At 52.7% G+C, this 115,343-nt stretch carries 108 protein-coding genes, 1 other RNA gene, 2 pseudogenes and 1 other annotated feature (2 of these 112 only partly in view); of the genes and pseudogenes, 46 read left to right on the top strand and 65 right to left on the bottom strand.

The window, feature by feature from the left end; all coding sequences use genetic code 11:
• From copA to ybaK, 3 genes are all read left to right on the top strand, one after another.
• Nucleotides 1-606, top strand: partial view of a copper-exporting P-type ATPase CopA gene (gene copA, locus C2U41_RS03220; RefSeq protein ID WP_103848460.1) — the final stretch only. The gene continues 1,896 nt to the left of window position 1, outside the view; only the last 606 of its 2,502 coding nucleotides appear in the window; its start codon lies off the left edge, out of view; the stop codon is at nt 604-606.
• Nucleotides 607-706: 100 nt separating this feature from the next.
• Nucleotides 707-1,501, top strand: a complete 795-nt coding sequence (locus tag C2U41_RS03215) for a TraB/GumN family protein (protein ID WP_103848459.1) — start codon at nt 707-709, stop codon at nt 1,499-1,501.
• Between the two features lie 201 nt (nt 1,502-1,702).
• On the top strand, nt 1,703-2,182 hold the full coding sequence (gene ybaK / locus C2U41_RS03210) for a Cys-tRNA(Pro)/Cys-tRNA(Cys) deacylase YbaK (protein WP_003021794.1): 480 nt from the start codon (nt 1,703-1,705) through the stop codon (nt 2,180-2,182).
• Nucleotides 2,183-2,289: 107 nt separating this feature from the next.
• Here the strand turns inward: ybaK and ushA are convergent, their stop codons facing one another.
• Nucleotides 2,290-3,942: a bifunctional UDP-sugar hydrolase/5'-nucleotidase UshA gene (ushA, locus tag C2U41_RS03205; protein ID WP_016149719.1), complete on the bottom strand. Its 1,653-nt coding sequence runs from the start codon at nt 3,940-3,942 to the stop codon at nt 2,290-2,292.
• A gap of 174 nt (nt 3,943-4,116) precedes the next feature.
• Here ushA and fsr point away from each other — a divergent pair, with 174 nt between their 5' ends.
• Nucleotides 4,117-5,337 carry a fosmidomycin MFS transporter gene (gene fsr / locus C2U41_RS03200; protein WP_003021788.1) on the top strand — a complete coding sequence of 407 codons (1,221 nt, stop codon included), beginning with the start codon at nt 4,117-4,119 and terminating at the stop codon, nt 5,335-5,337.
• A gap of 225 nt (nt 5,338-5,562) precedes the next feature.
• Nucleotides 5,563-7,242, top strand: coding sequence for a YbaL family putative K(+) efflux transporter (ybaL, locus tag C2U41_RS03195; protein WP_003835904.1), 1,680 nt, complete (start codon nt 5,563-5,565; stop codon nt 7,240-7,242).
• 91 nt (nt 7,243-7,333) lie between these two features.
• Here ybaL and gsk read toward each other — a convergent pair whose 3' ends face one another.
• Complete coding sequence (gene gsk / locus C2U41_RS03190; protein WP_103848458.1) at nt 7,334-8,638, bottom strand: inosine/guanosine kinase; 1,305 nt, start codon at nt 8,636-8,638, stop codon at nt 7,334-7,336.
• A gap of 152 nt (nt 8,639-8,790) precedes the next feature.
• Between gsk and aes the strand changes: the two genes are divergently transcribed.
• Nucleotides 8,791-9,750: an acetyl esterase gene (gene aes / locus C2U41_RS03185; RefSeq protein ID WP_103848457.1), complete on the top strand. Its 960-nt coding sequence runs from the start codon at nt 8,791-8,793 to the stop codon at nt 9,748-9,750.
• Here the strand turns inward: aes and hemH are convergent.
• From hemH to C2U41_RS03130, 8 genes are all read right to left on the bottom strand, one after another.
• Nucleotides 9,747-10,709: a ferrochelatase gene (gene hemH, locus C2U41_RS03180; protein ID WP_103848456.1), complete on the bottom strand. Its 963-nt coding sequence runs from the start codon at nt 10,707-10,709 to the stop codon at nt 9,747-9,749. The genes aes and hemH overlap by 4 nt on opposite strands.
• A 163-nt stretch (nt 10,710-10,872) precedes the next feature.
• Nucleotides 10,873-11,517, bottom strand: coding sequence for an adenylate kinase (gene adk / locus C2U41_RS03175; RefSeq protein ID WP_003021773.1), 645 nt, complete (start codon nt 11,515-11,517; stop codon nt 10,873-10,875).
• 232 nt (nt 11,518-11,749) lie between these two features.
• Complete coding sequence (gene htpG / locus C2U41_RS03165) at nt 11,750-13,624, bottom strand: molecular chaperone HtpG (protein WP_003021770.1); 1,875 nt, start codon at nt 13,622-13,624, stop codon at nt 11,750-11,752.
• A 110-nt stretch (nt 13,625-13,734) separates the two neighbouring features.
• Nucleotides 13,735-14,340, bottom strand: coding sequence for a recombination mediator RecR (recR, locus tag C2U41_RS03160; RefSeq protein ID WP_003021767.1), 606 nt, complete (start codon nt 14,338-14,340; stop codon nt 13,735-13,737).
• The gene (locus C2U41_RS03155) at nt 14,340-14,669 is read right to left on the bottom strand and encodes a YbaB/EbfC family nucleoid-associated protein (RefSeq protein ID WP_003021764.1); all 330 of its coding nucleotides are present in this window, start codon (nt 14,667-14,669) and stop codon (nt 14,340-14,342) included. The genes recR and C2U41_RS03155 overlap by 1 nt, the downstream gene beginning before the upstream one ends.
• Before the next feature lie 57 nt (nt 14,670-14,726).
• Nucleotides 14,727-16,658: a DNA polymerase III subunit gamma/tau gene (dnaX, locus tag C2U41_RS03150; protein ID WP_048216754.1), complete on the bottom strand. Its 1,932-nt coding sequence runs from the start codon at nt 16,656-16,658 to the stop codon at nt 14,727-14,729.
• Nucleotides 15,330-15,394 (bottom strand) — a sequence feature (DnaX frameshifting element). (Overlaps the previous gene by 65 nt.)
• 210 nt (nt 16,659-16,868) lie before the next feature.
• On the bottom strand, nt 16,869-17,420 hold the full coding sequence (gene apt / locus C2U41_RS03140; protein ID WP_003021759.1) for an adenine phosphoribosyltransferase: 552 nt from the start codon (nt 17,418-17,420) through the stop codon (nt 16,869-16,871).
• 193 nt (nt 17,421-17,613) lie between these two features.
• Nucleotides 17,614-17,991, bottom strand: a complete 378-nt coding sequence (locus tag C2U41_RS03130) for a DUF454 family protein (protein WP_003847534.1) — start codon at nt 17,989-17,991, stop codon at nt 17,614-17,616.
• Nucleotides 17,992-18,060: 69 nt separating this feature from the next.
• On the opposite strand from C2U41_RS03130, the gene priC reads away from it, so the two are divergent.
• Nucleotides 18,061-18,588, top strand: coding sequence for a primosomal replication protein N'' (priC, locus tag C2U41_RS03125; protein WP_003021753.1), 528 nt, complete (start codon nt 18,061-18,063; stop codon nt 18,586-18,588).
• Between the two features lie 14 nt (nt 18,589-18,602).
• Nucleotides 18,603-18,764, top strand: coding sequence for a pleiotropic regulatory protein RsmS (gene rsmS, locus C2U41_RS03120; RefSeq protein ID WP_003021750.1), 162 nt, complete (start codon nt 18,603-18,605; stop codon nt 18,762-18,764).
• A 75-nt stretch (nt 18,765-18,839) separates the two neighbouring features.
• Here rsmS and mscK read toward each other — a convergent pair whose 3' ends face one another.
• Together mscK and acrR are read right to left on the bottom strand one after the other, a co-directional pair.
• On the bottom strand, nt 18,840-22,205 hold the full coding sequence (mscK, locus tag C2U41_RS03115; RefSeq protein ID WP_003835917.1) for a mechanosensitive channel MscK: 3,366 nt from the start codon (nt 22,203-22,205) through the stop codon (nt 18,840-18,842).
• A gap of 126 nt (nt 22,206-22,331) precedes the next feature.
• Nucleotides 22,332-22,982, bottom strand: coding sequence for a multidrug efflux transporter transcriptional repressor AcrR (gene acrR, locus C2U41_RS03110; protein WP_103848455.1), 651 nt, complete (start codon nt 22,980-22,982; stop codon nt 22,332-22,334).
• A 141-nt stretch (nt 22,983-23,123) separates the two neighbouring features.
• Between acrR and acrA the strand changes: the two genes are divergently transcribed.
• From acrA to C2U41_RS03080, 6 genes are all read left to right on the top strand, one after another.
• Complete coding sequence (acrA, locus tag C2U41_RS03105; protein ID WP_003835922.1) at nt 23,124-24,317, top strand: multidrug efflux RND transporter periplasmic adaptor subunit AcrA; 1,194 nt, start codon at nt 23,124-23,126, stop codon at nt 24,315-24,317.
• A gap of 22 nt (nt 24,318-24,339) precedes the next feature.
• The gene (acrB, locus tag C2U41_RS03100; protein ID WP_003021736.1) at nt 24,340-27,489 is read left to right on the top strand and encodes an efflux RND transporter permease AcrB; all 3,150 of its coding nucleotides are present in this window, start codon (nt 24,340-24,342) and stop codon (nt 27,487-27,489) included.
• A gap of 488 nt (nt 27,490-27,977) precedes the next feature.
• The gene (gene tomB / locus C2U41_RS03095; RefSeq protein ID WP_003021733.1) at nt 27,978-28,352 is read left to right on the top strand and encodes an Hha toxicity modulator TomB; all 375 of its coding nucleotides are present in this window, start codon (nt 27,978-27,980) and stop codon (nt 28,350-28,352) included.
• 27 nt (nt 28,353-28,379) lie between these two features.
• The gene (locus tag C2U41_RS03090; protein WP_002892050.1) at nt 28,380-28,598 is read left to right on the top strand and encodes an HHA domain-containing protein; all 219 of its coding nucleotides are present in this window, start codon (nt 28,380-28,382) and stop codon (nt 28,596-28,598) included.
• 306 nt (nt 28,599-28,904) lie between these two features.
• Nucleotides 28,905-29,456, top strand: coding sequence for a maltose O-acetyltransferase (gene maa / locus C2U41_RS03085; RefSeq protein ID WP_096878255.1), 552 nt, complete (start codon nt 28,905-28,907; stop codon nt 29,454-29,456).
• Nucleotides 29,457-29,572: 116 nt separating this feature from the next.
• On the top strand, nt 29,573-30,043 hold the full coding sequence (locus C2U41_RS03080) for a YlaC family protein (protein WP_003021724.1): 471 nt from the start codon (nt 29,573-29,575) through the stop codon (nt 30,041-30,043).
• Between the two features lie 78 nt (nt 30,044-30,121).
• Here the strand turns inward: C2U41_RS03080 and ykgO are convergent, their stop codons facing one another.
• Nucleotides 30,122-30,262: a type B 50S ribosomal protein L36 gene (ykgO, locus tag C2U41_RS03075; RefSeq protein WP_005125190.1), complete on the bottom strand. Its 141-nt coding sequence runs from the start codon at nt 30,260-30,262 to the stop codon at nt 30,122-30,124.
• Between the two features lies 1 nt (nt 30,263).
• Nucleotides 30,264-30,524, bottom strand: a complete 261-nt coding sequence (locus tag C2U41_RS03070) for a type B 50S ribosomal protein L31 (RefSeq protein WP_003835926.1) — start codon at nt 30,522-30,524, stop codon at nt 30,264-30,266.
• Nucleotides 30,525-30,712: 188 nt separating this feature from the next.
• On the opposite strand from C2U41_RS03070, the gene C2U41_RS03065 reads away from it, so the two are divergent.
• Nucleotides 30,713-32,266 carry an EAL domain-containing protein gene (locus tag C2U41_RS03065; protein ID WP_003835927.1) on the top strand — a complete coding sequence of 518 codons (1,554 nt, stop codon included), beginning with the start codon at nt 30,713-30,715 and terminating at the stop codon, nt 32,264-32,266.
• A gap of 51 nt (nt 32,267-32,317) precedes the next feature.
• Here C2U41_RS03065 and C2U41_RS03060 read toward each other — a convergent pair whose 3' ends face one another.
• Together C2U41_RS03060 and yczE are read right to left on the bottom strand one after the other, a co-directional pair.
• Complete coding sequence (locus tag C2U41_RS03060; RefSeq protein WP_103848454.1) at nt 32,318-32,671, bottom strand: DUF1428 domain-containing protein; 354 nt, start codon at nt 32,669-32,671, stop codon at nt 32,318-32,320.
• Nucleotides 32,672-32,735: 64 nt separating this feature from the next.
• On the bottom strand, nt 32,736-33,365 hold the full coding sequence (yczE, locus tag C2U41_RS03055) for a membrane protein YczE (RefSeq protein ID WP_016149709.1): 630 nt from the start codon (nt 33,363-33,365) through the stop codon (nt 32,736-32,738).
• An 87-nt stretch (nt 33,366-33,452) separates the two neighbouring features.
• On the opposite strand from yczE, the gene yczR reads away from it, so the two are divergent.
• Nucleotides 33,453-34,880 (top strand): MocR-like transcription factor YczR, encoded by a 1,428-nt coding sequence (gene yczR, locus C2U41_RS03050; protein ID WP_032936970.1) that lies wholly within the window; start codon nt 33,453-33,455, stop codon nt 34,878-34,880.
• A gap of 59 nt (nt 34,881-34,939) precedes the next feature.
• On the opposite strand, the gene C2U41_RS03045 is transcribed toward yczR, so the two are convergent.
• The 3 genes from C2U41_RS03045 to ffs all read right to left on the bottom strand — a co-directional run bounded on the left by C2U41_RS03045 (nt 34,940) and on the right by ffs (nt 35,701).
• Nucleotides 34,940-35,158, bottom strand: coding sequence for a hypothetical protein (locus C2U41_RS03045; protein ID WP_003021701.1), 219 nt, complete (start codon nt 35,156-35,158; stop codon nt 34,940-34,942).
• Nucleotides 35,155-35,406 (bottom strand): hypothetical protein, encoded by a 252-nt coding sequence (locus tag C2U41_RS03040; RefSeq protein ID WP_003021699.1) that lies wholly within the window; start codon nt 35,404-35,406, stop codon nt 35,155-35,157. The genes C2U41_RS03045 and C2U41_RS03040 overlap by 4 nt, the downstream gene beginning before the upstream one ends.
• 198 nt (nt 35,407-35,604) lie before the next feature.
• An RNA gene (gene ffs, locus C2U41_RS03035) (signal recognition particle sRNA small type) lies at nt 35,605-35,701 on the bottom strand.
• Nucleotides 35,702-35,785: 84 nt separating this feature from the next.
• Here ffs and C2U41_RS03030 point away from each other — a divergent pair.
• Nucleotides 35,786-36,175: pseudogene (locus C2U41_RS03030) on the top strand (MGMT family protein).
• A gap of 31 nt (nt 36,176-36,206) precedes the next feature.
• Here C2U41_RS03030 and C2U41_RS03025 read toward each other — a convergent pair.
• Nucleotides 36,207-36,776, bottom strand: a complete 570-nt coding sequence (locus tag C2U41_RS03025; RefSeq protein ID WP_003021666.1) for a YbaY family lipoprotein — start codon at nt 36,774-36,776, stop codon at nt 36,207-36,209.
• Between the two features lie 212 nt (nt 36,777-36,988).
• Between C2U41_RS03025 and tesB the strand changes: the two genes are divergently transcribed.
• Nucleotides 36,989-37,849 carry an acyl-CoA thioesterase II gene (tesB, locus tag C2U41_RS03020; RefSeq protein WP_003021663.1) on the top strand — a complete coding sequence of 287 codons (861 nt, stop codon included), beginning with the start codon at nt 36,989-36,991 and terminating at the stop codon, nt 37,847-37,849.
• 50 nt (nt 37,850-37,899) lie between these two features.
• Here the strand turns inward: tesB and amtB are convergent, their stop codons facing one another.
• From amtB to C2U41_RS02990, 5 genes are all read right to left on the bottom strand, one after another.
• Entirely contained in the window at nt 37,900-39,186 is a 1,287-nt protein-coding gene (amtB, locus tag C2U41_RS03015; protein ID WP_003835936.1) for an ammonium transporter AmtB, read from the bottom strand.
• A gap of 31 nt (nt 39,187-39,217) precedes the next feature.
• Entirely contained in the window at nt 39,218-39,556 is a 339-nt protein-coding gene (gene glnK / locus C2U41_RS03010; RefSeq protein ID WP_003021657.1) for a P-II family nitrogen regulator, read from the bottom strand.
• A gap of 256 nt (nt 39,557-39,812) precedes the next feature.
• Complete coding sequence (locus C2U41_RS03000) at nt 39,813-41,591, bottom strand: SmdB family multidrug efflux ABC transporter permease/ATP-binding protein (protein WP_032936971.1); 1,779 nt, start codon at nt 41,589-41,591, stop codon at nt 39,813-39,815.
• The gene (locus tag C2U41_RS02995) at nt 41,584-43,356 is read right to left on the bottom strand and encodes a SmdA family multidrug ABC transporter permease/ATP-binding protein (RefSeq protein WP_003835940.1); all 1,773 of its coding nucleotides are present in this window, start codon (nt 43,354-43,356) and stop codon (nt 41,584-41,586) included. The genes C2U41_RS03000 and C2U41_RS02995 overlap by 8 nt, the downstream gene beginning before the upstream one ends.
• Before the next feature lie 44 nt (nt 43,357-43,400).
• On the bottom strand, nt 43,401-43,859 hold the full coding sequence (locus C2U41_RS02990; RefSeq protein WP_003021649.1) for an Lrp/AsnC family transcriptional regulator: 459 nt from the start codon (nt 43,857-43,859) through the stop codon (nt 43,401-43,403).
• A gap of 116 nt (nt 43,860-43,975) precedes the next feature.
• Here C2U41_RS02990 and C2U41_RS02985 point away from each other — a divergent pair, with 116 nt between their 5' ends.
• Nucleotides 43,976-45,031, top strand: a complete 1,056-nt coding sequence (locus C2U41_RS02985) for a PLP-dependent cysteine synthase family protein (RefSeq protein WP_219619315.1) — start codon at nt 43,976-43,978, stop codon at nt 45,029-45,031.
• Nucleotides 45,032-45,081: 50 nt separating this feature from the next.
• Here C2U41_RS02985 and cof read toward each other — a convergent pair whose 3' ends face one another.
• Nucleotides 45,082-45,900 carry an HMP-PP phosphatase gene (cof, locus tag C2U41_RS02980; protein WP_003021643.1) on the bottom strand — a complete coding sequence of 273 codons (819 nt, stop codon included), beginning with the start codon at nt 45,898-45,900 and terminating at the stop codon, nt 45,082-45,084.
• A 100-nt stretch (nt 45,901-46,000) separates the two neighbouring features.
• On the opposite strand from cof, the gene C2U41_RS02975 reads away from it, so the two are divergent.
• Both C2U41_RS02975 and queC read left to right on the top strand, forming a co-directional pair.
• Complete coding sequence (locus tag C2U41_RS02975) at nt 46,001-47,701, top strand: SgrR family transcriptional regulator (protein ID WP_032936972.1); 1,701 nt, start codon at nt 46,001-46,003, stop codon at nt 47,699-47,701.
• 65 nt (nt 47,702-47,766) lie between these two features.
• Entirely contained in the window at nt 47,767-48,462 is a 696-nt protein-coding gene (queC, locus tag C2U41_RS02970; RefSeq protein WP_003835948.1) for a 7-cyano-7-deazaguanine synthase QueC, read from the top strand.
• 117 nt (nt 48,463-48,579) lie between these two features.
• On the opposite strand, the gene fadM is transcribed toward queC, so the two are convergent.
• From fadM to bolA, 9 genes are all read right to left on the bottom strand, one after another.
• Entirely contained in the window at nt 48,580-48,978 is a 399-nt protein-coding gene (gene fadM, locus C2U41_RS02965) for a long-chain acyl-CoA thioesterase FadM (protein WP_003021636.1), read from the bottom strand.
• Nucleotides 48,979-49,080: 102 nt separating this feature from the next.
• Nucleotides 49,081-49,455 (bottom strand): helix-hairpin-helix domain-containing protein, encoded by a 375-nt coding sequence (locus C2U41_RS02960; RefSeq protein WP_003835951.1) that lies wholly within the window; start codon nt 49,453-49,455, stop codon nt 49,081-49,083.
• Between the two features lie 146 nt (nt 49,456-49,601).
• A complete protein-coding gene (gene ppiD / locus C2U41_RS02955; protein ID WP_003835953.1) occupies nt 49,602-51,476 on the bottom strand; it encodes a peptidylprolyl isomerase in 1,875 nt (624 codons plus the stop codon).
• 267 nt (nt 51,477-51,743) lie between these two features.
• A complete protein-coding gene (gene hupB / locus C2U41_RS02950) occupies nt 51,744-52,016 on the bottom strand; it encodes a nucleoid-associated protein HU-beta (protein ID WP_003021629.1) in 273 nt (90 codons plus the stop codon).
• Nucleotides 52,017-52,224: 208 nt separating this feature from the next.
• Nucleotides 52,225-54,579: an endopeptidase La gene (gene lon / locus C2U41_RS02945; RefSeq protein WP_103848453.1), complete on the bottom strand. Its 2,355-nt coding sequence runs from the start codon at nt 54,577-54,579 to the stop codon at nt 52,225-52,227.
• Between the two features lie 184 nt (nt 54,580-54,763).
• Complete coding sequence (clpX, locus tag C2U41_RS02940) at nt 54,764-56,038, bottom strand: ATP-dependent protease ATP-binding subunit ClpX (protein ID WP_003831013.1); 1,275 nt, start codon at nt 56,036-56,038, stop codon at nt 54,764-54,766.
• Between the two features lie 126 nt (nt 56,039-56,164).
• Nucleotides 56,165-56,788: an ATP-dependent Clp endopeptidase proteolytic subunit ClpP gene (gene clpP, locus C2U41_RS02935; protein WP_003021624.1), complete on the bottom strand. Its 624-nt coding sequence runs from the start codon at nt 56,786-56,788 to the stop codon at nt 56,165-56,167.
• A 247-nt stretch (nt 56,789-57,035) separates the two neighbouring features.
• Nucleotides 57,036-58,334 (bottom strand): trigger factor, encoded by a 1,299-nt coding sequence (gene tig / locus C2U41_RS02930; protein WP_003021622.1) that lies wholly within the window; start codon nt 58,332-58,334, stop codon nt 57,036-57,038.
• Between the two features lie 343 nt (nt 58,335-58,677).
• The gene (bolA, locus tag C2U41_RS02925) at nt 58,678-58,995 is read right to left on the bottom strand and encodes a transcriptional regulator BolA (RefSeq protein WP_003021619.1); all 318 of its coding nucleotides are present in this window, start codon (nt 58,993-58,995) and stop codon (nt 58,678-58,680) included.
• A 305-nt stretch (nt 58,996-59,300) separates the two neighbouring features.
• Between bolA and C2U41_RS02920 the strand changes: the two genes are divergently transcribed.
• The 8 genes from C2U41_RS02920 (at nt 59,301) to C2U41_RS02885 (ending at nt 68,237) form a co-directional block, all read left to right on the top strand.
• Nucleotides 59,301-59,879, top strand: coding sequence for a lipoprotein (locus C2U41_RS02920; RefSeq protein WP_003021617.1), 579 nt, complete (start codon nt 59,301-59,303; stop codon nt 59,877-59,879).
• A 44-nt stretch (nt 59,880-59,923) separates the two neighbouring features.
• Nucleotides 59,924-61,399 (top strand): muropeptide MFS transporter AmpG, encoded by a 1,476-nt coding sequence (gene ampG / locus C2U41_RS02915; protein WP_003847579.1) that lies wholly within the window; start codon nt 59,924-59,926, stop codon nt 61,397-61,399.
• A gap of 458 nt (nt 61,400-61,857) precedes the next feature.
• Nucleotides 61,858-62,805: a cytochrome o ubiquinol oxidase subunit II gene (gene cyoA / locus C2U41_RS02910; RefSeq protein WP_003021613.1), complete on the top strand. Its 948-nt coding sequence runs from the start codon at nt 61,858-61,860 to the stop codon at nt 62,803-62,805.
• A 19-nt stretch (nt 62,806-62,824) separates the two neighbouring features.
• Complete coding sequence (cyoB, locus tag C2U41_RS02905; protein ID WP_003021610.1) at nt 62,825-64,816, top strand: cytochrome o ubiquinol oxidase subunit I; 1,992 nt, start codon at nt 62,825-62,827, stop codon at nt 64,814-64,816.
• Entirely contained in the window at nt 64,806-65,420 is a 615-nt protein-coding gene (locus tag C2U41_RS02900) for a cytochrome o ubiquinol oxidase subunit III (RefSeq protein WP_003831007.1), read from the top strand. The genes cyoB and C2U41_RS02900 overlap by 11 nt, the downstream gene beginning before the upstream one ends.
• Complete coding sequence (locus tag C2U41_RS02895; RefSeq protein WP_003021607.1) at nt 65,420-65,749, top strand: cytochrome o ubiquinol oxidase subunit IV; 330 nt, start codon at nt 65,420-65,422, stop codon at nt 65,747-65,749. The genes C2U41_RS02900 and C2U41_RS02895 overlap by 1 nt, the downstream gene beginning before the upstream one ends.
• An 11-nt stretch (nt 65,750-65,760) precedes the next feature.
• Nucleotides 65,761-66,651, top strand: coding sequence for a heme o synthase (cyoE, locus tag C2U41_RS02890; protein WP_003835956.1), 891 nt, complete (start codon nt 65,761-65,763; stop codon nt 66,649-66,651).
• A 221-nt stretch (nt 66,652-66,872) separates the two neighbouring features.
• Nucleotides 66,873-68,237, top strand: coding sequence for an MFS transporter (locus C2U41_RS02885; RefSeq protein ID WP_032936976.1), 1,365 nt, complete (start codon nt 66,873-66,875; stop codon nt 68,235-68,237).
• An 80-nt stretch (nt 68,238-68,317) separates the two neighbouring features.
• Here C2U41_RS02885 and C2U41_RS02880 read toward each other — a convergent pair whose 3' ends face one another.
• Nucleotides 68,318-68,809 carry a YajQ family cyclic di-GMP-binding protein gene (locus C2U41_RS02880; protein ID WP_003831002.1) on the bottom strand — a complete coding sequence of 164 codons (492 nt, stop codon included), beginning with the start codon at nt 68,807-68,809 and terminating at the stop codon, nt 68,318-68,320.
• Nucleotides 68,810-68,983: 174 nt separating this feature from the next.
• On the opposite strand from C2U41_RS02880, the gene panE reads away from it, so the two are divergent.
• The 3 genes from panE to C2U41_RS02865 are packed head-to-tail and all read left to right on the top strand — an operon-like array spanning nt 68,984 to nt 71,563.
• Nucleotides 68,984-69,895: a 2-dehydropantoate 2-reductase gene (gene panE / locus C2U41_RS02875; RefSeq protein WP_103848452.1), complete on the top strand. Its 912-nt coding sequence runs from the start codon at nt 68,984-68,986 to the stop codon at nt 69,893-69,895.
• Nucleotides 69,858-70,448, top strand: coding sequence for a protein deglycase YajL (yajL, locus tag C2U41_RS02870; protein ID WP_003835959.1), 591 nt, complete (start codon nt 69,858-69,860; stop codon nt 70,446-70,448). Before panE ends, yajL begins: the two co-directional genes overlap by 38 nt.
• A 32-nt stretch (nt 70,449-70,480) precedes the next feature.
• Entirely contained in the window at nt 70,481-71,563 is a 1,083-nt protein-coding gene (locus C2U41_RS02865; protein ID WP_103848451.1) for a hypothetical protein, read from the top strand.
• A 65-nt stretch (nt 71,564-71,628) separates the two neighbouring features.
• Here the strand turns inward: C2U41_RS02865 and thiI are convergent, their stop codons facing one another.
• Complete coding sequence (gene thiI, locus C2U41_RS02860; RefSeq protein ID WP_003835961.1) at nt 71,629-73,077, bottom strand: tRNA uracil 4-sulfurtransferase ThiI; 1,449 nt, start codon at nt 73,075-73,077, stop codon at nt 71,629-71,631.
• A 196-nt stretch (nt 73,078-73,273) separates the two neighbouring features.
• Here thiI and xseB point away from each other — a divergent pair, with 196 nt between their 5' ends.
• The 4 genes from xseB to yajO are packed head-to-tail and all read left to right on the top strand — an operon-like array spanning nt 73,274 to nt 77,334.
• Nucleotides 73,274-73,516, top strand: coding sequence for an exodeoxyribonuclease VII small subunit (gene xseB / locus C2U41_RS02855; RefSeq protein ID WP_103848450.1), 243 nt, complete (start codon nt 73,274-73,276; stop codon nt 73,514-73,516).
• Entirely contained in the window at nt 73,517-74,416 is a 900-nt protein-coding gene (gene ispA / locus C2U41_RS02850; protein ID WP_003021584.1) for a (2E,6E)-farnesyl diphosphate synthase, read from the top strand.
• Between the two features lie 24 nt (nt 74,417-74,440).
• Nucleotides 74,441-76,303, top strand: coding sequence for a 1-deoxy-D-xylulose-5-phosphate synthase (gene dxs, locus C2U41_RS02845; protein WP_032936978.1), 1,863 nt, complete (start codon nt 74,441-74,443; stop codon nt 76,301-76,303).
• 56 nt (nt 76,304-76,359) lie between these two features.
• Nucleotides 76,360-77,334, top strand: coding sequence for a 1-deoxyxylulose-5-phosphate synthase YajO (gene yajO, locus C2U41_RS02840; RefSeq protein ID WP_003847594.1), 975 nt, complete (start codon nt 76,360-76,362; stop codon nt 77,332-77,334).
• Nucleotides 77,335-77,437: 103 nt separating this feature from the next.
• On the opposite strand, the gene pgpA is transcribed toward yajO, so the two are convergent.
• The 6 genes from pgpA to nrdR all read right to left on the bottom strand — a co-directional run bounded on the left by pgpA (nt 77,438) and on the right by nrdR (nt 81,545).
• Nucleotides 77,438-77,956, bottom strand: a complete 519-nt coding sequence (gene pgpA, locus C2U41_RS02835; RefSeq protein WP_103848449.1) for a phosphatidylglycerophosphatase A — start codon at nt 77,954-77,956, stop codon at nt 77,438-77,440.
• Nucleotides 77,934-78,911: a thiamine-phosphate kinase gene (thiL, locus tag C2U41_RS02830; protein ID WP_003835968.1), complete on the bottom strand. Its 978-nt coding sequence runs from the start codon at nt 78,909-78,911 to the stop codon at nt 77,934-77,936. Before thiL ends, pgpA begins: the two co-directional genes overlap by 23 nt.
• Before the next feature lie 77 nt (nt 78,912-78,988).
• Nucleotides 78,989-79,408 (bottom strand): transcription antitermination factor NusB, encoded by a 420-nt coding sequence (gene nusB / locus C2U41_RS02825; RefSeq protein ID WP_000801129.1) that lies wholly within the window; start codon nt 79,406-79,408, stop codon nt 78,989-78,991.
• A 19-nt stretch (nt 79,409-79,427) separates the two neighbouring features.
• Entirely contained in the window at nt 79,428-79,898 is a 471-nt protein-coding gene (gene ribH / locus C2U41_RS02820) for a 6,7-dimethyl-8-ribityllumazine synthase (protein WP_003021575.1), read from the bottom strand.
• A 90-nt stretch (nt 79,899-79,988) separates the two neighbouring features.
• On the bottom strand, nt 79,989-81,092 hold the full coding sequence (gene ribD / locus C2U41_RS02815) for a bifunctional diaminohydroxyphosphoribosylaminopyrimidine deaminase/5-amino-6-(5-phosphoribosylamino)uracil reductase RibD (RefSeq protein ID WP_103848448.1): 1,104 nt from the start codon (nt 81,090-81,092) through the stop codon (nt 79,989-79,991).
• A gap of 3 nt (nt 81,093-81,095) precedes the next feature.
• The gene (gene nrdR / locus C2U41_RS02810; RefSeq protein ID WP_003021571.1) at nt 81,096-81,545 is read right to left on the bottom strand and encodes a transcriptional regulator NrdR; all 450 of its coding nucleotides are present in this window, start codon (nt 81,543-81,545) and stop codon (nt 81,096-81,098) included.
• A gap of 153 nt (nt 81,546-81,698) precedes the next feature.
• Between nrdR and C2U41_RS02805 the strand changes: the two genes are divergently transcribed.
• On the top strand, nt 81,699-82,238 hold the full coding sequence (locus C2U41_RS02805) for a DUF3251 domain-containing protein (RefSeq protein ID WP_071667392.1): 540 nt from the start codon (nt 81,699-81,701) through the stop codon (nt 82,236-82,238).
• Between the two features lie 298 nt (nt 82,239-82,536).
• Nucleotides 82,537-83,400 (top strand): nucleoside-specific channel-forming protein Tsx, encoded by an 864-nt coding sequence (locus tag C2U41_RS02800; RefSeq protein WP_003021561.1) that lies wholly within the window; start codon nt 82,537-82,539, stop codon nt 83,398-83,400.
• Between the two features lie 45 nt (nt 83,401-83,445).
• Here C2U41_RS02800 and C2U41_RS02795 read toward each other — a convergent pair whose 3' ends face one another.
• The 7 genes from C2U41_RS02795 to queA form a co-directional block, all read right to left on the bottom strand.
• Nucleotides 83,446-84,138 carry a helix-turn-helix transcriptional regulator gene (locus C2U41_RS02795; protein WP_003021558.1) on the bottom strand — a complete coding sequence of 231 codons (693 nt, stop codon included), beginning with the start codon at nt 84,136-84,138 and terminating at the stop codon, nt 83,446-83,448.
• Between the two features lie 23 nt (nt 84,139-84,161).
• Nucleotides 84,162-84,527: a VOC family protein gene (locus C2U41_RS02790; protein WP_003021554.1), complete on the bottom strand. Its 366-nt coding sequence runs from the start codon at nt 84,525-84,527 to the stop codon at nt 84,162-84,164.
• A 168-nt stretch (nt 84,528-84,695) separates the two neighbouring features.
• Nucleotides 84,696-85,667, bottom strand: coding sequence for a protein translocase subunit SecF (secF, locus tag C2U41_RS02785; RefSeq protein ID WP_003021550.1), 972 nt, complete (start codon nt 85,665-85,667; stop codon nt 84,696-84,698).
• A gap of 10 nt (nt 85,668-85,677) precedes the next feature.
• Complete coding sequence (gene secD, locus C2U41_RS02780) at nt 85,678-87,525, bottom strand: protein translocase subunit SecD (protein ID WP_003021547.1); 1,848 nt, start codon at nt 87,523-87,525, stop codon at nt 85,678-85,680.
• Between the two features lie 27 nt (nt 87,526-87,552).
• Nucleotides 87,553-87,885 (bottom strand): preprotein translocase subunit YajC, encoded by a 333-nt coding sequence (gene yajC / locus C2U41_RS02775; RefSeq protein WP_003021544.1) that lies wholly within the window; start codon nt 87,883-87,885, stop codon nt 87,553-87,555.
• A 22-nt stretch (nt 87,886-87,907) separates the two neighbouring features.
• Nucleotides 87,908-89,035, bottom strand: coding sequence for a tRNA guanosine(34) transglycosylase Tgt (tgt, locus tag C2U41_RS02770; protein ID WP_003021535.1), 1,128 nt, complete (start codon nt 89,033-89,035; stop codon nt 87,908-87,910).
• A 55-nt stretch (nt 89,036-89,090) separates the two neighbouring features.
• Entirely contained in the window at nt 89,091-90,161 is a 1,071-nt protein-coding gene (gene queA, locus C2U41_RS02765; protein WP_003835985.1) for a tRNA preQ1(34) S-adenosylmethionine ribosyltransferase-isomerase QueA, read from the bottom strand.
• A gap of 90 nt (nt 90,162-90,251) precedes the next feature.
• Here queA and acpH point away from each other — a divergent pair, with 90 nt between their 5' ends.
• Together acpH and C2U41_RS02755 are read left to right on the top strand one after the other, a co-directional pair.
• Nucleotides 90,252-90,833: an ACP phosphodiesterase gene (gene acpH, locus C2U41_RS02760; RefSeq protein WP_016149694.1), complete on the top strand. Its 582-nt coding sequence runs from the start codon at nt 90,252-90,254 to the stop codon at nt 90,831-90,833.
• A gap of 168 nt (nt 90,834-91,001) precedes the next feature.
• Nucleotides 91,002-91,604, top strand: a complete 603-nt coding sequence (locus C2U41_RS02755) for a peroxiredoxin (RefSeq protein ID WP_003021524.1) — start codon at nt 91,002-91,004, stop codon at nt 91,602-91,604.
• A 121-nt stretch (nt 91,605-91,725) separates the two neighbouring features.
• Here C2U41_RS02755 and C2U41_RS02750 read toward each other — a convergent pair whose 3' ends face one another.
• From C2U41_RS02750 to C2U41_RS02740, 3 genes and pseudogenes are all read right to left on the bottom strand, one after another.
• Nucleotides 91,726-93,594 carry an amidohydrolase gene (locus C2U41_RS02750; protein WP_047715963.1) on the bottom strand — a complete coding sequence of 623 codons (1,869 nt, stop codon included), beginning with the start codon at nt 93,592-93,594 and terminating at the stop codon, nt 91,726-91,728.
• 21 nt (nt 93,595-93,615) lie between these two features.
• Nucleotides 93,616-93,798 (bottom strand): annotated as a pseudogene (locus C2U41_RS02745) (antibiotic biosynthesis monooxygenase); the annotation flags it as partial.
• 212 nt (nt 93,799-94,010) lie between these two features.
• The gene (locus tag C2U41_RS02740) at nt 94,011-94,652 is read right to left on the bottom strand and encodes a hydrolase (protein WP_003021513.1); all 642 of its coding nucleotides are present in this window, start codon (nt 94,650-94,652) and stop codon (nt 94,011-94,013) included.
• Nucleotides 94,653-94,925: 273 nt separating this feature from the next.
• Here C2U41_RS02740 and C2U41_RS02735 point away from each other — a divergent pair, with 273 nt between their 5' ends.
• The gene (locus C2U41_RS02735; protein WP_044699345.1) at nt 94,926-95,828 is read left to right on the top strand and encodes a LysR family transcriptional regulator; all 903 of its coding nucleotides are present in this window, start codon (nt 94,926-94,928) and stop codon (nt 95,826-95,828) included.
• On the opposite strand, the gene malZ is transcribed toward C2U41_RS02735, so the two are convergent.
• The 5 genes from malZ to phoB all read right to left on the bottom strand — a co-directional run bounded on the left by malZ (nt 95,822) and on the right by phoB (nt 102,993).
• On the bottom strand, nt 95,822-97,639 hold the full coding sequence (gene malZ, locus C2U41_RS02730; protein ID WP_044699344.1) for a maltodextrin glucosidase: 1,818 nt from the start codon (nt 97,637-97,639) through the stop codon (nt 95,822-95,824). The two genes, C2U41_RS02735 and malZ, sit on opposite strands and share 7 nt — an antisense overlap.
• A gap of 138 nt (nt 97,640-97,777) precedes the next feature.
• Nucleotides 97,778-99,151, bottom strand: coding sequence for a proline-specific permease ProY (proY, locus tag C2U41_RS02725; protein ID WP_003021504.1), 1,374 nt, complete (start codon nt 99,149-99,151; stop codon nt 97,778-97,780).
• Between the two features lie 81 nt (nt 99,152-99,232).
• The gene (gene brnQ / locus C2U41_RS02720) at nt 99,233-100,552 is read right to left on the bottom strand and encodes a branched-chain amino acid transporter carrier protein BrnQ (RefSeq protein ID WP_003021501.1); all 1,320 of its coding nucleotides are present in this window, start codon (nt 100,550-100,552) and stop codon (nt 99,233-99,235) included.
• Between the two features lie 405 nt (nt 100,553-100,957).
• Entirely contained in the window at nt 100,958-102,253 is a 1,296-nt protein-coding gene (gene phoR / locus C2U41_RS02710) for a phosphate regulon sensor histidine kinase PhoR (RefSeq protein ID WP_016149692.1), read from the bottom strand.
• A gap of 50 nt (nt 102,254-102,303) precedes the next feature.
• Nucleotides 102,304-102,993 carry a phosphate response regulator transcription factor PhoB gene (gene phoB, locus C2U41_RS02705; protein WP_032936984.1) on the bottom strand — a complete coding sequence of 230 codons (690 nt, stop codon included), beginning with the start codon at nt 102,991-102,993 and terminating at the stop codon, nt 102,304-102,306.
• A gap of 190 nt (nt 102,994-103,183) precedes the next feature.
• Here phoB and sbcD point away from each other — a divergent pair, with 190 nt between their 5' ends.
• From sbcD to araJ, 3 genes are all read left to right on the top strand, one after another.
• Nucleotides 103,184-104,386 carry an exonuclease subunit SbcD gene (gene sbcD / locus C2U41_RS02700; RefSeq protein WP_032936985.1) on the top strand — a complete coding sequence of 401 codons (1,203 nt, stop codon included), beginning with the start codon at nt 103,184-103,186 and terminating at the stop codon, nt 104,384-104,386.
• On the top strand, nt 104,383-107,526 hold the full coding sequence (gene sbcC, locus C2U41_RS02695) for an exonuclease subunit SbcC (protein ID WP_032936986.1): 3,144 nt from the start codon (nt 104,383-104,385) through the stop codon (nt 107,524-107,526). The genes sbcD and sbcC overlap by 4 nt, the downstream gene beginning before the upstream one ends.
• Nucleotides 107,527-107,718: 192 nt before the next feature.
• On the top strand, nt 107,719-108,891 hold the full coding sequence (araJ, locus tag C2U41_RS02690; protein WP_003836004.1) for an MFS transporter AraJ: 1,173 nt from the start codon (nt 107,719-107,721) through the stop codon (nt 108,889-108,891).
• A 7-nt stretch (nt 108,892-108,898) separates the two neighbouring features.
• On the opposite strand, the gene mak is transcribed toward araJ, so the two are convergent.
• The gene (gene mak, locus C2U41_RS02685; protein WP_003836005.1) at nt 108,899-109,807 is read right to left on the bottom strand and encodes a fructokinase; all 909 of its coding nucleotides are present in this window, start codon (nt 109,805-109,807) and stop codon (nt 108,899-108,901) included.
• Between the two features lie 91 nt (nt 109,808-109,898).
• Between mak and rdgC the strand changes: the two genes are divergently transcribed.
• Complete coding sequence (gene rdgC / locus C2U41_RS02680; RefSeq protein WP_003021479.1) at nt 109,899-110,810, top strand: recombination-associated protein RdgC; 912 nt, start codon at nt 109,899-109,901, stop codon at nt 110,808-110,810.
• Nucleotides 110,811-110,859: 49 nt separating this feature from the next.
• On the opposite strand, the gene ppnP is transcribed toward rdgC, so the two are convergent.
• The 5 genes from ppnP to C2U41_RS02655 form a co-directional block, all read right to left on the bottom strand.
• Nucleotides 110,860-111,144, bottom strand: coding sequence for a pyrimidine/purine nucleoside phosphorylase (gene ppnP / locus C2U41_RS02675; protein WP_003021477.1), 285 nt, complete (start codon nt 111,142-111,144; stop codon nt 110,860-110,862).
• A gap of 71 nt (nt 111,145-111,215) precedes the next feature.
• Nucleotides 111,216-111,893 (bottom strand): AroM family protein, encoded by a 678-nt coding sequence (locus tag C2U41_RS02670; RefSeq protein WP_003830963.1) that lies wholly within the window; start codon nt 111,891-111,893, stop codon nt 111,216-111,218.
• 246 nt (nt 111,894-112,139) lie between these two features.
• The gene (gene yaiA, locus C2U41_RS02665) at nt 112,140-112,331 is read right to left on the bottom strand and encodes a protein YaiA (RefSeq protein WP_003021472.1); all 192 of its coding nucleotides are present in this window, start codon (nt 112,329-112,331) and stop codon (nt 112,140-112,142) included.
• A gap of 26 nt (nt 112,332-112,357) precedes the next feature.
• Entirely contained in the window at nt 112,358-112,903 is a 546-nt protein-coding gene (gene aroL / locus C2U41_RS02660; RefSeq protein WP_003836009.1) for a shikimate kinase AroL, read from the bottom strand.
• Between the two features lie 186 nt (nt 112,904-113,089).
• Complete coding sequence (locus C2U41_RS02655) at nt 113,090-113,545, bottom strand: YaiI/YqxD family protein (protein WP_003021467.1); 456 nt, start codon at nt 113,543-113,545, stop codon at nt 113,090-113,092.
• 189 nt (nt 113,546-113,734) lie between these two features.
• On the opposite strand from C2U41_RS02655, the gene proC reads away from it, so the two are divergent.
• Nucleotides 113,735-114,544 (top strand): pyrroline-5-carboxylate reductase, encoded by an 810-nt coding sequence (proC, locus tag C2U41_RS02650; protein WP_003021462.1) that lies wholly within the window; start codon nt 113,735-113,737, stop codon nt 114,542-114,544.
• A gap of 17 nt (nt 114,545-114,561) precedes the next feature.
• On the opposite strand, the gene adrA is transcribed toward proC, so the two are convergent.
• Nucleotides 114,562-115,343, bottom strand: partial view of a diguanylate cyclase AdrA gene (gene adrA / locus C2U41_RS02645; protein WP_085951537.1) — the 3' portion only. 334 nt of this gene lie beyond the right edge of the window; the window shows 782 of its 1,116 coding nt (coding positions 335-1,116); its start codon lies beyond the right edge, outside the window; it ends in the stop codon at nt 114,562-114,564.

Below are 115,343 nucleotides of genomic sequence, written 5' to 3'. Positions count from 1 at the left end.
CTGTTGGCGATTGATGGTAAAGCGGCGGCGCTGTTAGCTGTTCGTGATCCACTGCGTAGCGACAGCGTGGCAGCGCTCCAGCGCCTGCACCGCGCCGGGTATCGTCTGGTGATGCTGACCGGCGACAACCCAACGACCGCCAACGCCATCGCCAAAGAGGCGGGTATTGACGAGGTGATTGCGGGCGTTCTGCCGGACGGTAAGGCCGAGGCGATCAAGCGTCTGCAGAGCCAGGGGCGTCAGGTCGCCATGGTCGGTGACGGTATCAACGATGCACCTGCGCTGGCTCAGGCCGATGTAGGGATCGCCATGTGTGGCGGCAGCGATGTGGCGATTGAAACAGCCGCGATTACGCTGATGCGTCATAGCCTGATGGGCGTTGCGGATGCGCTGTCTATCTCCCGGGCAACGCTACGCAATATGAAGCAGAACCTGCTCGGCGCGTTTATCTACAACAGCATCGGCATCCCGGTTGCCGCTGGGATTCTGTGGCCGTTCACCGGCACGCTGCTCAACCCGGTAGTCGCCGGGGCGGCGATGGCGCTTTCTTCCATCACCGTGGTAAGCAACGCGAACCGACTGCTGCGCTTCAAACCTAAAGAGTAACCCTTTACCGGATGGCGCTATCAACTGCGCCATCCGGCAATTCACACATTGCGACTTTTCCGGCCACGCGCTAGCATGGTTCTCCACTTAGGGAGGTCGTATGGATTTGTTATACCGGGTAAAAGCATTATGGTCTGCACTGCGCGGCAACCACTATACCTGGCCTGCCATCGACATCTCTTTGCCCGGCAACCGCCATTTTCATCTGATTGGCAGCATTCACATGGGCAGCCGCGATATGGCGCCTCTGCCTGCCAAATTACTCAAAAAGCTCAAGCATGCCGATGCGCTGATTGTCGAAGCGGATGTTTCCGGTGACGACGCGCCGTTTGCCAACCTTCCGATCTTTGCCGCACTCGAAGAGCGCATCAGCCCGGAGCAGTTAGAAAACCTGCGTAAAGTCACCAACGAACTGGGCATTTCCCCATCCCTGTTATCTACTCAGCCGTTGTGGCAAATTGCCATGGTATTACAGGCAACGCAGGCACAGCAGCTAGGGCTGCGAGCGGAATACGGGATTGATTATCAACTGTTGAATGCGGCTAAACAGGCGCATAAACCGATAATCGAACTGGAAGGCGCATCCAGTCAAATCGAGCTGTTATGTCAGTTGCCTGATAACGGACTGGCCCTGTTGGACGATACTCTGACGCATTGGCATACCAATGCCAGACTGCTCCAGCAGATGATGGGCTGGTGGCTTGAAACGCCACCGCACAATAGCGAACTGACGCTTCCCAATACCTTTAGCCAGTCGTTGTATGACGTATTGATGCATCAACGCAACACAGCCTGGCGCGATCGGCTCAGAGCGATGCCTGCTGGTCACTACGTCGTGGCCGTTGGCGCGCTGCATTTATACGGAGAAGGAAATTTGCCGGAGATGTTACGGTAAAAAAAATGGCCAATATCTCTATTGGCCCGTCAAAGAGGAATTTCATCATTATTATAATCCCGGCGCTTAAAGCGTCGGTGTAGTTCGATTGTCGCTCAAAGTCATCATCCTGCCAATACTATTGCGCAAGATGGTACTATTTTTTAGACAGACATCAGGCGTATGCTTGAGTCGTATTTTGTCTGGGCCAGGAAAATTGCTATGACACCCGCCGTTAAATTACTCGAAAAAAACAAAATTTCTTTCCAGATCCACACCTACGATCACGATCCGTCCGAGACGAACTTTGGTGATGAAGTGGTGCGAAAGTTAGGTCTGAACGCGGACCAGGTTTACAAAACGCTGCTGGTTGCCGTGAATGGCGACATGAAGCATCTGGCGGTCGCCGTCACACCGGTAGCAGGTCAACTGGATCTCAAAAAGGTTGCCAAAGCATTGGGTGCCAAAAAGGTCGATATGGCCGATCCCATGGTCGCGCAACGCACTACCGGCTATCTGGTAGGCGGTATTAGCCCGCTGGGGCAGAAAAAAAGATTGCCGACGCTTATCGACGCGCCTGCTCAAACGTTTGACACCATTTATGTTTCCGGCGGCAAACGCGGGCTGGATATCGAACTGGCAGCGAGCGATCTGGCGAAAATTCTGGATGCAAAATTCGCCGATATCGCCCGCCGGGATTAAGCGGTTATAGAATGAATGCCTGATGGCGCGCAGCTTTAAGGCCTACAAATCGCACTGATCTGTAGGCCGGATAAGGTGCCAGCACCGCCATCCGGCACTCCTCCCTGTTACTGCCAGCTCACCTCACCCTTCGGCTCATACGCACTGGCATCCAGCGGTGAGTTCTTCTGTACGTACTCTTTCAGCACTTCCGCATCAATAAACCCGGTATTCACATAGCCTGGTTTGTTATCAATGCGCGGATAGCCATCACCGCCGGTGGCGTTGAAGCTCAGCGTTGCCATACGATAGGTTTTGGCTGGGTCAACAGGTTCGCCTTTGATTTTCAAATCGTTAAGTTTGCCGTCTTTCGCTACAAAGCTGACGTTGGCAAACTGCGGGTAGGCTCCGGAGTCCGGCTTCATTTGCGCCACCGCGGTCAGATAATCAATCACTTCTTTCCCGCTCATATCGGCGTACACCACGATGTTGCCAAACGGCTGTACCTTCAGCACGCTCTTATAGGTGATATCGCCGCCTTCGATGGAGTCACGGATACCGCCGCCGCTCATCACGCCAAAATCAGCGCTGGTTCGCGCCATTTGCGCAGCCAGCAGCAAGTGGCCCATATTGGTTTGCACGAAACGGACTTTGCTACGGTCGCCTTCGAGGCGCGCATTGACGCTACCGATTTTCACGTCGAGCTGCGCTTTACCTTTATTCTGGAACGGCGTCAGCAGCGAAAGCATTTGCTGATTTTCAACAATCTCCGGGGTGTAGAGTACGCGCTCACTTTTACCGTTGTCCCAGGTCACTTTTTTCTTCAGATTAACGGGTATGAGCTGGTAGTTAACCATTTTCATTTCGCCGTTACGGAACTCAAAGTCCGCCCGGCCCACGTATTTCCCCCACTCGTGTGCCTGTACAATCCAGATCCCATTTTGCTTATCTGGCGCACACGGCGTACCCGGTACGTAATCAACCTGCTTCTTATTTTCCGCAGCCATACACACCGGATCCTGCGAGTGGCCACCGACAATCATCGCCAGCGAACCTGCTGGAAGGCTGCGCGCCATTTCGACATCGCCAGGGGCGTTTGAGCCGTGGTTGCCGTTGTCATAATGTCCCATATGGGTGGTCGCGATAATGATGTCTGGCTTTTCACCCATATTCAGTTCCTGAATAACCAGTTTGGCTTCATCAGCAGGTTTACGGAATTCGATATCGGTAAAGAACTCGGGGTTGCCAATTTTCGCCGTATCGTCAGTGGTTAAACCAAGTACGGCAATTTTTAAATCCTGGCGCTTAAAGATGGCCCACGGTTTAAATAAACGCTCGCCGGAGCTTTTCTGATAAATGTTGGCCGAGAGAAACGGAAATTTGGACCATTTTTCCTGCTGGCGCAATACGCTAAGCGGATTATCAAACTCGTGGTTTCCGACCGCCATCGCGTCATAGCCAATCAGGTTCATCCCGCGAAAATCAGGTTCCGCATCCTGCAGATCGGACTCCGGTACGCCGGTATTAATATCACCACCAGAAAGCAGCAGTACGCTGCCCCCTTCCTCAGCCACCTCTTTACGAATACCGTCCACCAGCGTTTTTTGCGCCGCCAGTCCGTATTCCCCATATTCGCTACGCCAGAAGTGACCGTGATGATCGTTGGTATGCAGAATGGTAATTTTGTAGGTTTTATCTTTTTCGTACGCTTGCGCTGGCTGACCTGCCAGCGTAAATGCGGCTAATAACGCCAGCGCCACGCCCCGTTTTAAAAACTTCATATTTCTCTCCCTGAGCCAAAATCAACGACTGAAATTACAATGATATGAAATAATAGTCGAAAATGTTTTCATAAATGAGACTTCCTTCAAACACCTTCCGCAGGTATGTTAGTCAGGTAATAATAACAAATTAGATTACCCTCATAATCGCAACCCAAACAGAAGTGACTTTCTATGGCAATAAGTGAACCAACCCAGCCTGTGGCTGGCGCGTCAGCGTCGGTTGCTAAAGCACGCACCTCATTTGGCATTTTAGGAGCGATCAGCCTCTCCCATTTGCTAAACGATATGATTCAGTCGCTGATCCTGGCGATTTATCCGCTATTGCAGTCAGAGTTCTCGCTGACGTTTATGCAGATCGGGATGATCACCCTAACCTTCCAGTTAGCTTCTTCGCTGCTGCAACCGGTGGTGGGTTACTGGACGGACAAATACCCGATGCCGTGGTCGCTGCCCATAGGAATGTGCTTCACGCTGAGCGGGCTTGTTTTGCTGGCCATGGCCGGCAGCTTCCATATGGTGCTGCTCGCCGCGGCGCTGGTTGGCACCGGCTCTTCGGTATTTCACCCGGAATCGTCCCGTGTGGCGCGTATGGCCTCCGGCGGTCGCCACGGCCTTGCCCAATCGATTTTCCAGGTTGGCGGCAACTTCGGCAGCTCACTGGGACCGTTGCTGGCGGCTGTCATCATCGCGCCATATGGTAAGGGTAATGTGGCCTGGTTTGTGCTGGCCGCGCTATTAGCGATTGTCGTCCTGGCGCAAATCAGCCGTTGGTATGCCGCGCAGCATCGGATGAGTAAAGGAAAGCCGAAGGTCGCTATCGTTAATCCGTTGCCGCGTAATAAAGTGGTGCTGGCTGTAAGCATCCTGCTGGTACTGATTTTCTCCAAATACTTCTATATGGCGAGCATCAGCAGCTATTACACCTTTTATCTGATGCAAAAATTCGGATTATCGGTACAAAACGCCCAGTTTCACCTGTTTGCCTTCCTGTTTGCCGTCGCGGCCGGGACGGTGATTGGCGGACCATTAGGCGATAAAATTGGCAGAAAATATGTTATTTGGGGGTCTATCCTCGGCGTTGCGCCATTTACCCTCGTTTTACCCTACGCAACGCTGGAATGGACCGGGATTTTAACCGTGATCATTGGTTTTATCCTCGCATCGGCGTTTTCTGCCATTCTGGTTTACGCACAGGAGTTGCTTCCTGGGCGTATCGGCATGGTTTCTGGGTTATTTTTCGGTTTTGCCTTCGGCATGGGTGGCTTGGGAGCCGCGGTGTTAGGGCTGATTGCCGACCATACCAGTATCGATTTGGTCTACAAAATATGTGCTTTCCTGCCACTTCTGGGGATACTGACCATATTCTTACCTGATAACCGACATAAAGCCTGATTTTCTGACGGCCAAAGGTAAACTTTGGTCGTCATCACTTACAGTGACCATCAGCGTTTGCCTCAAACATCCCCTCGTAGTTTTCCGATCCGTGCTTTTTTTCCTTTAAAATCCTGTTTTCTTCAAAATTCAATAATTATTCATAAACATAAACATTAAAATTGTCATAAACTATTACTCGCAGTTTGGGTTTTTAGGATCATCACAGCAACCAAAGGAGACGGAATGCATCACGCCACCCCGCTTATCACCACCATTGTCGGCGGCCTTGTACTCGCTTTTATATTAGGCATGATTGCCAATAAACTACGTATTTCTCCTCTGGTGGGATATCTGTTAGCGGGCGTTCTGGCCGGTCCATTTACACCTGGTTTTGTTGCTGATACTAAGCTCGCGCCTGAACTGGCCGAGCTTGGCGTTATTCTGCTGATGTTCGGCGTCGGGCTGCACTTTTCCCTGAAGGATTTGATGGCGGTAAAGTCAATCGCCATTCCCGGCGCGATTGCCCAGATAGCAGTGGCAACGCTGCTGGGTATGGCGCTTTCAGCTGTATTAGGCTGGTCGCTGATGGTGGGGATCGTGTTTGGTCTGTGTCTTTCAACCGCCAGCACCGTGGTGCTACTGCGTGCGCTTGAAGAACGACAGCTCATTGACAGCCAGCGCGGGCAAATTGCCATTGGCTGGCTGATTGTCGAAGATCTGATGATGGTACTGACGCTGGTTCTCCTGCCAGCCGTCGCCGGAATGTTGGAAAAAGAAGATGTCGGCTTCGCTTCTCTGGCTGTCGATATGGGCATTACCATCGGTAAGGTGGTGGCGTTTATCGCGATTATGATGCTGGTGGGTCGTCGCCTGGTACCGTGGATTATGGCCCGCAGCGCCGCAACCGGTTCACGCGAACTGTTTACCCTCTCAGTCCTCGCCCTCGCCTTAGGTATCGCCTTCGGCGCAGTAGAGCTGTTCGATGTCTCCTTTGCACTGGGCGCGTTCTTCGCCGGTATGGTGCTGAATGAATCTGAGCTGAGCCACCGTGCGGCGCATGACACCCTGCCGCTGCGCGATGCGTTCGCCGTGCTGTTCTTCGTTTCCGTCGGAATGCTGTTCGATCCGTTAGTCCTGATCCAGCAGCCGTTGGCAGTACTGGGCACGCTGGCGATTATCATCTTTGGTAAATCCCTTGCCGCCTATTTCCTGGTGCGCATGTTTGGTCACTCTCAACGCACGGCGCTCACCATTGCCACCAGTCTGGCGCAAATTGGTGAATTTGCCTTTATCCTGGCGGGTCTGGGAATGGCGTTAAACCTGCTGCCGCAGGCCGGACAGAATCTGGTGCTGGCAGGGGCAATCCTGTCCATAATGCTCAACCCGGTGCTGTTCGCGGTGTTAGAAAAATATCTCGCCAAAACAGAAACGCTGGAAGAGCAGACTCTGGAAGAGGCTATCGAAGAAGAGAAGCAAATTCCGGTGGATATCTGCAATCACGCCCTGCTGGTTGGCTTTGGTCGCGTCGGCAGCCTGCTGGGTGAGAAATTGATGGCTGCCGGGATCCCGCTGGTGGTTATCGAAACCTCACGTACCCGGGTGGATGAACTGCGCGAGCGTGGGATCCGCGCGGTGCTGGGAAATGCCGCTAACGAAGAGATCATGAATCTGGCGCATCTGGATTGCGCACGCTGGCTGTTGCTAACCATTCCGAATGGCTATGAAGCGGGTGAAATTGTCGCTTCCGCTCGTGAGAAGTGCCCGTCGATTGAGATTATCGCCCGCGCACATTATGATGATGAGGTGGAATATATTACTGAGCGCGGAGCCAATCAGGTCGTCATGGGCGAGCGTGAAATCGCCCGTACCATGCTGGAGCTAATTGAAACGCCGCCTGCCGGTGAAGTTGCTACCGCCAGTTAATGTTACGTGCCGGATGGCGGCGTAAAACGCCTTATCCGGCCTGCTATTGCTACGCGTAGGCCCGATAAGCGTAGCGCCATCGGGCAAGAACTCAGCGATCCCAGTACGACTCTTCGAGACTGTCTTCACGTTCCGGCAAACCGCGCGTCAGGCGCGGTGAATGCTGGTTCAGCACCTGGTAACTCACGCGGTTAGCATATTTACACACCTGGGCTAGCGACGAATAGGTCAGCCAGGTGAACTTGTGCTTGCTGGAGTTAGGCACGTTACTGCGGTGATAGCTGTTGGCAGTAATATCATGCAGCAATGCCGCCAGCGCGCCGTCGCCAGCACCGTTGGTATTCATTATCTTTTCTGGCCCGCCCATATACGGTGCAATGTGCGAATACACACGCAGCGGATTGGTACAGTCTTTATGGCGCATGGCGCGGCTGAATTCGTACTGATTGAATTCGGCAATCGCTCCAGGCAGCAGCGGATGCTGGGTTTTACGTTTGACTTCTTCTTCCGTAAAGCCCGCCATATACAGACCCGCCGGACCCGCAGTGCACAGCACCAGATCCACCCAGTCCAGCGCCTTGTCAGACGCCAGCAGCGGATCGTTCTCGCCGGTCAGCGCTTCAGCCTCTTCTTCATTCATCGCCAGAATAGAGACATGCTCTTTGAGGAATGCCTGCCACCACTGCGGGTTATCGGCAATGACGAATTTGGTGCCCAGCGTCAGTACCACCGGCACATTGTGTTTTTTAGCGTATTCAATCGCCTTCATGGTCGCTTCCGGCATCGGCTCGCCCGGCTCGCAGCGCACCAGATAGGACGTCAGCACCAACGCGGACGCTCCGGCAATCACCGACTCAGGGATGCTATCCGCCCGTAGCTTATTCATATGCCCAGGGCTGATTGCGAAGGTACGCTCTCCGGATTCACCAATCAGCGTAAAGCAACGACCAATCGGTCCATTAACGCCTTGTAGGTAGTTCAGATCGGTACGGCTGGAGGTATTGCATAAATAGCGGTACGCATAGCTGCCAATCTCGATATTGCTGCACATCACGCCCAGCAGCACCGAGCGGTCATCCGCCAGCACGGAGTAGTTGTGCATCGTGTTACCGATCGTACCGCCCGCAAACTGATGGGTGATCAAATTTTCACGCACCAGTTCCTGATAGAGCGCTTCCGCGACATCATCGGCAATCACCAGAGAATGCCCGGCGCTTAATCCATAACGTTTTACAAAGTCATCATCCACTTTGGCTTCAATATCCACCAGCGTCTGGTCGATACCCACCACCCAGGCTGCGCTGGTTTCATTTTCTAGCTGAATTTGTTGCAACAACGGATCGCGCGCGCTGACGGGAAAATAGTGTTTGGATTTACGTTTACCGGGAAATTTCATGGTCGATTTTACGGGTGGTTAACTGAGCGATGCATGGTAGCACATTCCCTGCTGCGCATGCGATGCGACGCTGAGTTTCAATATCGGACGGTGAGATCGCAGTTTATCCGGGATTAATTTCTACAATAACTCACCTTCACAAGGAGCGTTTTATGAAGCCGGAAAACAAAATCCCCGTACTCGACAAAATTTCGGATGAAATGAAAAGCGTGGTGAATTTTCATCGCGACGATTTGCCGCCGTGGCCCGCTGCCGATGACTTCGTGGCCCAGCGCCAACACTACATTCATGAGCGGCGACTGTGGAATGCCGATGCCCCGCAGATGCATACCCGAGAATGCGTGATTTCTACCGCGTGCGGCCCCGTTGCCACACGCATCTACGCTCCGCAGCCCCAAAGCCAGGCCACGCTGTATTACCTGCACGGCGGCGGTTTTATTCTCGGTAATCTGGATACCCATGACCGTATTATGCGTTTACTTGCGCATTACACCCAGTGCACGGTGATCGGCATCGACTATTCGCTGGCGCCGGAGGCCCGCTACCCACAAGCCATCGAAGAGATCGTCGCCGTCTGCCAGTACTATCATCAACATGCTGACGACTATTCCCTCAATATCAATACGATTGGTTTTGCGGGCGATTCCGCCGGAGCCATGCTGGCGCTTGCCAGCGCGCTGTGGCTGCGGGATAAACGCATTGCCTGCGGCAAGGTGGCTGGCGTGCTGTTGTGGTATGGGCTTTACGGGCTACAGGATTCACTGAGCCGACGGCTGATGGGCGGAGAGTGGGATGGGTTAACCCGCGAGGACTTGCAGATGTATGAAAACGCGTACCTACGTAGCGCTGATGATCGCGAGTCACCGTACTATTGCCTGTTTAATAACGACCTGACGCGTGACGTGCCGCCGTGTTTTATCGCCGGCGCGGAGTTCGATCCACTGATTGACGATAGCCGCTTATTATTCCAGACGTTACAGGCGCATCAGCAGCCCTGCCAGTACAAAATGTATCCCGGTACGCTGCACGCCTTCCTGCACTATTCGCGGGTGATGAAAACCGCCGATGAAGCTCTGCAGGACGGCGCGCGTTTCTTTAAGCAACAGCTTTAGCGGTAGGCGGCGGTCAGTTTAACCATCATTTCGATATGTTCCGGTGTGGCATTCAACGCCGGAATATACTCATATTGCTTACCGCCAGCCTCAAGGAAAATCTCCCGGTTTTGCACCGCTATCTCTTCCAGCGTTTCGAGGCAATCAGCCGCGAAGCCCGGACACATAACCTGGATATGTCGGGTTCCTTTCTCCGCCAGCATTTTTAACGTTTCGTCGGTATACGGCGTCAGCCAGGGTTCGCGGCCAAAGCGAGACTGGAAGGTCATCATGACTTTTTCCGGCGGCAGACCAAGCGCTGAAACCAGCTCACGCGTCGTATCGCGACAGCGCTGCGGGTAGTCATCGCCTTCATCGGCGTAGCGCTGCGGAATGCCGTGGTAGGAGAGCAGCAGTAAATCAGGTTCGCCATGTTGAGCGAATGAATCCCGGGCACTCTTGGCCAGCGCATCAATGTAGCTGCTGTCATCGGCGTAATCACGAATAAAAGAGACGCCGGGAATACCGCGTTTACGCGCTAAGATGCGCGCTAGCTCGTCCCAGACTGCTGCAACCGTCGAACAGGAATATTGCGGGTACAGCGGTAACACCACCATGTGTTCCACTCCGCTTGCCAACAGTTCATCGACCGCGCTTTCGAGCGATGGCGAACCGTAGCTCATCCCCAGCGCGACAGGGGTATCAGGCAGACGTTGTGCCAGCGCCTGCTGTTGCGCCTTGCTGTAGACCATCAGCGGGGAACCGTCTTCCATCCAGATTGACTGGTACAGCTTTGCCACACGCGGCGCTCGCAGCGGCAAAATCACACCGCGCAGCAGCGGCCACCACAGTGTAGGGGACGTATCAACTACGCGTGGATCGCTTAAAAACTGGCGCAGGTAGCGCTTAACGGCTTCGGGAGTTGGGGCATCGGGAGTGCCGAGGTTTGCCAGCAGGATACCGGTTTTCGTCTGACGCATTACCGCCTCTTATCGATTCAAATTGTTGATAATTGTAGCGGAAAAGCGGTAAAGAAGAACTAATTGCTGTGAAAGGTAAGACGAGAATTTGCCTGATGGCGATGCGCTTATCAGGCCTACGAGATAATGGCAGACCTGATAAGAGGTTTATTACGCGAAAAAATTAGCCGAGGATTTTTTCCAGCGCTGCGCGCACGTCAGCAACTGCCTGAGTGCCGTCAACTTTCGCGTATTTGGTGTTACCCGCCTGCGCTTCTTTAGAGTAGTAGCCAATCAGCGGTGCGGTCATCTGATGGTATTCCACCAGGCGCTTACGTACGGTCTCTTCCTGATCGTCTTTACGGGTGGTCAGCTCTTCGCCGGTCACGTCGTCTTTGCCTTCAACCTTAGGCGGGTTGAATTTGATGTGGTAAACGCGGCCAGAAGCAGCGTGTACGCGGCGACCGACGATACGGTCAACGATCAGTTCGTCAGGTACGTCAAACTCCAGAACGTAGTCCACGTTGATGCCCGCTTCTTTCATGGCGTCTGCCTGCGGAATAGTACGCGGGAAGCCATCAAGCAGGAAACCATTACGGCAGTCTTCCTGAGCAATACGCTCTTTTACCAGCGCGATCACCAGCTCATCAGTCACCAGCTTACCGGCGTCCATGATGTCTTTCGCTTGTTTGCCCAGCTCGGAGCCAGATTTCACGGCGGCACGCAGCATATCACCGGTGGAGATTTGCGGAATACCATACTTCTCCATGATGAACTGAGCCTGAGTTCCTTTACCCGCGCCCGGAGCGCCAAGCAGAATGATACGCATTACGAAAATCCCCTTAAAGGTTGTCGATATTTTTTAAAAAGCGCTAAACGATACCACCATCACGCAATTGGCTCAAGGAAGGTAGTCTGCGCTGAAACGGTTAATGGCGGGAAAATTGAAAATAAGGAAAGAAATTGCCGGATGGCGGTGTAAACACCTTATCCGGCCTACGATCAAAAAGATGTTGTAGGCCGGATAAGCGTTAGCGCCATCCGGCATTACATTACAGGTATCAGGATACCAGCAACTGGTTCATACGACGAATGAACTGGTTCGGGTCTTCCAGCGTGCCGCGCTCGGCAAACAGCGCCTGATCCAGCAGCAGCTCAACCCACTCTTTGAACTGTGCTTCGTCCTGAGTATCCGCCGTGCGTTTTACCAGCACGTGGTCCGGGTTCAGTTCAAAGATATATTTCACTTCCGGTACGGCCTGGCCCGCAGCGGCAAAGAGTTTCGCCATCTGGGTGCTCATTTCATCCGCATCGGTGGTAACGATGGCTGGCGTGTCGGTCAGACGGTGAGTCAGACGCACTTCTTTCACGCGGTCACCCAGCAGGGTTTTCACACGCTCAACGAACGGCGTCAGCGCTTTTTCCGCTTCTTTTGCCGATTCGTCAACTTCATCCGCCAGCTTGTCGATGGACTCGTCAGCTTTAGCAACGGACTGGAATGCCTTACCGTCGAACTCGGTCAGGTAGTTCATCATCCACTCATCGATGCGGTCAGAAAGCAGCAGCACTTCGATGCCTTTCTTACGCAGCAGTTCCAGGTGCGGGCTGCTCTTCGCCGCCGCATAGCTGTCTGCAGTGATGTAGTAGATTTTCTCCTGCCCTTCTTTCATTCGCGACACGTAATCTTCCAGCGACACGGTTTGCGCGGAGGAGTCAGTGTGCGTAGACGCGAAGCGCATCAGTTTAGCGATCGTTTCCTGGTTGGCGTGGTCTTCCGCCGGGCCTTCTTTCAGCACCAGGCCGAACTGTTTCCAGAAGGTCTGGTATTTTTCCGCGTCGTCTTTCGCCAGTTTTTCCAGCATCTGCAGTACGCGTTTGGTCAGCGCGCTGCGCAGGTTACGAGTGACGGTGCTGTCCTGCAGGATCTCGCGAGAAACGTTCAGCGGCAGATCGTTAGAATCTATCAGACCGCGGACAAAGCGCAGGTAGTTCGGCATGAACTGCTCGGCATCGTCCATGATGAAGACACGCTGGACGTACAGTTTCAGACCATGCTTGTGATCGCGGTTCCACATATCCCACGGCGCCTGCGACGGGATATACAGCAGGCTGGTGTACTCCTGCTTACCTTCCACACGGTTGTGGCTCCAGGTCAGCGGGTCAGTGAAGTCGTGAGCGATGTGCTTGTAGAATTCGTTGTACTCGTCGTCTTTGATTTCCGACTTGTTACGGGTCCACAGCGCCTGCGCCTTGTTGATTTTTTCCCAGGAAACCACGGTCTCGCCGTCTTTCTCTTCGGATTTTTCGATCTCTACCGGCAGCGCAATATGGTCGGAATATTTGCTGATGATGGAACGTACGCGCCAGTCATCGAGGAACTCGTCTTCGCCTTCACGCAGATGCAGAGTGATTTCGGTACCACGGTCTTCTTTGGTAATATCAGCAACGGTGTACTCGCCTTCGCCCGCAGATTCCCAGAACACGCCGTTTTCCGGTTTATCACCCGCAGCACGGGTACGCACGGTGACTTTGTCCGCCACGATGAAGGCAGAGTAGAAACCAACCCCGAACTGACCGATCAACTGGCTGTCTTTCGCCTGATCGGAGCCCATAGATTCGAGGAAAGATTTGGTGCCGGATTTCGCAATGGTCCCCAGATGATCGATAACGTCATCACGGTTCATCCCCACGCCGTTATCGGCAATGGTCAACGTACGCTTATCTTTATCGAAGGAAACACGCACACGCAGCTCACCGTCACCTTCATACAGGTCCGGGTTAGACAGTGCGCGGAAACGCAGCTTGTCTGCCGCATCCGAGGCGTTAGAGATAAGCTCACGCAGGAAGATTTCTTTATTGGAATACAGAGAATGGATCATCAGGTGCAGAAGCTGTTTTACTTCTGACTGAAAACCACGAGTTTCTTGTCCTTTCATGTAGATCTACCTCAACAATGCCATATTCAATGGTAAAAACACGTTGAGGGTGAAATGGGGACAAGCGGGAAGGATTTCAAGCGGAAGCCGCCGTCGCGGCCTCCGTTTGTTCAGAATTTAATCTTGTGTCGTCCTGCCAGAGAGTGCGACAGCGTGGTGCCATCGACCATTTCCAGCTCGCCGCCTACCGGAACGCCATGGGCGATACGGCTGGCTTCAACGCCATATTGCATGCAAAGCTCAGCAATATAGTTGGCGGTCGCCTCTCCTTCGACCGTGGGATTGGTCGCCAGAATCAGTTCGTTGATTTGCTCAGACGCCAGTCGCTGTTCAAGACGATCCAGCCCGATATCATCAGGCCCGATACCGTCCAGCGGCGACAGGTGTCCCATCAGCACGAAGTAACGTCCGGAAAATTGCCCGGTTTGCTCAATGGCGTAGATGTCCGCCGGACTCTCCACCACGCAAATCTGACCGTTTTCCTGGCGACGCGGGTTCGAACAGATGTTGCAGACGTCCTGCTCTGTGAAGGTGCGGCAATCGGCACAGTGGCCGATTTCCGACATCGCCTTCGTTAACGCCTGCGCCAGACGCATCCCGCCGCTGCGATCGCGCTGAAGCAGCGTGAACGCCATGCGCTGCGCCGACTTCGGGCCAACGCCCGGCAGACAGCGCAGTGCTTCCATAAGCTGAGTTAACAGCGGGCTGGTTTGCATCAGAACGGCATCTTAAAGCCAGGCGGCAGCTGCATTCCGGAAGAAACAGAGGCCATCTTCTCTTTCTGCGTCTCTTCAATGCGACGCGCCGCGTCGTTGAATGCCGCAGCAACCAGGTCTTCCAGCATCTCTTTGTCGTCTTCCAGCAGGCTTGGATCGATCTCCACGCGACGGCAGTTATGCGCACCGTTGATGGTCACTTTTACCAGACCCGCGCCAGATTCGCCGGTCACTTCCAGCTTGGCGACTTCTTCCTGCATCTGCTGCATTTTTTCTTGCATCTGCTGGGCCTGTTTCATCAGGTTACCCAGACCGCCTTTACCAAACATAGGCTTCTCTCTCAATCACGTTAAGGGATGACGACCGTCAAACCATTAGGCTGACGATCAAATGGGGCGAATACTCTCTTCGTCCAGCTCCGCATCGAAAAAACGACGCAGCGTCTGGATGTTATTATCCGCAATAATCGACTCACGCGCCTGCGCGAGCTTCTCTTCATAAATGGCCTGACGCCACTCCAGCGGCGTGCGCACCGCAGGATTATCATCTTCAACGATGGTCAATTCAACCGTTGACCCCGTTAAGGAACTCAGTGCTTCGGCCAGTTTTTGCTGCGCGCCGCTGGAATTAAGGTGTCGCTGCGTGGAACGCAGGTGCAGGCAAACCACGTTGCCATTCTCTTCTTTCCAGGCATTAAGCGCCACCTGCTCCACCAGTTTAGGCAGCGAGAGCTGGCTCACCTGGGCGGCCCACGGGTCGCGTTCAATGGCTTCAGCCGCAAGCTTTGCCGCCAGTTCCGGCGTTTTTTCATGCTCGAGCGCTTTTTTCAGCGCTTTCGGCGTGGCGACGACTTCTTTGACTTCTGCAACAGGATTGGTCGCTTTCCAGCGATACGCTTCTTTCTTCGCCGGTGCTTTTTCCAGCGCAGAGACTGCCGGACGCGCCTGAACACGTTCCGACACCGAAGCCAGTCTTTCCAGCGCAGCATTATTCACCGGCCGCGCGCGGGAAGCGGCTGCCGGTTCACTCTTTTTTGCTTTGGTTGCTCCCTGAGCACGTTGCAGTTGACTGCGCGCCGCCAGCACCTGACTGGTGGCATCGGAAAGCGGCACATTCTGTTGCTGTTGCGCTGGCGCAGGTTGCTGCTGTGGCACCTGTGTCGGGGTCATTACCGCTGTGGGTGCGACCGGGGCAAACGACTGGCGCGGGACTTCAGGTTCCGGGAGTGGCATGCGCGGATGAAAAGCCAGCGCACGCAGCAGCGTCATTTCGACGCCCATTCGCCTGTCCGGCGCATACGGCAGTTCTTTGCGCCCAATTAACAGGGTCTGGTAGTAAAGCTGCACATCGGTAGGCGGTACAATTCGCGCCAGTTCACGCATACGCTGTTCAATGGCGGCCATATCGCTACCGAGCGCAGCAGGTGAAAGCTGAACCATGGCAATACGATGCAGCAAAGCCGACATCTCAACCAGCAGCGCTTCCCATTCGATACCACGCGCGGCAGCGTCGTTCACCAGCGTCATCACGCGTTCGCCGTCCGCAGCCACAACCGCTTCAACAAGCGAGAGCGCCTGGTCGTCGTCCAGCGTGCCGAGCATGGTGCTGACCGCGTCGGTCGAGACCTGACCATCGCCGCTGGCAATCGCCTGATCGGTCAGGCTTAGCGCATCGCGCAGGCTGCCGTCCGCGGCGCGAGCCAGCAGTTGCAGCGCACGCGGTTCATGGGCGATATGCTCTTCTTTGAGAATATGCTCAAGCTGATAGCGAATCTGTTCGACATCCAGCGCTTTAAGATGGAATTGCAGACAGCGCGACAGGATGGTCACCGGCAGCTTCTGCGGATCGGTGGTCGCCAGCAGGAATTTGACGTGCGCGGGCGGCTCTTCGAGCGTTTTCAGCAAGGCGTTAAAACTGTGGCGCGACAGCATGTGCACTTCGTCGATCAAATAGACCTTAAAGCGCCCGCGCGCGGGCGCATACTGAACGTTATCCAGCAGATCGCGAGTATCTTCGACTTTAGTGCGTGAGGCGGCATCGATTTCAATCAAATCGACAAAACGCCCCTGCTCAATTTCCCGGCAGTTATCGCACACGCCGCACGGCGTAGCGGTGATGCCAGTTTCACAGTTTAATCCCTTCGCCAGCAAGCGGGCGATAGAGGTTTTTCCGACGCCACGGGTACCGGAAAACAAATAAGCATGATGAATACGCCCTAACGACAAGCCGTTCGCCAGTGCCGTCAGCACATGTTCCTGGCCGACGACGTCAGCAAAGGTTTGTGGGCGCCATTTTCGGGCTAAGACCTGATAACTCATTGGCAGGCTCTGAAAGGCTGGAGGGTGGATTCACAGGAGGGTAATGCTAACACAACCTCGCAGCAACGGCGAGGTTGACACGTTATATTCGGGCGTTATCGTTGCAGTCAGTTTGGTTTCGGGCAGCGCACAGAAACCGGAGCGTACACGCAGTACGTGAGGATTTCGAGCACTGACCGGGGCCAAAATGGCAAAAAAGATAGCCCTAAATTAGTGGCCCGGGAATGGAACCAGGCTATAACAGGTCAGCCCCTGCTTTTCCAGACGCTGCTCGCCGCCCAGATCAAACAGGTTAATGATAAAGGCAGCATCGGTCACTTCGCCACCCAGGCGGCGGATCAGCTTCACGGTCGCTTCAATCGTGCCGCCAGTTGCCAGAAGATCGTCCACAACCAGGACTTTATCACCCGGTTTGATGGCATCAACGTGGATTTCCAGCTGATCGGTGCCGTACTCCAGCTCATAGGTCTCAGCAATAACTTCACGCGGAAGCTTACGCGGTTTGCGTACCGGAACAAAGCCGACGCCCAGCCCCAACGCTACCGGCGCGCCAAACAGGAAGCCACGCGCTTCGGTGCCAACCACTTTAGTGATCCCCGCATTTTTGTAGCGCTCAACCAGCAATTCAATGCTGAGGGCGTAGGCTTTCGGATCTTCCAGTAAACTGGTGACATCACGGAAAAGAATGCCCGGTTTTGGGTAGTCGTGGATGCTTTTGATGCTATTTTTGAGAAACTCAAGCTGCTGTGCAGTCGCGGTCATAAGTTTGTGCCTGATTAATACAGTATTACTTCACGGCGCACTATACACTTCATCCTCGACGTATCTTGAATGATTTTGTGTCTATATTAGGGCCAAGGTTACACGTGGTTAACCTTTGACCATCTGCGCCTGTGCTCGAAAACGGTCGAATTTACTGGCTGCGAGAGACAATTGCAACAGCGATTATTGCGCTTTACTGCTTTTGTTGTTTTTCATCAATCACCGGGATCCGCCACATAAAAATCAGTAAACAAGCGAGAATAACCAGCAGCAGGCCGCGTACCCACATCATATTGACCAGCCAGAGGGAAATAGCAAACGTCACCAGAATCAACAAAATAGCGCGCGGTTTTGCTCCCGGCGGCATCGCGCGATGTTTTTGCCAGTGACGCAGATACCCGCCGAACCACGAACGGTAAAGCAACCAGTCGTGAAAACGCGGCGATGAGCGGGCAAAACACCAGGCGGCCAGCAGTATAAACGGCGTCGTCGGCAACAGAGGCAATACTACGCCCAGCGTACCTAGCACTACCGCTATCCAGCCAATGATGATTAGAATAATGCGTTGCATAATATCAGTACTTAACACAGAGAATCGCTACTTTAGCATAACAGTTCTCATTTTCATCGGAGTGTTGTTGTGAAAACCGCCATGCTGTTACAGACGCTCGAAAACCAGCTTAACCGCCTGCGACAGCGTTGTGCTCCGCTGGCGCACCACACAACGCTTAGCGCCCGCTTTGACAGGCATCTGTTTCACACGCGCAGCACATTGCTGCAGGCCTGCCTGGATGAAGCTGACGATAATCTTACTGCCCTACGTCGCGCCGTTGAGCAGCAACAACTACCACAAATCACCTGGCTTGCGGAACACCTTGCCTCACAGTTAGAGGCGATTTCACGTGAAACTGCCAGTTGGTCGCTACGCGAGTGGGACAGCGCATCTCCAGGTCTGGCGCGCTGGCAGCGCAAGCGGGTCCAACATCAGGAGTTTGAACGCCGTCTGGTTGAAATGACGCGTGAACGCAAAGAGCGTCTGGCTCAGGCTACCGGCTTTGCAGAACAGCAAAAACTGCATCGTGAAGTAGAAGCATTCGAGGCGCGACTGGCGCGCTGCCGTCATGCTCTGGCAAGAATAGAAAACGTGTTGGCGCGTTTAACCCGTTAATCCCCGGAGAATTTATGTCATTAGAGAACGCCCCGGACGAGGTCAAACTGGCCGTCGATTTGATTGTTTTACTTGAGGAAAATCAGGTTGCACCTGAAACCGTACTGAAGGCGCTGGAGATTGTTAAACGGGATTACGAAAAGAAACAGCTCTCTTCTTCAAAAAACGCGCTATAGCTGAAATGCCTGATAGCGTTGCACTTACCAGGCCTACGAATGAATCGAAGCTCGCAGGCCTGATGAGTTTTTCTATTAACCTACCGAAGGCGTCGGATCATCACCTTTAATGATGTCACGCTTAACCTCGGTCACGGTGTCGCCCTTCGCGTTGTGCAGGTGCACTTCAAGCTGGTTAAAGGCGATATCAATGTCGTTTTCACGGCACAAACGATCGACCGCACGGTTCAGTTCATCAACCGTGTGACTACGATCGCGCAGTTCACGCACGTATAAACGCAGTTCATGATCCAGCGTGCTGGCGCCGAAGGCGGTAAAGAACACAGCAGGCTCCGGATCGTGCATCACTTTCGGGTGTTCCATCGCCGCCTGCAGCAGCACTTTCTTCACTTTGTCCAGATCCGAACCGTAGGCCACGCCGATGCGGATCACCAGACGCGTGGTGGTATCGGAAAGCGACCAGTTGATCAAACGCTCCGTCACAAAGGCTTTGTTCGGGATGATCACCTCTTTGCGATCGAAGTCGGTAATGGTGGTGGCACGGATACGGATCTTGCTGACCGTTCCTGAGAACGTACCGATAGTCACGGTATCGCCGATGCGGACCGGGCGTTCAAACAGAATAATCAGACCCGAAACAAAGTTACCGAAGATTTCCTGCAAACCAAAACCAAGACCAACCGACAGGGCTGCTGCCAGCCACTGTAGCTTATCCCACGAAACACCGAGCGATCCGAAGACCGTCATCGCGCCGATGGCGATGATCGCGTAGTTAAGGATCGTGGTGATCGCATACGAAGCGCCCTGACGCATCTTCAGTCGCGAGAGCACCAGCACTTCCAACAGGCCGGGTAAGTTACGGATCAGCGCCCACGCGACCATTGAGGCAATAATCGCAAACAGCAGGCTACCCATGGTGACGTCTTTCACCACTGCCGCACCCGCTTCGGTACCGTTGTAATGCCAGAGCGTAATGCTGTCGAGATAGCTGAACACGGTGATCAAATCAGACCAAATGGCCCAGAACAAGACACCAAACAGGGCAACCATCACCAGCATAGTTATACGCAGCGTTTGCTGGTTAACCTGCTCAAGCGCGATGGTCGGTTCTTCCTGCGGTTCGGCACCTTCCGCTCCTTCTTTCACCAGGTTCTGACGACGCGCCAGCGCACGACGCCAGGCGATACGGCGTGCCGCGACGCTCAACCCACGCAGCACGGTCTGGTACAGCAGGTTCCAGAGAATGACCAGATAAACCGTTTCAATCCAGCGTCCCGCCAGACGCAGCGTGGTGTAGAAATAGCCGGTCGCCGTCAGCACCATTAATGCTATCGGGATAATAGACAGCACGGTAATCGTCACCAGACGCAGACCATGCGACTCTTTATCACGCCAGCTTTCGCGGCACATTGGCCATACCAGGAAGGCGATCAGCAGCAGGTTGAGGAAAATCACCACCTGACCCAGCACATCGTCCATCAGATTGAGCGGTGACAGTTCAGCAATGACCGACCAAAAATTAAGCGGCAACAGCGCCAGGCTAATACGCACGATTTGGCGGCGCCAATGGCTAGTTTGTTTTGCTGGCATACCAAAATGACGAATTGCCACGCCATCTTTTTCCAGCACCTTCCAGCACAAACCAAACACCAGCCAGAAGACTGTCATCTTCTTACTGAACGCCCACAGTAGGTCGCTGATATTCAACTGCATGGTAAGCAGAATCAGACCTACCGCAAGGATAATCAGGCACGCCGGCAAGGCTCTGATGAGATCGATCAGAATCGCTTTTGGCGTGTTGAGCTGACTGTCATTACGCAGGTTACCCACCGCAGCGGCTAATTTCGCCTGATACTCTTTCAACCATTTCAGACGCCAGCGGATTAACCCGGCAATGAGCAGCAGCGGCAATCCCGCCAGGAACGCAATAAATACTGCGGGCCACGCTTTTTCCCAGTTCACCGTGATTTTCATCGACTTAAACTGGTCTTTAAGCGTTTGCGGGAAAGCTTTGATCCAGTCCCAGTCCATCGGACGGTTACTGTTAACCCAGAAAATCTGCTGCGTGAGGATCCCTTTCAGGTTTTTCGACACGCTCATTAACTGCTGCTGGTTAATTTGCAGATTAATCGCCATCATCAGCTGGTTGCCCAGTTGCTTATTGAGCTGATCCAACAGTTCACGACGCATATCCACAACCTGCAGTAAGGCATCATGGACTTCGCCGTTAACTTCGTTGCTGTGCCCTTCTTCCAGTTTGGCGACAAACGCATCATTCTGGAACAGCGCGTCGCGCTGCTGGTTGACCTCGAACTGCTCCAGACGCAAGTCGGCGATCCGGTTGGTCATATCGGCAAGTTCATCCGCCGACGGCAGCGTTTGTTGTTGCTGATACAGAATACGCGACAGCAGCAGACTGCCTTTCAGAACGGCGATCTGTTCTTTAATGTTGCGTTCGGATTGCAGCGCGCGGTCAAGCCAGTTTTTGACTTTGATATTTTGCTGCATCAGGCTGTTGCCGTTTTCGGTCGCGGCAATCAGACGCTGGCTGAGCTGATGGTTAACATCAAGCTCCTGCTTCACTAACGGATTGGACTGAATACGCTCGGCTTCATCCGGCGTGACTGCTTCCTGCGCCGTTTTTTCGGTTAACGTCAGTCGCTTGCTGTTCACCGCTTCCTGCAGGAGCTGGAGCTGATGCTCAAGGCGGTTACTGTTCGCCGTCACGTAATCACGTTGTTTTTGCAAGGTATCTTGCAAAATCGTATTACCTTCAAGGCTCTTACGCTGTTGGTCGATCTGCGCATTCAGCAGCGCCTGCTGCGCCTGTAACAGCACCTGCTGGCTGGGGCGTAAAGCACCTTCGCCTACATTAGTGCCATCAAGTCGGTTGCGGATTTGCTGCATCTGCTGCGACGCGGTGTACATCGCATTTTGTACGCGCTCTGGCTGAGTCTGGAGCGACACCAGCTGGCTGTTATACGTGGCCAGATCGTTTTGCGAGCTTTGCAGGTCATCGAGCACCTGCGCGACGCGTGACTCAAGCTGTCGTAAGGAAAGCGTGCTCAGCGTTTTTCGCGTTTCGTCGTCATTGTCGACATCGCTGAGCGAATTTAGCGCATCCGTCGCCTGGCGCATTTTCTCCGGCGCCTGGGCCACTTTCTGGCGAAGCTGTACGGTCTCATCTTTCACGCGATCGATTTTATCCAGCGTGGCGATAGTATCGATGAGATCCTGTTGGACCAGCTTATCCTGCGCGGAGAGATCTTTTTGTTTACTCAGTGCGTCCAGTTGGCTCTGAATATCTGCTTTCGTCGGCAGTTCACCACTCTGTTGCGCCCGCGCAAATGCAGATGACTGGCAGGATAACAATAGAATGAAGAAAAGTATGCTAATAGCAATTACATGCTGTGAACGTTTATAGAGCTGCAACATAGTCATGAGAATGAATGTTTCTGAACCGGGAAAGTGACCGGAAATAGTCAAGCGGCAAGAATATCACGGCTGTGACCGGCAGAATAGCAGCAGGCAAAACGACCAGGAGAATTCCTGGTGCAGAATGGCAAACTAGCTTGTCTCTCCTGCCTGCAGGCACAAGCTTGGGCAAAGCAGACACATCTCCAGCAGCACCGCCACGTACTGACGAGCCTCATTCTTCAGATCAAACGATTCGGGAGCAAATAACCAGTTCTCCATGATCCCGGAAATATAGCTACGCATTAACACCGCTACACGACGTGTGTTCAGGTTTTCCGGCAACATGTTGACATCCATACAGTGGCGTAACGTTTTTTCTATACGGTCATAGTTTTCCAGACACAGGCTACGTTCGACTAACTGAACTGATGCTATTTCCCCGACAAATTCGCATTTGTGGAATATAATCTCCATCAATAAACGTCGGCGTTCTTCTGTCACGGTAGTTTCAAGAACGTAAATTAAAATTTCTCTTAATACTGATAGTGGATCGTCAGGGAATTTTGCCTGATACTCAGTCTCTAACTCATCAATGTTAGGTTTTGCTAGCTCCCAGATTTCACTGAATAAATCCGATTTGTTTTTGAAATGCCAATAGATTGCACCGCGCGTCACACCAGCGGCTTTTGCGATCTCAGCCAGCGAGGTGGATGAGACCCCTTGTTGCGAAAACATACGCAGAGCGACATCAAGAATGTGTTGTCGTGTTTCCTGTGCTTGTTGTTTGGTTTTTCGTGCCATAGGTCAGTGAATTTACAGGCGTTAGATTTACATACATTTGTGAATGTATGTACCATAGCACGACGATAATATAAACGCAGCAATGGGTTTATGGGCTTTAAGCCATTGATCAATTTGAAATCGGACACTCGAGGTTTACATATGAACAAAAACAGAGGGTTAACGCCTCTGGCAGTCGTTCTGATGCTCTCAGGCAGCTTAGCGCTAACAGGATGTGACGACAAACAGGCCCAACAAGGGGGCCAGCAAATGCCAGAGGTTGGAGTTGTTACGCTCAAAACTGAACCTCTACAGATCACAACCGAACTTCCGGGTCGCACCAGTGCGTTTCGTATTGCTGAAGTTCGTCCTCAGGTTAGCGGGATTATCCTGAAACGTAATTTCACGGAAGGTGGTGACATCGAAGCGGGTGTATCTCTCTATCAGATTGATCCTGCTACTTACCAGGCCGCTTATGAAAGTGCAAAAGGCGATCTGGCTAAAGCACAAGCCGCAGCAAACATTGCTCAACTGACGGTGAAACGTTATCAGAAACTGTTGGGTACTAAGTACATCAGCCAACAGGACTACGATAGCGCGTTGGCTGACGCACAGCAGGCAAACGCCGCCGTTGTTGCCGCGAAAGCCGCGGTAGAAACTGCACGCATCAATCTGGCTTACACCAAAGTGACGTCACCGATCAGCGGTCGCATTGGTAAATCATCCGTTACGGAAGGCGCTCTGGTGCAAAACGGTCAGGCGACCGCACTGGCGACCGTTCAGCAGTTGGATCCCATCTATGTAGACGTGACGCAGTCAAGCAACGACTTCCTGCGCCTGAAACAAGAGCTGGCCAACGGCACGCTGAAGCAAGAAAACGGTAAAGCGAAAGTCGAACTGGTGACCAATGACGGCATTAAATACCCGCAGTCCGGTACGCTGGAATTTTCTGATGTGACGGTAGATCAAACCACTGGGTCGATTACGTTACGCGCAATTTTCCCGAACCCGGATCATACCTTACTGCCGGGTATGTTCGTCCGCGCACGTCTGGAAGAAGGGATTAACCCAACTGCATTATTGGTTCCACAGCAAGGCGTTACCCGCACACCGCGTGGCGATGCCAGTGCATTGGTTATCGGTGCAGACAACAAAGTTGAAACTCGTCAAATTGTCGCCGCACAAGCGATTGGCGACAAATGGTTAGTCACTGATGGACTTAAGCCGGGCGACCGCGTGATTGTTACTGGGCTGCAGAAAGTACGTCCTGGCGCGCAGGTAAAAGCGCAGGAAATCACCGCTGATAACAACCAGCAAGGCCAAAGCGGTAGCCAGCCTGAACAGTCCAAGTCTTAACTTAAACAGGAGCCGTTAAGACATGCCTAATTTCTTTATCGATCGCCCAATATTTGCGTGGGTGATCGCCATTATCATCATGTTGGCAGGGGGGCTCGCGATCCTCAAATTGCCGGTAGCGCAATATCCGACTATTGCACCGCCAGCAGTGACGATCTCCGCGACCTATCCTGGCGCTGATGCCAAAACAGTACAGGATACTGTTACGCAGGTTATCGAACAGAATATGAACGGTATCGATAACCTGATGTACATGTCCTCAAACAGTGACTCCACGGGTACCGTGCAGATCACCCTGACCTTCCAGTCTGGTACTGATGCGGATATCGCACAGGTACAGGTGCAGAACAAACTGCAGCTGGCCATGCCGTTGCTGCCTCAGGAAGTACAGCAGCAAGGGGTTAGCGTTGAGAAGTCATCCAGCAGCTTCCTGATGGTTGTCGGTGTTATCAACACCAACGGCACCATGACGCAGGAGGATATTTCCGACTACGTTGGCGCCAACATGAAGGATGCCATTAGCCGTACTTCAGGCGTGGGCGACGTTCAGCTGTTTGGTTCTCAGTATGCGATGCGTATCTGGATGGATCCGAACAAACTGAACAACTTCCAGCTGACACCGGTTGATGTAATCAGCGCCATCAAAGCGCAGAACGCCCAGGTTGCAGCCGGTCAGTTAGGTGGTACGCCGCCGGTGAAAGGTCAGCAGCTTAACGCATCGATCATTGCGCAAACCCGTCTGACCTCCGCTGATGAGTTCGGCAAAATCCTGCTGAAAGTGAATCAGGATGGTTCCCAGGTTCGTCTGCGTGACGTAGCGAAAGTGGAACTGGGCGGTGAGAACTACGACATCATTGCGAAGTTCAACGGTAAACCGGCATCCGGTCTGGGTATCAAGCTGGCAACAGGTGCTAACGCCCTGGACACCGCAAACGCTATCCGCGAAGAACTGAAGAAGATGGAGCCGTTCTTCCCGTCAGGTCTGAAGATCGTTTACCCGTATGACACCACGCCGTTCGTGAAAATTTCTATTCACGAAGTTGTGAAAACGCTGGCAGAAGCAATCATCCTCGTGTTCCTGGTAATGTATCTGTTCCTGCAGAACTTCCGCGCGACGCTGATTCCGACTATCGCCGTGCCGGTGGTACTCTTGGGTACATTTGCCGTCCTGGCGATTTTCGGCTTCTCAATAAATACCCTGACGATGTTCGGGATGGTGCTCGCCATCGGCCTGCTGGTGGATGACGCCATCGTGGTGGTCGAGAACGTTGAACGTGTAATGGCTGAGGAAGGACTACCGCCGAAGGAAGCAACGCGAAAATCGATGGGCCAGATTCAGGGCGCATTGGTGGGTATCGCGATGGTGCTGTCAGCGGTATTTATCCCAATGGCGTTCTTCGGGGGGTCGACCGGTGCAATTTACCGTCAGTTCTCCATCACCATTGTTTCCGCGATGGCGCTGTCTGTACTGGTGGCATTGATTCTGACCCCTGCCCTGTGTGCGACCATGCTCAAACCGATTGCTAAAGGCGATCACGGAGAAGGCAAAAAAGGCTTCTTCGGCTGGTTTAACCGCATGTTCGATAAGAGCACGCATCATTATACCGATAGCGTGGGCGGTATTCTGCGCAGCACCGGTCGTTATCTGGCGCTGTATCTGATTATCGTTGTGGGCATGGCCTATCTGTTCGTTCGTCTGCCAAGTTCGTTCCTGCCAGATGAAGACCAGGGGGTATTCCTGTCTATGGCTCAGCTGCCAGCGGGTGCGACGCAAGAGCGTACCCAGAAGGTACTGGACGAAATGACGGATTACTACCTGACCAAGGAAAAAGCGAACGTTGAATCGGTGTTTGCCGTTAACGGTTTCGGTTTTGCTGGTCGTGGTCAGAACACCGGCATCGCGTTCGTTTCTCTGAAAGACTGGAGTGAACGTCCTGGCGAAGAGAACAAGGTTGAAGCGATTACTCAGCGTGCAATGGGCGCATTCTCGCAGATTAAAGACGCGATGGTCTTTGCCTTTAACCTGCCAGCGATTGTGGAGTTAGGGACCGCAACCGGTTTTGACTTCCAGTTGATTGACCAGGCGGGTCTGGGCCATGAGAAGCTGACTCAGGCGCGTAACCAACTGTTTGGTGAAGTCGCGAAGCATCCTGATCTGTTGGTCGGTGTTCGTCCTAACGGTCTGGAAGATACGCCGCAGTTCAAGATCGATATCGATCAGGAAAAAGCGCAGGCTCTGGGCGTTTCCATTAGTGATATTAATACAACGCTGGGTGCAGCATGGGGCGGAAGCTACGTGAATGACTTCATCGACCGTGGTCGTGTGAAGAAAGTTTACGTCATGTCTGAAGCGAAATACCGTATGTTGCCAGAAGATATTGGCAACTGGTATGTCCGCGGTAGCGATGGACAGATGGTACCGTTCTCCGCCTTCTCAACCTCACGTTGGGAATACGGTTCGCCGCGTCTGGAACGCTATAACGGTTTGCCTTCCATGGAAATCTTAGGCCAGGCCGCTCCGGGTAAAAGTACCGGTGAAGCCATGGCGATGATGGAGCAACTGGCCAGCAAACTGCCATCCGGTATCGGTTATGACTGGACTGGTATGTCCTACCAGGAACGACTGTCCGGCAACCAGGCTCCTGCCCTGTATGCTATTTCACTGATCGTCGTATTCTTGTGTCTGGCAGCGTTGTACGAGAGCTGGTCAATTCCGTTCTCCGTAATGCTGGTTGTACCGCTGGGTGTGATCGGTGCATTGCTGGCAGCAACGTTCCGCGGCCTGACCAACGACGTTTACTTCCAGGTAGGCCTGCTCACAACCATTGGGTTGTCGGCGAAGAACGCGATACTTATCGTCGAATTCGCCAAAGACTTGATGGATAAAGAGGGTAAAGGTCTGATAGAGGCGACGCTGGACGCAGTACGCATGCGTTTACGTCCAATCCTGATGACGTCACTGGCCTTTATTCTGGGCGTAATGCCGCTGGTCATCAGCTCCGGCGCAGGCTCCGGTGCGCAGAACGCCGTTGGTACTGGCGTAATGGGTGGGATGGTGACGGCAACCGTGTTGGCGATCTTCTTTGTTCCGGTGTTCTTTGTGGTGGTACGCCGCCGCTTTAGCCGCAAAAATGAAGATATTGAGCATAGCCACTCAGTAGAGCATCATTGATACATCTCTAAAGATAAGGCCGCGCAAGCGGCCTTTTTTCTGGAAAAATCATAAAAATCACTTATTGCCATTCCGTTTATTTTCTATCGGGTAAATAAGCGATATAATCCTTGCAGCCTTAAAGGCTATTCTTAAAAAAACAGCGAGAGTTCTTATTTACTTTAATAAATATTAAGATTAATCCTATCCACTGGTTTTCATTGTCGGTTGTTGCCTTTCGTTGCTAAACCTAAACAAGATAACCCGATGATTGCCCGAAGAATAAAGAAACTGTCCCATTTCGAATTGCGGCATTTATCTGTTAAAATGTAAAAATGACGTAGCATCATAATTTTACATAATTGTAATTTTTCGTGATATGACGATGAAATCTTTTTTAGAGTAGATTATAGTTAAATCATCAGGAGTCGCGGGCAAGTTCCAGGTAGTTGTTGTATCCATCCCGAAAGGTGTTCGGTTAGTTTAAGCCACTAAGAAGGGGATGCGTTATGGATGAATACTCACCCAAAAGACATGATATCGCGCAGCTTAAATTTCTCTGCGAAACTCTGTATCATGACTGTCTTGCAAACCTTGAACAAAGTAACCATGGCTGGGTTAATGACCCTACCTCTGCAACCAGCTTGCAGCTCAATGAACTGATAGAGCATATTGCAACCTTCGCACTTAATTATAAAATTAAGTACAATGAGGACAATAAGCTGATCGCGCAGATAGATGAATACCTGGATGACACTTTTATGTTGTTCAGCAGTTATGGTATTAATACGCAGGATCTGCAGAAATGGCGGAAGTCAGGTAATCGACTGTTTCGCTGTTTTGTCAATGCCACCAGGGCTAATCCTGTTAGTTTGTCTTGTTAAAAATTATTACAATCATAGGTAAGAGTTATGTCCGATAAACCATTAACTAAAACAGATTATTTGATGCGCCTGCGACGTTGCCAGACAATTGATACGCTAGAGCGCGTTATTGAAAAAAATAAATATGAATTGTCCGACAACGAACTGGCTGTATTTTACTCAGCAGCAGATCATCGCCTTGCTGAATTGACCATGAATAAGCTTTACGACAAGATTCCAACTTCTGTTTGGAAATTCATTCGCTAATTGCACTCAAGGTTAAGTCAGGTATAGCGGCACATTTGTCTGGCTGACCGTTTTCGTATTTATACCTGTCATACTTCAAGTTGCATGTGCGTTGGCTTTCCTCGCTCACCCTAGTCACGTACTAATGTACGCTCCCAGGGATTCGCTGCGTCGCCGCCTTCCTGCAACTCGAATTATTTAAGGTATACAATGGTTATTTAATTCAAATCACGTGACTATGATCACAGCAAAGAAGCGGGAACGTTCCCCTTGCTTGCATTACGTTTTACTGTGCTGAAATAACCTTCAGTACACAGGGAAATCGTAATGCGTAATGAAAAGCAAAAAATGATCGTCGGCGAATACTATCGCCCGGCAGATGAAACGCTGCGCAGTGACCGACTACGCGCTCGTCAGTTGATCCATCGCTACAACCTCACCGCTCCCGATGAAAAAAATGAGCGTCAGGCAATCCTGCATGATCTGTTAGGTCAGAGTGAGGGTGCCTATATTGAACCCTCTTTCCGGTGTGATTACGGTTATAACATCTATCTTGGTAAAGATTTTTACGCTAATTTCGACTGCGTTATGCTCGACGTCTGCCCAATTCATATTGGCGACAACTGCATGCTGGCACCTGGCGTTCATATCTATACCGCGACCCATCCGCTGGATGCTACCGAGCGCAACAGTGGCGTGGAGTTCGGAAAGCCCGTGACTATCGGCAATAATGTCTGGATAGGTGGCCGTGCAGTGATCAATCCTGGCGTCACGCTGGGCGATAACGTGGTTGTGGCATCAGGTGCAGTAGTCACTAAAAGCGTTCCAGCGAACACCGTAGTTGGGGGCAATCCCGCAAGGATCATCAAAACGCTGTGATCTTAAATGTAACTGTTATGCTAAATTACGGTTAATCTGTTACTTTCTTCAAAGGGTATCCCCTTTTAAAATAGGGCGATCCCTCCTGAATTTTGCAGATATCACGAAGGCAAGAGATGACAGAAATACAGCGCCTGCTTACTGAAACAATCGACGACTTAAATATTCGCGAGAAGCGCGACAACAAACCGCGCTTTAGCATCAGCTTTATTCGCAAACACCCAGGGCTGTTTATCGGCATGTATGTTGCCTGGTTTGCCACGCTGGCGGTGATGCTACAGTCAGAAACGTTAGTCGATTCAGTATGGCTGCTGGTGGTACTGTTCGTTGTACTCAACGGCTTTTTCTTTTTCGACGTTGCGCCGCGGTACCGCTTTGAAGATATCGACGTTCTGGATTTTAGAGTTTGCTATAACGGAGAATGGTACAACACGCGCTTTGTCCCCTCCTCGCTCATCGATACTATCCTGCACTCACCGTCCGTGGATAGCGAACATAAAGCACAGCTGCAAAAGATGATATCGCGCAAAGGCGAACTCTCGTTTTACGATGTCTTTACGCTTACCCGCGCCCAGACCACCCAGTAACGGCATCTCAGCGCAGATAAAAAAAGTGCGTTCCTGCCCAGGCAACGCACTTTAATCCCTGAAATGCAGGCAAAGAAACTAACGTCTCTTTTTACGCCCCTGTACTGCTTTAAAGCGCGGATTCGTTTTGCAGATAACGTACAAACGCCCTTTGCGTTTTACTATCTGGCAGTCAGGATGGCGCTGTTTTGCGCTGCGAAGTGAATTGAGTACCTGCATTTTAACTCCGCTTAACGCCAATAAAATGACCAAAACGTTTTTGGAAACGTGCTGCACTACCTTCATTATCAAAGGTTTTTTGTTTCCCGGTATAATACGGATGCGATTTAGAAGAGATATCGAGGGTCACGTACGGGTACATTTCCCCCTCAAACTCAATTTCACGCTCAGTCTTAATGGTCGAACCGACCTTAAAGAATTCATTGGCACTGGTATCGTGAAACACCACGGTACGGTAAAAAGGATGAATATCCGGTTTCATGGCAACCTCGATTTGTTACGTTATAACATAACCAACAAAATACACCACTCTTGTACAAACCACAACCTGATTTACGCTACAGGGAGTTAAACGGGATGATAAGTGGCCGTAAATATATGATGTCAATCGAATAGCTTTTCGGGGTTTCAGATATACTTTCCCTACGCTGTGTAAATAAGGATATCACTGTGACAACACGACATCTGATAAGCCTGGTGACTGGGGTACTGTTCCTTTCCATCCTCGCGCCTGTAGGTTTAAGCCTGTGGCTTGCACATCGTCAGGTCGAAACGAAATTTATCGATGAACTCGACATGTTCTCAACACGAGTCGCATTACGTACGGAACGCGTAGGCGAGCAGGCGAAAAAAGCATTACGCCATATTGAAGCATTTCAGGGGGTGCCTTGTAGTGATGAGCATCTGCTGGAAATGCGTCGTTTGTCATATAGCTATCGCTATATTCAGGAAGTGCTGTACCTCAAAGATAACGTTCCGCAATGCTCATCTCTGGAAAAAAGAAGCCAGGCAGACGCATTTCCACCCGCAATGAAAGTCACTCCTGATGGATATCGCGCATGGCTTACCACGCAAAATGATTTGGGCATCAAGCGCTTTATGGCAGCATTAGGGAGCGAACATTATATTGTGATGGTCGATCCGGGTTCTTTCATTGACGTCATCCCGTTTGGCTCATGGCCGATTGAAGTGACTATCATTGGCACCATGCGCAACGTCGTGGTTGCCAGTAGCGCCGATCTGCCATCGGACGTTTTGCAGCATATACAGCAAGAACGATCGATTACTCATTTTAACAAAGATGGCAGCATTTATAACGCCCGCCCCTTTCCTGAGTTGGGCATCACGATCGTAACCTGGGCGTCTACCCTGCCATTGCAAAAAACCTGGCACCGCCAGGCGCTGATCTGGCTCCCGGCAGGCATTCTTATCGGCTTGCTCACCGCCGCCTTTGTTTTGCGTATTTTGCGCCGCTTACAGTCGCCCCATCATCAGTTGCAGGACGCTATCCAGCATCGGGACATCAAAGTCCACTATCAACCAATTATCTCGCTCAAAACGGGGAAAGTGGTTGGGGCAGAGGCGCTGGCTCGCTGGCAGCAGGCCGATGGGAGTTATCTGTCACCTGAAATTTTCGTCGCGCTGGCGCATGAAACCGGGCTGACAGAGTCCCTCACCCGGTTGATTATTGAAAGCGTATTTGAAGATTTAGGCAAATGGCTGCGTCAGCATCCTGAGCAGCATATATCCATCAACCTTGAGTCAGCCGATCTGTCCTCCGAAACGCTTCCAGCCCTGTTAAGCCAGAAGGTGAACCACTGGCAACTTAAGCCCGCGCAAATCGCGCTGGAGCTAACTGAACGCGAATTTGCTGACCCAAAAAACAGCGCGCCGTTTATTGCCAAATACCGTCAGGCGGGTCATTCAATCTATATTGATGACTTTGGTACCGGCTATTCCAGCCTGAGTTATTTGCAGGATCTGGATGTAGACATCCTGAAGATAGACAAATCGTTCGTCGATGCACTGGAGTACAACAACGTCACGCCGCATATCATCGAGATAGCAAAAGCGCTGAAACTTGAGATGGTGGCGGAAGGTATCGAAACCGAGAATCAGGAAACTTGGCTACGCAAGCACGGAGTGCAGTACGGTCAAGGCTGGCTTTACAGCAAAGCGCTGCCGAAAACGGAATTTATACTGTGGGCAGAAAAACGGCTTTAATATGGCTGTTGATGTTGAGATGGCTGGCGGCACGCCGCACAGCCAGTCACATCACTCTTCCATAATGGGCGCAAATCCACCGTAGATCATTCGCTTGCCATCAAATGGCATAGATTCACCGAATTCCTTCATACGGGGATCGGACATCATCTTCTGATTCGCCGCGTCGCGGACCTCTTTGGAAGGGTATTCAATCCAGCTGAATACCACTTCTTCATGATCCTGCGCTTTCACAGCCATGCGAAAATCGGTCAATTTGCCGTCGGGGACATCATCTGCCCAGCACTCCACCACGCGCAATGCACCGAACTCCTTGAAAAGCGGAGCTGCTTTTGCCGCCATCGCAATGTACGCCACCTTGTTTTCAGCGGGTACGGCAACCACAAAGCCATCAACATACTTCATGAGAAAAACCTCCGAAGTGTACTGCGCGGCAAGCCGATTCCGGCCGCGTCAGTCGAGGTTAAGTTTAGTCGCCAGCAGTCGATCGCGCCCCAGGCGTATTCTTGATGCGAATACGTGCCTGCGGCTGATGGCGAAACCACGGCAAGCAAAGCTGAATGAGCGGTCCGATAGCCAAGGCATACAGCACCGTACCAACCCCCACTGTTCCTCCCAGCAACCAACCGATAAGCAGCACCGACACTTCAATTGCGGTTCGAATTCGTCGTACTGGCCAGCCGGTACGTGCGTGGATACCGGTCATCAGACCATCACGCGGACCGGCGCCAAAACCGGCACCAATGTACAGGCTGGTTGCTAACGCATTCAAGATCACCGCTGACACCAACAGCCCGCTGCGCGCCAGCAGGGATTCAAATCCCGGAATCACCAGCAGCGCGGCATCTGCCGCCAGCCCGATCATAATCACGTTGCTCAACGTGCCAAACCCTGGACGCTGGCGCAGCGGTATCCACGCCAGCAGTACCAACACACCCACGGCAATAATCACCACGCCAATATTCATCGACAATAAATTGGCCACGCCCAGGTGAAACACGTTCCACGGATCGGCCCCTAAATCGGCACGGACAAACATCGCCGTCGACACACCGTACAGCGTCAGCCCGATAAACAGCTGAAGTAAACGACGCAGCATGCTTTTCCCCTCTCACTCTCAGATAACTTTCATCATCACCGCAATTGGCACTATGATTAATGTCCAGTTTTCAAAAAGTGGACTGCTATGTCATCACGCCGTTACGGAAGCCAGTCTTTGCAGCGCCTGCTCGGACACTGGCAGGAAAACCCCTCACGAACGCCCATCTGGCGACAGCTGGCAGAAGCGTTACGTTTGCTGATCCTTGATGGTCGACTGGCGCTGGATAGTCGCTTACCCGGCGAACGCGAGCTCGCTGCCGTTCTGCAAGTGAGCCGAACCACCGTCGCCAGCGCCATGGCGCAACTGCGTGAAGAGGGATATCTGGAAAGCCGTCATGGGAGCGGCTCACGGGTGATCCTGCCGGAACACATTCGTCATGTGCCTACACGAACCAGTACCGGTACAGCGCTGGATTTGTCCACGGCGGCGCTGAGTGCCGGTCCCGAAATTCACCATGCTTACCAACAAGCGCTGTTTGCGATGCCGCAGCATTTGCTGAGCTCCGGGTATCTACCGCAGGGACTGGCGGTTTTGCGTGAATCCATCGCCCGACATTATTGCGAACGCGGACTCCCGACGCAGCCCGATGAGATTATGGTCGTGAACGGCGCGGTCAGTGGCCTGGCGCTGATCCTGCGTTTACTCACCGGCCCAGGCGATCGCGTGGTGGTCGATCATCCCACGTATCCGCTGGCGATTGCCGCGATTCAAGGCGCATCATGTCGTCCCGTCGGTGTGTCGCTGCCCGAACACGGTTGGGATACGGCAGGTCTGGTCGCCACCATCGCGCAAACCGCACCGAGAATGGCCTATCTGATGCCGGACTTTCACAATCCGACCGGGCGTTGCATGGACGCTGCAACTCGCCAGGTCGTGGCAGATATTGCTGAAAGGACCCGCACCACGCTGGTGATTGATGAGACCATGGTGAACCTGTGGTATGACGCCCCGCCACCACCGCCGCTTGCCGCATTCAACCGCGATGCGCCGATCATCCTGCTGGGATCTGCCGGGAAAAGCTTTTGGGGAGGATTACGCCTGGGCTGGATTCGGGCGTCGGCGCGAACCATTGCGGCGCTGGTACAAACTCGCGACACCTTCGATTTAGGCTCCCCGGTGCTTGAACAACTCGCCACCAGCTGGCTGCTGGATAATGCCGCCGACTTTCTTCCTGACAGAAGACGGCTACTCACATCGCAGCGAGATCTGTGCTCGGATCTGATGAACGCACATTTCCCGGAGTGGCAGTTTACCCAGCCACAGGGAGGACTCTCTTTTTGGGTTGAACTGCCCGATACGCTGGCAACGCTATTCGCTACGCGCGCCGAAATCGCAGGCATTCAGTTGGGAACCGGTACGCGTTTCGGTCTTGATGGTGCATTTGACCGCTTTTTGCGTATGCCCTTCACATTACCGGATGACACAACGCGTGCCGCCTTCCGGGTGTTGCAACCCATTTGGGATAACCTGCGTTTGCAGGCCAGCAGCGGGAAAATACGTAAAATAATCTAAACGACGAGTCAAAGGACTCGTCCTTGAATGCCGTGATGGACGAGGATGTCCCGGCAATATTAACGCTGAGGAGGAACCGGAAACCCCTTCAGAGAAATCACGAAATTCTCACCGTCTTTCTTAATTTTTGCCCCGGCATCACACCAGTCGGAGGCAATACGGAAGAACTCATCGCTGCCGACGTTCCAGCTCAGACGAACATGTTTCACATAACCGGAACGCAGCATTTCACAGGCTTCGCCATAATTACAGGCGGTTGAGAGCGGTTGTTGTTTCATTTTTTCTTCTTCAGTAGTCTTCGCAATGCTTTGATTTCTTTAGGAGTCAGTGCTTCAACCACGGATTCTTCCGTATGCTGGCTATCGATATCCTCAGCGGAGACTCCCGCCTCTTCAACGGCGGAAAACGCGATCAGCAGTAGTTTTTCCGTCGCGATACTTAAATTTTCACTATGCACTTCAGCGTAATGGCGAAGCTTTTCTTTTAGCGCCTCATCAATTTTGACATTCAATACAGCGGTCGACATCGTAGAAAATCCTTGTGGTCAGCCAAAACACACCGAATGTAAGACCCTGTCGTTACAGTGCGATGGCGGCGGCAAAAGCATCAAATAACATCCCCGAAACACATTGACAGCATTTGATGACATTAAAATGACAATACGATGACAAAGAAAAGAAGATAAACAGAAGGAAAATTGCCGGACGGCAGAATTGGGTGGGAGCCCTGCCAGCTACATCCCGGCACACACGTCATCTGCCTTGGCTGCTTCCTTCCGGACCTGACCTGGTAAACAGAGTAGTGTTGCGGGAGAACCAACAGAGCCCCCATTGAGAGCGTTGTTAACCAACGCGCAGGCGCATTATCACTGCTGCACCCTGTAATTGCAACCCATCCAGCATCGGATGCTGTTTTCTTGTGCAATGCGGCTTCACTCCTTCGCCGTTCAGCATTATGCTGGAGGATTAGCGCAGGAATAAATGATGGATATACAAGACACTTTCCCCCAACGCGTCTGGCAAATCGTCGCGTCAATCCCCGAAGGTTTCGTCACCACCTATGGCGATGTTGCAAGGCTTGCCGGTTCGCCGCGTGCTGCGCGCCAGGTAGGCGGCGTGCTTAAGCGTCTCCCCGAAGGCAGCACTCTGCCCTGGCATCGGGTGGTTAATCGTCATGGTGCCATTTCGCTGACAGGCCCCGACCTGCAACGGCAGCGTCAGGCGTTGCTGGCTGAAGGAATAGTGGTTTCAGGAAGCGGACAGATCGATTTACAGCGCTATCGCTGGGTGTACTAACCCTCTCTGGGCGGAGAGGGTTACGACTGCCTTAGTACTGTGTGGGAGCAGGGACGGCAGAAGACGGATTCACTTGGGTTGGTGACGTTGACGGCACCGTGGTGGCAGCCCCACCGCTCGCCTGAACCGGTACTGCCGTTTGCTGTACAGGGACCAGCGTCAGGTCAGCTTTTGTCCCCCCCTGATTAATGACCGTCTGCACGGTATCAGTAATGAAGACCAGTTTGTCATTAACCGTAATTGCCGCACTTAGCAGAATACGGGCGTTAGGTTGAATATCAGCCGGGTTAAACGGTAATACGAAGCTGAATGGCGCCTGTTTACCCTCAGTACGGACCGCTTTTTGCGACAGCACTTTTGACGGTGCATCGGCCAGTGAAGCATCTGACAGCGTTACGGTCAGCACCGCATCAGGTGGCAAGGCCACTTTCTGGCGGATCCATACTGTACCGGAGACATTAGGCTGCTGAATTTTAGACTGTGTGTCAGCAATTGACGTATTAGGGCTTGGCGCAGGTGTCTGAATATCCGCACTTTTATCGGCGCAGGCTGCCAGAGCGACCGCAACCGCTAAACCACTTACCATGTGCACGAGTTTCATTAAATTCTCCTTTTCATCTATGCACCAGCGAGAACTTTCCTCGCCAGAAGAGTGGTTAACAAAAACATAACGTGACTAAGTGTGGCACAAGACAGCTGTTTTTGCCTGTAATAGGCCTTTAATTCAGACAATTGCACCCATCGGACCACTTTCAAAATTGCGTTATACTCTGCCTACCTCGCTGCGAGATCGATATAACCTGGAGAGCACGTATGAGTCTGGCGCTGAAAAATTTGCTGACATTGTTAAATCTGGAAAAAATTGAAGAAGGACTCTTTCGGGGCCAAAGTGAAGACTTAGGGTTACGTCAGGTTTTTGGGGGACAGGTTGTCGGTCAGGCTCTGTATGCCGCAAAGGAAACCGTACCAGAAGAGCGTCTGGTCCACTCCTTTCACAGCTACTTTTTGCGCCCCGGCGATAGCCAAAAGCCCATCATCTATGATGTAGAAGTCCTGCGTGATGGTAACAGCTTCAGCGCGCGCCGCGTTGCCGCAATCCAGAATGGTAAACCTATTTTTTACATGACAGCCTCTTTCCAGGCGCCGGAAGATGGATTTGAACATCAGAAAACCATGCCGGATGCGCCGAGTCCCGATGAGCTTAAATCAGAAACAGAAATTGCCCGCTCAGTGGCGCATTTGCTGCCGCCGCTGTTGAAAGAAAAATTTATCAACGATCGTCCATTGGAAGTGCGCCCGGTTGAATTTCATAACCCCTTAAAAGGTCACGTCGCACCTCCGACGCGCCAGGTTTGGATCCGCGCAAACGGCGAGCTACAGGACGATCTGCGCGTCCATCAATATCTGCTGGGTTATGCTTCAGACCTGAACTTCCTGCCTGTTGCGCTGCAGCCGTACGGAATTGGTTTTCTGGAAAAAGGGATTCAGATCGCCACCATTGACCACTCCATGTGGTTCCACCGTCCGTTCAATATCAATGAGTGGTTGTTGTATAACGTCGAGAGTACTTCGGCCTCCGGTGCCCGGGGTTTTGTACGCGGGGAGTTTTATACGCAGGACGGCGTGCTGGTCGCCTCTACCGTGCAGGAAGGGGTAATGCGTAATCGTAATTGAGAATTACCGGATGGCGGCGCAAAAGCGTTGCCATCCGGCAGATTGAAACATCAAGCGTTGTAAGCGTTCTCGCCGTGGCTGTTCACATCCAGACCTTCGCGTTCCTGCTCTTCCGGTACACGCAGACCCACCGTCATATCCGCCAGCTTATAGCCAATGAAAGCCACCACACCGGACCAGACGATGGTAATCGCCACGCTTTCCAGTTGCACCAGCAGCTGATGCCCCATGGTCACGCCCTCGGCAAAGCCCACGCCGCCCAGAGAGCTGGCAGCGAACACCCCGGTCAGGATGCAGCCGACAATGCCGCACACGCCGTGCACGCCAAACACATCACACGGATCGTCCACGCGCAGAATACGCTTCAGGATGGTCACACCCCACAGGCCAGCCAGTCCCGCAACGACACCAATAATCAGCGCGCCGCCGACACCAATATAGCCACATGCCGGTGTTACCCCCACCAGACCCGCAATAGCACCAGAACACGCGCCCAGCAGGGACGGTTTGCCACGCAGCGCCCATTCACCGAAGATCCATCCGAGGATGGCTGCGGCGGTGGCGACCACGGTATTGACGAAGGCCAGTGCGGCAATCTCATTCGCCGTTCCCGCTGAACCGGCGTTAAAGCCAAACCAACCAATATAGAGAATAGCGGTACCGGTGAAGACCATCGGCAGGTTATGCGGTTTAAAGGCTTCTTTGCCAAAACCGACGCGTTTGCCAATCAGATACGCACCAACCAGACCGGCAATCGCCGCGTTGATATGCACGACTGTTCCGCCGGCAAAATCCAACGCACCGTGGGAAGCCAGCAAGCCGCCGCCCCAGACCATATGGGCAATGGGGATGTACGACAACGTTAACCATACCACTACAAAAATCAGCACCGCAGAGAAGCGAATACGTTCAGCCAGCGCCCCAACAATCAGCCCAACGGTGATGCAGGCGAAAGAACCCTGAAAAGCAACGTGAATGTACTGGTAGAAGCTCCCCGTGACCGCCGTCAGCGCGATGTTCTTCAGCAATACCCAGTTGAAGTTGCCGAAGAAATTATTCCCTTCGCCAAAGGCCAGTGAGTAGCCATAAACCACCCATAGAATACAAACCAGAGCGAATGTCACCGTCACCTGAGTCAGCATCGACAGCACGTTCTTACCGCGAATCAAACCGCCGTAGAACAACGCAATGCCAGGGATAGTCATAAACAGCACCAGCGCGGTACAGATCATCATAAAAGCGTTATCTGCTTTATCCGCAACCGCCGGTGCCGCCATTGCCAGTCCCGGCAGTAGCGCCAGTGAAGCAATACCTGTTTTCATCGTTGCTATCTTCATTTTTTGGTTTCCTATCACTGTGTGCCAGAAGTTACAGTGCGGCTTCGTCGGCTTCGCCGGTACGAATACGAATCACACGTTGCAGCTCGGCGACGAAGATTTTGCCGTCGCCAATTTTTCCGGTGTATGCCGCTTTACTGATGACATCAATCACGCCATCCAGTTGGTCGTCGGCAATCGCCACATCAATCTTCACCTTTGGCAGAAAATTGACGCTATATTCAGCCCCACGGTACAGCTCAGCATGACCTTTCTGTCGGCCAAAGCCCTTCACTTCGGTGACGGTCAGCCCCTGAATACCAATAGACGACAGTGCTTCACGGACGTCTTCCAGTTTGAACGGTTTGATTACCACGGTAACCAGCTTCATAGATCCCCTCCAGTCAGAATTCAGTAGTGGCTGCAGATACACGAGAGGAATATTGCAAGGGGTGTGCCAGGAATGAAAAACGCGGAATAATTCAGGCTTGCAGGGTATTGCTGGGGGAGAAAAAGAAAAAACGCACTATGACGGTGCATAGTGCGTTACATTTTTGCACCAGATTGTTGATTGCCGGATGGCGGCGTAAACGCCTTATCCGGCCTACAAAACCGCGTTGACCGTAGGCGTGATAAGCGCAGCGCCATCAGGCGATAACCGAATCCTCATGTGCGCTGGCCGCCAGCTCTTCACCCGCCAGTTGCAGCTGATACATCTGCCAGTAACGGCCTTGCGCCGCCAGTAGTTGCTGGTGCGTACCTCGCTCAACCGCCTGCCCGCGATGCAGCACCAGAATGGTATCCGCATCGACAATCGTCGATAACCGATGTGCAATCACTACCAACGTGGTGTGTTCACGTACCGCCGCCAGCGCGTGCTGAATGGCCTGTTCAGTACCGGAATCAATACTGGCAGTGGCTTCATCGAGGATCAGTACCTGCGGCGTTTCCACCAATACCCGCGCCAGCGCCAGCAGCTGTTTCTGCCCAACGGAGAGATTATTGCCCTGCTCGCCCAGCCGGGTATGGATCCCCTCGCTCAGCCCCCGCGCCAGTGCTGCCAGTTGCACAGTCTCCAGAGCCTGCCATACCCGCTCTTCTGAGATATCACGACCCAGCGTGACGTTTGCCAGGAAGGTATCCGCCATCACCACCGGATCCTGCTGCACCATCGCGATGCCCTGACGTAACGCACTGTGGCTCAGAGAAGACAGCGGACGTCCGTCAAGGCGGATTTCGCCCTGCGTCAACGGGTAGTAACCCATCAGCAGACTGGCCAGCGTACTTTTGCCGCTACCGGTGTGTCCGACCAAGGCTACAAAGCTGCGCGAAGGCACGGACAGACTGATATTTTGCAGCACCAGATTGTCGTCACGATAGGCAAATGAAACGTTATCCACCTCAATGTCTCCGCTTTTGAGCGGGCGATCGTCTTCACCATAGCGCTGACGAGGCCCGTCCATCAGTTCGAACACTCGCTCACCGGCGACAACCGCCTGCTGCAGCATGGATTGCTGGGTGGTCAGCTCGATCAGCGGTTCGTTCAAACGGCCGAGGTAGCTGATAAACGCGTACAGCACGCCAACCTCAATGGAGCTGCCAGAGGTAAAGCTGAACAACATCAGCAAACCGCAGAGGATCAGCGCCGAGAAAAGGCTCAGCAGCGGGCGCAGCAAAAAGCCATCCAGTCGCAGGGTTTGCATACGCGCCATATAGTGCGAGCGGCTGGCCTCCCCCATTCTCTCGCCAAATCGCGCCTGCTGGCGGAACTGCTGGATAACGCTCATGCCGTTGATGACTTCGTTAAAGCCATCGTTAATATCCGCCAGATAAGCGCGCACCCGACGCACAATCGGGGTGCTGTAGCGTTGATAAATCACCATCACCACCATCACCGCCGGGAAAATGGCCATCGCCACCAGCGCCATACGCCACTCGAGGCTGAACATCGCCACCAGCATGGCACCGATTAAGGCCGCGCTGCGCAGAACCGTTGCGACCACCGTCACGTACAGGTCGCGAATAACTTCGGTGTCATTGGTCACACGTGAGATAAGCTGCCCGACGGGCTGAGTATCAAAGGCGCTGAGCGGCTGGCGCAGCGCAGCGTCCATTACGTCAGTGCGTAACTGTTGTACGACGCCAACCGCCGCCTGGTTAAACAACAACGACTGCGCGTAATGCAGGCCTGCCGCCAGCAGTTGCAGACCGACATAGGCCGCAACCAGCCCGACAACCATCGCCAACGGCAGATTGTTCTTCGCCACCATGTTATCGATAAAATAGCTAATCAACAGCGGACCGCTGACTTCCGCCGCAGCCGCCACCCACAGCATAACTACCGCAATCACCAACTGTTTTCGCCATGGTGAACCATACGCCAGCAATCTTTTCAGGGTCGGCCATAGTTGCCCAAAACTACGCATTAGCCGCCTCCTCGTTTATTTCTGGCGCATCAGACAGTGCCGCTTCCAGTTGCTGATAGCGGTACATATCGCGATACCAGCCGGGCTGTTGCACTAAAGATTCATGCTCACCGCGCTGGGCAATATGCCCATGCTGCATCACGATAATCTCGTTGGCTTCCGTCAGAGCCGATAAACGGTGGGCGCTGATAATCACGGTTCTGCCTTCGCCCCACTGACGCAGGTTATGCAGGATCTGATGCTCGGTACGACCATCTACCGCCGATAACGCATCATCCAGAATCAGGATTTCAGCATTCAGCAGTAGCGCTCGGGCGATAGAAATACGCTGTTTTTGTCCACCAGACAGCATCACCCCACGTTCGCCCACTTCGGTGTCATAGCCCTGAGGAAGACGTAGAATATCTTCATGAACGCTGGCAAGGCGCGCCACATGCTCGATCTCTGCCTGGGTGGCCTGCGGGCGTCCTAAGGCGATGTTATTGCCGACCGTATCCGAGAACAAGAAAGGTGTCTGGCTGACCACTGCCAGACGGCTACGCCAGCTATCCAGCTGCAAGCGCGTTAACGGGATATCATGAAAGCGCACATCGCCCTCGGTGATATCAAAATGACGTTGGATCAGCGACAGCACCGTACTTTTCCCCGCGCCGGTTGGGCCACAGATGCCCAGCATCTGCCCTGGTTTAAGCCGAAAATTCACATTTTCCAGCGCCGGGTGGGTGGTTTGTGGGTAACAAAATTCGCGAATCGCCACCGCCAGCTCGCCGCGTCCTTCCGGCACCAGTTCAGTACCGTCATCCACTACCGGCGCTTCTGCCAGCATGGCGCGAATTCGGCTATACGCGGCGCTGCCACGCTCGACGATGTTAAACATCCATGCCAGCGCCAGCATCGGCCAAATCATCAGACCGAGATACATCATAAAGCTGGTGAGCTGGCCGAGCGTCAGCGAACCGTGCACCACCATCCAGCTTCCCCCGGCAATCGCCAGCAGGTTAGCCATCCCAATGGCGATATAAATCGTGGGATCAAAGCGAGCGTCAATGCGCGCCACGCGCAGGTTTTTCTTACCTGTATCTTCAGCATCAGCGGCAAATAATGCCGACTGCCGATCCTCCAGACCAAAGGCCTTGATCATACGAATACTGGTCAGGCTTTCCTGAGTACGATCGTTGAGGCTGGAAAACGCCGCCTGCGCCAGCTTAAAGCGGTTATGGAGTCGATCACCGTAACGTTTGATCATTATCGCCATCACCGGCATCGGCAGCAGCGCAATCAACGTAAGTTGCCAGCTTATCTGCGTTGACATCACGATCAGCACCGCACATCCCATGACCAGCGAATCTACCAGCGTCAGTACGCCTTCCCCGGCGGCGAATACCACGCGGTCAACATCGTTAGTTGCACGCGCCATCAGATCGCCCGTGCGGTGACGCAGATAAAACTCTGGATGCTGACGACTCAACTGACGGTAATAATCTTCCCGCAGCTCAACTGCCAGTTGGTAGGATGCGCCAAACAGCAGCACGCGCCAGACATAGCGCAGTAAATAAACTACCACGGCGATCAGAGCAATGGTTCCCACCCACATCAGCAGCCGCTCGGTGGTGAAGCGTTGTGTCGTTACGCCATCCACAATGATCCCCACCACTTTCGGCGGAATAAGCTGAAGGATAGCGATGATGATAAGCAGGGCCACCGCCCCGAGGTAGCGACGCCACTCCCGGCGGAAGTACCAGCTTAATTGAGCAAATAATCGCACGCGTTATGTCCTGACAAAATTTCCGGCAATAAGCGCCGGGAGAATTATTCAATAGGGAGAGCAGTTGTGTATTTAATCTGTTCCATGGCAAAGCTGGAGGTGACGTCAGACAGGCCCGGTACGCTGTTCACCAGGCGCTTATAAAATTCATCGTAGCTTTTCATATCAGCGACCTGCACTCGCATCAGGTAATCATACTCCCCTGCCATACGCCAGAACCCCAGAACCTCGGGCATTCCGGTCACTTCAGTGACAAAGCGGCAATACCATTCGCTGCTGTGATGCTGAGTTTTGATCAGCACAAACGCGGTTAAGCCCAGCCCCAGTTTTTCCGGATCCAGCAAGGCGACTCTGCCCAGCAGAACACCATCATCCTCGAGCCGTTTGAGGCGTTTCCAACAGGGAGTGGTAGTCAGATTAACGGCATCTGCTAACGCCTGCAAAGAAAGGGTGCAGTCCTGTTGCAGTAAGCCAAGCAGCTTACGGTCAATTTTGTCTAGCATATCCACTCCACAGAGAAGAATTTTCTACTTACATTCTATTTTAAAGGCTAAATGGCAACAATTTTTTCCGTGCTTTTCGCTATTCTGGGCACAAAATGACAAATGGATATTTATTAATGATGAATAGCTCCTGGGTTAAAAACGCCATCAATGAAATCAACGCGGATTATCAGCGTTCTGCAGATACACATCTCATTCGTCTGTCGCTACCGGCGTTTCCGGGCATTCAGATCTATTTAAAAGATGAAAGCACGCATCCGACCGGGAGCCTGAAGCATCGTCTGGCGCGCTCACTGTTTCTGTACGGGTTGTGCAATGGCTGGATCAAAGAAGGCACCACCATCATTGAATCATCGTCCGGTTCAACGGCGGTATCTGAGGCTTATTTCGCTCGACTGTTAGGGCTGCCGTTTATTGCCGTCATGCCTTCCTGTACGGCGAAACGTAAAGTTGAACAGATTGAATTTTACGGCGGTCGCTGTCATTTCGTGCAAAGCGCCTGCGAAATCTACGCGGCCTCTGAACAATTGGCGCGTGAACTGAACGGTCATTACATGGACCAGTTCACTTATGCTGAGCGCGCCACCGACTGGCGTGGCAATAATAATATTGCCGACAGCATCTTTCGTCAGATGCAGTGCGAGCCCAATCCCGTTCCCCGCCATATCGTGATGAGCGCCGGCACCGGCGGCACCTCAGCAACCATTGGCCGCTATATCCGCTGTCAGGGCTACGATACTCGCCTGATGGTAGTGGATCCGGAGAATTCGGTTTTTCTGCCCTTCTGGCAGTATCGCGATGCGACATTGCGCAGCCCGGTAGGAAGCAAAATTGAAGGTATCGGGCGTCCGCGCGTAGAACCCTCTTTCATTCCTGATGTGGTCGATGAAATGCTGCGCGTGCCGGATGCCGCCAGCGTGGCTACCGCGCACTGGCTGGAAACGCAGTTGGGTCGTAAAGTCGGCGCCTCAACCGGCACCAACATGTGGGGAACGCTGCAACTTGCCGCGCGCATGCGCAATGCCGGAGAAACCGGTTCACTGGTGACGCTGCTCTGCGACAGCGGTGAACGCTATCTGGAAACCTACTACAACCCGCAATGGGTTGACGCACACATCGGTGATTTAACGCCGTGGAAAGCGGAACTTGCCCAGTTGCTGAATACACACTAAGCAGACAAAAAAAAGCCAGACGCGAAGTCTGGCTTGCTGGAAGGGATCTCTCATTCGGGGGAATAAGGTAGATGCGGATTGTCCAGCCAATGCGTCAAAAAGTGTGACACCGCCTGATTACGGCAATGTCCAATCACCGATAAATGAGGCAGTTCAGCCATCAGTTGCGGCATTGCGTTACCCATAATCAGGCCGCGCCCAACGCTGCCTAACATTTCGCGATCGTTCATAGCATCGCCAAACGCCATACACTCGGACATTGAATATCCTAAGTGGTCACTCAATACCGCCAGCGCGGATCCTTTGTTACAGCCCAGCGGTAGTACCTCAAGGCAATCAACCGCGGAGAAACAGAGATTCGCCTGTTCTCCCAGCGCTTCATTCAGTTGAATGCGCAACTGGATCAGAGACTCATGATCGCCGCAGAAACAGATCTTCGTTACCTGATGAGCCGGAATACGTTTCACATCGACGATCTGGTAGCGAAATCCGCTATACACATGCGCCTGTAGCAGCGAGGGGATCTCTTGTCCGGTAAACCAACCGTTGTCATTAAAGACATGCATGCTGGCGGTGGTATCCCATTTCTGATGTAACACGATATCCGCAACATTCGGATCCAGATCCTGACGGTGCAACACATCGCCCTCAAGAGAGTGAATGCGCGTGCCGTTACCGGTGATCAAAAAGGCGTCCAATGAAATAGAACCCAAAATGTGGCGCATTTCCAGCACATGGCGGCCAGTGGCAAATGTCAGGGTGATATCGCGTTCACGCAGGCGCGCCAGCGTTGAAAGCGTTTCGTCACCTAAATGGTGATTCGGCATCAAAAGGGTGCCATCCATATCAAATGCAGCCAGACGAGCCATTTCTTTCTCCACACTGTGACGCGGTTAACTTGTGATTCAGTATCACCTGAGATATACGGAAGTAATAGTGAATAGATAAAATGAATTGTTCCGGGTTTATATGAGATTGTTGAATCGCCTGAACCAGTACCAACGCCTGTGGCAGCCTTCGAACGGCGAACCGCAGTCGGTGACCGTCGGGGAACTGGCCGAACGCTGTTTTTGCAGTGAGCGCCACGTGCGTACCCTGCTGAAGCAAGCGCAGGATGCTGGCTGGCTGGAGTGGCACGCCCAGTCTGGGCGTGGGAAACGCGGGCAATTACGCTTTTTGGTGACGCCGGATTCCCTACGCAACACCATGATGGAACAGGCGCTGCAAAAGGGAGAACAGCTTAGCGTACTGGAACTCGCTCAGTTAGCACCGGGAGAATTAAGAACGTTGCTACAACCGTTTATGGGCGGCCAATGGCAAAACGACACGCCAACCCTGCGTATCCCCTATTATCGCCAGCTTGACCCTTTGCACCCTGGATTTCTCCCCGGTCGCGCGGAGCAACACCTTGCTGGACAAGTTTTCTCTGGCCTGACCCGATTTGACAGCACTACGCAACGTCCCTGTGGAGACTTAGCCCACCACTGGAATATCTCCGCTGACGGCCTGCGCTGGGATTTCTATATTCGTTCCACCCTGCATTGGCATAACGGCGATACGGTAAGCAGCACGCAGCTACATCAACAGTTGCTGAAGCTGTTAGAGTTACCAGCGCTGAATAAGCTATTTATCAGCGTAAAGCGCATTGAGGTTACGCATCCCCAGTGTCTGACCTTTATTCTGCATCGTCCCGACTTCTGGCTGGCACACCGTCTGGCGAGCTACAGCAGTCACCTGGCGCATCCTGAGCACCCGTTTGTGGGTACCGGCCCGTTCCGGTTGACACTGTTTACTCCTGAGCTGGTGCGTATCGAGAGTCACGATCACTACCATCTGAGTCATCCGCTGCTAAAAGCCATTGAATACTGGATAACCCCGCAGCTCTTCTCCCAGGATTTGGGCACCAGCTGCCGCCATCCGGTGCAAATTGCGATTGGTAAACCCGAAGAGTTACCTATGCTAAGCCAGGTAAGCAGCGGGATCAGCCTTGGTTTTTGCTATCTCACGCTAAGAAAAAGCGCGCGCCTGAATACGCAGCAGGCTCGTCGACTGGTCGATATTATCCACCGTTCTTCCCTGCTACAAACGCTTGAAGTGGATGAAAATCTGATCACGCCAAGCAATGCACTGCTGCCTGGATGGAGTATCCCGCAATGGGATGAACTCGACGAGGTAGCATTACCGGAAAAGCTGACGCTGGCTTATCATCTGCCGGTAGAACTTCACGCTATGGCTGAACAGCTTTGCCATGCGTTGGCTCTGCTCGGCTGTGAATTAACGCTTATTTTTCATAATGCTAAAAACTGGGATGGCAATCATCCCCTAGCCCAGGCCGACCTGATGATGGGCGACAGGCTGATTGGTGAAGCACCTGAATATACTCTCGAACAGTGGTTGCGCTGCGATCAGCTCTGGTCACATGTATTGAATGCGCCAGCATACACACATTTGCAAACGACCCTGGATGCCCTACAAATCCAGGCCGATGAGGACGATCGCCACGCGGCTTTACAACAAGTTTTCGCCACGCTAATGCATGACGCTACCCTGACGCCACTGTTCAATTATCACTATCGCATCAGCGCGCCACCAGGGGTGAACGGCGTACGCCTGAATCCTCGTGGCTGGTTCGAATTTACCGAAGCCTGGTTGCCACCTCCTTCAGCGTGAAGAAGCTGGTCGGCGACACGCCCAGGCGCTACCATAAGGGCTTCGTTATTTTGTCAGGAAAAGCCATGAAACGTGCCGTTGTTGTATTCAGTGGAGGTCAGGACTCCACGACTTGTCTGGCGCAAGCGCTGCATCAGTATGATGAAGTGCACTGCGTGACCTTTGATTATGGTCAGCGCCATCGCGCTGAGATTGATGTCGCACGTGACCTGGCCTTAAAACTTGGCGCACGCGCGCACAAAGTGCTTGATGTCACGCTGCTCAGTGAACTGGCTGTCAGCAGCCTGACCCGCGATAATATTCCGGTACCCGATTACGAACCGGATGCGAACGGCATTCCCAATACCTTTGTGCCAGGACGCAATATTCTGTTCTTAACGCTGGCAGCGATTTACGCGTACCAGGTGCAGGCAGAGGCAGTCATTACCGGCGTTTGTGAAACGGATTTCTCTGGATACCCGGACTGTCGCGATGAGTTCGTCAAAGCCCTGAACCATGCCGTAAGCCTGGGGATGGCGAAAGATATTCGCTTTGAAACCCCACTGATGTGGATCGATAAAGCCGAAACCTGGGCGCTGGCTGATTACTGGGGCAAGCTGGACCTGGTACGCGAAGAAACACTAACTTGCTATAACGGCATCAAAGGTGACGGTTGCGGTCACTGTGCGGCGTGTAATCTGCGTGCCAACGGCCTGAACCATTATCTGGCGGATAAACCGGGAGTGATGGCGGCAATGAAGCAGAAAACCGGCCTGAAATAATTGAGCGAATAGTGCCGGATGGCGGCGTAAACGCCTTATCCGGCCTACCGACAGCATTCATCGTACACAATATCGCCCGTAGGCCTGATAAGCGAAGCGCCATCAGGCAACGTTGAGCTACTGCACCATCTGCTCCAGTTTTTCGCGTAACTCCCCTTCCAGCGGCAGCGCTTTTTGCGTTTTCAAATCAATACAGACGAAGGTAATCAACGCGTCGGCCACTACCTGCCCTTCCGGCTCCAGAGTAATTGTCTGGTTTAACACCCCGCTTTTGCCATTTAGCTGTTGCACCTGACTAGTGATGGTCAGCAGGTCGCTTAGCACCGCTGGACGACGGTAGTTAATATTTATATTCACGACCACAAAAGCGATGTTGTGTGCAGTCATCCATTGAAAGCTGTCGCTGTTTTCCAGACCATCCCAGCGGGCTTCTTCCAAAAACTCGAGATAGCGGGCGTTGTTGACGTGCTGATAGACATCAAGATGAAAACCACGGACTTTGATTTGTGTTTGCATAGCGCAGGAACCTTACGTTTTTATAAGAATATATTCAGGGTAGTGAGGTCATAACTGGTATGACCTCTCTAGTCTGGCAAATTTTCAGCGCTGTGCAAGTTATTAAAGTGTTAAAAATGCCAAATTACGCTCCACCAGCGAACTGCCCATACCCGGCACCTGCTTTAAGTCCTCCACCGTTTTAAACGGTCCGTACTCCTCACGATAGCTCACAATCGCCTGCGCTTTCTTCAGACCGACGCCATTCATGACTCGCGCTAAATCCTCCGCAGAAGCGCTGTTGATGCTTACCCTGGTGCCTTCATCGTCGCTTGCTTTAGCGGGCAGTGTGGCTTTGCTTTGTGCCGCCCCTGAGTTTTCCGCTTTGGTTTGAGTCGCCTGGCTTTTGGCGACAGGCTCAGCCGCCAATGCAGTTTGGGCCATACCAGCGCAGGTCAATGAAAGAGTGATAAGCAGGGCTTTGATTCCATGTTTCATACTGTTTTCTCCTTGTTTGTTAACAGTGGAATCACGATAGCGAGGTGCAGAACGGCAGACAAATGGCAAATATCAGAAATGGAAAAGGCCGCGAAAGCGGCCTTTGGTAGATACAACTTTTTGCAATTTTTTGCGAACTGCCTCGGTTATTGCTGCTGTTCCAGTGCATCACCGATTTTAATTTTTGCGGCTTTACGCAGGTTGCTCATCAGCGCTTCGAAGACAATCTGCGCGTTGTTCTGAGTGATCCCCTGAACCATCGCTTTCTTCTGCGCTTCAGGCATAGAACCGGCTTTCACCTCGTCCAGCGCCAACAGAACAACGTTACCCTGCATGTCGTTCGCTACGCCGTAGCTCGGCTTGTCTTTCGCCGGCAGGCTCAGACCAAAGGCAGCCTGGCTCAACGGATCCTGATCCGTACGGCTCAGCGTTTTTGCCTCGCCAAAGCTCAGACCCGCAGCTTTCATCGCTTCATCACCTTTACCGGCTTTCAAATCCGCCAGCAGTTTATCGGCATCAAGCTTCGCCTGCTGCTCTGCTTTATTGTGCTTAACGAGCGCAGTTACCTGCTCTTTCACTTCAGCCAGTGGCTTCACGGCTTCAGCTTTGTGCTCTGCAATACGCAGCACGAACGCGCGATCGCCATCCACGGTGATGATATCGGAGTTACTGCCAGGTGTACCGTTCTCGCCAACCAGACCACCATTGAAAATGATGTCAGCGACTGGTTTGAAATTCAGTTCTTCCGGCAGGCTGTCACGGCTAAACCAGCCCGTTTCAACCGCTTTCATACCTGCTGCCTGCTCTGCACCCGCCAGAGATTCGTTATCGTTGCTGGCCGCATCGCTGACTTTCTGTTGCAGCGCATAGTAGGCATCCAGCGCTTTTTCCTGCTTCACTTTTGCCGCAATGTCGTCACGGGCTTCGCTCAGCGGTTTAACCTGTGCAGGCTGTACGTCGTCAAGACGCGCAACGAGGAAACCAACGGAAGACTTAATTACGCCAGACAGTTGGCCTTTTTCTTTCAGACCGGCATTTTTCAGCTCATCCGGGGTGGTTGAATCTTCCAGCCATCCCATATCGCCGCCTTTACGGGCAGAGATGATATCGGCAGATTTTTCTTTCGCCAGCGCAGCAAAGTCACCGCCTTTATTCAGCTCGTCCAGTACCGCTTTGGCTTCATCTTCAGTTTTGGTCTGAATGATGCTATAGCGGTTACGCTGCGGCTGAGTGAACTGATCCTGATGCTGGTCATAGTAAGACTGAATATCAGCATCGCTGGCCGTCTCCTGCATAGCAGCAGCATCCAGCTTGATGTAGCTCACGCGGAACTGTTCCGGCGTCATAAAGTTGTTTTTATTCTGCTCGTAGTAGCTGGCAACTTCCTGCTCGGTAACAGACTGCTTCGCGGCCAGTGCGTTAACGTCAATCGTCGCCTCGCGCACGATCCGCTGCTGTGCGACCAGCGCCGCCAGTTCGTCCGTTTCGCCTTTCAGCATAAAGTCCGTACCGGCAACGCCGTTAATCAGCTGCTGGGTAGTAAGCTGATTACGTAATGCCTGAGCGTACTGGTCTGCGGTCATGCCCATCTGATTAACAATTGCGTTATAGCGGTTGTTATCAAATTTACCGTCGACCTGGAAAGCAGGCGTGGCAAAAATAGCCTGTTTAATCTGATCGTCGCTGATGTTGAGCTTAAGCTCGCGGGAATACTGATCCAGCAGCGCTTCGTCAACAAGACGATTCAGCACCTGCTGACGCAGCGTTTTCATGTAACCTTCGTTCGCGGCCAGCTCGGAGTATTGATCGCCCAGCTGTTGCTGCATGCGGTTACGTTCGCTGTTGAACGCATTCTCGAACTGCCCGCGGCTGATCTCCTGGCCATTCACTTTGGCGGCGAAGTTATTGCCCCCGCCAATCAGGTAACCACTCACGCCGGTCAAAATGAACGACACGATAATGATACCGAAAATAATCTTGAGCACGAGACTGTTAGCAGCCGTGCGTAAGCTGTCCATCATGGTGTAACCACACTCCGCTGTAGATGACTATACGCGTTATCTCTAAAGCCGCCTGCGCGTTGACACAACAACGGCGGCAAGGATTTTGAGTATATATGCTTCACGCAGCATAGCGTTTCCTGAACGCTGCGCACAAAGGCCTATTGTGACAAGAAACAGGGGTAATTGTCAGCCCACAACACGTAGAAAGTACCGGAATTACAAATAAAAAAGGCACATCAGTCGATGCGCCCTTGTACTTCGTCACATCCCCAAAGGGGAAATCACTTAGTTTACCGCGTCTTTCAGTGCTTTACCTGCACGGAAGCCCGGTACTTTAGCCGCGGCAATGGTGATCTCTTTACCTGTTTGCGGGTTGCGACCAGTACGGGCAGCACGCTCTTTAACGGCAAAAGTACCAAAACCTACCAGCGCTACGTCATCACCTTCTTTCAGAGATTCGGTAACAGAAGCAATAATTGCATCTAACGCACGTCCAGCCGCAGCTTTAGAGATATCAGCCCCTGCAGCAATTTTGTCGATCAGTTGAGATTTATTCACTCTTCTCTTCCTCTTTATAATTTATATCGCACCTGAATCCTTCAAAGTGCGACCGCGCAGCAGTTATATCAGGCCTGCCATGCCCTTACAACACCCGTTAATGATGGCAAGCCTAATCCGTCATCTAAATTAGCTATACAAAAAAAGGCTGGCAAGCCCGAAATGGCCTGCCAGCCCTGTTTTTATTAATGCTCTTTGCGCGAGGTCACTATTTTGCCGTCACAACCTGCATTCCAGAGGGTTCATTTTGCAACGCAAGAGCCAGAACTTCCTCAATGCGTTTCACCGGATGGATGTCCAGATCGGCAATTACGTTATCCGGAATCTCTTCCAGGTCACGTTTGTTCTCATCAGGAATTAAGACCGTTTTAATACCGCCACGGTGTGCCGCCAGCAGTTTTTCTTTCAAACCACCGATTGGCAGAACCTGACCACGCAGGGTGATCTCGCCGGTCATCGCCACGTCGGCGCGAACCGGGTTACCGGTAAGACAAGAAACCAGCGCGGTACACATGGCAATACCCGCACTTGGGCCATCTTTCGGCGTCGCTCCTTCAGGTACGTGAACGTGAATGTCGCGTTTTTCGTAAAAGTCCGGATTAATACCCAGTTTTCCCGCACGCGCACGTACCACGGTCAGTGCAGCCTGAATAGATTCCTGCATGACTTCACCCAGAGAACCGGTGTAGGTCAGTTTACCTTTACCCGGTACGCAGGCGGTTTCGATGGTCAACAGATCGCCGCCCACTTCCGTCCACGCCAGGCCGGTTACCTGACCAACGCGGTTTTCGTTGTCCGCGCGGCCATAATCAAAGCGCTGTACGCCCAGATAGTCGTGCAGATTATCGCCATTGATCTCGATATGTTTCAGTGACTTGTCGAGCAACAGCTGTTTCACCGCTTTACGGCACAGTTTGGAGATTTCTCGCTCCAGACTACGCACGCCCGCTTCACGGGTGTAGTAACGAATAATGCCTACAATGGCGCTATCGTCGACCGTCAGCTCACCTTTTTTCAGCGCGTTACGCTCAATCTGTTTCGGCAACAGGTGACGTTTTGCAATATTCAGCTTCTCGTCTTCGGTATAACCGGACAGACGGATCACTTCCATACGATCCAGCAACGGCGCCGGAATATTCATGGAGTTAGAGGTCGCAACGAACATCACGTCGCTGAGATCGTAGTCCACTTCCAGGTAGTGATCGCTGAACGCCACGTTCTGCTCTGGATCCAGCACCTCAAGCAGTGCGGAAGCCGGATCGCCACGCATGTCGGAAGACATTTTGTCGATCTCATCAAGCAGGAACAGCGGGTTTTTAACACCCACTTTAGCCATTTTCTGGATCAGTTTACCCGGCATAGAACCGATATAGGTCCGGCGGTGACCGCGAATTTCAGCCTCATCACGCACGCCGCCCAGCGCCATACGGATGTATTTACGCCCGGTCGCCTTGGCGATGGACTGCCCCAGAGAAGTTTTACCTACCCCAGGCGGCCCAACCAGACACAGGATCGGCCCCTTGATTTTATTCACACGGCTTTGGACCGCGAGATACTCAAGGATACGATCTTTGACGCGTTCCAGACCGTAATGGTCGGTATCGAGGATTTCCTGCGCCTGACGCAGGTCTTTTTTGACCTTGCTACGCGCATTCCACGGTACCTGAACCATCCAGTCGATGTAGCCACGCACTACGGTCGCTTCCGCCGACATCGGAGACATCATTTTCAGCTTCTGCAGTTCCGCTTCCGCTTTCTCTTTTGCCTCTTTCGGCATTTTCGCCGCGTCGATCTTACGCTTCAGCGCTTCGTTTTCGTCCGGCGCATCGTCCATCTCGCCGAGCTCTTTCTGAATAGCTTTCATCTGCTCGTTCAGATAGTACTCACGCTGGGATTTTTCCATCTGCTTTTTCACGCGGTTGCGAATGCGTTTCTCAACCTGCAGCAGATCGATTTCAGACTCCATCATCGCCATCAGATATTCCAGACGTTCGTTAACGTCGGACATCTCCAGCACGGACTGTTTGTCAGCCAGCTTCAGCGGCATGTGCGCTGCGATGGTGTCCGCCAGACGTGCAGGATCGTCGATGCTGTTCAGCGACGTCAGCACTTCTGGTGGGATTTTCTTGTTCAGCTTGATGTAGCCTTCGAACTGGCTGATAGCAGTACGCACCAGCACTTCCTGTTCGCGCTCATCAATAGCAGGCGAGTCAAGGTACTCTGCTTTCGCAGAGAAATGCTCGCCGTTGTCAGACAGCGCTGAAATACGCGCGCGCTGTAACCCCTCGACCAGCACTTTTACGGTGCCGTCAGGCAGTTTCAGCATCTGCAGAATAGAGGCCACGGTCCCGACGGTGAAAAGATCGTTTACACCCGGCTCATCCGTTGACGCTTCTTTCTGTGCGACCAGCATGATTTTTTTATCATGGTCCATAGCCGCTTCCAGACAACGGATAGATTTTTCCCGCCCTACAAATAAGGGTATGACCATGTGCGGATAAACCACCACATCGCGCAACGGCAATACGGGGATTTCAATGCGTTCAGAACGCTCAGGATTCATAGAGCTCTCTCTTAGTTTAGTTTCCGCCAGGTAATCAGGTGGTACGACTGTGCTTCACACCACCTTTAACATGTATGTCAGTATATGGGGATGTTTCCCACACATTCAACGCCATGTTTACGGAAAAATAAAAGGGGAGATAAAATCCCCCCTTTTTAATTAAATGTCTGTATGAATTGATGAATTATTCGCCAGATGCCTGTTGTGCTTCCGGCTTACCGTAAATCAGCAATGGCTTGCTCTGGCCGCCAATCACCGACTCGTCGATCACCACTTTTTCGACGTCTTCCATAGAAGGCAGATCGTACATGGTGTCGAGCAGCGCGGCTTCGACGATAGAACGCAGACCACGGGCACCGGTTTTACGCGCCATCGCTTTCTTGGCGATCGCATCCAGCGCTTCCTCACGGAACTCCAGATCAACACCTTCAAGATTGAACAACGCCTGGTACTGCTTGGTCAGGGCATTTTTCGGCTCTTTGAGGATCTGAATCAGCGCTTCTTCACTCAGTTCGCTCAGGGTTGCCACAACCGGCAGACGACCGATGAACTCAGGGATCAGACCAAATTTGATCAGATCTTCCGGTTCGACCTGCGACAGCAGTTCACCTTCGCTGGCTTTATCAGACTGCGCTTTTACCGTTGCGCCAAAACCAATGCCGGAGCCAGTTTCAACACGGTTAGCAATCACTTTATCCAGACCGGCAAATGCACCACCGCAGATAAACAGGATCTTGGAGGTATCAACCTGCAGGAATTCCTGCTGAGGATGTTTACGACCACCCTGCGGCGGAACGGCGGCAACCGTACCTTCGATCAGTTTCAACAGCGCCTGCTGTACGCCTTCGCCGGAAACGTCACGGGTAATGGACGGGTTGTCAGACTTACGAGAAATCTTGTCGATTTCATCGATATAGACGATCCCACGCTGTGCTTTCTGCACGTCGTAATCGCACTTCTGCAACAGTTTCTGAATAATATTTTCAACATCTTCACCCACATAACCGGCTTCGGTCAGCGTGGTGGCGTCGGCCATAGTGAACGGAACGTCCAGCAGGCGCGCCAGCGTTTCAGCCAGCAGCGTTTTACCGGAACCCGTCGGACCAATCAGCAGGATGTTACTTTTGCCCAACTCAACCCCATTGCTGGTGTCGCCGTTGCGCAGACGTTTGTAATGGTTGTATACCGCGACCGCCAGCACTTTCTTCGCCTGCTCCTGACCGATAACGTAATCGTCCAGGTGGTTGCGAATTTCATGTGGCGTCGGCAGCGCACTGCGTTCACGGTGCGGTGCTACTTCCTTAATCTCTTCGCGAATGATGTCGTTACATAAATCAACACATTCGTCGCAGATATACACGGATGGTCCGGCAATCAGCTTACGCACTTCATGCTGGCTTTTGCCGCAAAAAGAGCAGTACAACAATTTGCCCGAGCCATCTTTGCGTTTATCTGTCATGGGTCAAAACCTCTTCTTTGTTCTTTGTGCCGCACACGACGACGCAAATGCCATTATCAGGCGCAAGACGCTAGTCAGCGTTGTGCCGCTCCAGGTAATTATAGCGGCACACCTGCGCACTGGGCATTAATTACGATGGGTCAAAATCGAGTCGACCAGACCGTACTCTACCGCTTCAGAAGCGGAGAGGAAGCGATCGCGCTCGGTATCACGTTCAATCTGCTCAAGAGATTGACCCGTATGATGCGCCATAAGTTCGTTCATGCGCCCTTTTACCTTCAGGATTTCACGGGCATGAATTTCAATATCCGTTGCCTGGCCCTGGTAACCGCCCAGAGGCTGGTGGATCATGACGCGAGAGTTAGGCAGGCAAAAACGTTTGCCTTTCGCCCCGGCGGTCAGCAGGAACGCCCCCATTGAGGCCGCCTGGCCCATACAAATGGTGCTGACGTCCGGCTTAATAAACTGCATGGTGTCATAGATAGACATCCCGGCAGTGATCACTCCACCAGGGGAGTTGATGTACAGGTAGATATCTTTTTCTGGGTTTTCTGCTTCCAGGAACAGCATCTGCGCCACGATCAGGTTAGCCATATGGTCTTCGACCTGGCCGGTCAGAAAAATGACGCGTTCCTTAAGTAGACGAGAATAGATATCAAAAGAGCGCTCACCACGTGAGGTCTGTTCAATGACCATCGGCACCAGCGCCATATGGGGTGCAAAGTTATCTCGTTCGCCGCTGTATGACATTTCCGTCTCCTGGATAAAATTTGAAAAAACCTGCTGTGCTGATTGTAACCTTATGGACGGATTATCAGCTAATCCCTCAGTAATGGGTACGACATCGCCATAATTCAAGCATAACAATCTTTTGTTGTAACGCTAACACTGAAACGCTGTTTTCGCACTCTTCCCATGCAAAATGCGTGACAAAAAAAAACCCGCCACCAAAAGGTGACGGGCTTGCGTACGAAATTCGAGCTAAAAAAGCGACGAATTACGCCTGCTGGTTCATCAGCTCGTTGAAGGAAGTGGCTTTTTCAGTCACTTTCGCTTTCGCCAGAACGGCTTCAACAGCCTGCTCTTCCAGAGCGACGTTACGCATGTTGTCCATCAGCTCTTTATTTTTGCTGTAGAACTCAACCACTTCTTTCGGATCTTCGTAAGCAGAAGCCATCTCTTCGATCAGGCCTTTAACGCGATCTTCGTCAGCTTTCAGTTCGTTGGTGCGAATCACTTCGCCCAGCAGCAGACCAACAACTACGCGACGCTTAGCCTGTTCTTCGAACAGTTCACGCGGCAGTTCCAGAGCTTGTTTCTCGTTGCCGCCGAAACGCTGTGCAGCCTGACGACGCAGAACGTCGATTTCGCTGTCGATCAGCGCAGCCGGAACGTCGATGTCGTTAGCTTTTACCAGACCTTCGATCGCCTGAGACTTAACGCGGTTACGCACAGCGCCTTTCAGCTCGCGTTCCATGTTTTTGCGTACTTCAGCGCGCAGACCTGCTACGGAACCATCTTCAACGCCGAAACGTTTGATGAATTCTTCAGTCAGTTCCGGCAGTTCGCGTTCTTCAACTTTCTTCAGGTTGATAACGAACTTAGCGGCTTTACCTTTCAGGTTTTCAGCGTGGTACTCTTCCGGGAAAGTCACGTCGATAGTGAACTCTTCGCCAGCTTTGTGGCCTTTAACGCCTTCTTCAAAGCCTGGGATCATACGACCCTGACCCATCGCCAGTACGAAGTCAGACGCTTTGCCGCCTTCGAACTCTTCGCCGTCTACAGAACCGGTGAAGTCGATGGTTACACGGTCTTCTGCATCAGCAGCGCCGTCTTTGTCTTTCCAGGTAGCCTGCTGCTTACGCAGGGTATCCAGCATCACGTCAACGTCAGCGTCGGTGACTTCAACAACCGGTTTTTCAACTTCGATTGCTTCCAGACCAGTCAGCTCAACTTCCGGGTAAACTTCGAACTCTACCGCGTAAGTAAAATCTTCACCCAGTTTGTATTCGCCCGGAACGTAGTTCGGTGCGCCAGCCGGATTGATTTTTTCTTTGATGATCGCGTCAACGAAGTTGCGGCTCATCAGGTCGCCCAGAACGTCCTGGCGAACAGATGCGCCATAACGCTGAGCAACAACATTCATCGGTACTTTTCCTTTGCGGAAACCGTCAATACGCACTTTCTTCGCTACGTTGACCAGCTCGCTTTTCACAGCGGTCTCGATGCTGTCAGCAGCGATAGTAATCGTTACACGGCGGCCAAGGCCTTGAGTGGTTTCAACTGAAACTTGCATCTTGTTACCTCAAAAAATCACAGTGCTCGGTCAACTCTTCTCCGCAAGCACAGGTTGTTGGCTTCGCGGAACTGGGATGTTCTCATAAGCAATCACATTCCCTGTCGTCAGAATCATCCCGAAGACATTCCGAAAAATAAGACGCGCATTATAGCGGCATCACTTTTATGAGTCGAGAACGGTTATCGCGCGTTGCTGCGGCTTTTTTCACAATTCCCGGCTAATTTTTGTCTGAATACTGTACGACTGCCCCAGAATTCAGACAAAACAAAACGGCCCGCAGGCCGTTTTCACATAATCTGTAGCAACATACTGGAAAAGCGTCGGTTGTTGCAAATCCGTTTTACGCGATGCTTCCCGCCCCACGACACGGAGGCGATGCAAAAATCGTATCCTGCAACGCTTCCCACTCCTTAATGGTGTAGGTATGCAGGGCAAGAGCATGAACGGTTGTGGAAAGCTCCGCCGTTAACGTGCTGTAAATCATCCGATGACGATTAAGAAAACGTTCACCTGTAAAGCGATCGCTAACCAGCACAACCTTAAAGTGGCTTTCAGAACCAGCCGGGACATTGTGACGATAGCTTTCATCCACAACTTCGAGGAACACGGGTTCGAACGCTGCCCTTAATTTTTCTTCTATTTGCTCACGAATCATCATGAAATTTTCCTCCGACAACGCTGAGATGTCACCCATCCCTTTAAATACTAGCCGCTTTTACCGTTTTCATTACACCTTAGCAACAAAAAATTAGCGCTTGTCTGATTTTCTCAGCCAAACGGATGAAGTTCACTGAATCCTCACTTCGATTTATTGCAAAAAGTCCGTTTATGGTCTCCACAAAGCCATAAAACGGACAACACAATGAATTTACATGCGTTACCCACTTCCCCTCATCGTTGGCGATGTTATGATGGCGGGAATTTTCTCCAACCATACAATTTAGATTCGCTGAGAGCCCTGGCATGTTTAAAAAAATCCTCTTCCCGTTAGTCGCGATGTTCATGTTAGCTGGATGCGCAACGCCGCCGACCACTATTGAAGTCTCCCCGAAAATTACCCTGCCACAGCAGGACCCAAGCCTGATGGGCGTGACCGTTAGCATCAACGGTGCCGACCAGCGTCAGGATCAAGCGCTGGCAAAAGTCACCCGCGACAACCAACTGGTTACGCTGACTGCGTCCCGCGATCTGCGCTTCCTGCTGCAAGAAGTACTGGAAAAACAGATGACCGCACGCGGTTATATGATTGGACCAAACGGCGCTGTAAACCTGCAAATCATTGTTAGCCAGCTGTACGCTGACGTGTCTCAGGGTAGCGTGCGCTATAACATTGCCACCAAAGCAGATATCGCCATCATTGCGACCGCTGCTAACGGCAACAAGATGACCAAAAACTACCGCGCAAGCTATTCTGTTGAAGGCGCACTGCAGGCCTCTAACAAAAATATCGCTGACGCCGTTAACAGCGTGCTGACCGACACCATCGCTGATATGTCTCAGGACACCAGCGTTCACGATTTCATCAAGCAGAACGCTCGTTAATTTCTGCCCATATGGCCCGGCGTTCGTCGGGCCTATAGAAGCCCATGTCCAGTCATTACTTACGTATTTTTCAGCAACCACGCTCAGCTATCCTGCTTATTCTGGGGTTCGCCTCCGGTTTACCGCTCGCACTCACCTCCGGTACGCTTCAGGCGTGGATGACGGTCGAGAATATCGATCTTAAAACCATCGGTTTCTTTTCCCTGGTAGGTCAGGCCTACGTATTTAAGTTTCTCTGGTCCCCGTTGATGGACCGTTACACGCCACCGTTTTTAGGTCGACGTCGCGGCTGGCTGCTGGCGACCCAGGCGCTGTTGTTAATTTCTATCGCCGCGATGGGCTTTCTGGAGCCTGGCACACAGTTACGCTGGATGGCCGCACTCGCAGTAGTGATCGCTTTTTGCTCGGCCTCGCAGGATATCGTCTTTGATGCCTGGAAAACCGACGTGTTGCCCGCAGAAGAACGCGGCACCGGCGCGGCAATCAGCGTGCTGGGCTATCGATTAGGGATGCTGGTTTCAGGCGGACTGGCCCTGTGGATGGCCGATCGCTGGCTGGGCTGGCAAGGGATGTACTGGCTGATGGCAGCGCTGTTAATTCCTTGTATCATCGCCACCCTGTTAGCACCTGAACCGACTGACACCATTCCGGTACCTAAAACGCTGGAACAGGCGGTTGCGGCTCCGCTGCGAGACTTCTTTGGTCGTAACAACGCCTGGCTTATCCTGCTGCTTATTGTGCTGTATAAGCTCGGGGATGCCTTCGCCATGAGCCTGACCACCACCTTTTTGATCCGCGGCGTTGGATTTGATGCGGGTGAGGTTGGTGTGGTGAATAAAACGCTCGGGCTTCTGGCAACCATCGTTGGTGCATTGTACGGTGGGATCCTGATGCAGCGCCTTTCGCTGTTCCGCGCATTGCTGATATTTGGCATCCTGCAAGGGGCGTCAAATGCAGGCTACTGGCTATTGTCCATCACTGACAAACACATGTTCAGTATGGCGGCCGCCGTCTTCTTTGAAAACCTGTGTGGCGGAATGGGCACAGCGGCGTTTGTCGCTTTATTAATGACGCTGTGCAATAAGTCCTTCTCAGCGACCCAGTTCGCCCTGCTCTCCGCGCTTTCAGCCGTTGGTCGCGTTTATGTTGGCCCGGTAGCGGGTTGGTTTGTCGAAGCACACGGCTGGCCGACGTTTTATCTGTTCTCCGTGTTTGCCGCGATCCCCGGCCTCATACTGCTGCTGGTATGTCGCCAGACCCTGGAACATAGCTGGCAAAATGAAAGCTTTATTCCGCGTACGGAATTTCGTGGAGCGTACAGTCTGGCATTAATGACGTTGGTAGTGGGTTGCTGCTTGCTGCTGGTTTGGCTGCTACTGTTAACCATGAACGCGCTGGATTACACCAACTTCTCCTTCCTGCCGGAACTGCTTGAAGTCTCGGTGGCGGTCGCGGTCTGCGGGGTGATTTTTGGCGGATTGCTGGATTATCTGGCTCTGCGCAAAAACCGTCTGGCGTAAAAAACCGTATTAATAAGCCGTTGTAATCACCTTGCGTAATTATAACGGCTAAATAAACAACAATTGATAAAAATAATATTTGTTATTTTGTGCGCCAAAGAATTTGGAAATTATTGACGCCTTTTATATATTTTATTTTCCTTACTCGATTCAGCCACTACAGATTTATTTTTTGTTCCCAAATTGTCTTTTTATTGATAATCAATTGTTAAGCAATTGTTTTATTTTCGTATTGGTTATACCAATTACCCTCAGCCTGTCCCCCGCCTGCCTGCTTTCGTTATAACGTGATGTTGCAACAGGTTCTTAAAGTCAAAGCGACATATATTGCAACATATGTGACACGCACGGCAGAACCCAGTAACACAGATCCAAGGATGTTTACAGTAATGTAACCTTCCCGTAAAATGCCCTCACACTTTAAACGCCACCCGGTCCCGTGGAATTGAGGTCGTTAAATGAGACTCAGGAAATACAATAAAAGTTTGGGATGGTTGTCATTAATTGCAGGCACTGCGTTACTCAGTGGCTGTAATTCTGCGCTGCTTGACCCTAAAGGACAGATTGGACTGGAACAACGTTCACTGATACTGACGGCATTTGGCCTGATGTTGATTGTCGTTATTCCTGCCATCTTGATGGCTGTTGGTTTTGCCTGGAAGTATCGTGCAAGCAATAAAGATGCGAAGTACAGCCCGAACTGGTCACACTCCAATAAAGTGGAAGCTGTGGTCTGGACGGTGCCGATCTTAATCATCATTTTCCTTGCCGTTTTGACCTGGAAAACCACTCACGCTCTTGAGCCAAGCAAACCGCTGGCGCATGACGAGAAGCCCATTACCATCGAAGTGGTTTCCATGGACTGGAAATGGTTCTTCATCTATCCGGAACAAGGTATCGCTACCGTGAATGAAATCGCCTTCCCGGCGAATACTCCGGTTGAGTTCAAAGTGACATCCAACTCCGTGATGAACTCCTTCTTTATCCCGCGTCTGGGTAGCCAGATTTATGCCATGGCCGGCATGCAGACTCGACTGCATCTGATCGCCAACGAAGTCGGTACTTATGATGGTATCTCCGCAAGCTATAGCGGACCAGGCTTCTCCGGTATGAAGTTCAAGGCTATCGCAACAAAGGACCGCGCCGAATTCGACCAATGGGTTGCTAAAGCTAAACAGTCCACGAACACCATGAGCGACATGGCTGCGTTCGAGAAAGTGGCTGTGCCAAGCGAATACAACCAGGTGGAATACTTCTCCAACGTGAAACCCGATTTGTTTAAAGATGTTATTAACAAATTTATGGCTCACGGTAAGAGCATGGACATGACCCAACCCGAAGGTGAGCACAACGCACACGAAGGCATGGAAGGCATGGACATGAGCCACGCGGAATCCGCTCACTAAGGGGCCGAGGAAGAATACGATGTTCGGAAAATTGACGCTGGATGCAGTGCCGTTCCATGAACCCATTGTCATGGTTACGATCGCTGCCATTATCATCGGTGGTGCGGCCTTACTGGGCCTAATCACTTACTTCGGTAAGTGGACCTACCTGTGGAAAGAGTGGCTGACTTCGGTTGACCACAAACGCCTTGGCATCATGTATGTCATTGTTGCAATCGTCATGTTGATTCGTGGCTTTGCCGACGCCATCATGATGCGTAGTCAGCAAGCGCTGGCTTCTGCGGGTGAAGCGGGCTTCCTGCCTCCTCACCACTACGATCAGATCTTCACGGCTCACGGCGTGATTATGATCTTCTTCGTGGCAATGCCATTTGTTATCGGTCTGATGAACCTGGTGGTTCCACTGCAGATCGGTGCACGTGACGTTGCATTCCCGTTCCTGAACAACCTGAGCTTCTGGTTCACCGTTGTCGGCGTAATCCTGGTTAACCTGTCTCTGGGCGTAGGTGAATTCGCACAGACCGGTTGGCTGGCGTATCCGCCGCTCTCGGGAATAGAGTACAGTCCAAGCGTCGGGGTCGATTATTGGATATGGGCAGTCCAGTTGTCCGGTATTGGTACAACCCTGACCGGTATCAACTTCTTTGTGACCATCATTAAGATGCGTGCGCCAGGAATGACCATGTTCAAGATGCCGGTATTCAGCTGGGCGTCTCTGTGCGCGAACATCCTGATTATCGCCTCTTTCCCAATCCTGACGGTTACCGTCGCGTTGCTGACCCTGGATCGCTATCTGGGTACCCATTTCTTTACCAACGATATGGGCGGCAACATGATGATGTACATCAACCTGATTTGGGCCTGGGGCCATCCGGAAGTGTACATCCTGGTTCTGCCGGTCTTCGGGGTGTTCTCCGAAATCGCGGCAACCTTCTCACGTAAACGTCTGTTTGGTTACACCTCGCTGGTGTGGGCAACCGTGTGTATCACCGTTCTGTCGTTCGTTGTTTGGCTGCACCACTTCTTCACCATGGGTGCAGGCGCTAACGTAAACGCCTTCTTCGGTATTACCACCATGATTATCGCCATCCCGACCGGGGTGAAGATCTTCAACTGGCTGTTCACCATGTATCAGGGCCGTATCGTATTCCACTCAGCGATGCTGTGGACGATTGGCTTTATCGTGACCTTCTCAGTTGGCGGCATGACCGGCGTACTGCTGGCGGTTCCGGGTGCAGACTTCGTACTGCACAACAGTCTGTTCCTGATTGCGCACTTCCATAACGTTATCATCGGCGGCGTCGTATTTGGCTGCTTCGCAGGTATGACCTACTGGTGGCCAAAAGCGTTTGGCTTCACGCTGAACGAAACCTGGGGTAAACGCGCATTCTGGTTCTGGATCATCGGGTTCTTCGTGGCATTTATGCCGCTGTACGTGCTGGGCTTCATGGGTATGACCCGTCGCCTCAGCCAGCAGATTGACCCGCAGTTCCATCCGATGCTGGTCGTTGCCGCCTGCGGTGCTGCGCTGATTGCACTGGGTATCCTGTGCCAGCTGATTCAGATTTACGTCTCTATTCGCGACCGCGAGCAGAATCGTGACCTGACCGGTGACCCATGGGGTGGTCGTACGCTGGAGTGGGCAACCTCTTCCCCGCCTCCGTTCTATAACTTTGCCGTTGTGCCGCACGTTCACGAGCGTGATGCCTTCTGGGAAATGAAAGAAAAAGGTGAAGCGTACAAGCAGCCTGCGCACTATGAAGAAATTCATATGCCGAAGAACAGCGGTGCCGGTATCGTCATTACCGCCTTCGCAACACTGTTTGGTTTCGCCATGATCTGGCATATCTGGTGGCTGGCGATTGCAAGCTTCGCAGGCATGATCATCAGCTGGATTGTGAAAAGCTTTGATGAAGACGTGGATTACTACGTGCCGGTCCCGGAAGTCGAAAAACTGGAAAACCAGCATTTCGATGAGATTACTAAGGCAGGGCTGAAAAATGGCAACTGATACTTTAACGCACGCGACTGCCCACGCGCACGAACACGGGCACCACGATGCAGGCCAGACCAAGATCTTCGGATTCTGGGTCTACCTGATGAGCGACTGCATTCTGTTCTCTATTCTGTTTGCAACCTATGCCGTTCTGGTGAATGGCACCGCAGGTGGCCCAACAGGTAAAGACATTTTTGAACTGCCGTTCGTTCTGGTTGAAACATTCCTGCTGTTATTCAGCTCCATTACTTACGGCATGGCAGCGATTGCCATGTACAAGAACAACAAGAGCCAGGTTATCTCCTGGCTGGCGTTGACCTTCTTGTTCGGTGCCGGATTCATCGGGATGGAACTCTATGAATTCCATCACCTGATTGTTAACGGCATGGGCCCGGATCGTAGCGGTTTCCTGTCTGCGTTCTTCGCGCTGGTCGGCACGCACGGTCTGCACGTCACCTCCGGTCTTATCTGGATGGCGGTTCTGATGGTGCAAGTCGCTCGTCGCGGCCTGACCAGTACTAACCGTACCCGCATCATGTGCCTGAGCCTGTTCTGGCACTTCCTGGATGTGGTATGGATCTGTGTGTTCACTGTTGTTTATCTGATGGGGGCGATGTAATGAGTCATGCTAACGAGAGCGGCGGCGCATCCCATGGCAGCGTAAAAACCTACATGACAGGTTTTATCCTGTCGATCATCCTGACGGTTATTCCGTTCTGGATGGTGATGACAGGTTCTGCCTCTCCGGCCGTCATTCTGGGAACTATTCTGGCAATGGCAGTGGTACAGATTCTGGTGCACCTGGTGTGCTTCCTGCACATGAATAGCAAATCTGATGAAGGTTGGAACATGACGGCCTTTGTCTTTACTGTGCTAATCATCGCCATCCTGGTTGTGGGCTCCATCTGGATTATGTGGAACCTTAACTACAACATGATGATGCACTAAGAGCGGCGATTATGATGTTTAAGCAATACCTGCAAGTAACGAAACCAGGCATCATCTTTGGCAACCTGATCTCGGTGATTGGGGGGTTCCTGCTGGCCTCGAAAGGCAGCATTGATTATCCCCTGTTTATCTACACGCTGGTTGGGGTGTCACTGGTTGTGGCGTCGGGTTGTGTATTTAACAACTACATCGACAGGGATATCGACAGGAAGATGGAGAGGACCAAAAACCGCGTGCTGGTTAAAGGTCTGATTTCCCCTGCGGTCTCACTGGTATACGCCACCCTGCTGGGTATTGCTGGCTTTATGCTGCTGTGGTTTGGCGCGAACCCTCTGGCCTGCTGGCTGGGGGTAATGGGCTTCGTGGTCTATGTGGGCGTCTATAGCCTGTACATGAAGCGCCATTCCGTTTATGGCACGCTGATTGGCTCACTCTCCGGCGCTGCGCCGCCGGTGATTGGCTACTGCGCCGTAACCGGTGAGTTCGATAGCGGTGCGCTGATTCTGCTGGCTATTTTCAGCCTGTGGCAGATGCCGCACTCTTACGCGATTGCGATTTTCCGCTTTAAGGATTATCAGGCTGCCAACATCCCAGTACTGCCGGTGGTGAAAGGCATTTCAGTCGCGAAAAACCATATCACGCTGTATATCATCGCATTTGCTATCGCCACGCTGATGCTAACCCTGGGCGGCTATGCAGGTTATAAATACCTGATTGTTGCTGCGGCGGTGAGCGTCTGGTGGTTGGGCATGGCGCTGCGCGGTTATAAAGTGGAAGATGACAAAGTCTGGGCGCGCAAGCTGTTCGGTTTCTCCATCATCGCCATTACCGCGCTTTCCGTGATGATGTCCGTCGACTTTATGGTGCCAAACTCGCAGAACCTGCTGACTTACGTCTGGTAAGTTAATCGTCACATCTTCTATGCCGGATGGCGGCTGACGCCTTATCCGGCCTACAAAAAAGCACATTGCTTGTAGGCCGGATAAGATACGTGAGTATCGTCATCCGGCATTTTCGTTTCCAGCCGACTCCCCTCACAACCCCAACATTTGTTAATAAAGCGCATATTTACCCAGCCTGCTTAGCGCTTTACACTAGGCGCGAAATTAATACAGAGGTGGGAATGAACGATTACAAAATGACGCCCGGTGAGTTGCGCGCCACCTGGGGTTTAGGGACCGTATTCTCGTTGCGCATGCTTGGCATGTTTATGGTTCTACCGGTTCTGACCACGTACGGTATGGCGCTACAGGGCGCCAGCGAAGCGTTGATTGGCCTTGCCATCGGCATTTACGGCCTGGCGCAAGCCGTCTTCCAGATCCCCTTTGGTCTGCTCTCTGACCGCATTGGTCGTAAGCCGCTTATTGTCGGCGGACTGGCGGTATTCGTTCTCGGCAGCGTGATTGCTGCCCTCTCCGATTCAATCTGGGGCATTATTCTTGGTCGCGCATTGCAAGGTTCCGGAGCAATTGCCGCGGCCGTGATGGCGCTGCTTTCCGACTTAACCCGCGAGCAAAACCGCACCAAAGCGATGGCGTTTATCGGCGTCAGCTTTGGTATCACCTTTGCCATTGCGATGGTGCTGGGGCCAATCGTTACCCATGCGCTGGGGCTCCACGCGCTGTTCTGGATGATTGCCGCCCTTGCTACCACGGGTATCGTGCTGACCATTTGGGTCGTTCCCAATAGCACCAGCCACGTACTAAACCGTGAATCGGGCATGGTAAAAGATAGCTTCAGCAAAGTGCTGGCGGAGCCCAAACTGCTGAAGCTCAATTTCGGCATTATGTGCCTGCACATTTTGCTGATGTCCACTTTCGTCGCGTTACCAGGACAACTGGCGAAAGCCGGTTTCCCCGCCGCAGAACACTGGAAAATTTATCTGGTGACGATGCTGCTATCCTTTGTTTCCGTGGTGCCGTTCATCATTTACGCCGAAGTGAAGCGCAAGATGAAACGCGTGTTCCTCGCCTGCGTGTTACTAATCCTTATTGCAGAGATTGTATTGTGGAGCGCTAACATTCGTTTCTGGGGTCTGATTGCGGGCGTGCAGATTTTCTTCCTCGCCTTCAACCTGATGGAAGCCCTCCTCCCCTCGCTTATCAGCAAAGAATCGCCTGCGGGTTACAAAGGCACGGCAATGGGTGTTTACTCCACCAGCCAGTTTCTTGGCGTGGCGATTGGCGGTTCGCTCGGCGGTTGGGTGGTTGAAATGTTTGATGGTCAGGCCGTATTTCTGGCCGGTGCGCTGCTGGCGGCAGTTTGGTTGATTGTGGCAAACACAATGAAAGAGCCACCGTACGTCAGCAGCCTGCGTGTGGAAATTCCACCAGAAATTGCCGCAGATGACACGTTAAAGCAGCGCCTGCTGGCAAAAGAAGGAATAAGCGAAGTGTTAATTGTGGCGAAAGAGCATTCGGCCTACGTGAAAATCGACAGCAAAGTCACCAATCGATTTGAGGTTGAGCAGACCATCAGCCAGACGTGATGATTACCGGATGGTAACTAACGTCTCGTCCGGCCTACAAATAGCGTGTGCGACCTGTAGGCCGGATCAGGCATTACGACTTAATCACGGAAGTTTTTAAACTGGAACGGCTGGCCGAGATCGCCACCGCGAACCAGCGCCATGACGGATTGCAGATCGTCACGCGCCTTACCGGTCACACGAATTTCTTCACCCTGAATCTGCGCCTGCACCTTCAGCTTGCTGTCTTTGATCAGCTTAACGATTTTCTTTTGCACTGCGCTTTCAATGCCCTGCTTCAGCTTAGCTTCAACAAACCAGGTTTTACCGCTGTGCACGAAAGTTTCTGGTACGTCCAGCGAGGTGCCTTCAATACCGCGTTTCAGCAGCTTGGCACGCAAAATATCCAGCAGCTGATTAACCTGAAAATCAGACTCGCTCAGCACCTTAATCGTCTTATTTGACTCATTCAGCTCAAAAGTGGCTTCAACGCCACGAAAATCAAAGCGTGACTCGACTTCACGGCTGGCGTTATCCACCGCGTTACGGGCTTCCTGAAGATCAACTTCAGAGACAATATCGAAAGATGGCATCTTTTCCTCTCCCTTCATTTTTGATGCGAAGCATAATACCTGCAAAGTTACTCAACAGACAGCGCTATACTAGGCTGTATCCTTTCATTGTACGTGGTAGCGACATCTGCGAACAATAATAGGGTGCGGTCGATATGGATTAACACCTGGTGCTGTTGCAGGTGAGGAGGAAGAATGAAAATTACCGTACTGGGATGTGGAGCGTTAGGACAGCTATGGCTTACAGCGCTGTGCAAACATGGACATGAGGTGCAAGGGTGGCTGCGCGTACCGCAACCCTACTGCAGCGTAAACCTGATCGACACGGATAGCTCAGTTTTTAATGAATCCCTGACGGCAAACGACCCCGACTTTTTGGCAAAAAGCGACCTGCTGCTTGTCACCCTGAAGGCCTGGCAAGTTTCTGATGCGGTAAAAGGCCTGTCTGCAATTCTGCCTGAAACCACGCCCATTCTGCTTATTCACAACGGCATGGGAACGATTGAAGAGTTACATAACATTAAGCAACCCTTGCTGATGGGTACCACCACCCACGCAGCACGCCGTGACGGGAACGTCATCATTCATGTCGCTCAGGGAACAACGCGTATTGGGCCGGCGCGTGAGCAAGACGGCGATTTCAGCTATCTGGCTGAAACCCTGCAAGAGGTGCTGCCGGACGTCGCCTGGCACAACACCATTCGCGCCGAGCTGTGGCGCAAGCTGGCCGTCAACTGCGTCATTAACCCGCTGACCGCATTATGGGATTGCCCAAACGGTGAGCTACGCCATCATCCTGAAAAAATAGCGCTCATCTGTGAGGAAGTGGCAGCGGTGATCGAACGCGAAGGCCACCACACATCAGCGGATGATTTACGCTATTATGTCGAGCAAGTGATTGACAGTACGGCGGAAAATATCTCATCTATGCTGCAGGACATTCGCGCCATGCGTCATACCGAGATCGACTACATTACCGGTTATTTGTTAAAACGTGCACGCGCGCACGGCATCGCCGTTCCGGAAAATGCCCGCCTGTTTGAAATGGTTAAAAGAAAGGAAAGTGAGTATGAGCGCTCAAGCACTGGTATGTCTCGCCCCTGGTAGTGAAGAAACCGAAGCGGTTACTACTATCGATCTACTGGTTCGCGGCGGAATTAAGGTCACAACCGCCAGCGTCGCCAGCGATGGCAACCTGACGATCGTGTGCTCGCGCGGTGTGAAACTGCTGGCGGATGCGCCATTAGTCGAAGTTGCTGACGGCGATTTCGACATTATCGTACTGCCGGGCGGTATTAAAGGCGCCGAGTGTTTTCGCGACAGCCCTCTGCTGGTCGAAACCGTGAAGCAGTTTCATCGCTCCGGACGCATTGTCGCGGCAATCTGTGCCGCGGCTGCCACCGTCCTCGTCCCACACGACATTTTTCCCATCGGCAACATGACCGGCTACCCGGCGCTGAAAGACCAAATCCCCGCTGATCAATGGCAGGACAAGCGCGTCGTATGGGATCCGCGCGTCAACCTGTTAACCAGCCAGGGACCGGGAACCTCAATCGATTTCGGTTTGAAAATCATTGATCTTCTGGTCAGTCGTGAAAAGGCTTACGAAGTTGCATCACAACTGGTGATGGCAGCGGGAATTTATAACTACTACGAGTAAATCTTCAGGCCACTCCCTTATAAGGAATCATAATGAAAGGATATCTGAGTGGAGTGGCTTTATTGCTCCTTTCCGGTTATGCCACAGCGACGCAACTCGACATAAAGAGTATTGAGTATCGCTATCCCGGAAGCACTGAAATGCAATATCGCGTGCCATGGTTTTCCTCGACGGATAACCCCAAGGTTGCGAAACGTATTAACGATTATATTTTCGCAACCTTTATCAATCAGCTACCGGGTAATACTCCGCAGGCCACAGTAAACCAGTTTGCGAAATCAGCCATGAATCCCACCGCAAACCTTAACTACACGGTTGAATTTCGCGACGAAAAAATCCTGACCATGAATATGTTTGTCGAAGGCTGCGGAGCGTATTGCGAATCGTACAATGTACCGCTCAGCTTCGATTTAGCCAACGGCGCGGCAATTACCCTCAACGACCTCTTTTCCCGTTCTACGATGGCCGAATTAAATACTCGCATCAGAAAAGATATCCGTGGCCAAATCGACACATTTGTTGATGCGCATAAATCGCAAACACCAGAACAAATAAAAGAAGAGAAAGGTGAAGTTTTTAACTACGCCGAATTCTACGCATCGTGCGCAACCTACACCGACGGTTTGTACTACATCGACAAATTCTCCCTGCAAAAAGACCATCTGGCCTTCCTGAACGGACGCTGTAGCAACCACGCCAGCCGCGCACTCGACGAGTTGGGTGATTTCACCACGAAAATCCCAACCGCAGAACTGCATAATCAGCTCACGCCATACGGCCAGTATCTGACTGGCGCAAAGAGTACAACACCGGTTTCGCCAGCGCCCGGCATTGACGGCAAAGTCATGTACGGCACGCTGGGAAAAAGCATGCGTATTGTGTTGAAGGTGGACTGCAAATACGGTGATTTTTTTGAAGGGGCTTACTTTTACCAGAAATTTGGCGCACCGATTGAATTAACCGGCAAATGCGATACAGCCGACAATCAACATTATGAACTGAAGACATCTGCTGCTGAACAAGCGCAAGAGAAGATAACGCTGGAGTTAAAAGACGGTGTCTATCAAGGCGTCTGGGAGTCGAACGGGAAGACGCTTCCTGTGCGTTTTGAATAATATCGTTGCATTGCCGGATGGCGGCGTAACCGCCTTATCCGGCCTACAACACGGTGTTTACTCAATTACGGGCGATACACCTTCACGTTCTCAAAGCCCTGCTCGCGCAGATAAAGCGCCTGCAGGCGGCTCATCACCCCGCGTTCACACCACAGCAGCCAGGTTTTGCTCTGGTCCAGATCGCCGAATTTGGTGCTCAGCTTGTAGAACGGCAGAGAAACGACGTCCACGCCGTCAACCTTCAGCGGTTTATCATCCTGTTCATCCACAGAACGGATATCCAGGATCACATCGTTCGGGCCGAAACCGCTCACGGTTTCCACTTCTACCACGGTTTGCTGCGTCTGCTGGGCGATATCGCGAATATCAATATTATTCGCTTCTTCAACCACTTTATCGAGGATAGAGAAATCGAAGTTTTCTTCTTCGGCCTCAATCTTCGATTTGATCGCTTTCACCGTCGGGCTTTTTGAAATTACACCGCAGTATTCCGGCATGGTACGAGCAAAATCCTCGGTGCCAATTTCACGCGCCAGATTGATGATGTGCTCTTTATCATGGGAGATAAGTGGGCGCAGGATCAGGGTGTCTGATACGTTATCGATCAAACGCAGGTTGGTCAGCGTCTGACTGGACACCTGGCCCAGTGCTTCACCGGTTACCAGCGCCTGTACGCCGTAGCGCTCAGCGACTTTCGACGCCGCGCGAACCATCATACGCTTGAGAACCACGCCCATCTGGCCGTCATCAACTTTCTCCAGGATCTCACCGACCACCGGTTCAAAGTTGATAGCAACAAAACGCACGCGATGCGAACTACCGAAGCGATTCCACAGGTAATGCGCCACCTGGCGAACACCGATTTCATGCGCTGCCCCGCCAAGGTTGAAGAAGCAGTAGTGCACGCGGCAGCCGCGACGCATCAGCATGTAGCTGGACACGCCGGAGTCGAAACCACCGGAGATCAGCGACAGTACGTCTTCCTGCGTACCAATTGGGAAACCGCCAATACCTTCATAGCGGCCTTTAACCAGCAACAGACGGTCGTTTTCGATTTCAAGATTAACCGTCACGTCCGGCTTCGTCAGCTTCACGCGCGCGGATTCAATATGCTGGTTCAGTCCACCGCCAACATAACGTTCCACCTCAATGGAGCTAAACTCATGCTTACCACGACGCTTAACGCGTACGCAGAAGGTTTTACCTTCCAGTTGATCGCGATACTGCACCAGTGCTTTCTCGAAAATATCGTGCATATCGGTAAACGGCACGTCTTCTACTTCGAGAATGTGGTGGATCCCCGGAATACGGGTCAGCGCGTCGCGAATGTCCAGGCGCTGGCTTTCATCTTTAGCGCGAACCTCAACGTGATCCCAGTGACGGACAACGGCAAGGTCTTCATCATAGTGCTTTAAAACGTTACGAATGTTCCCTGTCAGAATTTTTATAAAGCGCAAACGCACAGATTGGCTTTTGATGGTGATTTCTGGGAACAATTTAATGATAAACTTCATGGCGGCAATGGTTCTTAGGCAAGTCTGAATGACTTGTAATGGAAAAAAATACAGCAGCCCATACCCGCGACTGCATCCAGGCGCGCAAGTATATCACCATCACGCGGCTACTGTGCACATTGCGCGTTATTTGCTTATCAGTGCGAGTCCGTTACCATAGTCTTGTGCTGCCAATACAGAGAGTCAGACATTCATTATGCCGAAGAAAAATGAAGCGCCCGCCAGTTTTGAAACCGCGCTGAGCGAGCTGGAACAAATTGTTACCCGTCTGGAAGGCGGCGACCTGCCGTTAGAAGAAGCGTTAAACGAATTCGAACGCGGCGTACAGTTGGCGCGTCAAGGACAGGTCAAATTGCAACAGGCTGAACAGCGCGTACAAATCCTGCTGTCAGATACTGAAGACGCGTCCCTTACGCCTTTTACACCGGATAATGAGTAAATGGATTTTACGCAGCAGCTACAGGCTTGCGTTGAGCAGGCCAACCAGGCACTGAGCCGTTTTATCGCGCCACTGCCCTTTCAGAACACTCCCGTGGTCGAAACCATGCAATATGGCGCATTATTAGGCGGTAAACGCCTGCGCCCGTTCCTGGTGTATGCGACCGGTCAGATGTTTGGTGTCAGCCTGAGTACGCTTGATGCTCCCGCTGCCGCCGTCGAATGCATTCACGCCTATTCGCTGATGCACGATGATTTACCCGCGATGGACGACGATGACCTGCGCCGCGGTCTGCCGACTTGCCACGTAAAATTTGGTGAGGCAAACGCGATCCTGGCCGGAGATGCGCTGCAAACGCTGGCATTCTCCATTATCAGCGACGCTCCAATGCCGGAAGTATCTGACCGTGACCGCATCGCGATGATCTCTGAACTGGCTCAGGCCAGCGGTATCGCCGGTATGTGCGGCGGTCAGGCACTGGATCTGGAAGCTGAAGGTCATCAGGTTGAGCTGGATGCGCTGGAGCGTATTCACCGCCATAAAACCGGGGCATTGATTCGCGCCGCCGTACGTCTGGGAGCATTAAGCGCAGGCGATAAAGGGCGAGAATGCCTGGCAATACTCGACAAATACGCAGAAAGCATCGGTCTGGCCTTCCAGGTTCAGGATGACATCCTGGATGTGGTAGGCGATACTGCAACATTGGGTAAACGTCAGGGTGCTGACCAGCAGCTTGGCAAAAGTACCTATCCTGCACTTCTGGGTCTTGAGCAAGCCCAGAATAAAGCCCGGGATTTAATCGAGGATGCCCGCCAGTCGCTAAGTTTGCTGGCCGCACAGTCACTCGATACCTCGGCACTGGAAGCGCTAGCGGACTACATAATCCAGCGTGATAAATAAACCAACATATCCCATGAGCTTGCGATGAGTTTTGATATAGCCAAATACCCGACCCTGGCGCTGGTCGACTCCACCCAGGAGTTACGTCTGCTGCCAAAAGAGAGCCTGCCAAAGCTTTGCGACGAACTGCGCCGCTATTTGCTCGACAGCGTAAGCCGTTCCAGCGGGCACTTCGCCTCTGGTCTGGGCACGGTGGAACTCACCGTCGCGCTGCACTATGTCTACAATACCCCGTTTGACCAGTTAATCTGGGATGTAGGACATCAGGCTTACCCGCACAAAATACTGACCGGACGCCGTGATAAAATCGGCACCATTCGTCAGAAAGGCGGTTTGCATCCGTTCCCGTGGCGCGGTGAGAGCGAGTATGACGTACTGAGCGTTGGGCACTCTTCAACCTCCATTAGCGCAGGTATCGGTATTGCGGTTGCCGCTGAGAAAGAAGGCAAAGAACGTCGTACCGTATGTGTGATTGGCGACGGCGCTATCACCGCCGGGATGGCGTTTGAAGCGATGAACCACGCAGGCGATATTAAGCCCGACATGCTGGTTATCCTCAACGACAATGAAATGTCGATTTCAGAGAACGTTGGCGCGCTGAACAATCATCTGGCGCAACTGCTCTCTGGCAAACTCTACTCCTCGCTGCGCGAAGGCGGGAAAAAAGTCTTCTCCGGCGTGCCGCCGATTAAAGAGCTGCTCAAACGTACCGAAGAACACATTAAAGGCATGGTTGTGCCGGGTACGCTGTTTGAAGAACTGGGCTTTAACTATATCGGTCCGGTGGACGGTCACGACGTGCTGGGGCTTATTACCACACTGAAGAACATGCGCGATCTGAAAGGCCCGCAGTTCCTGCACATCATGACCAAAAAAGGTCGTGGTTACGAGCCGGCAGAAAAAGATCCAATCACCTTCCACGCGGTACCAAAATTCGATCCATCCAGCGGATGCCTGCCGAAAAGCAGCGGCGGCCTGCCGAGCTATTCAAAAATCTTCGGTGACTGGCTGTGCGAAACCGCGGCGAAAGACAATAAGCTGATGGCAATCACCCCGGCGATGCGCGAAGGCTCCGGTATGGTGGAATTTTCACGTAAGTTTCCGGACCGCTACTTCGATGTGGCGATCGCCGAACAGCACGCGGTGACGTTTGCTGCCGGTCTGGCGATTGGCGGCTATAAGCCGGTCGTGGCTATTTACTCGACCTTCCTGCAGCGCGCCTACGATCAGGTGCTGCATGATGTCGCCATCCAGAAACTGCCAGTTCTGTTCGCCGTTGACCGGGCAGGAATTGTTGGCGCAGATGGACAAACCCATCAAGGGGCGTTCGATCTTTCCTTCCTGCGCTGCATCCCGGAAATGGTCATTATGACCCCGAGTGATGAAAACGAATGCCGCCAGATGCTATTCACCGGCTATCACTACAACGACGGTCCAACGGTCGTGCGCTACCCGCGCGGTAACGCGGTGGGCGTAGAGTTGACCCCGCTGGAACAACTGCCTATCGGGAAAGGTATAGTGAAACGTCACGGGGAGAAAGTGGCAATTCTCAACTTCGGTACCCTGATGCCGGAAGCCGCTCAGGTCGCAGAGTCGATGAACGCCACGCTGGTCGATATGCGTTTTGTGAAACCCCTGGATGAAACGTTGATCCTTGAAATGGCTGCCCAACACGAGGTTCTGGTTACCATTGAAGAGAACGCCATTATGGGTGGTGCTGGCAGCGGTGTAAACGAAGTGCTGATGGCCCATCGTAAGCCCGTCCCGGTGCTGAACATTGGCCTGCCAGACTTCTTCATCCCGCAGGGAACTCAGGATGAAGCTCGCGCCGATCTGGGTCTGAATGCCGTCGGAATTGAGGCCAAAATCAAGGCCTGGCTGGCATAAACCCCTCCCCGCTCCTGCTATGCTTAATTCATCACGAGCTAAGCAGGAGTGGATTGATGAAATACAACATCTTAGGAAAAACCGACCTACGGGTCTCCCGCCTTTGCCTGGGCTGCATGACGTTTGGCGAGCCTAATCGCGGCAATCACGCCTGGACGCTACCTGAAGAAAGCAGCCGCCCGATAATCAAACACGCCCTTGAGGGCGGCATTAACTTTTTCGATACCGCCAACAGCTACTCCGCTGGCAGTAGCGAAGAGATTGTCGGTCGCGCGCTGCGTGATTTCGCCCGCCGCGAAGATGTCGTGGTCGCTACCAAGGTTTTTCACCAGGTTGATGATTTAGCAGAAGGATTATCCCGCGCACAAATCCTGCGCTCAATCGACGACAGCCTCAGACGTCTGGGTATGGACTATGTCGACATCCTGCAAATTCACCGCTGGGATTACAACACACCTATTGAAGAAACCCTGGAAGCGCTGAACGACGTCGTGAAAGCCGGTAAAGCGCGCTATATCGGCGCCTCATCCATGCACGCTTCGCAGTTTGCTCAGGCGCTGGCCTTACAGAAGCAACACGGTTGGGCACAGTTCGTTAGCATGCAGGATCACTACAATCTGATCTACCGCGAAGAAGAACGCGAAATGCTGCCACTGTGCTATCAGGAAGGCGTGGCAGTGATCCCCTGGAGTCCACTGGCACGTGGACGCCTGACGCGCCCATGGGGAGAAACGACAGCACGCCTGGTTTCCGATGAAGTCGGTAAAAATTTGTACAACGAGAGCGATGAAAATGACGCGCAAATTGCCGCACGACTGACCGGTGTCAGTGAGGAGTTGGGTGTTACACGGGCGCAGGTTGCGCTGGCCTGGCTGCTGAGCAAACCGGGTGTGGCAGCGCCGATTATCGGCACATCGCGCGAGGAACAGCTGGATGAGTTGCTCAATGCGGTGGATTTAACGCTGAAGCCGGAGCAGATTGCCGAGCTGGAAACGCCGTACAAACAGCATCCGGTGGTGGGATTTAAATAAGTATTGGCGATGGCTAATTGTAGGCCGGATAAGCATAGCGCATCCGGCACTGATTGCCCGATGGCGCGACGCTTATCGGGCCTACAACAGCCCCCCAAAAGGGTTAAATGATACCTACCGGCCAGTGATGACCGATAAAATACAAAATTCCGGCAGAGAGTATTCCGGCCACAATATCGTCGATCATGATCCCCGTCCCGCCATGCACGTTGCGATCGAACCAACGAATCGGCCACGGCTTCCACATATCCAGAATACGGAAAATCACAAATCCGGCGGCAACCCACTGCCAGTCATTGGTCGGCAGCGCCATCAGGGTAATCCACATCCCGACAAACTCGTCCCAGACAATGCTACCGTGATCGTGCACACCCATATATTTCGCCGTTTGATGGCACAGATAAACGCCGATACAGATAGATAACATCACCACCAGTGAATACAGCTGCCACGGTAGAAAGGTCATTAAATACCAAAAAGGGATCGCCGCCAACGATCCCATCGTGCCAGGAACAATTGGGCTCAACCCGCTGCCAAAACCGGTGGCTAGCAGGTGCCACGGATTGCGCATACTCAGGCGGCTTTTGGCGACATCTTTTTTAAGGCGCGGCAAAATGGTCATATCCTTTCCAGTCAAACGTGACGGATTTTCCATCGCGCGTAAAGTGAATGCCTTCCACGTCTGCGCTCATCTGCCCAATGCAGGTAAACGCTGCGCCGAGATTTCCCAGCGCCACATCCAGCGCACCACGGTTAATTTCCGGTACGGTAAAGCATAACTCATAATCTTCACCGCCCGAGAGCGCCCAGCGTAGGGCCTGTTCCGGCTCAACGTGCCGGGCGAATGCCGTGGAGTAAGGCAGCGCATCGACGTTAACCCGCGCGCCACAGCCGCTGGCATTAACGATATGCCCCAGATCGGAAATCAGGCCATCGGAGATATCGATAGCCGCACTGGCCAGATCGCGCAGGGCTTGTCCCTGCAAAATACGCGGCGTGGGACGCAGATGGCGTTTAAGCAGATAGTCTGCGTCTTTTGCATCTCCAACCTGCAACCGATTCTGTAAAATCGCCAGCCCCGCCGCGCTGTCTCCCGGCGTACCGGTAACATAAATCCAGTCCCCCGGCTTCGCACCAGAGCGTTTTAAGGCCCGTCCTACAGGAACGTAGCCATGGATACCCAACGTCATCGACAGTGGCCCACGCGTGGTGTCACCGCCAATTAGCTGCATATCATAGTAATTAAGCAGTTCAAACAGGCCATCACTGAAGGCTTCAAGCCAGGCTTCATCAACGTCAGGTAACGTGAGTGCCAGCGTCAACCACGCAGGATCGGCCCCCATCGCCGCCAGATCGCTCAAATTCACCGCCAGTGCTTTCCAGGCGAGATCGGTGGGATCAATGTCGGGGAGGAAGTGATTGCCTGCCACCAGCGTATCGGTACTGATCGCCAGCGTCTGTTTTTCAGGGATATTCAAGAGTGCGCAGTCGTCACCAATACCGGTTTCGACATCAAGACGAGACGTTCTTACGCGGTCAAAATAACGGGCAATCAGGGAAAACTCGCCGCATGCCATACGTTATGCCTCAGCAGAAAAAAAAGAAAAAGCCGGGGACAGCGGAAACAGGTTCCACCATCCAGCCGGCCTCGGGATTACTTTTTGTTGGGGCGAATCACAGGTGCTGCTTTATCCAGTACGCCGTTCACGAATTTATGGCTATCTTCAGCGCCGAAGGTTTTCGCCAGTTCAATCGCTTCGTTGATGGCCACTTTGTACGGCACATCACTACGTTTAGACAGTTCAAACAGCGCAATACGCAGTACGGCTTTTTCTACCTGCCCCAGCTCTTCTAACAGACGAGACAGGTAAGGCTTCATTAATCCATCCAGGTACGCGCTGTTAGTCGCCACCCCGGACAGCAGTTCACGGAAATACAGAACGTCGACATCTTTAACGTCCTGTTCCGCCAGGAACTGGTATTCAACATCAGCGATGTCGTTCTGGGACAACTGCCAGGAGTAGAGCGCCTGGACGGCACACTCACGGGCGCGGCGACGAGCAGCAGGTTTCACGGATTTCCCCTTACAAAAATCAGGCCTTAATGGCTTTCAATACATTAATCATTTCAAGCGCAGTCAGTGCAGCTTCTGCGCCTTTGTTGCCGGCTTTAGTGCCAGCACGTTCGATGGCTTGTTCAATACTTTCGGTGGTCAGAACACCGAAGGCTACCGGAATGCCACTGTCCTGAGCGACATGCGCCAGGCCATTGCTTGCACCGCCAGCCACATATTCGAAGTGCGCGGTACCGCCACGGATCACCGTACCAAGCGCAATTACCGCGTCGTATTTACCGGTTTTTGCCAGTGCGTCAGCGGCCAGCGGCAGCTCATATGCACCTGGAACCCAAACAACGGTAATGTTTTCATCTTTAACCTGGCCAATACGTTTCAGGGCGTCGATAGCCCCTTCCAGCAGGCTGTCATTGATAAAGTTGTTGAAACGCGCAATGGTGATGGCGACGCGAGCGTCCGGGGTAGCAACGTTAGCTTCAATAATGTTCATATTCTTCCTTCGGGTTCGATTTATGGCCCCGTAAGGGGGGCGGATTTTATCATAATATTCTGTGCGCTGCTTCCTCTAAATCAGAAAGCCTCACGCAGTCGTTAAATGCAGGCAAACGTCCGGGCCCACCTGGCGTATCTCATTGAATTTAAAATGGGGTGCGTCAGCCAGTTTCTCAAGGCCTGGAAGCACACATAATCCTCGCGCATCGCTGCCTAACAGTTTAGGCGCAACATACACGATTAGCTCATCGACCAAACCGGCCTGTAATAATGCTCCCGCGAGCGTTGGGCCTGCTTCAACCCAAATGCTGTTAATTTGCTGTTTGCCCAGTTGCATCATCAGCACCACCAGATCCAGATGCCCATTATGTTCCGGCACCTTCAGGCTACGAACCGTCTCCGGCCAGCTACGGGGGTCGTCTTCAGTCCGGACAATCCAGGTTTCTCCAGGCTGTTGGACAATACGGTGCTCCGGCGTGACCTGATTCTGGCTATCCAGAACAATGCGGATTGGTTGGCGCAGCTCTTCCTGCGGGTAACTCGCCTGAGTTGACTCCCCAAGCTCCGACCAACGCACGGTAAGCTGAGGGTCGTCTGCCAGCACCGTAGCACTGCTGGTTAAAATGGCATGGCTTTGCGCGCGCAAACGTTGCACATCGCGGCGCGCCTGCGGTGAGGTAATCCACTGGCTTTCACCGCTGGCCATCGCCGTACGGCCATCAAGCGACGCGCCAAGCTTAAGCTGCAGATACGGGAATCCCGTACGCATGCGCTTGAGAAAGCCTTTATTCAGTTGCTCAACTTCGCTCATCATCAGCCCGTGGCTGACGTCGATGCCCGCCTGCTGCAAACGGTAGAGCCCACGTCCTGCGACCTGCGGATTGGGATCCTGCATCGCCGCAACCACACGCGATACACCCGCCGCAATCAGCGCATCGCAACACGGCGGCGTGCGACCATGATGACTACAGGGTTCAAGCGTCACATAGGCCGTTGCCCCTTGCGCTTTTTCTCCAGCCATCCGCAGAGCATGAACTTCGGCATGCGGTTCGCCCGCACGGTGGTGATATCCTTCACCGACGATCTCCCCATCCTTCACAATCACGCAGCCCACGTTGGGGTTGGGGTGAGTGGTAAAACGTCCGCACGCAGCAAGCTTCAGCGCACGCGCCATGTACAATTCATCCTGCATGGCTTAGTCCTGTAGGCGAGCAATCTCTTCGCCAAATTCTTTGATGTCTTCGAAACTCCGGTAGACAGAGGCAAAGCGGATGTAGGCGACTTTATCGAGCTTTTTCAACTGCTCCATCACCAGGTTGCCAATCATCTTGCTCGGCACCTCACGCTCACCAGTCGCACGCAGCTGTGATTTGATATGGTTTAACGCCATTTCGACGTCATCCGCGCTAACAGGCCGTTTCTCAAGCGCTCTGAGCATGCCGCTACGCAGCTTTTCTTCATTAAAGGGTTCACGCACGTCGTTGCTTTTCACAACGCGCGGCATGACAAGTTCAGCCACTTCAAAAGTGGTGAAACGTTCGTTACAGACCAGACACTGCCGACGGCGGCGTACCGAGGAGCCCTCGCCTACAAGACGAGAGTCAATTACCTTAGTGTCTACGGCGAAACAGAATGGGCAATGCATACGGCGTCCTGTACCTCAGTGGTTAACAGAATCTATTTTACCCTGAACTGCCGTGACAACAAAGGCACTGCGCTTTTGAGACAAAGGATCGATGCCTTCGTGCTCAGTCCACACTACCATTATGCTATCGCGACAATGAAGGAAGTAATCACAATGACAAGACGTTACCTAAGAATTCTCCTGGTGGGAAGTCTCTTTAGTCTTAGTGCCTGCGCACAGCAAAGCGAAGTACGCCAGATGCATCAAAGCGTTAGCACATTGAATAAAGAGATGACGCAGCTTAATCAGGAAACAGTAAAAATTACGCAACAAAATATGTTGAATGCAAAATCAACCAGCGGCGTTTATCTGCTACCGGGTTCCAAAACCCCGGCACGACTAGAGAGCCAGATTGGCACTTTACGCATGTCGCTGGTAAACATTGCGCCGAACGCGGATGGTACGCGCCTGACGCTACGGATTCAGGGTGAATCCAACACGCCTTTACCCGCCTTTAGCGCCACCGTCGAGTACGGGCAAATTCAGGGCACCACGGACAACTATCAGGAAGTGAACGTTCACAACCAGTTAGTCAACGCTCCGGCGAGTATTCTTGCTCCCAGCGACGTAGACATTCCGTTGCAGATAAATGGCCTCACTCCAGAGAGGTTAGGATTTGTTCGCATCCACGACATCCAGCCTGTTAGCCAATAAACTTTTTTGCGGAACGTTTTGTGCGTTCCGCAACATCACTCCGCTCCATTTTGTTACTCCCCTGACATAACCGATATTTCTGGTAAAACTTGGCAACATTCATGAGAGCCAGTACAATTCGCCGCCTAAAGTACGCAAACGTGAACGCAATCGATTACGTAAATGATAGAACTGTGAAACAAGACATATTTTTGTGAACAATGATTTTTATAATAGGCTCCGAAGAATTACGAAATATTTAGAAACGCAAATTGCGCATTTTTCACTCCCGAAAGGGATTTCAAACAGTGGCATACATATGAAAAAAACATTACTTGCAGCCGGTGCAGTTCTGGCGCTCTCCTCGTCTTTTACTGCCAACGCAGCAGAAAATGACAAACCGCAATATCTGTCCGACTGGTGGCACCAGAGCGTTAACGTGGTGGGTAGCTATCACACCCGTTTCTCTCCGAAACTGAACAACGACGTGTATCTGGAATACGAAGCATTTGCCAAAAAAGACTGGTTTGATTTCTATGGCTACATCGATATTCCGAAAACCTTCGACTGGGGTAACGGCAACGATAAAGGTATCTGGTCTGACGGTTCCCCGTTGTTTATGGAAATCGAACCGCGTTTCTCCATCGACAAACTGACCGGCGCTGACCTGAGCTTTGGTCCGTTCAAAGAATGGTATTTCGCCAACAACTACATCTACGACATGGGTGATAACAAAGCCAGCCGCCAGAGCACCTGGTATATGGGTCTGGGTACCGATATCGATACCGGTCTGCCAATGGGTCTGTCCCTGAACGTCTATGCTAAATACCAGTGGCAGAACTATGGCGCATCCAACGAAAACGAGTGGGATGGCTACCGTTTCAAAGTGAAATACTTTGTGCCGATCACCCAGGTTTGGGGCGGACAGCTGACCTACATCGGCTTCACCAACTTCGACTGGGGCTCAGATTTGGGTGATGACCCGAACCGCACCAGCAACTCTATCGCTTCCAGCCACGTCCTGGCGCTGAACTACGATCACTGGCACTACTCTGTCGTAGCGCGTTACTTCCATAACGGCGGTCAGTGGAAAGGTGGGGATACTCTGAACTGGGGCGAAGGCGACTTCAGCGCGAAATCTACCGGTTGGGGTGGTTACCTGGTCGTAGGTTACAACTTCTAATCCAGACAATTTATCGCAAACAAGCCAGCTTAACCGCTGGCTTTTTTATGGCTGGTCTTCACAGCGTACTTTACGTAAAAAGTCACTTAGCGAACGATCCGCAGATTCGCGAAAGTGCCTGTCGAGTGGCGTGATCTTCAGACATCGATCAACGCGAAAACAACGATAATCATCACGCTTCTCGCACCAGCCAACCAGCAGCCAGTGCTCGCCCCAGAAAAATAATCCCAGCGGCTGAACGTCGCGCCACGAGAGGTTCCCGGACTCATCGCGATAATGCAGCGCCAGCACCTGCTGAGCTGAAACCGCGCGATGTATGAGATCGAACGCACTGCGTGAATGCGGCTGATTACCAAAATCTGGCGCGAAAATCCGCGTTTGCTCGGCTCTGCGCCGACTCTCTGGCGGCAATATCGCCAACACTTTTTCCTGTGCTGATTCCAGCGCCTGTGAGAGTGAATCCCCACCCCATGTTTTCAACAACCGAATCGCTACCATCAACGCTTCTGATTCGTGCTGGGTTAACATCAACGGCGGCAAATCAAACCCCGCCATTAAGCGGTATCCACTGCCCACTTCGCCTTCAATGGGCACGCCGGATAAAGAGAGATCGCGGATATCGCGATAAATCGTCCGTTCAGAAACTTCAAGACGTTCTGCCAGCAGCGCCGCCGTTGTCACTCGCCTGCCACGCAGGATTTGTACAATCTGAAACAAGCGGTCGGCGCGTCTGCTCATTTTAATCCTCAGTGCTGAAAATATTACGCGGGTTGATGTAAACCAACACGATTGCCTTCGCTGTCAGTAAATAGCGCAATCGTACCAATGTCCTGCCCCAGTTCGAGTGGGCCAAACACACACTGACCGCCAGCAGTGGCGACGCGTTCAAGCGTTGCCGCCAAATCGTCCGTATGCAGATAAATAATAGCGCCCTGCGCTGAAGGAGTAATACCGTCAAATTTAGCCAGCGCCCCGCCGGGAGCGGGATCCTGATGCGGAAATACGGCCAGCTCAGCGCAGTCCATATTTTCCCGACGCAAAGAAACCTGCATCACTGGTTCATAAAAAGCGATGGCGCGATCCATTTGTGCTACAGGGATTTCAAACCAATTAATTACGTTGCTCATACTTCCTCCTGCCTGTGTGGGTAATCTCAGAAGGACTATAAGACAGGGCTACTGACAGCATACTGTCAGTAGTGTGGCAACAGGAAAAGATAATTGCCTGTCGCTAATTCACAGGCAAAAAAAATCCCGACCTTACGATCGGGATTCCAGTATCTTCACTCTTAATGGTTAAGGAAGAATCGACGGTTGATCCGCCCCTTCTTTCTCGACCTTCTGCTGCAGCATGTGCTCACGCTTCATACCCAGCTTCAGCGCCAGCGCCGATGCCACGTAGATAGAAGATGCGGTACCGATGGAAACACCGATCAGCATCGTCAGCGAGAAGCCTTCCAGTACCGGACCACCGAACAGGAACAGCATCAGAATAACCATCAACGTTGTACCGGACGTAATCAACGTACGGTGCAGCGTTTGAGTCAGTGACACGTTAAAGATTTCGTAAGGCGTACCGCGACGAATTTTGCGGAAGTTTTCACGAATACGGTCAGATACAACGATACTATCGTTCAGCGAGTAACCGATTACCGACATCAGTGATGCGACGATAGTCAGGTCAATCTCGATATGGAACAACGACAGGATCCCAAGTGTGATAATCACGTCGTGCGCCAGAGCGATAACCACCCCCGCCGCCAGTCGCCACTCAAAGCGGAAACCGACGTACACCAGGATGGAGATCAGCGCCGCCATCAGCGCCATCGCACCGGTTTGCGCCAGATCAGCCCCCACGCTCGGACCCACGAATTCAATTCGCTTCACCGCGGCGTTTTGGTTGGTGGATTCGTTAATCACACTCAACACTTTGCTGCCCAGCACCTGACCGCCGTCTGCACCTTCAGTTGGCGGCATACGTACCATAATGTCGTGGCTGCTGCCGAAGTTCTGCAGAAGCGGATCAACGAAGCCCGCTTTCTCCAGTGCATCGCGCATCACGTCCATATCGGCCGGTTTTTCCAGCGTGATTTCAATAACCGTACCACCGGTGAAATCGAGCCCCCAGTTAAACCCGCGTACGCCCATCACCACGATGGCCGCAATCAGCAGGAAACCTGAAATGCCGAAAGCCCAGTAGTCCCAGCGCATAAAGTCCCAGACTTTACGGCCGTGGTTTAATTGTTCAACAGTATATTCCTGTGCCACTTCGCACTCCTCAGATTGACAGCTTTTTGACGCGCTTGCCGCCATACAACAGGTTTACGATGGCACGTGTACCGACAATCGCGGTAAACATCGACGTCGCCACACCAATACCGGTAGTAATCGCGAACCCTTTAATTGCCCCGGTGCCAACTGCGTACAGGATGATGACCTTGATCAGCGTCGTAATGTTCGCATCAAAGATGGAGCTAAATGCGCCCGCATAACCTTCGTTGATGGCCTGCTGCACCGAACGCCCGTTACTCAACTCTTCTTTGATACGTTCGTTGATCAGTACGTTCGCATCGACCGCGACGGCAAGGGTTAAGACAATCCCCGCAATCCCCGGCATACTTAGCGTAGCGCCCGGCAGCAACGACATAATACCGACAATCAATACCAGGTTAGCAATCAGCGCACTGGTCGCAATCAGACCGAACTTCTTATAGAAGAAGATCATGAACAGGATAGACACCACCAGACCGGCCAGACACGCTTCCAGACCCTGTTTAATGTTCTGCATACCCAGGGTTGGGCCGATGGTACGTTCTTCCACAATCTGAATCGGCGCAATCAACGCACCGGCACGTAACAGCAGAGAAAGCTGACGCGCTTCGTTCGGGTTGTTGATACCGGTGATACGGAAGCTGTTACCCAGGCGAGACTGGATATTGGCAATGTTAATCACCTCTTCCTGTTTCACCAGTACTGCACGACCGTTAGCATCTTTCTTACCGCTGTCTTTGTACTCCACGAACAGGGTCGCCATCGGCTTACCGATGTTATCCTTGGTGAAGTTGGACATGATGTTACCACCCGCGCTATCCAGCGAGATGTTAACCTGCGGCTGATTGTATTCGTCCTGGCTGGAAGTGGAGTCGGTGATATGGTCACCGGTCAGGATCACGCGCTTGTACAGCACAACAGGCTGACCTTCACGAGACTGTTTCACTTCCGAATCACCCGGAACACGACCCGATGCTGCAGCGGACTGGTCAACGTTGGTGTTTACCAGACGGAACTCCAGCGTCGCGGTTGCGCCCAGAATTTCTTTCGCACGCGCGGTATCCTGAATACCCGGCAGTTCGACCACGATGCGGTCAGCACCTTGACGTTGTACCACCGGCTCAGCAACACCCAGTTGGTTAACACGATTACGCAGAATGTTGATGTTCTGCTGTACCGCGTACTCACGGGCTTCACTCAGGCGCGCATCGGTCATTACAGCGCGCAGTGCATTGCTGCCCTGGCTGGAAATAACCAGATCCTGGTGACGTTTGCTCAAGTAAGAGATAGCTTCATCACGGGCGCTGCTATCACGGAAAGTGATGCTCAGACCGTAGTTATCTTCTTTGCGAACGGTAGTATAAGGAATGCCTTTTTCACGCAGATCGCTGCGCAGGCTATCGATATTTTGTTCCTGCAACTTACTCAGCGCGGTATCCATATCCACTTCCATCAGGAAGTGAACGCCGCCACGCAGGTCAAGACCGAGTTTCATCGGTTCTGCATGAATGGCAGCCAGCCAGCGCGGGGTTGCCGGAGCAAGGTTAAGCGCCACGACGTACTGATCGCCCAGTACGCCCATTAATACTTCACGCGCACGCAGTTGGGTATCAGTGGAGTCGAAGCGCGCGAGAATAGCACCCTCTTCCAGAGCCACAGACTTAGGTGTGATTTTATCTTCTTGTAACGTTTTCTGGACCTGGATCAGCGTTTGCTCACTGGCGGCGGCACCGCGCACGCCAGTGATTTGAACAGCCGGATCCTCACCATACAGGTTGGGAAGCGCATAGAGCAGACCGACGACAATAACGACGATCAGCATGACATACTTCCACAAAGGATAACGGTTTAACACGGCAGTTCCCTTTGGGAAAACAATAAATTACAGCGCCTTCATGGTGCCTTTCGGCAGAACGGCAGCTACGAAATCACGTTTAATAACCACTTCAGTGGTGTCGTTCAGCGCGATAGCGATGTAGCCAGATTCTGCTACTTTGGTCACGCGACCCACCAGACCACCGTTAGTCAGCACTTCATCGCCTTTCGCAATGGAGTTCATCAGATTTTTGTGTTCTTTGGTACGCTTTTGCTGCGGGCGCAGGATCATGAAGTAGAAAATCAGACCAAACACCACCAGCATCAGAATCAGAGACATCGGGCTGCCCTGCGCCGGAGCACCTGTTGCCGCTACCGCATCAGAAATAAAAAAGCTCATTCAAATTCCCTCATTATTAAAATTAATCAACGTTCACAGGTGGAACTGGTCTACCCTGACGTTGGTAAAAATCGGTCACGAAGCTCTCTAATTTACCCTCTTCAATAGCCTTGCGTAAACCCGCCATCAAACGCTGGTAGTAGCGAAGGTTATGAATCGTGTTGAGACGCGCGCCCAATATTTCGTTGCAACGGTCGAGATGATGCAAGTAAGCGCGCGAATAATTGCGACAGGTGTAGCAATCACACTCAGCATCGAGCGGACTGGTGTCGCTTTTATGTTTCGCGTTACGAATTTTTACCACGCCGTCAGTCACAAACAAATGACCATTACGGGCATTTCGCGTTGGCATCACACAGTCAAACATATCGATACCGCGACGCACGCCTTCAACCAGATCTTCTGGTTTACCGACGCCCATCAGGTAACGCGGTTTATCTGCCGGAATCTGCGGGCAAACATGTTCCAGAATGCGGTGCATATCTTCCTTCGGCTCACCGACAGCCAAACCGCCGACAGCGTAGCCATCAAAGCCGATATCTACCAGACCTTTGACGGAGATATCACGTAAATCTTCGTAAACACTGCCCTGAATGATGCCAAAAAGCGCATTTTTGTTGCCGAGGCTATCAAAACGGTCACGGCTGCGCTTCGCCCAACGCAGAGACATCTCCATCGAGCGTTTAGCATAGTCCCAGTCGGCCGGATACGGTGTACATTCGTCGAAGATCATCACGATATCGGAACCGAGATCGTATTGAATCTCCATCGACTTCTCGGGATCGAGGAAAATCGGATCGCCGTTGATCGGGTTACGGAAATGCACGCCTTGTTCGGTTATCTTCCGGATATCGCCCAGGCTGAACACCTGGAAGCCGCCGGAATCGGTGAGGATCGGCCCTTTCCACTGCATAAAATCGTGCAGATCGCCGTGCAGTTTCATGATTTCCTGCCCCGGGCGCAGCCACAGGTGGAAAGTGTTGCCGAGGATGATCTGTGCGCCGGTCGCTTCAACTTCTTCCGGCGTCATGCCTTTTACTGTGCCGTAAGTACCGACCGGCATAAAAGCAGGCGTTTCTACTACGCCACGATCAAAAACCAGGCGGCCGCGGCGAGCGCGACCGTCTGTGGTATCCAGTTCAAATTTCATCTTCACTCCTGCGTCAGAAAAACAGTCCGACGTTTTAAACACTCATGCCGGAAACTTATTCCCCGACACGCTCAGAAATAGCCTGCGGATTGTACGTGATAAACATCGCATCCCCGTAACTAAAAAAGCGATATTCCGCTTTTACCGCTTCATGATAGGCGTGCATGGTGTTTTTATAACCAGCAAATGCGGAAACCAGCATAATCAATGTCGATTCCGGCAGGTGGAAGTTGGTGACCAGAGCATCAATCACCTGATATTTATAGCCTGGATAAATAAAGATTTGTGTATCGCCGAAGAACGGCTCGATTAGATCGTTTTTGGCCGCCTGCGCCGCACTTTCCAGTGAACGTACGGAGGTGGTGCCCACCGCAATCACGCGGTTACCGCGCGCTTTCGCCGCCATCACCGCGTCCACCACATCCTGCGGCACTTCCGCATATTCGGAGTGCATAATGTGGTCTTCAATAGTGTCTACGCGCACCGGCTGGAAAGTACCCGCTCCAACGTGCAGGGTGACGAACGCCATTTCAATGCCTTTATCGCGCAGTTTAGCCAGCAGCGGATCGTCAAAATGCAGACCCGCGGTCGGCGCAGCGACGGCACCCGGTTTTTCGCTGTACACGGTCTGGTACAGCTCGCGGTCGGCGTCTTCATCCGGACGGTCGATATACGGCGGCAACGGCATATGGCCAATCGCGTTGAGGATATCCAGCACGCTGCGTTCGTCGTTAAACTCAACTTCAAACAGCGCGTCATGGCGCGCCACCATCGTTGCTTTAATGCTTTCGTCATCGCCCAGCAGCAGCTCGGCGCCCGGTTTCGGCGCTTTCGAGGCACGAATATGCGCCAGAATACGTTTGTCATCCAGCATACGCTCGACCAGCACTTCAATTTTACCGCCGCTGGCTTTACGACCAAACAGACGCGCAGGAATGACGCGGGTGTTGTTAAAGACCAGCAAATCGCCAGGGTTGAGCTTATCGAGCAAATCGGTGAAAGTACCGTGCGTCAGCGCGCCCGTCGGCCCGTCCAAAGACAGCAAGCGACAGCTACTGCGCTCAGCTTGCGGATAGTGGGCAATCAGGGATTCGGGTAGTTCAAAGGTGAAATCGGTAACGCGCATGACACTGACTCAGACTAAAATAAGAGGCGGGTAGTCTAGTGCCGGGGCGTTCTCCCTGCAACCTTTACCCCTCTGGATAAACATTTAACTATGAATTTTCTTGCACATTTGCATCTCGCTCACCTTGCCGACAGTTCGCTTTCCGGCAATCTGCTGGCCGATTTTGTCCGGGGTAATCCGGAAACGCACTACTCGCCTGATGTGGTAGAAGGCATCTTCATGCATCGTCGTATCGACGTGATGACAGATAACCTGCCGCAGGTGCGTGAAGCCAAAGAATGGTTTCGTAGCGAAACGCGCCGCGTCGCGCCGATTACGCTGGATGTCATGTGGGATCATTTTCTGTCGCGCCACTGGTCGGAGATCTCCCCTGACTTCCCGCTGACGGACTTTGTGCGCTATGCCCGTACCCAGGTAACCACTATTTTGCCGGAATCGCCGCCACGCTTTATCAATCTGAATAACTATATATGGTCAGAGAAATGGCTTGAGCGCTACCGGGACATGGATTTTATCCAGAACGTCCTGAACGGCATGGCCAGCCGCCGTCCACGGCTCGATGCCCTACGCGACTCATGGTATGACCTCAATACGCATTACGATGCGTTAGAAGAACGATTCTGGCAGTTTTATCCGCAAATGATGGACCAGGCGCGGCGTAAAACCCTTTGATTGCAACCCGCATTCCCCGCCGGATAAGCCGTAGCCGTCATCCGGCAAAAGATTGATAGACAAAACCTGTCTCAATGATTGCCAGCGCCTCTTTGTCTTATTCACGAACACTCTCTATACTGGCCCGCGTTGCGTTCCAAAAACCCCTTAACATTGCAGGAGAATTATATGGTACTGGTAACTCGTCAGGCTCCGGATTTCACAGCAGCTGCGGTACTGGGTAGCGGTGAGATCGTTGAAAACTTCAACTTCAAACAGCATACCAACGGTAAAACTACCGTTCTGTTCTTCTGGCCGATGGACTTCACCTTCGTTTGCCCGTCTGAACTGATCGCATTCGACAAACGTTACGAAGAATTCCAGAAGCGCGGCGTTGAAGTTGTTGGCGTTTCCTTCGACTCTGAATTTGTCCACAACGCATGGCGTAACACCCCTGTCGACAAAGGCGGCATCGGTGCAGTGAAATACGCAATGGTTGCTGACATCAAACGCGAAATCCAGAAAGCCTACGGCATCGAGCACCCGGAAGCTGGCGTTGCTCTGCGCGGTTCTTTCCTGATCGACGCTAACGGCGTTGTTCGCCACCAGGTGGTTAACGATCTGCCGCTGGGCCGTAACATCGACGAAATGCTGCGCATGGTTGACGCGCTGCAGTTCCACGAAGAGCACGGCGACGTATGCCCGGCACAGTGGGAAAAAGGTAAAGAAGGTATGAACGCGTCTCCGGACGGCGTAGCAAAATACCTGACCGAGAACGTTTCCAGCCTGTAATTGGCATGAATCGACAAAAGGCCCGCTAGTGCGGGCCTTTTTTATTGTTCGTAGGTCAGGTAGGCAATTGCGTCACTCTCTGTAAGTATCACCCGCGACAATACACTTATCCAAACCACAATTAAAACGCGAAGCAGGAACAGCCAAGCGCGCCCCAGAAAGCCCGGTCATCTGACACCGGAATGCCTGATTGACGCGCAATATCATGCTGATGACCGTGTACGCCACAGCTACCACAGCACTGATGCATCTGCACCATTGCGCCAATTTTTGCCGCAGCAGGCGGCGCTGAGCGATAGTGCCCCGGCACCTTCACCACCGGCGACCAGTCCGGCACAACCGGGATGGCTGGTGGTGCCAGCGGGGTGAAATGCCCTGCCGCATACACGACTTTGCCATCGACAATGGTCATCACTGACTCAATGCCTTTGATCTCTTCTTCCGCCACGTTGAAGTAATCTTTAGACAGCACCACCAGGTCGGCCAGTTGATCTTTCTCGATTCGCCCTTTCTTACCCTGCTCGCTGGAGAACCAGGCGCTGCCAGCGGTCCACAGTTCCAGCGCCACGTCGCGCGGCAAGCGGTTGTTATCATCGTACATCGCCATACCGCCAACGGTGCGGCCCGAAACCAGCCAATAGAGCGCGGTCCACGGGTTGTAGCTAGCCACACGGGTGGCGTCAGTCCCCAGCCCTACCGGAACTTCAGCCGCCAGCATTTTCGCCACCGGCGGCGTGTGTTTGACCGCATCTTTGCCATAACGATCGACAAAATATTCGCCCTGGAACGCCATTCGGTGCTGAACAGCAATCCCGCCGCCCAGCGCTTTAACGCGCTCGATATTCCGTTCAGTAATGGTTTCGGCATGATCGAAGAACCAGTGCAGGCCATTGAACGGGATATCACGATTCACCTTCTCAAACACGTCCAACATGCGGCTGATAGATTCATCGTAGGTGGCGTGCAGGCGGAACGGCCAGCAGTGCTCCACCAGGTGTCGCACCACGCGCTCCAGCTCATCTTCCATACCCTCCGGCAGGTCCGGGCGCGGCTGGAGAAAATCTTCAAAATCCGCTGCCGAAAAGACCAGCATTTCCCCGGCCCCATTGGCGCGGTAGAAGTCGGTCCCCTGCCCCGGTTTGAGCATATCGGTCCAACGTTCAAAGTCTTCCAGTTCCTGTTTTGGACGCTGGGTAAACAGGTTGTAGGCAATACGCACCGTCATCTGCTTGTTGGCGTGTAACTGCTCAATGATCTCGTAATCTTCCGGATAGTTCTGGAAGCCGCCGCCCGCATCGATGGCACTGGTCAGTCCCAGACGGTTCAGTTCACGCATAAACTGGCGGGTCGAGTTAACCTGCATTTCCAGCGGCAGTTTGGGTCCTTTTGCCAGCGTCGAATAAAGGATCATGGCGTTTGGTTTAGCGATCAACATCCCGGTCGGGTTGCCGTTGCTATCACGCACAATCTCACCGCCCGCCGGATCCGGCGTCGCTTTGGTGTAGCCGACGGCTTTCAGCGCAGCGCGGTTCAGCAAAGCCCGGTCATAGAGATGCAGAACAAAAACTGGAGTATCCGGAGCAGCCTCATTCAGTTCTTCCAGGGTTGGCATGCGACGTTCGGCAAACTGGAATTCGCTCCAGCCGCCCACCACGCGTACCCATTGCGGCGACGGCGTTCTGTCCGCCTGGTCTTTGAGCATACGTAGGGCGTCCGCCAGCGACGGCACGCCTTCCCAACGTAATTCCAGGTTGTAATTCAGTCCACCACGAATAAGGTGCAGGTGCGAATCGTTCAGGCCCGGGATCACCGTATGTCCTTGCAGATCGACAACCTGCGTCCCTTCGGCAGCAAAGCTCATTACCCGCTCGTGGCTACCAGTCGCCAGGATCTTTCCGTTGGCAATCGCCACCGCCTCGACCTGCGGGCGTTGCCTATCGAGAGTATGAATTTTTCCGTGAGTCAGAATCAGTGTGGCAGTTTGAGACATAACAATCTCCTGAGATACCGGTCAGGCTTTTTTCAGCCATCCGGCAAACAGACGGGTTACGATGGGCATCCAGAACCAGACCACCAGCGCAACCACACAGGCATCATTGATGAGATGCAGGAGTAACGAGCCCTTCATTGCAGGCAGCACAATGCCGGTCAACCACGGCACCAGATTGGTGCTAGGAAATATCACCAGCAGGGTGTGGGTAATCACCAACGTCACATGTTTGTTCTGCGCCATGAAGGATTCCTTGTTGAGAGGAAACAGGCCGCTTAGGCCAGGAAAGCAATACACAAAATCATTCATGGTGCATCGAGGCGGCAAGGTTGTGGATCCCCGGGAGCTTACATAAGTCAGTGACTGGGGTACGCAAGCGAAGCCAACAAAGATGCAACATGAAGGATGACGTGTATTTAGGCTTTACGTTCTGGCGCGCCATGCACCATGGTATAGGCATAATCCACGCCCATACCGTAGGCACCGCTGTGCTCGCGTACCAGATCCATGACGGCGTCGTAGGTTTCTTTGCGAGACCAGTCGCGCTGGTACTCAAGAAGAACCTGTTGCCAGGTTACGGGTACGGCACCAGCCTGTACCATGCGGTCGATAGAACGCTCATGGGCATCCACGGACGTGCCGCCGGAAGTGTCGGTCACCACATATACTTCATAACCCGCTTCCAGCGCCATCAGTGCCGGGAAAGTCAGGCAGACTTCGGTCCACAGCGCGGAGATAATCAGTTTTTTGCGCCCAGTCGCTTCCACGGCCTTCACAAACGCCGCATCTTCCCAGGAGTTCATTGAGGTGCGTTCAATGGGTTTTACATCAGGATGAACCGCTAACAATTCTGGCCAGATATATCCGCTAAAACTTTTCGTTTCTACAGAAGTATAAATCACCGGAACATTGAATATTTTCCCGGCTTTCGCTAATGCCACGGTATTATTTTTTAAAGTCTGGCGATCGATATTCGCTACACCAAATGACATTTGCGGCTGATGATCAATAAAAATAAGCGTAGAGTTTTGAGGGTCAATCAGTTCCCGAATAGACATATCACACCTTCTTAATCAATAAGTTAAAAGGCAACGGTCTGTATCTGCCGTCAGCAGCAGGATCCTGAATCAGAAAGCTTGTTGAGTATAGCGGGAAATTTCTAACGAGTTATTAAAGAAAACTTACCATCCTGTGAAACTATTAATTCTGTGTTGCGATATATCCTAAACAACATCAAAAAAATGCGCATGATTCATCTAAATTATTCACTGGCATTGTTTTTCTTCATTCGGTACAACAGAAGGGTTTAATTTTCAGGATCTTTTCTGCTTATGCGCATTAATCTGGATGTTTTGCTTATTCTCGACGCACTCGACAAACAGGGTTCATTTGCCGCGGCGGCCGAATCGCTGTTTAAAACGCCTGCGGCACTCAGCTATATGATTCAAAAGCTGGAAAGCGACCTGAATATCGAGTTGCTTGACCGTTCCGGACACCGGGCTAAATTTACCGACACCGGACAGATGATGCTGGAAAAGGGACGTTTATTGCTAAGTGCGGCAAAAGATCTCGAAAAACAGGCGGTACAGCTGAGTTCAGGCTGGGAAAAAGAGCTGGCGATTGCGCTGGACGACTCCTTTCCTTTCGCCTCGCTGTTACCCATTATCGATGAATTTCACGCGCTGAATAAGCAAACCCGCCTCAGTTTTACCCATCATACGCTGGCGGGTTCCTGGGAGGAGCTGACCCATAATGGAGCAGATATTATTCTGGGGGCGATTAATGAACCACCAACGTCAGCGGCCTGGTCCTACAAAATGCTCGGTACATTGGACAATGTATTTGTCGTGGCACCTGAGCATCCGCTGGCCACAGCACCTGATGGCCTGACCAACGAGCAGTTGTGCCTGCATCGGGCGATTGTTATCAGCGACAGCGCCCGCTTCTGCCATCCGTTACAAACCAATCTGATGGAGGAGCAGGCGCAGATCCGTGTCGATGACTTCCACAGTAAAGTGATGCTACTGCGAGCCGGCATGGGCTGCGGATTTCTCCCCCGCCATATTGCCAGCCCGTGGCTTGCTACGGGCGAGCTGGTGGAAAAAACGGTTATCTCATTTCGCCAAAAAGACGTGGCCTATATGGCATGGCGTAATAACCGTGATGGACTGGCGCAGCGCTGGTGGCGAGACGCGCTGCTGGCAAGCCCGGCGATTGCGCACTTATATCAATGACCTGACCATACCGAGGCGGAAATCGCCGGCAACGTCAGGATATCGTCGGCAAGCACACCTGTGCCCTCTTTGTGCTGCCAATGACTCACGCTCAGTAATGGCGAGGCTGGCAGGACCACTTCACAAGCCTGGCCACGGTTAATCGCCACTAACACGCGCTGGCGGTTTAGCACCCGTACAAACACCACCACGTTATCCTCGGCGTAAATCACCTGACAACCACCGTGGCGTAGCGCCTGGCTCTGGTGGCGTAATTTTGCCAGCCGCTGGTACAACGCCAGCAGGTTAGCGTCCTGTTTTTCAGGCTGCCATGGGAAAGGTTTGCGGCAAAACGGATCGTTGTTGCCATCCAGCCCCACTTCGTCGCCGTAGTAAATACAGGGCACGCCAGGCCAGGTAAATAGCCACACCACCGCCAGCGGTAAACGTGCGACGTCTTTACCGAGCAGAGACTTAAAGCGAGCGGTATCGTGGCTGTCGAGCTGGTTAAACATGCGCAATTGCTGTTGATGCGACAACCCCGCACGGTAGTTATCCATCCACGCCATACAGGTCTGGGCGTCAATGGATTGTGGGTCGTATGAAATATCGGTATTGGCGAGGAATCCCCAGAGAGGGAAAGTAAAGCCGCGATAGTTCATGGCGGCATCTTCCGCGTCGGCCTGCAACCACTGGCGAGCATCGCCAAAATGTTCACCCACCACATACGCCTCTGGCTGGGTTTCTTTTGCCGCCTGCGTAATGCCGGCCACGTGTTGTAGGTTGTTACGTGCGCCTCCTGCTTCTCCCAGCATGTGCACCACATCAAGACGCCAGCCGTCCATACTCCACGGCGCTTTCAGCCAGTGACGGACGATACTGTCTTCGCCGCGATAAATTTCATTTACCAGGCTTTCCGAAGAAAAGTCCAGCTTGGGCAGGCTGGAATACCCCAGCCAGTCGAGCGCAACGCCGTCGGCTGAGAAATGATACCAGTCGCGCCAGGGGGATTCTGGGTTATGGCACGCCCCATCCGTTCCCCTACTATGCCGGTCAAACCAGGCGTGCGAATCGCCGCTATGGTTAAAAACACCGTCCAGAATCAAGCGCATGCCCTGCTGTTGGGTGTTGTGCCGCAGGCGTAGCAGCGCCGTGTCGCCGCCAAATTGCGGATCAACATGACGGTAATCTTCGGTATCGTATTTATGCACGCTCGGCGCGGTAAACACAGGATTCAGGTACAGCGCCGTGACCCCTAACGTTTTCAGGTACGGTAGCTTTTCGCTGATGCCGTCCAAATCGCCGCCATAGAACGTGGAGCCACCGGCCTGAGCCGTAAGCGGTTCGTCCCATTCGCGCCGCACGATGTCGTGCCCGGCCGCGTGATGGTAATAGACGTTATCCTGGCCCGCTTCACGCGACTGGCTGCGGGCAAAACGGTCCGGGAAAATTTGGTAAAAGACCTGGTCAGCGACCCACTGCGGACCGTTATCCGGCACATCGACGGCAAACTGCTCCAGACGCGCAGGCGGAAAACGGCTGAATCCCTGTGGGGTGAACCACAACTGACGATCGAGCCAAAGTAATTTAAAGCTATAGCGTCGACGAGGCTGCCCGCTGGAGAGATCAATCGCCGCTCGCCACGCGGTCACACCCGGCTGCGGCTGGCTGCGCTGCTTGTGCATAGCCAGCGAAATCTCTTCGTTATCGTTTTCTGCGCGTAGCGTCACCCGCTGGGGTGGATTTTCCCCCGCCAGCCATAATGTAATCGTCAGTTGATCTTTGTTTTGCTTAACAAATGGGGCAACCGGAAGGTGCCAGGCGTTCAACATCACGTATCCCCTTTGATGATAATGACGTCACCTTGCCATAGCGAAGTGCAGGATCACTCATCATCTTAACGTTTATTGGGGGAGGAGTTCGGGGGAGGAGAAAATTGCCGGGTAACGCAAAGCTACCCGGCAAAAATATTACTGTGCTTCAGCAAGTTGGCGCTCGCGACGGCGCTTGAATCCCCAGCCGACCAGCAGCAGGACAATCCACGCAAAGCCGACGTACAGCGAAATGCGGGTATCCGGATGATAGCCGATAAGCGCGATGATAAAGACCAGGAAAATCAGGCCAACAACGGTCGTAGTTACCCCACCCGGTACTTTAAATTTCAGCGCTTTGACCTCTTCTGGCGGCAGACGACGACGGAAAGCAATCTGCGACAGCAGGATCATAATCCACACCCAAACCGTGGCGAACGTTGCCAAAGAGGCGATCACCAGGAAGACGTTTTCCGGCATGATGTAGTTAAGATAAACCGCAAACAGCAGCGCGATGGTCATCACCATCACCGTAACCCACGGCACGCCACGACGCGACGTCTTGGCAAACATTTTTGGGGCACTGCCCTGTTCCGCCATGCCGTGTAGCATACGTCCCACACCGAAGACGTCAGAGTTAATTGCCGACAGCGACGCAGTCAGAACCACAAAGTTGAGGATCCCGGCAGCAAAGGTAATGCCCATATGCTGGAACGTCATAACGAACGGGCTACCGTCGGTACCCACCTGGTTCCACGGGTAGATAGACATAATGACGAACAACGTCCCCACATAAAACACCAGGATACGCATTGGTACGGAATTGATAGCGCGCGGAATAGATTTTTCCGGGTCTTTGGCTTCGCCTGCGGTAATCCCGATAATCTCAATCCCGCCGTAAGCGAACATCACCATTTGCAGCGACATCACCATGCCGAGCCAGCCGTTGCTGAAGAAGCCACCATTGCTCCATAAGTTATGGATACCGGTCGGTTGCCCGCCGTTGCCAATCCCCCAAATGATGATACCGAAACCGGCGACAATCATGATGATAATGGTGGCGACTTTGAAGAACGAGAACCAGAACTCCAGCTCGCCAAACACCTTCACGCTCATCAGGTTGATGGCGCAGATAATCAGCACTACGCTAAGTACCCAAATCCAGTGCGGTACGGCCGGGAACCAGACGCCCATGTAAATACCAAAGGCAGTCACATCGGCAATGGCGACAATCAGGATTTCAAAACAATAGGTCCAGCCGGTGATATAGCCTGCCAGCGGTCCGAGGTTTTCCTGCGCATAGCGCGAGAAGGAGCTGGCTGCAGGGTTATGAACAGACATTTCGCCCAGCGCGCGCATAATAATATACGCCGCTACGCCGCCGATAATATAGGCCAGCAACACGCTTGGCCCCGCCATTTTGATGGCATCGGCCGAGCCATAGAACAGCCCGGTACCAATTGCTGAACCTAATGCCATAAAGCGGATGTGCCGGGTGCTCAGCCCACGCTTTAGCTTGTTATTACTTTCCATCGATTCCTAACCTGTTAACACAATAAAAAAACCACGGGGCCATGTTAATAGCCCCGTGGTTAAAACTTATTGTCAGTGATATTAGTGTGCGCTGGAGGTCACTTGTCGACCCGCGGCGCGATCCCAGATAACTGCCAGGACCACCATCACGACTGTTGGCATCAACCACGCCAGCCCCTGCTCCGCCAGCGGTAAACGCTGGGTCCAGGCCGGTAACACGTCGCCAATTGCAGAAGCTTTAATGCCATCAAGGATACCAAAAATCAGGCTGATAAACATCGCAGGTGCAATGACGCGGGAAGAATTATGCCACCATGAGCGGGTAAAGCTTAATACAACCAGTGCGATACATGGCGGATAGATAGCCGTCAGCACCGGAATAGAGATCTGAATCAGATGGCTCAGACCCAGGTTAGAAACCACCATCGAGAAGCCGCCGAGGATAAATACCAGCGTACGATAAGACAGTGGAACGTACTGGGCAAAGAACTCTGCGCACGCACAGGTCAAGCCAACCGCGGTGACCAGACAGGCGATGAAAATCAGCGCCGCCAGCAGGAAGCTTCCTGCACCGCCAAAGGTGTGCTGAACATACGCATGCAGAATCGCCGCGCCGTTAGCAGACTGATCGACCAGAATCGCGCTATCTGAACCCAGACGGAACAGCGCGAGATACAGCAGCGTTAAGCCCACACCCGCCATTAAACCCGCCCAAACGGTGTAACGGGTCAGCAGACGCGCTTCAGTAACACCACGCGAGCGAGCGGCGTTAACGATAACAATACCAAACACCATCGCGCCCAGCGTATCCATGGTCAGATACCCGTTCACGAAGCCATTAGAAAATGCCGCAGTTTGGTAGGCTTCCATCGCATTACTGATCGGGCCTGCTGGCCAGACGATTGCGGCGACAGACAGAACAACCAGCGCCAGGATTTTCAGCGGTGCCAGGAAATTACCCACCGTATCCAGCAGTTTGCCCGGATACAGCGAAACCAGAATCACAATCGCGAAATAGATAACGCTATAGATAAACAGCGGCAGCGCAGAGTCACCGGTCAGCGGTGCAATCCCGACTTCGAAAGAGACCGTCGCGGTACGCGGGGTAGCAAATAACGGCCCAACGGCCAGATAGCAAACAGTCGCCAGTAGCAGACCAGCAACTTTACCGATAGGTGTGCTCAGTCGGTCCACACCACCACCGACTTTCGCCAGCGCGACAACGGTAAGTACCGGCAGGCCAACGGCGGTAATCAAAAAGCCAAAAGCCGCAGTCCAGACGTGTTCACCTGCCTGCAAACCAACCATTGGGGGGAAGATGATGTTACCTGCACCAACGAACAGTGCAAATGTCATAAATCCCAAAGCGATAATATCGCGCGATTTTAACTGATGGGTCATAAAGTCTTACTGCCTGTGGATGTGGTGTTGAAAATAATAAATTTTTGCCTTTCCCTGGGGGACAATACAGCGGCATTTTTGCTCAATTCCAGCGGGAAACACTCCCGACCTGGCGCGGCGAAGAATAGTTTTTCGATTTACCGCGTAAATGCAGTCGGTATGACAGCATCTGGAGCGCAATTTAAACGCTTATAACGTTTTAAAGCAAGGTGGGATCCAAAAACCAGAACAATATAGCGATATGAAAAAATGGGTTAGCACAAAACACCATTTCATGGAAAAAGGTATGGGTAATAGTTCGAACAAAAAACAATCAAACGTCGTAAAATTCAGGAGTCATATATTGACCGCATAGAAAAAGCCAGCTTGTGCTGGCTTTTGGAAAGATAATCTTACGAATGTGCTTTAACCGTTACTTTTGGCAATCAAACGTTCCGGGATCACGAAACTAAATCGCGTCCCTTTGCCTGGTTCGCTTTCGATATTCAAACGGCTGTCGTGATGATGCAGCGCATGTTTCACGATGGCAAGGCCCAACCCGCTACCGCCCGTTTGCCGCGATCGCGCCTTATCTACCCGATAAAAACGCTCGGTCAGGCGTGGAATATGCTCGGCGGCAATGCCTGGACCGTTGTCTTCCACACAAAACTCCGCTCCCGAGGCCACATGCCGCCAGCGTACGGTAATGTGCGTTCCCGCAGGGGTGTGGTTCACCGCGTTGTACACGAGATTCGAGATAGCGCTACGCAACTGCTCCTCGTTGCCCCGCACGTTCAGGCTGTTATCGACATCAAAGGTAAACGTATGTTTATGCTGGCTCAGGGTTTGCGCTTCGTGCTCGATCACGCGCAGCATCATGGGCACATCGACTTTCTCATTCAGTTGCAACGTCGGAGCAGCTTCAATTTTTGACAGCGTCAGCAGCTGTTTCACCAGGCCTTCCATACGGTACGTTTGTTCGCGCATGGTATGCAGCGCTTTTTCGCGCGTTGTCCCTTCCAGCGGATGCTCCTGCATCATTTCCAGATAACCTTGCAGCACCGTCAGCGGTGTGCGCAGCTCATGGCTGGCGTTGGCGAAAAAGTTTCGCCGTGAACCTTCCAGTTGGTGCATCTGGGTAACGTCGCGCGCCACCATCAGCAGTTGCTTATCCGTGTAGGGCATCACGCGAATTTCCAGATGCCGTCCGGTATTGAGCACCAGATTGATAGGCCGGCTAAAGTCGCGCGTTTTCAGATATTGTGTGAATTCCGGGTATCGCAGCAGGTTAAGAATATTTTGCCCGCTATCGTCCGGCCAGCGCAGTCCCAGAACCTGCTGAGCCAGTCCGTTACACCAGAAGATACCGCCTTCTTCGGTGGTCAACACCACCGCGTCGGGTAGTGATTCCGCCCCGCTGCGAAAACGTTTGATCAGGTTACCCAGTTCTCGACGGCGCTTTTTGTTGCGCAGCTGCATTTGATGCAGCCCATATAACAACGGCTCCCAACTGCCTCGCCCCGGCGGCGGCGTCATGCTTCTGTCGACCCATAGCCACCAGGACAAACGTAATAGATTCCAGAAATGCCAGATAAGCAGGCCCGTTACCGACGCCAGTAAAAACCAGGGCAGGTAACCGAAAAAAGCGCTAAGGATAAATGCCGGTATGCAGCACAGGATCAGCTCCAGTACCAACCTTTTCCATGACAATCGTTCTAGCAAACGTCTTACTCCATAAACGGCCTAATCCATCAGGCCCTGATTCTTGTCAGTCAGAAGCGGGTCGAAAAACGATATCCCGTCCCGCGAACTGTCTGCACCATTCGATCGTGTCCGCTGTGCTCCAGCGCTTTACGTAAGCGGCGGATATGCACATCCACTGTCCGGTCTTCCACGTAGACATTGGTTCCCCAGACATGATTGAGGAGTTGTTCACGGCTGTAGACGCGCTCAGGGTGGGTCATAAAGAAGTGCAACAGTTTGAATTCGGTCGGCCCCATATCCAGCGGATCCTCGCCGGTCATCACGCGATGCGAGGTCGGATCAAGGCTTAGCCCCTGCATCTCAATAACCTCTTCCACCGCCATCGGTGAAATACGACGCAGAACCGCTTTAATACGCGCCACCAGCTCCTTGGGAGAAAACGGCTTGGTAATATAATCATCCGCACCGGTTTCCAGACCCCGGACGCGGTCTTCCTCTTCACCTCTCGCCGTCAGCATCATCACGGGGATATCCCGCGTCATGGCTTCGCGCTTGAGATATTTAATAAACTGCAGACCCGAGCCGCCGGGAAGCATCCAGTCAAGCAGGACGAGATCCGGCCAGGGTTCATTGAGTTGGTTCACAGCACTGTCATAGTCTTCGGCTTCTACGGGTTGAAAACCGTTTTGCTCGAGCACGAAGCAGACCATTTCGCGAATTGGAGCTTCATCTTCTACGACCAGAATACGTCTCGCCATGATTTGCCCTGTTTATAATTAAATCGTTTGCCATCAATACGGTGCCATTATGCGTCAGTTTTATGACAGATTTATGAAAAGATAGCCCAGGTTTAACGCAGCCCGGCGAATTATGACAGCCCGGAGACAAGATATTACCGTCCTTGAAAGGTTATAATCCCCACCACTGTTTTATCGTCATGGAACTCTTATGCGCATCCTTCACACGTCTGACTGGCATCTGGGCCAAAATTTCTACAGCAAGAGCCGTGCCGCTGAACATCAGGCCTTTCTCGACTGGCTGCTGGAAACGGCACAATCCCATCAGGTGGATGCCATTATTGTGGCGGGTGATATTTTCGATACCGGCTCACCGCCAAGCTACGCTCGTGAGCTGTATAACCGTTTTGTCGTTAATTTACAGCAAACCGGGTGTCATCTGGTGGTGCTGGCAGGCAACCACGACTCCGTCGCCACACTCAATGAATCCCGCGATATACTGGCGTTTCTCAACACCACGGTCGTTGCCAGCGCCGGCCATGCTCCGCAGGTACTGCCGCAACGCGACGGCACGCCGGGGGCAATTCTGTGCCCGGTTCCTTTTTTACGTCCACGCGACATCATTACCAGCCAGGCCGGGCTAACCGGGCAAGAAAAACAGCAACATTTGCTGTCAGCCATCACCGACTATTACCAGCAGCAGTATCAGGATGCCTGCACGCTGCGTGGTGATCAGAATCTGCCCATCATCGCGACCGGGCATTTGACCACCGTCGGCGCCAGTAAAAGTGACGCCGTCCGAGACATTTATATCGGTACGCTGGACGCCTTCCCTGCACAAAACTTCCCTCCGGCGGACTACATCGCGCTGGGCCATATTCACCGGGCGCAGGTTATCGGCGGCACGGAGCATATTCGCTACTGCGGCTCGCCGATCGCTCTCAGTTTTGACGAGTGCGGCAAAAACAAATGCGTGCATCTGGTGAGCTTTGAAGCAGGGAAACTCAACGCCGTCGAGAATCTCACCGTACCGGTCACCCAGCCGCTTGCGGTACTGAAAGGCGATCTCGCCGCCATTACCGCCCAGCTTGAGCAGTGGCGCAACGTACAGCAAGAGCCGCCTGTGTGGCTGGATATTGAAATTACCACCGATGACTATCTGCATGATATGCAGCGTAAGATCCAGGCTTTGACCGAAGATTTACCGGTAGAAGTGTTATTGGTGCGCCGCAGTCGGGAACAGCGCGAACGTATTATGGCCAATGAACGTCGTGAAACATTAAGCGAGCTGAGCGTGGCGGAGGTTTTTGACCGCCGCCTGGCGCTGGAAGAACTCGAAGAACCGCAGCGCGAGCGGCTTAATCAGCTGTTTAGCGCAACCGTACAGACGCTTGCCGGGGAGGCTGAAGCATGAAAATTCTCAGCCTGCGCCTGAAAAACCTCAACTCCCTGAAGGGAGAATGGAAAGTCGATTTCACGGCAGAACCTTTTGCCAGCAACGGGCTGTTCGCCATCACCGGGCCCACAGGCGCGGGGAAAACCACCCTGCTGGACGCAATTTGCCTTGCGCTGTACCACGAAACGCCGCGCCTGAATACTGTGTCACAGTCGCAAAACGACCTGATGACCCGCGACACAGCGGAGTGTCTGGCCGAGGTGGAATTTGAGGTGCGGGGCGAAGCCTACCGCGCATTCTGGAGCCAGAACCGGGCACGCAACCAGCCTGAGGGCAACCTGCAGGTCCCGCGCGTAGAGCTGGCCCGCTGCGCCGACGGTAAAATCCTCGCCGATAAAGTCAAAGACAAGCTGGAGATGACCGCCGAGCTTACCGGGCTGGATTACGGTCGTTTTACCCGTTCCATGCTGCTCTCTCAGGGCCAGTTTGCCGCATTTCTCAATGCCAAACCAAAAGAGCGCGCCGAGCTGCTCGAAGAGTTAACCGGTACTGAGATCTACGGTCAAATCTCCGCCATGGTGTTTGAAAAGCACAAATCAGCGCGTACGGAGCTGGAAAAACTGCAGGCCCAGGCCAGCGGCGTGGCGCTGTTAGCGCCAGAGCAGGTGCAATCTCTGACAGAAAGTTTGCAGGTACTTACTGACGAAGAAAAACAATACCTTACCAGCCTACAAACCCAGCAACAGCACCTCAACTGGCTCATTCGGCAAAATGAGCTACAAACGGATATAAACCGCCACCAGCAGGCATTACAGGCAGCGCTTCAGGCACAAGAAGACGCGCAGCCGCAGTTGGCGGCACTGAGTCTGGCACTGCCGGCCAGGGCGTTACGCCCGCACTGGGAGCGAATTCAGGAACAAACGGCTACTATCGAGCGTACACGCCAGAAGATTCAGGAAGTGAATGCTCGCTTACAAAGCAGCTTAACGCTGCGCGGGCGTATTCGTCAGCAGGCGCAAATGCAGTCGACCTTGATGCTAGCCGAACAACAGACGTTAACCGACTGGCTTAATGAGCATGATCGCTTCCGCTTATGGAGTAGCGAACTGGCAGGATGGAAAGCGCTGCTGGCCCAACAGTCCGACGCCAGCACCCAGCTACGCCAATGGCAGCAGCTGCGAGAGAACGACACACGTAAGCTCAATGCACTAACGCTTCCCGCGCTGACCCTTTCGCCGCAGGAGGTAACGGATGCGCTGGCGCAACATGTGCAGCTTCGTCCATTACGCCAGCGGCTGAGCAATTTACACGGACAAATCACCCCGAAGCAAAAACAACTGGCACAGTTACGCGCCACGCTTGTACAGCGTCAACAAGAGTTGACCCAGCGCAACGCGGTGCTTGCCGAAAAACGTCAGCGCTATAAAGATAAAAATCAGCAACTTACCGATGTGAGAGTCATTTGCGAGCAAGAAGCCCGCATCAAAGATCTGGAAAGCCAACGGGCATTGTTGCAATCCGGCATGCCTTGCCCGCTATGCGGCTCCATCGCACATCCGGCGATTGAACGCTATCAAACGCTCGAACTGAGCGTGAATCAGACGCGGCGTGAGGCACTGGAAAAAGAGGTCAAAACGCTGGCCGATGAGGGTTCAACGCTACGCGGCCAGCTTGAGGCGATAACCCAGCAACTTCAGCGGGATGAACGCGAAGCACAGACGCTTTCTCAGGAGGAGCAAGCACTTACTCAAGAGTGGCTGACCGTCACCGCCAGCCTCAACGTCACGCTACAACCGCAGGATGACATTGCCCCGTGGCTGGCCGCTCAGGAAGAGCACGAACAACAGCTTCACCAGTTGAGCCTGCGTCATACCCTGCAGGCGCAAATCACCGCGCATACCGAGCAGATTACCCAGCTCCAGCTGCATATTGACCAGCGCCAGGCGACGCTAACCGCCGAGCTTTCCCGCTATGGTCTGGCCCTTCCACCCGAGGATGACGTCGCCTCATGGCTAAGCGAACGGGCGAACGAAGCACAAATGTGGCAACAGCGTCAGAATGAACTGACCGAGTTACAGGCCCGGATTGCCCAGCTTGCGCCGCTGCTGGAAACGTTGCCTGAAACCGAGGCGCTTTCTGAAAACATTGAGGATTTGTCGCTGGAAAACTGGCGGCAGGTGCACGACGATTGCCTCTCTTTACAGGGACAGTGGCAAACCTTGCAACAGCAGGAGGCGCAGGACGTTCAGCGCGCCGCGGAAATCCAGGCGCAGTTTGATGCCGCATTGCAGGCCAGCATCTTTGCCGATCGCGACGCCTTTATTGCCGCCCTGCTGGACGAAGAGACCTTTAATCGCCTGGAGCAGTTGAAGCAATCACTGGAAGGCCAGCGACAGCAGGCCCAAACGCTGGTTAATCAGGCCCAGCAGGCACTGGCGGCTCATCAACAGCAGCAACCAACAGAAGTGGATCTCACGCTGACGGCGCAGCATCTGCACGACGCGCTGGCGCAGCTCACCCAACTGCTACGCGATAACACTACTCGTCAGGGCGAAATTCGCCAGCAGCTCAAACAAGATGCTGAAAACCGCCAGCAGCAGCAGGCGCTGATGCAGGAGATTGAAAAAGTCGCGCAGCAGGTCGAAGACTGGGGGTATTTGAATGCACTGATCGGCTCGAAAGAGGGAGATAAGTTCCGCAAATTTGCCCAGGGGCTGACGCTGGATAACCTCGTCTGGCTTGCCAACAACCAGTTAACCCGTCTGCACGGTCGCTATTTGTTGCAGCGCAAGGCCAGCGAAGCGTTAGAGCTGGAAGTGGTTGATACCTGGCAGGCCGATGCCGTACGTGATACGCGTACGCTTTCCGGCGGCGAGAGCTTCCTCGTGAGTCTGGCGCTGGCGCTGGCGTTGTCCGATCTGGTCAGCCACAAAACCCGAATTGACTCCCTGTTCCTCGACGAAGGTTTCGGCACGCTGGACAGTGAAACGCTGGATACCGCCCTGGACGCGCTTGATGCGCTCAACGCTACCGGTAAAACCATTGGCGTGATCAGCCACGTCGAAGCGATGAAAGAGCGCATTCCGGTACAGATCAAAGTGAAAAAAATCAACGGTCTGGGCTACAGCAAACTCGACAAAATGTTTGCGGTGGAGTAATCGGCCAGCGGATGTGGTGTCACAGGCCGGATAAGCGCTAACGCTATCCGGCACGCTAGGTAGCACAATATTGCATACTCAGGGACGGATATGAAATGGCATTCCACTTCACTTATCCGCAAGCTATCGCTATTGGCGGCGAACATTCGTCGCTATGACGCATATCCTGCGTCTTTCTTGTTGGCAGGTGGTATGAAAAAAGTCATTTTCTCTTTAGCGCTCGGAACATTTGGGCTGGGCATGGCCGAGTTTGGCATCATGGGTGTCCTCACTGAGCTGGCGCGGGACGTGGGAATTTCCATTCCTGCCGCTGGCCATATGATTTCGTTTTACGCCTTTGGCGTAGTGTTTGGCGCGCCCATTATTGCGCTCTTTTCCAATCGCTTTTCGCTCAAACATATTTTGCTGTTTCTGGTCACCCTGTGCGTGATTGGCAACGCCATCTTCACCCTCTCTTCCTCGTATTTTATGCTGGCGGTGGGCAGGCTGGTTTCCGGCTTCCCTCATGGCGCATTTTTCGGCGTGGGCGCGATTATCCTGTCGAAGCTGGCCCGTCCGGGAAAAGTCACTGCCGCCGTCGCGGGCATGATTTCGGGGATGACCGTTGCCAATCTGGTTGGCATTCCCGTCGGCACCTGGCTAAGCCAGGAATTTAGCTGGCGCTACACGTTTCTGCTGATAGCCGTCTTTAATATCGCCGTAATAGTCTCGGTCGCTTTTTGGGTCCCCAACATTAGCGATGAGGCAAAAGGGAAACTGCGCGAACAATTTCACTTTTTGAAAAGCCCCGCCCCGTGGTTCATTTTTTCCGCCACCATGTTTGGGAACGCCGGGGTTTTCGCCTGGTTCAGCTACGTCAAACCGTACATGATGTATATCTCCGGCTTCTCCGAGGCGCTAATGACCTTCATCATGATGCTGGTGGGATTGGGAATGGTGTTGGGAAATCTGCTAAGCGGTAGGCTGTCAGGCCGTTATACGCCGCTGCGAATTGCGGTAATAACCGACTTCGTCATTGTGCTGGCTCTGCTGCTGCTCTTTGCCTTTGGCGGCATCAAAGCCGCGTCGCTGACCTTCGCTTTCATTTGCTGCGCGGGTCTGTTTGCTCTGTCGGCGCCGTTGCAAATTTTGCTGCTGCAAAATGCTAAAGGGGGAGAACTACTGGGCGCGGCTGGCGGGCAAATTGCCTTCAATCTCGGCAGCGCGATTGGCGCGTACTGCGGTGGCATGATGTTGACGCTGGGATTTACCTACAACTACGTGACGCTGCCGGCTGCACTGCTGTCGTTTTCTGCGATGTCCTCGCTGCTGCTCTATGGTCGCCTGAAGCGCGGCGTGCAACAACAGGTTGCACCCGCGACATAACAACCGTTTATACGTGCGGCCACAGCCAGGCCGCGCCGCGCACGCCGCTGGAGTCACCGTGCAACGCCTGGCGTAGAGGCGTTTCACACTCGCCACCAAAAACAAATTGCTGCATCAACGTCGGAACGTTTTGATACAGTCGATCGACATTGCTCATTCCGCCACCCAGCACAATGACGTCCGGATCGAGAATATTCACCACATGTGCCAGTGATTTCGCCAGACGAAGCTCATAGCGGCTCAACGCTTGCTCCGCAAGAGTATCCTGCGCATTAACAAGGCTGATAATTTCACTGCCTTTGAGCGGCTTACCGCTCAGGCGCTGGTAGTCGGTGGCAAAACCGGTCCCAGAAATGAAGGTTTCAATGCAGCCTTGCTTGCCGCAATAACAAGGGACTTCCTGCCGATAACGCAGCTCATCTTCGTCCATCCACGGCAGCGGATTATGCCCCCACTCCCCTGCGGTACCGTTACCGCCGGTGTGTGCCCGACCATTCAGCGCCACGCCTGCGCCACATCCGGTGCCGATAATCACCGCAAACACGGTTTGCGCCCCCGCCGCCGCACCATCCACCGCTTCAGAAACCGCCAGACAGTTGGCATCATTTGCCAACCGCACTTCGCGATTCAGACGCGAACTCAGGTCTTTGTCAAAAGGTTGCCCGTTAAGCCAGGTCGAGTTGGCATTCTTTACTACCCCGGTGTAGGGCGAGATTGAACCGGGAATGCCCATTCCCACGGTTCCCGTCTGCCCGGTAGCGTTTTCCGCCATCTCCACCAGCATGGCGATGGTTTCTATCGTTTGCCAATAATCATCACGCGGCGTGGGCAGGCGATGGCGAAAAAGCTGTTCGCCCGCATCGCCAAGCGCAATAACTTCCGTTTTCGTACCGCCCAAATCGATACCTATACGCACTGTTTGCTCCTCTTCCCGATTAACAATGCAAGCATAGCGACAATTCGCTATCATGCCCGCTGGATTTAACGACAAGGCCGTGGAAATTATCATGCTGTGGTTCAAAAATTTAATGGTTTACCGTCTTAGCCGCGATGTTTCTTTGCGTGCCGAAGAGATGGAAAAACAGCTGGCATCAATGACGTTCACCCCTTGCGGTAGCCAGGATATGGCAAAAATGGGCTGGGTTCCGCCGATGGGATCGCACAGCGATGCATTAACGCATACCGCCAATGGCCAAATTATTATCTGCGCCCGCAAAGAAGAAAAAATTCTGCCGTCGCCGGTTATCAAACAGGCCCTGGAAGCCAAAATATTCAAACTGGAAGCTGAGCAAGGTCGCAAACTCAAGAAGACCGAAAAAGACTCACTGAAAGATGAAGTTCTGCACTCATTGCTGCCGCGCGCCTTTAGCCGCTTCAGCCAGACAATGATGTGGATCGACACCGTCAACGATCTGATCATGGTCGACTGTGCAAGCGCGAAAAAAGCGGAAGATACGCTGGCGCTGCTGCGTAAAAGCCTCGGTTCGCTGCCGGTCGTTCCGCTGACGATGGAAAACCCTATTGAGCTGACGCTGACCGAATGGGTTCGCTCCGGCACAACAGCACAAGGGTTCCAGTTACTGGATGAAGCTGAACTGAAAGCGATCCTTGAAGACGGCGGTGTGATCCGCGCGAAAAAGCAGGATCTGGTCTGCGACGAAATCGCCGTGCATATCGAGGCGGGCAAACTGGTCACCAAGTTGGCCCTCGACTGGCAGCAGCGTATTCAGTTCGTTATGTGTGACGACGGCTCCATTAAGCGTCTGAAGTTCAGCGACGAGCTGCGCGATCAGAACGAAGATATCGACCGTGAAGATTATGCTCAGCGTTTTGATGCCGATTTCATCCTGATGACAGGTGAACTGGCGGCGCTGATTAAAAGTCTGGTGGAAGGATTAGGCGGCGAAGCGCAACGTTAGCCCTGTTTAGCGAATGGCGACACAATATCGCCATTCGTCATTTTTACGCTTACAAATAGCGGCAAAGATAGGATGTTGGCTCTGCTACCTGCAGATGAAACTCACTGTTGCCCGGTACGTTAAACACGTCTCCTGCGGCATAGACTTTCCACTCGGTTTCCCCTGGCAGCAGCACGTTCAGTGCGCCACTAACCACCGTCATCTCTTCAGGCGCCGCAGTACCAAAGGTATATTCACCTTCAGCCATCACGCCTACACTGGCGCGGCCAGTACTGCTGCTGGTAAAACCGATCGATTTTACTTTGCCGGAAAAGTATTCATTACTTTGAAGCATACAACTGGCCCTATCTCGTGATTAAGTTAGGAACCAATATAGGGGGCTGACGTTCCACCTGTCACGCAAAATTACGCCAGCAATTCCGAAGCTAGCCGGGCAATCAACACATTGGACAGCAGAACCGGGACATCCAGCGACTTTTGCAGTAAATCACGATGGCGTTGATGAAAACCCAGGCAGTCCAGCATGAGAACATCAGCGCCTTGCTCAAGGAGATATTTCCCGGCATCAATCAGCTGTTGTTCAGAACCTTCTACTGGATTCGCTACGGCATACACTGGTGGCGTTTGTAACACCTGCCACTTTTGTGTCTGGGCTTTGAGCAATTCAGCAACAGGTACTATGACCCCAACCTGATGCCCTTCGACAATCGAAGCCACTAACGGGGGAATAATGCGTATGGGTTCCAACAAGATGCTATTGCGGGCGGTCAGACGGGTGATTGAAGCGGTACTCATCAGCAGGATCACATCAAATCCCTGATTATCGAGAACCTCCACAATGCTTTGCAGCGAGCGTTCCACTTTCTGACGTGAGACATGAGCAAGTTGGTGGTCGCTAAGCAGTGTTAATAACAGCTCGTCACCGGGTGAAGCCCCGTACTCGGCCATCACATCTTCTCGCTGCATCTGCCCCAGCAGACTGTGGTGAGTAATGTGCTGTTCATCAATATATTCCGTCAGGAGCGGTAACATCTCACACATCGGCACAACGCCAATCGTGAGGATAGCCAACGACGTACTCATTTGTTGCTCCACCGTCTTCTTACTTTGCTGTGAAATCCCGGATAAGTGCCGGGCGCTGACCTGTGCTACAAATGCTCAAAAGCGTAGCAGTAGATCGGCGGTGTATTGTGTAAAGATTCCAGATCATTCCAGTACTGGATTGTTATTGTTTAATTTTCAATTTTTACTGTATACAGCGAAATTTAAAAAAATGTGATGCACGCCCGGACTGGCACTTTTAAGACTCGTGCCAGGGCGGTCTTCGTATCAGGTTTTATCGGGGTCTTCGTAGCGTTTTTTAGCATCCATCGCTTCCTGAGCCGAAGGATGCTCACTGATCAACGAATTCGGTTTAGGGTGATCGGCACGAAGTTGATACCAGGTTACCGTCTGGCCTGGCGTCCCTTTTTCAACCGTAACAATGGTCGCTTGACGTGGGTAAGGTGGTTGTGTCGGCATAGTTCTTCCTTTTCACTGGATGAACATTAAGTATAGACACCGCCCTGCAACCGTGGCGCTGCCTGCGCCAGTATCCCAAGAATGTCTTCCACCACCTGCGCAGGCGCATTAGTGGCATCAACGATATAGTGCGCGGCTTCGCGATACAAAACATCTCGCTGGGCGAGCACTTCCTGCACTTCTTCAGTCAACGGCTTGCCGGTTAAGGTCGGTCGTAATCCTTCTTCAGGCGTCGCCTCCAGACGATCAACCAGTACCGATACCGGTGCGCTTAAATAGATAACCACGCCGTGGCTGCGCATGTAGTGACGGTTAAATTCGGTAAGAATAATACCGCCGCCGGTCGCAACAACCGTTGCTGGTGCTGTGACAGCCTGCAGAGCGGTCGTTTCCTGGGCACGAAACCCTTCCCACCCTTCTCTTTCGACGATTTCCGCCACGGTCATTTGCACGTGCGATTGCAACCAGCGATCGGTATCAACGAACTGGAAATCAATAGCCTTTGCCAGCGCCATACCGGTTGTCGTCTTACCACACCCCCGGGGGCCAACAAGAAAAAGAGGTTGCGTCATCACAGAATTTCCCCAGAGAGCCGCCAACAAGCGGGATCTGATGCGGTTAAAAATATAATCATATCATCAAACTAGTACACAGCCAAAACCGTAAAGAAAAAATTACATAAAGAATGGCGAGATGAGTTAACCCCTACTATAACAAGAATTCACAACGAATAAAGTGTAAATAATAAATTACACACACTATTTTCTACGCTGAACTTCCAGCCACCACTTATCCAGTTCAGCTGCAAAATGCTGTCTGTCGCGGGACGAAAGGCTGTCCGGCCCCCCGGTCTGAATACCGCTAGCGCGTAGCGTATCCATAAAATCACGCATCATCAGACGCTCGCGGATCGTGGCTTCGGTATAACGTTCGCCACGCGGGTTAAGCGCCGCCGCACCTTTTTCAATCACTTCAGCCGCCAGCGGAATATCTGCCGTTATCACTAAATCACCAGCACTGCACTGACGCACAATCTCGTTATCAGCCACGTCAAAGCCCGCAGGCACACGTAATGTGCTGATGAAACGCGAAGGCGGGACGCGCAGGCTTTGGTTGGCCACCAAAACAAGCGGCATTTGCATGCGCTCAGAAGCGCGGTACAAAATGTCTTTAATCACATTCGGACACGCATCGGCATCCACCCATATTGTCATAACTTCTCCCCACTGTTGTGCTGCCGCACATTGTCGCGTGCTTTTACTTTCAGGCAAAGTGCTGTTTCTCCTTCTGAACATATTCATTCCGCGCTAAGCTTAGCTTTCCCAGGTTTACCCCAAATAATTCAAGTTACTTGAAGTAATTAGGGTATAAAACAATGAATATCATCCATAGGGAGTGACAAGATGGACAAGAAAATTGGTTTTATCGGCTGCGGTAATATGGGCAAAGCCATTCTTGGCGGCATGATCGCCAGCGGTCAGGTTCTCCCCGGACAAATCTGGGTCTATACCCCTTCCCCCGATAAGGTCGCCGCGCTACACGACCAGTACGGCATTAATGCGGCGCAGTCTGCACAAGAAGTCGCGCAGATCGCTGATATTGTTTTTGGGGCTGTAAAGCCAGGCATTATGATTAAGGTGCTGAGCGAAATTACCTCCAGCCTGAACAAAGACTCCCTGGTCGTCTCAATTGCCGCAGGCGTCACCCTCGATCAGCTTGCCCGCGCGCTGGGTCACGACCGTAAAATCATTCGCGCGATGCCAAACACGCCGTCGCTGGTGAACGCCGGAATGACCTCCGTCACGCCAAACGCCTTAGTCACGCCGGAAGATACGGCTGACGTGCTGAATATCTTCCGCTGCTTTGGCGAAGCTGAAGTCATTGCGGAGGCAATGATTCATCCGGTCGTTGGTGTCAGCGGTTCAGCACCGGCCTATGTATTTATGTTTATCGAAGCAATGGCAGATGCCGCCGTTCAGGGGGGAATGCCCCGCGCGCAGGCTTATAAATTTGCGGCACAAGCGGTAATGGGTTCGGCGAAGATGGTGCTGGAAACGGGTAAACATCCTGGCGAATTAAAGGATATGGTGTGCTCGCCAGGTGGAACCACCATTGAGGCGGTACGCGTCCTGGAAGAACGCGGTTTCCGTTCATCAGTAATTGAAGCGATGATTAAGTGCATGGAGCAATCGGAAAAACTCAGCCGCTCCTGAGTTAACACCGCCGGACGTCATGCCGCCGCTTCAGTGCGGTTACGTCCGGAATTCTTTGCTTTATAGAGCGCCATATCTGCTGATTTTAACCATTCTCTATAGTGTTCAGTTTCAGATGTCAGCGGCGCAACGCCCACGCTAATGCGCAGGTCAACCTGCGGCGCGCAAGATAAACGCAGTTGGGTAAGCCGTTCGTGAACACGAGACATCGCTGCAATCGCGCTGCTCGCCGACGTGCCACACATGATTACCGCAAACTCATCACCGCCAAAACGCCCAATCACATCGCTACCGCGTAAGGTCATCTGTAACTGGCGGGTCAGTGCAACAATGGCCTGATCCCCTACGTCATGGCCCCAGGTATCATTGATACTCTTAAAATGGTCGATATCGATGATAAGAAGCGTGGCATCACGCTGATGGCGGCGGCAATTATCAAATTCATTACGCAGCAACAGTTCCCAATGACGTCGGTTATACACCCCGGTCATCCCATCTCGCGTACTCATAACCTGTAAGCGACGTTTATGTTCTGCCAGCCGGATGAGCGTCTTATAACTCACCCAGGCAAACAGCAACGGGTAAACCACTAACACTGGCAGTGACAGCAGCACGCTCAGCTGCGTACTGCTAAAAGCCACGGGGATATCCGTTAACTGTAACGTCACCAGGCAGGAAACCACCATCAACACGGCGCCTGCGATGAAGACTCGCATACCTCCTGCGCCCATCAGGTTGATACAGATAATCATCAACAGCGCCGTGGATGGCAGCAAGTTTATCCCCATAATCCCCATCC

The organism is Citrobacter freundii complex sp. CFNIH4 (assembly GCF_002934505.1).
GTDB classification, from domain to species: Bacteria; Pseudomonadota; Gammaproteobacteria; order Enterobacterales; family Enterobacteriaceae; genus Citrobacter; species Citrobacter freundii.
Note: the sequence above shows the minus strand (reverse complement) of the source record. Positions and strands in the feature narration are given on the sequence as shown.

Coding starts and splice junctions, on each gene's coding strand:
- ybaK (WP_003021794.1), top strand. CDS start 1,703: ATGACACCCGCCGTTAAATTACTCGAAAAAAACAAAATTTCTTTCCAG.
- C2U41_RS02920 (WP_003021617.1), top strand. CDS start 59,301: ATGTTTAAAAAAATCCTCTTCCCGTTAGTCGCGATGTTCATGTTAGCT.
- maa (WP_096878255.1), top strand. CDS start 28,905: ATGCGTAATGAAAAGCAAAAAATGATCGTCGGCGAATACTATCGCCCG.
- yczE (WP_016149709.1), bottom strand. CDS start 33,365: ATGCTGCGTCGTTTACTTCAGCTGTTTATCGGGCTGACGCTGTACGGT.
- dnaX (WP_048216754.1), bottom strand. CDS start 16,658: ATGAGTTATCAGGTCTTAGCCCGAAAATGGCGCCCACAAACCTTTGCT.
- sbcD (WP_032936985.1), top strand. CDS start 103,184: ATGCGCATCCTTCACACGTCTGACTGGCATCTGGGCCAAAATTTCTAC.
- panE (WP_103848452.1), top strand. CDS start 68,984: ATGAAAATTACCGTACTGGGATGTGGAGCGTTAGGACAGCTATGGCTT.
- ppnP (WP_003021477.1), bottom strand. CDS start 111,144: ATGCTTCAAAGTAATGAATACTTTTCCGGCAAAGTAAAATCGATCGGT.
- yczR (WP_032936970.1), top strand. CDS start 33,453: ATGTCATCACGCCGTTACGGAAGCCAGTCTTTGCAGCGCCTGCTCGGA.
- sbcC (WP_032936986.1), top strand. CDS start 104,383: ATGAAAATTCTCAGCCTGCGCCTGAAAAACCTCAACTCCCTGAAGGGA.
- yajO (WP_003847594.1), top strand. CDS start 76,360: ATGAAATACAACATCTTAGGAAAAACCGACCTACGGGTCTCCCGCCTT.
- htpG (WP_003021770.1), bottom strand. CDS start 13,624: ATGAAAGGACAAGAAACTCGTGGTTTTCAGTCAGAAGTAAAACAGCTT.
- C2U41_RS02755 (WP_003021524.1), top strand. CDS start 91,002: ATGGTACTGGTAACTCGTCAGGCTCCGGATTTCACAGCAGCTGCGGTA.
- C2U41_RS02975 (WP_032936972.1), top strand. CDS start 46,001: ATGAGATTGTTGAATCGCCTGAACCAGTACCAACGCCTGTGGCAGCCT.
- C2U41_RS02670 (WP_003830963.1), bottom strand. CDS start 111,893: ATGAGTACGTCGTTGGCTATCCTCACGATTGGCGTTGTGCCGATGTGT.
- thiI (WP_003835961.1), bottom strand. CDS start 73,077: ATGAAGTTTATCATTAAATTGTTCCCAGAAATCACCATCAAAAGCCAA.
- yajL (WP_003835959.1), top strand. CDS start 69,858: ATGAGCGCTCAAGCACTGGTATGTCTCGCCCCTGGTAGTGAAGAAACC.
- C2U41_RS03070 (WP_003835926.1), bottom strand. CDS start 30,524: ATGAAACCGGATATTCATCCTTTTTACCGTACCGTGGTGTTTCACGAT.
- lon (WP_103848453.1), bottom strand. CDS start 54,579: ATGAATCCTGAGCGTTCTGAACGCATTGAAATCCCCGTATTGCCGTTG.
- C2U41_RS02880 (WP_003831002.1), bottom strand. CDS start 68,809: ATGCCATCTTTCGATATTGTCTCTGAAGTTGATCTTCAGGAAGCCCGT.
- yaiA (WP_003021472.1), bottom strand. CDS start 112,331: ATGCCGACACAACCACCTTACCCACGTCAAGCGACCATTGTTACGGTT.
- C2U41_RS02805 (WP_071667392.1), top strand. CDS start 81,699: ATGACAAGACGTTACCTAAGAATTCTCCTGGTGGGAAGTCTCTTTAGT.
- adk (WP_003021773.1), bottom strand. CDS start 11,517: ATGCGTATCATTCTGCTTGGCGCTCCGGGCGCGGGTAAAGGAACTCAG.
- malZ (WP_044699344.1), bottom strand. CDS start 97,639: ATGTTGAACGCCTGGCACCTTCCGGTTGCCCCATTTGTTAAGCAAAAC.
- fsr (WP_003021788.1), top strand. CDS start 4,117: ATGGCAATAAGTGAACCAACCCAGCCTGTGGCTGGCGCGTCAGCGTCG.
- aroL (WP_003836009.1), bottom strand. CDS start 112,903: ATGACGCAACCTCTTTTTCTTGTTGGCCCCCGGGGGTGTGGTAAGACG.
- rdgC (WP_003021479.1), top strand. CDS start 109,899: ATGCTGTGGTTCAAAAATTTAATGGTTTACCGTCTTAGCCGCGATGTT.
- brnQ (WP_003021501.1), bottom strand. CDS start 100,552: ATGACCCATCAGTTAAAATCGCGCGATATTATCGCTTTGGGATTTATG.
- ribH (WP_003021575.1), bottom strand. CDS start 79,898: ATGAACATTATTGAAGCTAACGTTGCTACCCCGGACGCTCGCGTCGCC.
- proC (WP_003021462.1), top strand. CDS start 113,735: ATGGACAAGAAAATTGGTTTTATCGGCTGCGGTAATATGGGCAAAGCC.
- C2U41_RS03130 (WP_003847534.1), bottom strand. CDS start 17,991: ATGCAACGCATTATTCTAATCATCATTGGCTGGATAGCGGTAGTGCTA.
- thiL (WP_003835968.1), bottom strand. CDS start 78,911: ATGGCATGCGGCGAGTTTTCCCTGATTGCCCGTTATTTTGACCGCGTA.
- C2U41_RS02735 (WP_044699345.1), top strand. CDS start 94,926: ATGCGCATTAATCTGGATGTTTTGCTTATTCTCGACGCACTCGACAAA.
- ampG (WP_003847579.1), top strand. CDS start 59,924: ATGTCCAGTCATTACTTACGTATTTTTCAGCAACCACGCTCAGCTATC.
- acrR (WP_103848455.1), bottom strand. CDS start 22,982: ATGGCACGAAAAACCAAACAACAAGCACAGGAAACACGACAACACATT.
- C2U41_RS03080 (WP_003021724.1), top strand. CDS start 29,573: ATGACAGAAATACAGCGCCTGCTTACTGAAACAATCGACGACTTAAAT.
- clpX (WP_003831013.1), bottom strand. CDS start 56,038: ATGACAGATAAACGCAAAGATGGCTCGGGCAAATTGTTGTACTGCTCT.
- cof (WP_003021643.1), bottom strand. CDS start 45,900: ATGGCTCGTCTGGCTGCATTTGATATGGATGGCACCCTTTTGATGCCG.
- C2U41_RS02655 (WP_003021467.1), bottom strand. CDS start 113,545: ATGACAATATGGGTGGATGCCGATGCGTGTCCGAATGTGATTAAAGAC.
- tig (WP_003021622.1), bottom strand. CDS start 58,334: ATGCAAGTTTCAGTTGAAACCACTCAAGGCCTTGGCCGCCGTGTAACG.
- proY (WP_003021504.1), bottom strand. CDS start 99,151: ATGGAAAGTAATAACAAGCTAAAGCGTGGGCTGAGCACCCGGCACATC.
- C2U41_RS03045 (WP_003021701.1), bottom strand. CDS start 35,158: ATGAAACAACAACCGCTCTCAACCGCCTGTAATTATGGCGAAGCCTGT.
- fadM (WP_003021636.1), bottom strand. CDS start 48,978: ATGCAAACACAAATCAAAGTCCGTGGTTTTCATCTTGATGTCTATCAG.
- acpH (WP_016149694.1), top strand. CDS start 90,252: ATGAATTTTCTTGCACATTTGCATCTCGCTCACCTTGCCGACAGTTCG.
- C2U41_RS02960 (WP_003835951.1), bottom strand. CDS start 49,455: ATGAAACATGGAATCAAAGCCCTGCTTATCACTCTTTCATTGACCTGC.
- recR (WP_003021767.1), bottom strand. CDS start 14,340: ATGCAAACCAGCCCGCTGTTAACTCAGCTTATGGAAGCACTGCGCTGT.
- C2U41_RS03215 (WP_103848459.1), top strand. CDS start 707: ATGGATTTGTTATACCGGGTAAAAGCATTATGGTCTGCACTGCGCGGC.
- C2U41_RS03000 (WP_032936971.1), bottom strand. CDS start 41,591: ATGCGTAGTTTTGGGCAACTATGGCCGACCCTGAAAAGATTGCTGGCG.
- ppiD (WP_003835953.1), bottom strand. CDS start 51,476: ATGATGGACAGCTTACGCACGGCTGCTAACAGTCTCGTGCTCAAGATT.
- C2U41_RS03025 (WP_003021666.1), bottom strand. CDS start 36,776: ATGAAACTCGTGCACATGGTAAGTGGTTTAGCGGTTGCGGTCGCTCTG.
- araJ (WP_003836004.1), top strand. CDS start 107,719: ATGAAAAAAGTCATTTTCTCTTTAGCGCTCGGAACATTTGGGCTGGGC.
- xseB (WP_103848450.1), top strand. CDS start 73,274: ATGCCGAAGAAAAATGAAGCGCCCGCCAGTTTTGAAACCGCGCTGAGC.
- C2U41_RS02750 (WP_047715963.1), bottom strand. CDS start 93,594: ATGTCTCAAACTGCCACACTGATTCTGACTCACGGAAAAATTCATACT.
- clpP (WP_003021624.1), bottom strand. CDS start 56,788: ATGTCATACAGCGGCGAACGAGATAACTTTGCACCCCATATGGCGCTG.
- aes (WP_103848457.1), top strand. CDS start 8,791: ATGAAGCCGGAAAACAAAATCCCCGTACTCGACAAAATTTCGGATGAA.
- yajC (WP_003021544.1), bottom strand. CDS start 87,885: ATGAGCTTTTTTATTTCTGATGCGGTAGCGGCAACAGGTGCTCCGGCG.
- ykgO (WP_005125190.1), bottom strand. CDS start 30,262: ATGCAGGTACTCAATTCACTTCGCAGCGCAAAACAGCGCCATCCTGAC.
- bolA (WP_003021619.1), bottom strand. CDS start 58,995: ATGATGATTCGTGAGCAAATAGAAGAAAAATTAAGGGCAGCGTTCGAA.
- C2U41_RS03090 (WP_002892050.1), top strand. CDS start 28,380: ATGTCCGATAAACCATTAACTAAAACAGATTATTTGATGCGCCTGCGA.
- queA (WP_003835985.1), bottom strand. CDS start 90,161: ATGCGCGTTACCGATTTCACCTTTGAACTACCCGAATCCCTGATTGCC.
- C2U41_RS02795 (WP_003021558.1), bottom strand. CDS start 84,138: ATGAGCAGACGCGCCGACCGCTTGTTTCAGATTGTACAAATCCTGCGT.
- cyoE (WP_003835956.1), top strand. CDS start 65,761: ATGATGTTTAAGCAATACCTGCAAGTAACGAAACCAGGCATCATCTTT.
- glnK (WP_003021657.1), bottom strand. CDS start 39,556: ATGAAGCTGGTTACCGTGGTAATCAAACCGTTCAAACTGGAAGACGTC.
- queC (WP_003835948.1), top strand. CDS start 47,767: ATGAAACGTGCCGTTGTTGTATTCAGTGGAGGTCAGGACTCCACGACT.
- C2U41_RS03040 (WP_003021699.1), bottom strand. CDS start 35,406: ATGTCGACCGCTGTATTGAATGTCAAAATTGATGAGGCGCTAAAAGAA.
- C2U41_RS03155 (WP_003021764.1), bottom strand. CDS start 14,669: ATGTTTGGTAAAGGCGGTCTGGGTAACCTGATGAAACAGGCCCAGCAG.
- C2U41_RS03060 (WP_103848454.1), bottom strand. CDS start 32,671: ATGAAGTATGTTGATGGCTTTGTGGTTGCCGTACCCGCTGAAAACAAG.
- ybaL (WP_003835904.1), top strand. CDS start 5,563: ATGCATCACGCCACCCCGCTTATCACCACCATTGTCGGCGGCCTTGTA.
- cyoB (WP_003021610.1), top strand. CDS start 62,825: ATGTTCGGAAAATTGACGCTGGATGCAGTGCCGTTCCATGAACCCATT.
- cyoA (WP_003021613.1), top strand. CDS start 61,858: ATGAGACTCAGGAAATACAATAAAAGTTTGGGATGGTTGTCATTAATT.
- gsk (WP_103848458.1), bottom strand. CDS start 8,638: ATGAAATTTCCCGGTAAACGTAAATCCAAACACTATTTTCCCGTCAGC.
- rsmS (WP_003021750.1), top strand. CDS start 18,603: ATGTCATTAGAGAACGCCCCGGACGAGGTCAAACTGGCCGTCGATTTG.
- acrB (WP_003021736.1), top strand. CDS start 24,340: ATGCCTAATTTCTTTATCGATCGCCCAATATTTGCGTGGGTGATCGCC.
- C2U41_RS02740 (WP_003021513.1), bottom strand. CDS start 94,652: ATGTCTATTCGGGAACTGATTGACCCTCAAAACTCTACGCTTATTTTT.
- tgt (WP_003021535.1), bottom strand. CDS start 89,035: ATGAAATTTGAACTGGATACCACAGACGGTCGCGCTCGCCGCGGCCGC.
- ribD (WP_103848448.1), bottom strand. CDS start 81,092: ATGCAGGATGAATTGTACATGGCGCGTGCGCTGAAGCTTGCTGCGTGC.
- C2U41_RS02800 (WP_003021561.1), top strand. CDS start 82,537: ATGAAAAAAACATTACTTGCAGCCGGTGCAGTTCTGGCGCTCTCCTCG.
- amtB (WP_003835936.1), bottom strand. CDS start 39,186: ATGAAGATAGCAACGATGAAAACAGGTATTGCTTCACTGGCGCTACTG.
- hemH (WP_103848456.1), bottom strand. CDS start 10,709: ATGCGTCAGACGAAAACCGGTATCCTGCTGGCAAACCTCGGCACTCCC.
- C2U41_RS02790 (WP_003021554.1), bottom strand. CDS start 84,527: ATGAGCAACGTAATTAATTGGTTTGAAATCCCTGTAGCACAAATGGAT.
- tesB (WP_003021663.1), top strand. CDS start 36,989: ATGAGTCTGGCGCTGAAAAATTTGCTGACATTGTTAAATCTGGAAAAA.
- apt (WP_003021759.1), bottom strand. CDS start 17,420: ATGACCGCGACTGCACAGCAGCTTGAGTTTCTCAAAAATAGCATCAAA.
- dxs (WP_032936978.1), top strand. CDS start 74,441: ATGAGTTTTGATATAGCCAAATACCCGACCCTGGCGCTGGTCGACTCC.
- C2U41_RS02985 (WP_219619315.1), top strand. CDS start 43,976: ATGATGAATAGCTCCTGGGTTAAAAACGCCATCAATGAAATCAACGCG.
- pgpA (WP_103848449.1), bottom strand. CDS start 77,956: ATGACCATTTTGCCGCGCCTTAAAAAAGATGTCGCCAAAAGCCGCCTG.
- C2U41_RS02990 (WP_003021649.1), bottom strand. CDS start 43,859: ATGCTAGACAAAATTGACCGTAAGCTGCTTGGCTTACTGCAACAGGAC.
- mscK (WP_003835917.1), bottom strand. CDS start 22,205: ATGACTATGTTGCAGCTCTATAAACGTTCACAGCATGTAATTGCTATT.
- C2U41_RS02900 (WP_003831007.1), top strand. CDS start 64,806: ATGGCAACTGATACTTTAACGCACGCGACTGCCCACGCGCACGAACAC.
- C2U41_RS02865 (WP_103848451.1), top strand. CDS start 70,481: ATGAAAGGATATCTGAGTGGAGTGGCTTTATTGCTCCTTTCCGGTTAT.
- phoB (WP_032936984.1), bottom strand. CDS start 102,993: ATGGCGAGACGTATTCTGGTCGTAGAAGATGAAGCTCCAATTCGCGAA.
- nrdR (WP_003021571.1), bottom strand. CDS start 81,545: ATGCATTGCCCATTCTGTTTCGCCGTAGACACTAAGGTAATTGACTCT.
- C2U41_RS02885 (WP_032936976.1), top strand. CDS start 66,873: ATGAACGATTACAAAATGACGCCCGGTGAGTTGCGCGCCACCTGGGGT.
- acrA (WP_003835922.1), top strand. CDS start 23,124: ATGAACAAAAACAGAGGGTTAACGCCTCTGGCAGTCGTTCTGATGCTC.
- C2U41_RS02895 (WP_003021607.1), top strand. CDS start 65,420: ATGAGTCATGCTAACGAGAGCGGCGGCGCATCCCATGGCAGCGTAAAA.
- ispA (WP_003021584.1), top strand. CDS start 73,517: ATGGATTTTACGCAGCAGCTACAGGCTTGCGTTGAGCAGGCCAACCAG.
- tomB (WP_003021733.1), top strand. CDS start 27,978: ATGGATGAATACTCACCCAAAAGACATGATATCGCGCAGCTTAAATTT.
- ushA (WP_016149719.1), bottom strand. CDS start 3,942: ATGAAGTTTTTAAAACGGGGCGTGGCGCTGGCGTTATTAGCCGCATTT.